The sequence below is a fragment of the Paenibacillus sp. FSL P2-0173 genome (assembly GCF_038008045.1).
GTDB lineage: Bacteria > Bacillota > Bacilli > Paenibacillales > Paenibacillaceae > Paenibacillus > Paenibacillus polymyxa_B.
Map to the genome: position 1 here is coordinate 403,701 of NZ_JBBOYK010000002.1, position 115,343 is coordinate 519,043.

Consider the following 115,343-nt stretch of genomic DNA (forward strand, 5'->3'; position numbering starts at 1 on the left):
CGACAGCAGCCGTAATTGTTGTGATATTCCCGCTGGCTTACTGGCTGATTCGTACACTACCCAAAGGGCACATCGAACCACCTATGGTTCCTTTGGAAGAAGGGCGAAAACCGGCATTTAACCGTAAATTGTGGGTTCCCGCCTTGTTGAACATGCTGATGTCTATCACATATGGTGGGCTACTCGGCTTTATGGCGCTTTACGGGGATGAAGCAAATCTGGCGCACCCGGCCTACTTTTTCCTGTTTAATGCGGTATCCGTGCTAATCGTGCGTCCCTTCTCAGGCCGTATTTATGACAAAAAAGGAGCAAAAGCACTGCTCATCCCCGGCTCCCTCTTTTTAATTGGCGGTCTGCTCCTGCTTTCCTACGCGCACAGTGATGATTTCATGTATGTGTCGGCTCTTTGCTACGGTATCGGATTTGGTGTGATGCAGCCAACCCTGCAGACCTGGATGATTCAGATTGTATCTCCTAAACAAAGAGGCATGGCAAATGGTATGTTTCTCAATTCCCTCGATTTCGGGGTTGCAGCCGGTGCGCTTATACTTGGCATTATTGCCAAAGCAAGTGATTATGCGTGGATGTACCGCCTTTCCTCGCTGTTTATTGTACTGTTTTTGCTGATCTATGTTATACAAATCATCGCAAGCCGTAAGCCTAAATCGCATGTTTCTCTCAATGGGTAAAGCTATTGTTTTCAAATACATTTAGTTTATAACTGCTTATAATCAAAAGCACCCGTTGCCATAGTTTCATGGACAACGGGTGCCTTTTCATTTATTTCGCAGGAGTTTTGCGTTTTAGCTTGGAAGAAAGAGGCTTTTCTCGGGCCACCCCTGTTAGCTCCTCATTTACACTCATACGGTCACTGGATTTGTCATCTGTTGGTTCATCCTGCTTGGGTTTGACCGCAAATAGCATCAGCAGAGCTGCAATGCCTCCCACTGCGGCCATCACGCCAAAGAGCAGACCATGTCCACTGCGACCCAGCAGCAAGGAAACAACCGGAGGGCCTAGCGATACCCCGACAAAGCGCATGCTGCTGTACAACGAAGTAATGGTTCCGCGCTCCTCTTTTTCAATTCCCTTCGTAATCAGGGCATCCAAACAAGGCAATGCGAGCCCAATTCCGCCTCCCCCTAACGTAAACAACCCAATCACCGCATAAATATGTTGAAAAAATCCGAGAATGGCAAAGCTGATCGTCAATATGGCCAAACCGCTGAAACCGATCCATTTCATGCGCTTTTTGTGCTTGCCGATAATCTTGCCTCCTACATAAGAGCACAGACAGAGGGAAATAAGCGGAATGGCCAGCACAAAACCTTTCCAGACTCCACGGAGGTTGTAACGACTTTCTAGTATGTCGGATAAATAGAACAAGACGCCAAAAATGACAAACATACAAATACCGCCCATAGCGAAAATAGCATAGAGCCAGCGTCCTTTTTCAGCAAGCACCCGCTTCACATTTCCCACAAACTCTCGAAACATAATCGGTTGGTTCTTACGTTTGGGCACATGGATCAGCCAAAGCACCAAAATGAGCGAAATCAGACAGAGTCCTGGAATTACTGCCAATGGCAAAAACCATAGAACTGCTCCCAACGCGGCACCGAGGATCGGACTTAACACTTTACCGAATGTGTTGTAGGTCTCGACGACGCCCAGGTTCTTGCTGGCCTCATCCTCGTTTTCGTACAAATCACCTACAAGCGGAATGACTATAGGAAAAGCCCCTGCCGCTCCCGCACCCTGAAGTAGACGGCCTCCAATAATGGTCCAGTATGCTGCCGAATCGTGAAGCAGCCATGCTCCCGCCGCAGAAATCCCCCCTCCAATCACAGTCAGAATCAGACAGGGAACAATCACCGCCTTACGGCCAAATCGGTCGGAGAGATAGCCCGCAATCGGTATCAGTAAAATGGCCACTACCGCATATACTGTAATCAACATGCTAATCCGAAAAGAGCTTACATGTAGCTTACGTCCGATTTCCGGTAAAACAGGAATCAGCATGGAATTACCCAGCGTCATCATCAGCGGGATGGAACCTAACGCAAGCAGATTCCCTTTATTTTGTTGCATCCCGTTACCACCTTTGCAAAAGTAATAACACAGCTGTTCTGATTCGTTCAACAGATGTTATTGTGTTTACATTGGTGGGGATTTATGCGGTTACACTTTAAATCCACCGACCCTTGCATTCAGCAGTTGCGACATATCCGCCAGTGTATGAATAGATGATGCAATTTCCTCCATGGAAGCCAGCTGCTCTTCAGCTGCCGCACTGACGCTCTGGGTTCCCCCTGCCGACTGCTCTGCTACTTCACGTATGCGTTCCACCGCTTCCACCATTCGCTCGGAACCGCCGGACATCTGTTCTACAGACCGATTTACACTGTGAATCTGTTCGCTGACCAGTTGAATGGAACTTCCAATCTGACGAAATGCGGTTTCTGCGGATTGCATAACCTTTACGCCAGACTGCACTTCAACCGTCCCTGTCTGCATACTGGAAGCCACATTTTCAACATGCTCCTGAATATTTTGCACAAATTGTGTGATTTCTGCTGCTGAAACCGATACCTGCTCGGCCAATCTTCTTACCTCAGAGGCTACAACTGCAAATCCTTTACCCTGCTCTCCGGCTCTTGCCGCTTCAATCGACGCGTTGAGCGCCAGCATTCCTGTCTGTTTGGCTATCCCAGTAATAACAGCTCCGATCATGCCAATCTGTTCGGCCTGTTCACTAAGTGAACGTACAGCACGTGCAGAGCTGTCTACACTTTCGCTTACCTTCTCCATCTGAAGCATAGCCTGACCTATAGATTGTTCTCCTGCTTCTGCATCTTTAGCGGCTGTATCAGACAACTCATACACCTGCTGGCTCGTAGCTGCAATATGCTCCAGTTCGTGGGCTAGCTCTTTTACGGTATCTGTAGTTTGTGTAATATCATCGACCTGATGCTCCATACCAGCCGCTAGCTCTTCCATTACACCGGAAGTATGACGATTGGCCTGATTCATTTCCTCTGTACTTACGCTAACCCGCTCTGCGGTTACGGTTAATGTACGCGCCGTATCCTGAGCATCCACTATAATACTGCGGAACCCCTCAATAAGCTTGTTGTAGGAGCTTGCAATCATACCGATTTCGTCTTTGGACGTAATATCCAGTCGGCTACGCAAATCTCCCCCACCTTCAGACATTTCCAACAGCTGCTCATTCATATGGTGTAATGGACGAATTGAACGAATCAAAACGATGGATTGAACAATACTGTAAATGATAACTAGAAGTCCTACAATACTCGTAATCAAGGATGTATTCGTCATCGTTTGGTGCGCTTGCTGTACTTTCACCGTTACCATATCTTCTTGAGCTTTGACAAAGGCTACTACCTTGGTATCAAGTTGCTTACGCAACACCCGTTCGTTTTCAAAATCATCGAGCAAATCAGAAAATGGCGGGAAAGCATCGTCTCTTGTACTCTGATACCCCGCTGTAGTCAGTAAACGATGAACTTGATTCATGTAAGTATTAATCCCCGTCTTGAGATCAGTCATTTTTTTCTTAGAATCCTCATTACCTGTATTAAGCAGAGCTTCTGTCTCCTGTAGCAACTTTGCAACTTCACTTTGCTTGTTTCCGATCTCTCGCCCGTACTGTTCATCACGAGTTAGCAAATATGCCCGCTCATCATTAGATATGCCGTTTAACAAAAATTGAAGAGACTTCGAGTTATACGCAATAGCCTCTTCACGATTCATAATATCCTTGTACTCATTCTCACTATGTACGCTTAAAATGTAATTGGTCAGCAGCATAGCTGCAATCACACTCGGAATCAGTATCGCGCTAAGAATCATTTTGGCCTTAATTGTTAAATTCATGAATCGGTCCCCCAGTTATTTCTGAATAAAATGTCCAACTTACTATATATCGTTTTATTCGATTGTTTTTTTGAATGAAACAGAAAAAGTGTATAGATTTTTAAATATACTTGTGTCTATTCAGTGAACATATATATCTTTTTTAATATCAAAGAACAAAAAAATTCAAAATTAGTAAATGAACTGTTTTCAGTTTGTACTCTTCGAATTTCGGACTATTAAAATGATATACTATGTATTGCTATGCCATAAGCCTCAAGGAGGATCTGCATGAAAAGTCTGGAACTTAAACCGCTTATTCACGTGCTTAACGAATTGGAAACCCGCAGCTGCCTTATTGAGCAGCAGGGTAACATGATCATGAATTACTATCGTGAACCTCAAATTGCTAATGAACTCTATAAAATAAATTCCTGTACCAAAAGCGTGATTTCCGCATTAGTTAGTATCGCTATGGACCAGCAACGGGGACCGAAACCGGAGACGCCGATCCTCGAATTCTTTCCCCAGTTGGCCACAGATAGTGATTCTCGTAAGCGTGATATTACGATTGAACATCTGCTGACGATGTCCGCAGGCTTTAACTGGACGGAATTTGGCGGACAAAATTCTTTTCCTACCATGAGCAAAACGTCAGACTGGGTGCAATTTGTGCTTTCACAGCCATTATCGGATGTGCCAGGTACGCGAATGGAATACAGTTCTGGCTGTTCTCAACTTTTGGCCACCATACTACGTAATGTTTCTGGACAAACAGTTGCTGAATTTGCCGAGCAGCAATTATTCCAACCGCTCAGTATCGAAAGCTATCATTGGGAAACCGATCCTCAGGGTACTCATACGGGTGGATTCGGACTGCATCTCAGGCCGATGGACATGCTCAAATTCGGGCGGCTTTATCTGAACCAAGGAGGCTGGGAAGGACGGCACATCATCCAAACAGAGACAGTCCGATATTCAACCCGTCCGTTTCTTCCTGCTGCCAAACCACAAAAGGCATTTTACGGCTGGCACTGGTGGACTTCTTCCTTTTCAGATGAAACAGAGATAGGAACTGAAACAGACTATTTTTACGCTCTCGGCTTTGGTGGGCAATATATTGTTGTCGTCCCGTCGTATGACATGGTTGTTGTCGTTACCGCTGATAGATTTAAAAAGAAAAGGACTCCTGTAGATATTTTCCGGCAGTATATTGTACCGCTGCTACTCCAGCAGAATAAATAGAAATAAATACCAAAGCTAAAAGTTGCAACTGGTCTCTATCAAAAATCTGCATCAAAAAAGGCTTGCCTATTGGATCAGGCAAGCCTTTTTTTGCATATAATCGCTACATTATGACATACTTCATCCACTTTCTAGCGCCTTACCTAGCCCAAGTGAATCGTAAGCTCTTGCTGTCCGCTGGAAGCTGGTGTAATGATTACACCCTGTTCTCCCGACTGGCTGCTGCCTTCCTCCACTTGAACAGCCTCGTGGATACCGCGCAGGACTATCGACCATGGTTTAACAGCACCTTCTGCCTTCACCGTAATGACAGAATTCTTGCGGCTAGCAGTAACCGTTAGCTCTTCTTCACCTGACGTATTCACGATAATCGTTCGAGCCTGTTGCCCCTCACCAAGTTCAAACAAATGAAGCGCCACTTGATCAGCATAATCATAATCCGGACGACTGTTCTCATGACCGATTGCCAAAAGTGTGTTCGGCTTCACGAGCACAGGCAAAGTTGTAAAATCATGATGCTCGTTAACCCAACGACCACCTAACACGCTCTCATTCGTAAGTAAATTTGTCCACTTACCCTCTGGTACATAATACTGCACATTGCCTTCTTTATTAAAGATCGGGGCTACCAAAATGGAATCCCCCAGCATGTATTGCAGATCCAGCGTTGCACAGGTTGGGTCCTGCGGGAATTCCAATACCATAGCCCGCATCATCGGCAGTCCCTTTACTGAGGATTCCACAGCAGAAGGATACAGGTATGGCATTAGCGAGCATTTGAGTTTTGTAAAGCTGCGCACCACGTCGACTGATTCTTCATCAAACAGCCAAGGCACGCGATAGGATTCGTTTCCGTGCAGACGGCTATGAGAGGACAGAAGCCCGAATTGTACCCACCGTTTGTACACGTCCGGCGCAGCCGTTAACTCAAAGCCGCTAATATCATGGCTCCAGAAGCCGAAGCCGCTCAAACCAAGCGACAAACCGCCTCGCAAGGATTCCGCCATCGACTCATACGTCGACGAGCAGTCTCCGCCCCAGTGAACCGGGAACTGTTGCCCCCCGGCTGTAGCGGAACGCGCAAATAACGCGGCTTCATTTTTACCCAGCTTTTCCTCCAGCACATCAAATACAGCCTTGTTGTACAAATGCGTATAATAATTATGCATCTTCATTGGATCAGAGCCGTCATGATATACCACATGGGTAGGGATGCGCTCGCCAAAATCAGTTTTAAAGCAATCCACCCCCTGATCTACCAACACCTTGAGCTTATCCTGGTACCATGCGACTGCAGCTGGATTCGTGAAGTCAACCAGCCCCATCCCCGCCTGCCACATATCCCATTGCCACACGCTGCCATCGGCGGTTTTGACCAGATAACCATTCTCCATACCTTCATCGAACAAAATGGATTTTTCCGCAATATACGGATTGATCCATGCACAAATTTTGAGACCCTTTGCCTTCAATCTCTGCAGCATGCCTTCCGGGTCCGGGAACATGTCTTGATCCCACTGGAAATCGCACCATTGGTATTCCTTCATCCAGAAGCAGTCAAAATGGAATACCGAGAGTGGCAGATCCCGCTCAGCCATCCCGTCGACAAAATGGTTCACTGTCGCTTCATCATAATCTGTTGTGAACGAAGTGGTCAGCCACAAACCAAAGGTCCAGGCTGGTGGTAATGCAGGCTTACCCGTCAGCTTGGTGTAATTGTCCAGTACCTCTTTAGGGTTAGCTCCACCAATAATAAAATACTCTAACGATTCGCCGGAGACGCTAAACTGAACCTTTGATACATTTTCCGATGCAATCTCATAGGATACCTTTTCTGGATGGTTGACGAACACACCATACCCTTTATTAGATAGATAAAATGGAATGTTTTTATATGCCTGCTCACTGCTAGTCCCGCCATCTTCATTCCAGATATCAACCACCTGGCCATTTTTTACGAACGGAGTGAAACGCTCTCCAAGTCCGTATACGTACTCACCGATGCCCAACTCCAGCTGTTCCCGGAAAAAAGGCTGATCCTGCGGGTCTGTAATATAGCCTGGTCCCCGATGTCCGCTGCCTGTGACTTTGCGATCCTCGACATAAAAGCCTACATCCCAGCTCTTCCCACGGCCGACTCGCACACTCAGATCGCCGCTTTTCAGTACCGCTACGTCCTCATCCACCGTAATGTCTACCTCTGTTGGCAAGGTGTGAATTTCAAAATTCGGTCCCTGATGCACCCGTCCCTTATGGTGGTTCAGACGCACCTGAATGACATTCGGCATAGGCGAGCTGTAGGTCGCTTTCAGCAACGCTCCGTTCAGCGTATCTCCTTTATGCTCGATCCGGTGGGTGGCTGCATATACCGTCATGGAAGCATCGTCCGTCACAATATCACGGATTTCAGCAGGATTTTGTATTTCATAGCCCTTGCGAACCATCCAATAGCCATCAGTAAATTTCATCTGTTTCTTCCTCCGCTTCAATCTTTATTTTCTTAATCCCAAATCGCTTGTTGGATTTTTTCGAAATCCTTACTATAATAATATTGATTTATGTAAGGGTTTACTTCTTTTATTTTGACGTATTGTATCAATATTTTGATGTTTTATATATAAATCAGTTTGCGGAAAAGGAGTCATAGAAATGCAAAGAGAAATGTTGCGGGAAAATCGCATTCACGGCAATCCCATGTATCCGGTTAGCGTATATCCGAGCGTAGAGCAGCTAAATGGAAATAGTGTACTGGAGTCCCATTGGCATGAGGAGATGGAGTTTATCGTAGTGGAACAGGGGAGCGCCATATTTCAGACGGATATGGTCTATACGGAGGTGAACGAAGGTGAAGCTCTTTTTGTCAACAGCGGCGAGCTTCATGCAGGTTATTTACAAAAAAGCGCTCGTTGCGTATTTTCTGCGGTGGTGTTTCACCCCGACATGCTGCACAGCCGCACGCAGGATACGGTGCAAACGCAGTTTATTGACCCATTTATCAGTAAAAAGCTTGTCCCTCCCCCTCACATTCGCGGCGTGCAGCCCTGGGAGCAAGAGGTGCTGGCTGCATTGCGACACATTATCACCAGCCATGAGCAGAATGCGCCTGCCCGTGAACTGGCGACCAAGGCGCAGCTCTATAGCATGATCGCCTGTCTGTACCCACACATGACCCCCGCTAACGGAGAGGATGTGATTATGGCAGGGCAACGCAATAAAGTTGAACGGATCAAAAAAGCGCTGGTGTATATTAACAGTCATGCTCATGAGCCTATACGTTTACGGGAGATCGCAGATGAGATTGGAATGAGTGAGGGGCATTTTTGCCGTTTTTTTAAGCAGATGGTTCAGAAAAGCCCGGTAGAATATATTAACTATCATCGGATTCAAAAGGCTTGCAGGTTGCTGGAGCAAAGTGATCGCAAAGTGGTTGATATTGCGCTGGATGTTGGTTTTGACAATCTAAGCTATTTTATTGCGACCTTTAAAAAATGGAACGGCCTGACCCCTTCGCAGTACCGTAAGCAGCACGAAGCAGATCAGGCGCTTGCTGTCCCTTATATAACAGACTAATATGCATAGGATAAATCATTTATTTTTTTTGGGCTTCATAAGTACTAAAATTATTTTTCTTCCTCTTAACTTAGTAAATATGTAGCCAGCTACGCCTCCTAAAACAGAGGGAATTAACCACCCTAACCCTACATTATATAATGGAAGAAGATGAGTGAAAAAATCATTAATTACATTAATTTTTATTCCAGCAGCATTCAAGCCATCAAATAAACTAATGATAAAGGTTAATATCAAACTGCCTTGATATACTTCTGACCTTCCTTTAAATACGGGATGTAAAAAAGTTAAAAATATTAGAGAAATAGCAATAGGATATATTGCCATTAATACTGGCGTTGAAACCTTAATGAGCTGTGTTAAACCTATGTTGGCTACAAGGGTACTAAATATAGATAACATGAGAGCAACTCTTTTATAAGAGACTTTTGGAAATAATCCATGAAAAAAGGAAGAGCAGGAAGTGATAAGCCCCACACTTGTCGTTAAACACGCTACTGTAATCATTAAGCCTAATAGAATAGAACCATAAGATCCAAAATAATAGGAGGAAACCTTAGCTAACACCTCAGCTCCATTTCCTAAAACACCCAATTTTTCAACGCTAGAAGCTCCCATGTATGAAAGAGACGTATAGATAAAAGCTAAGAGTATAACCGCAATTGCTATCGCTTTGGCACAAATGATCATCAACTCTTTTTTGGAAGTAACTCCTCTATCCTTAATTGCATTCACAATGATAATTCCAAAAATAAAGGCTACAAGAGCGTCCAATGTTAAATAACCCTCTTGAAAGCCTTTGAAAAAGACATTCGATGTATAACCCTCCGCAGGTTCTTGGAACTTTCCTATTGGGTGAATAATAGCTACAATCACAAGTAATCCAATGAATGTCAATTTAATGGGTGTTAAAAACTTTCCGATTACATCAATAATTTTTGTAGGATTAAGTGATAACAAACATGCAACTGCAAAAAAAAGGATAGTAAATACAAAAAGTGCGACAGGATGATCTGCATTGTTTGAAAAAAAAGGTTTTACTCCAATTTCAAATGACACACTACCGGTTCTAGGAATTGCATATAAAGGCCCGATGGCTAGATAAAGAATGGTTGTAAAGACAATGCCGAATACAGGATGTACACGACTCGCTAAAGTTTGCAAATTGCTTTTGCCCGAAAAAACAAAGGCTGTGACGGCTAGTAATGGTAAGCCAACTCCAGTAACCAAGAAACCTGCATTGGCTATCCATACATTCTTTCCAGCCATTTGCCCAAGCATAGGTGGAAAGATTAGATTCCCTGCACCAAAAAATAAGGCAAATAGCATTGATCCTATAATGATAATAAAGGACGAAGAAACACTTTTCGACATAATAAATCCTCCAACTACGAATTCACAACATTTTGTTTTTATTCGTTTTCTCTTTAATTTGTATAATATATGTTAATAGGGACGTAGCCCATGTTGCATCCAAAGAACGGTATCTGATTGCCTAGAGTATGTAATCTGGTGCTTTTCACAAATAATGCTCAGTTCGATCTAAATGCCATCACCAATCAGGGACAGCCATCCGCTCCCCCCTTCTGACTAGTGTAGGGTGATAACCTGTGCCTTTAGGGTGAGTGGGTTTCGTCTTAACTCGTCGTTACACAATACTCTATATACGATCACTGTTTCAAGTAACTTTGTACTTGCAAAATGAATCACTTCATCCCCTTGCTTTTACAATTATGATGCTACCCTATGTTTCTCCTCCTACTTAGTGAGCTTAATGAACTATAAGGGAATTTTACACTTAGGACTTATTTCTTACAAGACGTAGATGTAGTTACACACACCTGGTAGGTCTCGTAAAAGTTTTTAATTAGTTCAAACACCCATGTAACAGCATATTCTCATGTTACCGTCATATCGCTTACATCAAGAGCTGCCTGGTTGCTTTTGGATAAAGAAAGTGAGTTAACTCTCAAGCGTTCGCTATGTTAGATTTCTTTAAAATCATACGCATTCTTCATCTCTGTTCGAAAGAGTAATACATAATCTGTTTTGTATATTTTACCATATTTAATCCATATCAGGATCGGCTGTTTTATTCGAATTATCAACTGATTGTAATAAGCACAGGAAATCTTGGGAAAATGCCCTATGGAAGCATCTGAATAATCCTTACAATTAATAGTACAGACAATGCATACTGACGTTGTATACAATTTGATCCGCTACAATTTAAAGGGGTGCTTAAACATGATGAATTTGGCAAAACGCAACTATTGGTCTTTGAGTATTTTTAACTTCGCTTATCTGTTTACATGGTCTGCCGCCATGTCTTTTTTTGTCATTTGGCTGGGACAAAGCCTGGGAATTTCACAAACCTACACGGGATTTCTATACGCGGCTAATTCAATCGTCGCCTTGATCATGCAGCCCCTGTTCGGTTACTTATCTGACAAGCTGGGCTTGAGAAAACATCTGCTGTACATACTCTTTACAATCCTTTTGCTCGTCGGACCCTTTTTTATCTATGTGTACGGTCCATTGCTTCAAACGCAGTTCGTCATTGGTGCCATTGTTGGTGCGCTATTTATCGGCCTGGTGTTTAATGCAGGTAACGGTGTCGTCGATTCGTATATGGACAAAGTTTCGCGTAAATATGGCTTTGAATACGGACGGGTTCGTATGTGGGGTTCGCTCGGATGGGCGGCGGCTACTTTTGTTGCTGGACGGGTCATCAATATCAATGTAAATCTGACCTTCTGGATCGCCTCGGTATCTGCCATTGTTGCCATGATCTGCATCTTCCTGACCAAAGTCGAAATTTCCGGACAGGAGCAGCAGAAAACAGAATCGTTGAAGCTAATTGATGTACTGCATCTCGTACGTACCAAAAAGTTCTGGTTTCTTATGCTATTCATGGTTGGCGTGACCCAAATTTATGAGGTATATGACCAACAGTTTGCCACATACTTCGTATCGCAGTTCAGTTCCAAAGCGGAAGGAAATCAATTCCTTGGCGATTTGAGCGCTGTGCAAGTTTTCCTGGAATTTGTGTTCCTTTTCGTTACCCCTTGGTTTGTAAACAAAACGACCGCCAAATGGGCATTAATTATTGCCGGGTCGATTATGTCTTTGCGTATTATCGGCTCTTCGTTGCCATTCGGTTCCATATGGGTCGCTGCAATGAAGATGATTCACTCCCTGGAGAAACCGCTTATTCTGGTAGCCATCTTCAAATATATTACCGTTAACTTTGACCAGCGCCTGTCCTCCACCATGTACCTGCTGTATTTGTTTATGGGCTCCCTGGTGGTTTCCATTTTCTCGCCCATTGTGGGGCATATGTATGAAGTATTAAATTTCCCGATTACCTATGTAATTCTGGGTTCCATTGCAGGCCTGTTCACCATCATATCCTGCTTTACACTGACAGCAGACAAGAAGAATGGGGAACGGTATCTGGAGGAACGCCGTAAACAAGATTTGAAAAGAGCAAACAAAAAAGCTGAAGCAGTTCATTCGTAATCTAATGGTTTGAGCTTAACAGAACAGCGGCAGTCTAGGACTTGTTTTTCTCGTCCAAGGCTGCCGCTCTTAACTCCAGTTAATTTGAAGCTTATTTTAAATCTTGAATACCGACACCGTTTGATTCATCTCTTCCGCCCGCTTGGCAAGCATGTTAGCACCTGCAGACACTTCCTGCATGGAAGCGGTAGTTTCCTCGACCACGCTTGCGACTGTTTGAGTAGAATCGGCTGCACGTTCGGAGATTTCAGCAATTTTTCTCATAGATTCCACCATAGAAACGGTTCCTTCATTTACAGATCTTGCTTCTACAGCCGCAGTGTCCACCTCACCGCTCACTTCTTCAACGGCACCTACAATCTCAGAAAAGACGTTACCGACACCTTCGACAAGCATCATACCTTCATTTAGAGATTGAACACCTTCGTTCATTGAAAGCACGACTTCGTTTGTTCTTAAGGTAATTTCGTTGACCAGAGAAGAGATCTTGCCTGTTGCTTCACTTGCTTGTGCCGACAAATTGCGTACTTCAAAAGCAACAACCGCAAACCCTTTTCCCTGCTCTCCCGCCCTCGCAGCTTCTATACTCGCATTTATTGAAAGCAAGTTGGTTCGGGCTGCTATTTCACGGATCATAGCTGTGATCTGTCTGATCTCCGCCGACTTTTCTCCTAGAATATTTACCACTTCAGCGGATTGAGTTACCTTGGTATGCACATCTCTTATTTGGGAGACAGTCGAAGACATTTGGGTTTTCCCGTTGTTTGCTTTTTCTTGTGCTTGGGTTGTGAGATTAGCCACATGAACAAAGCGATTCGTTATGTTGTCTACACTTTTAGAAACGTCTACCGTGTAATTCAGCGTTTCAGCTATATCTGCAAGCTGTGTCTGAGATCCCTCCGCAACTTGAGTGGCACTTATAGCTATCTGCTCGGTAGCGATGCTTGTCTGTTCCGCACTGGCCGTTAACTGTTCAGCCGTAGAGGCAACCAGTAAGGAATTATCCACAACTTCCTTTAAAAGGTTGCGCAGTGAATCGCACATTTCATTAAAATCGGATGCCAGTTCCCCGACCTCATCTTTTGATCGGATACTAAGGGGTTCCACTTGCAGGTTCCCCCTCGTTACCAGCTTTATCTGTTCCGCTATCTTTAATATGGGCTTAGTGAACGATTGAGCCAGTAAAAAAGAACCAATGATTCCAAGTATCGTACATATGATCGTCAGAGAAATCATTAAAATTCTACCTGAATGGTAAGATTGACTCGATTGATTAGCGGCATCAGTAGCGTACTGCTCATTAAGTAGCTTCAGTTTATTTACATCGTCTAATGCTGCCTTATAAATAGAAGAATTTCCATGAATGATCATGTAGGCCATCACTTTGTCGTTTTCTTCCATGGCAGCGGAAACCACTTTGAGATGGCGAAGATACATTGCCCACTGACCATAAAAGTTGGTGAACAGTTCTTTTTCCTCTGCCGTAGAGGCTAAACTTTGATATTCATTTACACTCTTATCCATTGAAGCAGTAGCTTTGGTTAGTTCTTCTTGATAAGTGCTGCGAACAGCCGCATCCTCTTCAAGTATCAATCGAACGGTGAGTCTATCGATTTCTGTAATCTGCTTATCCATACCCTGAAGAAGAATAACCGCGGGTAAAGACCTGTTATTTACCTTGTCAGAAGCCTCTCCCATTTCCGACATCTTAATGACGCCTATAACACTTGAAAGGGAAAGTACGATAACCAGTATGAGCGCTGCACTAATTATTTTTTTCTTTAACGTTAATTTAAACATCTTTATCTTCCTCCCGTGACTGGTCTCGTGTCATCACTGCTGAGCTTTCCAATATATGCGTATTTGGCGCAACAGCTCAGCCTTATCTATCTTTCCACTGATGTAGCTTTGGATAGATGCTCCTGTGATGGCCCCATGATCAGGTGGAAGGGTTGACATAAACGGCAGCGTCTTTCCGCTCGAGATATACGACTTGATTGATCTTCCCAAAGGATCGGCAGGCTCTAAATCAATATTTTTGAACGCGGGTACCGTATTAGCCTTGTTTACAAGAAAATCTTGTCCGGACTTGTCGTATACCAGCCAGTTCAGAAACTTCTTTGCTTCCTCTTGCTCCTGAGGTGTGGTAGCTGTGGAGTCAATGAAAATATACTTTGTTACACCGACTGTAATCTTAGCATTGTTAGGGTCATCCGTATTATCGCTTAACGGAAGGGGCAAAAAACCGTATTCCTCATTTGCTGTATCATTGCTCTTAATCCCCGCCCAAGCCCAGTTGCCCATAAACCAAAGCCCCACTTTTCCCTCTCCTAATGCTTTAGCTCCATCGTCATACGTGCTGTCCAAAGGCGAATGCTTATTGATGCTGTTATCCTTGAGTAGGTCTAAAGTTTGTACCCATCCAGACATCACACTGTTTTGGGACATGTCTATGGAGTTATCCTGCATACCTTTAACAAACTCCGGAAAACCCCCAGGCTGAACAGAATAAGATAAAGCTAAAAGATGAGAGCCGAGAGACCAGTCCATTGGTGAAAGCATGACCGGTGCTACTCCCGTCTTCTGAATCTTAGCCATTAATGAGTTCAGGTTGCTTCTACTTTTTACCGAGGAAGCATCAAAAGCCCCACCTGTTGCTTTGTCCAGCACTTTCTTATTGTAAATTAATCCGTAGCCTTCCACTGCAAATGGAAACCCCAGCACAGCATCACTTTTCTTAACGGCGTCAAGTCCATTTTCTATCGTATCAGCTACCCACTTTTCTTTGCTTAAATCAACGGCTTTATCCAGAAATTGCTGAGCATCCCCAGGATCCAGCATCGACATGGTAGCGGGACTTCCTGAGCCGTACATCGACATCAGCTTTTGATATGCAGACGTCCCCTCAGGAGCGGTAATAATCTCCAAAGATACTTCAGAGTGCTCTTGATTGTATTGTTTTGCTACTTCTTCTAACTGAGTTTTTATTTCACTTTTGGAATTCAAAAGTGTAATCTTGGTCGTCTGCTGTGATACTGGTGAGGCTGAGCAACCTATAAACATCATTAAACATGCTAGAGAAATCGCAACTTTTAGCTGTATTCTCATTAACTTTCCCCCTAAGGATTTACTTTGATAAATTTTATGAATAATATTCAATGTTATCGACATAATTCCCCAGGAAGATTAGAAGTTTAAAGTTGGTAAATGTCGGAAGTTAATTAAATAGTACAAACTGGTTGTTACGTTAAGTTAACAGACAGGACAGCGCAACGATCTTTATCCAGTTGCGTCTTAATATGGGGTAAAATTGCTCGCAACAAATTAAACCAAGAAAGGAGCAATCATTTATGAAAAAAGCTTTCTTTGGGGCTTTTCTTACAATTTTTTTATTTATTTCATCGTCCACTACTTATGCAGCAGAAAATCAAATCAAAGTTGACGGTGTGACTACTACATCCGATGTGAAGCCCGAAATGAAGAACAAACGCACAATGGTACCTCTACGTGTTATTAGTGAAAGTTTGGGGGCTAGCGTCGAGTGGTCCAATTCCGAGGTTATTCTCGCTAAAAGCGATATGAAAGTGAAATTAGCAATAAATAGAAACACCGCGAAAAAAAACGGAGAAAAGATACTGCTTGATGTAAAACCATACACGAAAAATAATCGCATATATGTTCCACTTCGTTTTATTGCAGAGACGTTTGGCTGTAATGTCAATTACAACAACTTTGCAGTGACTGTTGATACTAAACCATTGTTCATAGACGGTGTACAAGTAAAAGCATTGCAATATGAATACCATATGTTTATGGGCGGCGTAGTTCAGCAAATTAATGTAAATGCATTTAATGAAACCATTTATAATATTTTCGCAAAAAACATAGGTGAAAAGGTTGAAGCACCTGCAAACTACTCTTGGAGCTTCACTATTGACACATTTGGGTCTTATTATAAAAATGCACAATATGATTTCTTAGACCAAAAAGGGAAAAGCTTAGTTCGTTTTGATATTTATTCTTTAATTAGTCCTGTTCCATCTGAACTTTCAACAGAATATCCAGAGATTTTAGTTCATGACGTATCGAAAGATGAGTGGTATTTGTTTAACGATACCGCAAGAAAATCCATTAATCAGTTAATGTTTACCGCTGGGAAGAACGGTTTTCTGAAGATTATAAGTAACACAACTGTATAATGTGATTTTTTCTAATTACACTTTTTTCGTCTCCAAAAGATAAAAGGCGAATTCCCTGCTGAATATGCTTCACATGGGTTTGCTCTACAAACCTGTTCCAATCCTGCTCTATAATCGAGGCATGATGAGCCATCTTTTCTAATGAACGATAATAGGGATGCATCTGCTCACCTCTCCTTGACTTTTATAAAGGAATCGAAGATAACTTTTTTGGCTTCGTATATGAAAAACAGGGGTTATCCCTCAGGTCTGGTCAGACCTGCAGGACAACCCCCAGCGACGTGTTCTATCAGACTTCCGCAGCATCCTCTTCCACGAAAAGAGATACCTTGCGGATGCCATCCGCTCCGATCACGACAAGCCCCTGATCCGACAGACGGATTTCAGGGATAACGACCAGTGCGAGCAGTGACAGTGTCATCAGCGCGTTGTTCAGCATGCAGCCGGATTGCTGAAGCGCCCGGCTGATACTTTCGGACTGCGCAGCCACCTCTGCAAACGGAGCTGGGGACATCAGCCCGGCGATAGGCAGCGGGAAGCGCGTCTCACCCGAGGCGGATACGACGACCACGCCACCACGCAGGGCAACAGCCTGCTTCGCCGCCTGGGTCATGAGCCCGTCATCATTACCAATGACGAGCAAGTTGTGGCTATCATGCGCGACGGTCATGGCAATCGCAGCCGGCTCGGTGAAGCCTACACCTGTTACAAGTGCAACCGCGTGACTGCCACTGGCATGATGGCGCTCGAAAACGGCTATTTTGCACAAATCCTGTGCAGGATCTGCCGTGACTTCTCCATTACGGACCGGAACGGTCATCCGCACTTCCTTCGTGTCCACGTGATTTTCCGTAACACGAATCACTCGTACAGGTACATCCCCCTCCTGTACTGGAGCCGCAATGCGGAAATCTGCAGCACTCAGCTCTCGCCCCAGATGGACGGTGTCCATCACTTCCGCAGGATAAACGAAGCCGTCCCAATCGGCGACCATTTGACCGTGCTCGGCCACCAGCTGGCCCGCTGCGATGGTAGCCGTCACATTCACTTCGGCCAATCGGCCATCAAGCAAAATAATGTCGGCAATCGCACCCGGAATGATCGCTCCGATATCCCGTGCCACGCCGAAGCGCTCTGCCGTATTCAGCGTGGCCATCTGAAACGCGGTTACGGGCTTGACGCCCTGTGCAATGGCATGACGCACGACGAAATCCATCTGTCCTTCATGGAGCAAGGATTCTGCGCTGCGGTCATCCGTTACCAGCATCATGCGGCGCGTGTCGAGACCCATTTCCGTGCTGGCTCGGATCGTCTCGGCCACATCATGCCATGCGGAGCCTTGCCGCATCTTGGCATACATGCCGAGCCGGATACGCTCGGCTACATCCTCGGGCGTGACACACTCGTGATCGCCCGTAATTCCCGCGGCTGCATAGACCGGCAGACGCCAATCATCGGAGGCCCATGTAAAATGGCCATCCGCCACCTTGCCCGCGCGCAGCGTGGCCTGAATTTCCCCGATCATCACATCGTCTCCATAGACGACACCAGGGAAATTCATGACTTCGCCCAGCCCGATCATATCCGGGCCCCAGCTTAACGCCTCTGCGACTTCCGCCGGGCCGAAGGAGGCACCCGTCGTTTCCAGTTCCGGACCTGTGGACGGCACGCAAGAAGCCACCTGCATGTAAGCAGCCAGCGGTGTCGTACGTGCTTCGTCCAGCATCAGACGAAGCCCTTTTAGACCCAGTACATTGGAAATTTCATGCGGGTCAAAAAAACCACCCGTCACTCCCAGCGGCAGTACAGCCTTAGCGAACTCAGTTACGGTCAGCTGTGTGCTTTCGATGTGACAATGTCCGTCCAGTAACCCCGGTGCCATATAGCGGCCTTCGGCTTCAATGATTATGGTGTCTTCTCCAATCGTATGACTGACGTCCCTACCGACGTAAGCGATACGAGAACCTTGCACAGCAATAGACATGCCTGGCAGCAATTCGCCCGATACCACATTGACCAGCGTTCCTCCGCGGATCACCAGCGATGCCTTGCGCTCCCCTCTAGCTGTAGCCACCAGCTCGGGTACACAGTCCGCCAGCGGCGGGCGTTGAAATACACTCTTCATGTCCATTACGTTTGTAACCTCCGTTTATGCTTCTTACCTTTTTTTCTTATTTGCTTATGTTACTGGAATACGCTCCATAATGCCAGCCAACTCTACATCTATTCAAGCATCGCATGGGTTTCTAAGGTATTTGCCCCCAGCTGATTGCCAATGTCCTCTCTATAGAACACGATCACTTTCTTCCACTTTGCGAGTATACGTATCCGAATCCCGTAAACTCACGAATGGCGTAATCTCCCCTATGCTATAAATATGCAGCAGATGCATCGCTCGCGTACAGGCGGTGTAGAATAACTTACGCTCACTCTCACGCTGGTATTGTTTCGCTGATCCGTCATAAATCAGGACCGCATCGAATTCCACGCCTTTTGCCAGGTAGGCCGGAATGATATGAATCCCCTTTTCAAAAGCGGGAGTTGTTTTCTTAATCAATTTTGGCTTCACTGACAGCTTTCCTTCCAGCGCTTCGTAGGCTGCCGCGCTTTCGTCAGCATTTTTACAAATCACCGCAATGGATTCATACCCTTCTGCCAACAATTCTGTGACATTCCCAGCTATCTGTTGATGCAACTTTTCACGCGAATGCACCTCGGTTACAAGAGGCTTCTCACCCTTACGATTAAACGGCACAATGTGCTCTCCCCCAGCGACCATTTCCCGGGTAAATTCCACAATCTCCTGTGTTGAGCGATAGCTTCGTGTCAGGGAAATCATTTCGGTCTGATCTGCACCATACAAGTCATACAATGGCTCTGCATCCTGAAGCACCGAGGCATGGGCATAGATAGCCTGATTAAAATCACCCAGTGCCGTCATTTTAGCCTGTGGAAATAAGCGCTTGAAGAAAGCCAGTTGGAATGGGGAATAGTCCTGTGCCTCATCAATAAACACGTGACGGATGTTGCTATTAGAACGGAAACCCAGCATCAACTCACGCAAATATAAAAAGGGTGTCACATCCTCATACGCTAACTCCCCAGCCTGAATTCGTTCCAGAGTTTGTCGACTAATTTCACCCCAGCTGACGGGCAGCTCTGCATGATTCGCCAGTTGGCTCAGCAGCGTCTCGTTCATAAACAGCTCGCTGTAGAGCCGGGTCGTATCTACGAAGCGAAGCGCCTTAATCCATTTGCGCAGGGGCTTTAAGCGGTCACTGACCACCATACGCGCCAATATTTCTCTTTCACGCGTAAAATCGTCGAAGGTATCGCCCTTATTCTTGGATTTACGGCGCATGCGGTTATAGGCACGCTGATAATCCTCCGGCTCCATCAGATCCATCTGTTGATCCACCCATGGGGCGGAGCATTCTTCCTTACCAAAGCGGGCCAGCTCTTTGAGCATCCAATCCCGCAGCAGTTCCAATCGGTTCGCCAGCCGCACCGTAGAGTCGAATTCATAAAACTTGCGTGCCATTTGCTCTACTGAAACCACCTCACGTCCCTGAAAGCGGATGGGTTTAAAACGCATTCCCTCCTGTTCCAAATACGTCTTGTAGCCTGTAATCACGTGTAAGAATGTCTTGGACGACTTAAAGCGGATACCCTCCATCCTGGCTTCATACCCAGGCTGTAACGACGCTGAAAGCACATATTCCAGCTGTTCAAATGGATCTTCTAACTGAAACTCCCGGCCCAAACGCCGCTCCAAATATTCCTGAAACGTGGCCTGAAGCATATTTTCCTCACCCAATTCAGGCAATACTGTCGATACATAACTGTTGAACATCGGGTTAGGCGAAAATAACACGACCTGATCCGCTCGTAAGCGATCCCGGTACTTATACAGTAAATACGCTACTCTCTGAAGCGCAGCAGAGGTTTTGCCACTTCCTGCCGCCCCCTGAACAATGAGCATCCGACTTCGATCATCACGGATGATGCGATTCTGCTCCTTTTGGATGGTAGCGACAATACTTTTCATTTGAGCATCCGAGCTGCGGCTCAATACTGCTTGAAGAAGTTCGTCTCCAATCGTCACCCCTGTATCGAACATAAAACGGATCTGTCCATCACGGATCGAGAATTGGCGCTTAAGCGTGAGTTCCCCTTCCATCTCCCCTGCCGGGGTCTTATATGAAGCGGGCCCCGGCATGTTATCGTAATAAAGATTGGAAATAGGCGCGCGCCAGTCGTATATCAGAAACTCCTCATCTTGATTATCCAGCAGGGAGGCAATCCCCAGATAAACACGTTCCGCAGTCTGCCCTTCCTCAGCAAAATCAATGCGTGCAAAATACGGTGAATCAAGCAACTTTTTCAAACGACCTAACGCCTCTGTAGAATGCTTGTGTCTTCGTTCCCGCTCAGACAAAATCTCAGACTGCTGACGCAAACTGGTGGACGTCTCGCCCACATCATCCGCCTCACTGAAATTGATCGTTACCTCATCCCAGAAGTCTTTACGCATATCGACGACATCTCCGCGCACAGAACCAACCTCTGTCTCTAGCTTCCGAATACGCCCGCTAATCACTGCGGTCACATCTTCTACTCTTCGTTGTTCTTCATTCCATTGCTGTTCAGTAGTCACTGACATCGCTCCTGTTCCGTTTCCTCCTGCTCCACGCAGGGCTCCCTTGCGTACAAACTATGCTCTATTATGGACCCGGGCATACTCGCGGCATCCCCCTGATCCGGGAAAATTGACTAATCCTTTGAAGCATGCTATAATATAAAAAGAGGTGTGATTTACAACTTAAGCATATGGTTTTACCATAAAACAGAGCATCCTCTATTGTATCAAGTTCAGTCCCTGTTCGCAACCAGCGGGCTTTTTTTGTGCGTTCTGGCAACCTTCTATTAACCTGTTCTTACATAATTGAATTCATTACATAAAAAAGCGACCAGCCATCTGATTGATGAATGCGGTCGCTTTTCTTTTAGGAAATTCGCCTATCTGCTCTCTTCCACAGGATGAATATGATCGGCCAGTCTGCTCAGCCTCTCCAGCTGATGACCATAGTCGTACATCGCCGCAGCTACAATGGAAAGCCGCAGCATTCCCTCCTGACAATGGTCAAAACGTGTAATCGCATGCTTCATAAATTCGCCGTTGGCTTGCTGAAACAATTCACTTTCGTCCTCATTCGGTTTTAGCTTATTTTCGAATTTCAATAGAGCATGCTCGTGAAAACGAATCAGTAGCTCCAGATGACTGTCAAAAAAAGCATCCGTTCCCTTTGGCCGTAGAGACTGGAAGTAGTGCCTTTCCACTGCATCCAGTACCTCATATCCTTTGTGCAAACTTCCGAGCATTTGTTTGTATACTACCATTTGTCTCGTTTGACTAAACTTAGAGCGCTTGAGCTTCTTCTGCTCTTCCTCGAACAAATGATATTTGTCCGACAGCGATTTAATTGCTCCCTCCAGATTTCCTTTTTCCTCTTTAAAGACAGACTCCTTAATCTCATCGGAAATGGCAGTACGCAGCAACAAAGACATGCTGTTAAATACATTTTGAATCTGATTAATAAACTGCCTTTTCGGTTTCGGGGGAAAAACGCTAACATTGATGACAAAAGCAGATACAATCCCAATCAAAGTGAGTGCAAAGCGGGTCACCGCAAATTTCCAGTCCCCTGAGGCTTCCATTACAGAAACAACGGTCACAAGTGTCAATCCAACCGTATCAGCCATATTTATTTTCAGACATATCATAAGTACCAATACACATACCAGCCCGACTGCAATCGGCTCATTCGAAAATACCATTCCGCCCAGCAACGCCATGATTGCACCTAGTGTGCTTGTTTGGAGTTGATCCAGAAAATAACGCCACGACCTATATATCGACGGTTGCATGGCAAAAATAGCGGCTATCGCTGCCCCCACAGGCGAATGGGTGTTCAAAAGCGTGCTCAGAAAAAGGGCGAGCGTCACTGCGATTCCCGTTTTTAACACCCGTGCTCCAAAAGCCAAAGCCATCCCTCCTGCTTACCTTTCAAATTTATTCATACCGAATTACTATAATGAAAATTCAATGTAAAGTCCATGCTTTATTATTACCCAAAACAATCGGAGATCAGGAATATTTATGAAATGTACAGTTCCTGATAGAATACATATCAACAGAATTAACTTATTTGCAACAACGTCACAGGAGGAACTCATCGTGTCATGGATTAGCAAAATGTTAGAAGAGCCCCGAAAGTGGCCGCGTAATATCCGATTGTTTTTTATGGCCAATCTGCTGTACCAGATGGGTACGGGAATGTTTTCTGTGCTGTACAACCTGTATATCCAAAAGCTTGGCTTTGACGATGATATGAACGGCCAAGTGGTCAGCATGCAGGCGCTAGCGACGGCGTTGCTGTTCATTCCGGTCGGATTTTGGGGCGATCGGACGAGCCGCAAAAATATGCTGCTCATCGGCGCGTTATTCAGCGACCTGGCCTTTCTCGCCCGTACCTTTACAGATACCAGTGGAAGCATGTTGGTATTTGCCGTAATCTCAGGTGTATTCGCCGCCTTTATTCAGGTGCTGGCTGTGCCTTTCTTAGCGGAAAGCATAAGTAAAGCCCAACGCTTAAAAATATTCAGCTATTACTCAGCTCTTGTACTGGCAGCCCAAGTCCTAGGCAGCTTCGGGGGTGGTGTACTCGCAGATGGGCTGCAGACGTGGGGAATCACACCGCTATCCAGTCTGCGGGTTGCTCTGTTCCTTGGAGGAATGGCAACATTGACCGCTTTTATTCCTCTATTATTCATCACAAAAACTACGGCAACCTTAGAAGCACCAGCTCCTGCCGAATCTTCACCTCAAACAGAACAAGTACATACGCCGCACAGTACATCCGATATACCTGACTCGGAGACGCCTGCTGCTGCTTCTGATCGCCGGGTTATTGGACAATTTGTTCTGGCCCAGTTTTTTCTTGGGTTAGGTTCAGGTCTGGTCATCCCGTATCTTAATTTGTATTTTACGAACCGCTTCTCCGTATCACTCAGCGCAATGAGTTTACTGATTGCACTCGGCCAGCTCATGACCATCCTCTCCATGTTGATCGGACCTACCCTCGGTAGCCGAATAGGACTGGTCAGAGCTGTAGTTGGCTTCCAAATGCTTTCGCTACCGTTCCTTCTCATTACAGGCTTTACGAACGTGCTATGGATCGCTTCCATCAGCTTTCTATTCAGGCAAGCGCTAATGAATGCAGCCAATCCGCTGCAAACCGCCATTCTCGTCGAACGTGTGTCAGATAAAAATCGTGGCATTGCCAACTCCATTCTCCAGACGACCTGGATGCTAGGCACCGCAGGTATGGGACCTGTACAAGCCTATTTGGTTACAACTTATGGCAACTACTGGGGCTATGCCATCACATTTAGCATGACAGGTGTTTTCTATATTTTGTCTTCCCTCGTCTATTACAGAATGTTCCGAGAAAAGCGCCCGTCCGCGGGCCAGGTTTTACAAAACCCGGCAAGCCCGTAAACAAAATCATGACACAATAAAAGCCGGAGCCTCCAAGCGGACTCCCCTGGAACGTCATAGGATAAATGAGAATGGCGGAGGAGGAATGAAGGCATGCTTCGAGTTGCATTATTTACGGACACGTATACGCCTGACGTGAATGGCGCTGCTCTGACCCTGGAACGATGGATTGGCTATCTGGAGACACATGGAGTATCTACGCTCGTCTTCGCACCGGAGGCAGACCATCATCTGCCCTCTGGGCCGGGTGTGGAGCGATTTCGGAGTATTCCCTTTTTATTGTACCGGGAATGCAGACTTGCGATCCCCAACGCCAAACAGATCAACGAGCGTCTGTCAGCCTTTTCCCCGCATTTGATTCATGTCGCTACTCCGTTTAACCTTGGCCTGTATGGAACAAGCTACGCAGCCAAACACCATATTCCACTCGTCGCCTCATATCACACCCACTTTGATAAATACCTCGAATATTACAAGCTTCGCTGGCTTGAACCTGCGTTATGGAAATACATGCTCTGGTTTCACAGACATTGCGAAAGGGTGTATGTCCCTTCTCAATCAACCATGGAATTGTTGCGCAATAAAGGAATGGGGCAGCTCGAAATCTGGAGTAGAGGCATTGATACTGACCGATTTCAACCAAAGGTGGACCGGAATGCAGTATGGAGGAAATGGGGCGTTCATGCAGATGCATTTGTTATTTTGTATGTGGGCAGGCTTGCACCGGAAAAGGGGATAGACACGTTACTGGATTCCTATCTCCAGTTACCCGACGACGTCCGCGCAGCCTCTGTGTTGGTCATTGCAGGAGATGGTCCATTGTATAAGGTCAAAACTACAGCGGATATAGGGGTACCGGAGCATGCAGTCCACTGGCTTGGTTTTGTGAAAGGGCCGGAATTAGCTGAACTCTACGCCGCAGCCGACGTATTTCTCTTCCCTTCCACCACGGAAACCTTCGGCAACGTTGTACTGGAGGCTATGGCGAGCGGTACACCTGTGGTCGGTGCCAATGAAGGCGGGGTAAAAGATAATCTAATCCATGGAAAAACAGGACTATTGTGTCCTGCTGGGGACGCCGCTGCCTTTGCCAAAGCTGTACACCTGTTGTACGAGGATGCCTCACTTCGCGATTCTATGTCCAGATCGGGTAGAGCCTACAGCCTGGAGCAGACGTGGGACCGTATTTTTGAACGGCTACTGGACAGCTACATGGACGCAGCAACCCTACACCTCGACAGCCGTCCCATGACGCGAATGTAGCCTTCAAAAACAGCGAAATTCCAGATAGCATGATAAAAGCGAGGTAAATAAATTCTGCTAATACCTTAATTGTTTCAGCAGCTTGTTATGTACCCCACTCAACAAAATCACTGCGGTCAAGGCACCGATGAACGCAAGAAGCATATCCCATTGGGTATCCCATACATCTCCCTGTGTGCCCAAAAAGGCTTCTGCTGCCGTTCCGGTTGCCTTGGCTACAGCAAACTCAATCAGCTCGTAGACAGCGCTGATCGCAAGACACACACTAACCGTGAGGAAAGTGAGCCAGCTCCCGCTTCCCAAGGCCGTTTTACGCAACAGCACTTCCCTGACAATGAGTGCAGGTACAAAACCTTGTACAAAATGCCCAAGTCGATCATAATAATTGCGCTCCAGTCCGAACGTATCCCGGATCCAGTTGAACAGTGGCATTTCGGCATAGGTATAATGTCCACCGACAATCAAGATCAATGCGTGCAGCCAGATTAGGGTGTATACCAGATTGGTAAACCGAAATCTACGGTACAAAGCCGTCAGCAGCACAGCTCCCAAAACCGCGGGTAGAACTTCCAGTACCCATGTAAAATAATCCACCGGGCGAATCAAGGACCAAATGAGGGCAAGCGCCAGCAATACAAGTAAAACAAGCGGGTAGCGATCATTTTTAGACCATGCCGTTGCCTGGTTCATCTTCATTCCTCCTCAGCCCAAAGCTCTAGCCTTCGTTCGTTACGATATGTTTGACACGCCCAACCTGTCCGTCTGCCAAACGCACTTTGATTCCATGCGGATGACGCGGGGAATTGGTCAAAATATCTTTCACCGTTCCTCGCGTCAGCTTACCGGTAGGCTGATCCTTTTTAAGTACAATATCTACCTGAAGACCAGCGCGAATATCGGATCGATTCTGTCCGTTCATTGTAGCTACTCCTCCTTTGTTTTTACAATTTTTTGATGATATCCAGCCACTCAGCTGCAATCAAATCACCAGCGACGCCATTCGTCCTGGCGGTTGTTCCCCATCCAGACTACGCACATCGTGGATACATAGCTGACGAGCAAAATAACAAATACCATCCCACTAAACTCCACAAAATGAGTACGTTGCAAGGAGTCTGCCCATATAGAAGATACCTGTGCATACAGTTGAGAGGGCGCAGAAACAATATCCCATGTGTTCCCTCGAAAGAAACGGCCAATGTAAATACCCAGGCTGCTCAACAAGAGTACCGCCAACATAAACAGCCAACTAACAAGCCCACCACGTGCACGCTGTACCAATTGTCGTACGGATTCGAGCGATACAAAACCCATTGTCAGGCCAAGTACGGCTACCAGCAGCATTCCCAGTACATGATTCCAAAAGTACGGATTTCCCCAGAAACGTTGCTCCCCGAGAAATGGATATCTGGCGAATACATGCAGCAAATCTGTGATCAAATAGGGTGTATTGGGATAAAAGAAAAGCCATGCCGCCCCCGTAACCCAGAGTAAAAATGTCCTTGTTCCCCGCCTCCACGAGCTGTACATTACATCAAGCAGTAGCGTCAACAGCATAGGAATCCAGGCCAACATCATATTCCACCAAATAAAAAGATAAGGGCGGCCCCCTGAGGGCAGTCGCACGTTAATGATCCACAATGTACTGATTACGGAGCATAAGGCCAGTGCTAAAAAAACATAGAGTTTTAGTGGATAATTTAACGATCTTAAACGGGCATACATATGTGTCTTTCCCTCCTTGTAACCGTCTTGCCTTCCTGACGTTCCAATTTACACCTGTTCTGGATAGTGTACACCACAATGGCTTCAAGCTCAATGGAAGCGCTCTACCCTGGCATAAATGAACATAAAAAAACATCCGTTCTCCGGGAATGGACTTCATCCCCGAAAAATAGATGCTTACTGTGTTTTAGACTTCACTCACAGGTAAAGGCGACATACGAATGCGGATCGTATGATCAAACGGAGCCATCCAGTTGACCAGCAATGTATGGCAATCCATGGGGAGAGTGGCTCCCCTTACGGAATTAGCCATATGCTCTACGGTTGTTCCCATCAACTCAAACCACGCATTCCCAGATTCATAGCGCGCCATACCGCCAGTCCAACATTGAATCGTTTCGTTAACCAGCCGATATTCCCCGCAAGTGAAGCGTCCTTCGCGCCCAAAAATAAATCGAATCTGTGTCATGCAATCTACTGGACCCTCTGAGCGAAAACGAAGCGTCCACACATCACCCTGACGATCCACATCGACCCGAATTTCATGCTTTTGTTCATGGGTTAATGGCCGTTTGTGATGCGGAAGCAAGTACCACGGACTGACTTCCTCCTGCGAGGTAGGCGGCAGATCTAAGGTCGCTACAGGGCCATAATAACCTTTGACCTGTGTGCCCGACAGAGTCCAACCATGTTCGTGAGCTGTCAGCTTCTGCATGGGTACAAAACCAGGCGAGAAATACGATGCAGCCTGAACCGCCAATAATCGTGCATCTCCGTGCCGCAACGATAGGAACGATGAAGCCTCGGTCATCAGTGTGGCACTGGTATCCTCCTGCCGATATCGAACGACTGGCGCTCCAAAGTCCGTATGCAGTCGGCTATGATAAATCTGCTGGTGATGGCCTGCCTCATCCATTCGACTCAGATAGTCAGCCCTTGGGAAGTCTCCGTTCAGTAGTTGGTTATAGGTGACAGGTAATGTAGCTGGCGATACTTTACGAGTTTGCAAACGCGGATCTAGTAAAAAGCGCACAGCCGCATTGATAGGAGCACCGCCAGGATGATCCATGACTTGAATAGCGGCGACAGCCATCGCTTCAAATATAGCGTCCTCATCCTCTGTAGCCAGCATGGCATATGGTAGAAGATAAGAAGATAAGTTCATGATCACCCCAAAATCCTGTCTCCCTGAATACTCTGTGACCACTTCACCATCAGGATGGACAAGGTACACCATCATGCGTAAATTACGGCGCACCGACTCTAGTAGCTCCGGCAGTTTTAATAATCGGGCAGCATGAATCAGCATAATATCGCTAACGGCATTATAAATTCCGTTGCTGCGCTCCGTCCATTCGCCATCTGGCGTCCCGTCCAGCCCTTCGGCTAGCCAAGCCTCAGCCCGCACGAGCGCCTCGGGCAGATCAAACAGCTCATGTAGAAATCCCAGCGCAGCACACAATACCCAACGGTGATTTGGCGTATGGCAACCTCCGGTCAGCATGACCGGAATCGTCCGCTCCAGAAACAAGTAGATCGCATCAGTCACCCGACGCAGCTCCAGCCAGTCGTCACCAACCAGCAGCTGATAGACCTGGGCGTAGCCTACCACCACGAACGCTGTATCCGGTGGCGAGTGAAAATTGGTCCAGCCCGGTGAAATAGAACCGTCCTCATGCTGCACACGTAGCATGTACTGCGCAGCCAGCTCCAGTCGGATGAGTACATCCTCATTCCGATAATATGCAGAATCCGGATTGACGAGCGCTGCCGCCCAGATCGCCATTGCGGCAGGAGTACCAACCGAATGATTAGGCCAGGCGATTCCATTCTCATCATCAGTCACTCCGCCGTAATAACGGCTGTCAGCATCCAGTACCTGATGGTCCATACCTGGTTTTACCCAGGCATCGTTGATCGCTACGATTTTACTATACATTCCTCTCAACCCCTGTAATATCCATAATCGTTTATCATCCTTGCGGCTGAAGCTTCGCTATCTTACTTGTCAGCAACTCATGGCTACGTTCAATATCCTCCGGCTGACAAGCTGCTTTCAGCTCATAAACCTTAATAGGGGCCTGCCGGATAATATTCACAAAACGATCGAAGAACTCCAGATCACCACTATGAATATAAGGGCACCAGTGATCGGATAAACCAATGGTTTCATGAATATGAACACCGAGAATATAGTCGATCATTTCATTGGCTTCCTTGGCGTTGTCGTACAGTCCCATTCGGTCCATAATCATACCGTGTCCAATGTCATACCACAGATAGACAGGTGCACCCTTCAAACGATCTATAATCGTCTTTGCCTCCTGCAACGTAGGCATCTGATAGCAACGTGAACGCGTTTCAATGCCAATGGCTACATCATATCCCTTGGATGCGATGCGGTCACACACCTCTTCCAGACTATCACGGATGCGTTGTACATAGTGCCCACTCAGTGAATTCCGACGCTCCAGCATTTGGCCCCACAACGTTTGATAAGCAGCAGAATCCCTGCCCTGCTCATTGAAAATATCCTCTAGTTCCTCACTGATATCATATGGAAATGGAACCTCTCCGGGATGCACAACTACCGCTTTTGCACCATAACGATGCGCATATTCCGCAGATTGCACCAACAGCTCTATCGCACGTTGTCGCTTGCTTTCATCGTCAAACCCGAGCAGAACGGAATCCGTGCCGTAATCCGGGTCTGGTGTATGAGGAAATGTATTATGCACACTCGATATGCCGATTTCTCCCCGCTCAATCATAGGCTCAATCGTCGTCAGCATTTCCCGGGTAATGTTATAGTTCAACTCCACCCTGCTAAAGCCCAACTGACGGATTTCCTCTACAAGTTCTCGGCCGACCGTATGCTTTTTAATATTCCAACAGGTGGAAAAGGAATATTCCCCCTTCGCCTTCATTATCATCACCCTTTCACCGCTCCCACCATCACGCCGCTGACAAAATATCTTTGCAGCCACGGATACACTAGCAGAATTGGAACCGTTGCAAAAATGACACTTGCTGCCTTCAACCCTTCAGGCGTAATTCTCGCGCCACTGGCTCCTTCCAGCCTGGTTAGCTCGGATACCATATTATTTTGAATCATTTGATACAGCTTGAGCTGTAACGGGAACAAGTCGGGGTTTTGAATATACATCAGCGTATCCTGAAATCCGTTCCAACGGCCTACACCGTAAAACAGGCTTAATGTCGCCAGCACAGGCAGGGACAGCGGCAGTACAATCCGAAGCAAAGTGCCGAACTGGCTGCTGCCATCGATTTCTGCTGCTTCTCCCAAGCTTTCTGGAATCCCATTAAAAAAGGAAATCAAAATAATCAGATAAAACGGGCTGATCAGCCCTGGTAAAATAAGGGACCACATATTATTCAACAAATGTAAGTCGCGCACCAGAATGTATTCAGGAATGATGCCGCCGCTAAAAAACATCGTTACTACAATAATGAACATAATCGTTTTACGACCTCTTAGGTGTTTCTTTGTTAATGGATATGCTGCGATAATTGTCATTAACATACTCAGCACTGTCGTGATCAGCGTCAGCATAACTGTAAACCCGAGCGAACGGATCATGCTCATATCAGAAAAGACCTTTCCGTATGCCTTCAAATTGAACTCTACTGGGAACAAAGTAACTTCCCCGGATGTAATGGCCCGGTTCGAGCTAAAGGAAATAGACAAAATGTGAATAAACGGGGCCAAGCACAGTAGTACAGCCACAGCCACTAACACGGTGGTTACGATATCAAAGGTGCGATTTGCAGTACGTTCACTCATCAGATGTCAGCTCCTTTCCCCTTACATAATACTTTCATCTGTCAGTTTCTTGGAGGCATAGTTAGCTCCTAATACGAAGATGAGACCAACCACAGCTTGGAACAGGCCTACCACCGTTGCCAGCGTATATTGCCCGGATTCCATCCCGATGCGATACACGAACGTGCTAAGTACATCGGAATAATCTCGAACCGCCACATTTCCAATTACATAAGGACGATCAAAGCCAATGGTGATCATATTACCCAAATTAATGATAAGAAGCGTAGCAATAGTCGTTTTCATGCCAGGGATCGTAATGTACCAAATTCTTTTCATGCGTCCTGCACCATCTACCTCGGCAGCTTCGAACAATTCCCGGTTAATCCCGGTCAAGGCAGCGAGGTACAAAATCGTTCCCCAGCCTGCACTTTGCCACACTCCTGTCAGCAGGTAGGTGAGTACCCAGTCATTTTTATCTGTCAAAAATGGAATCGCCTGAAAGCCGAGCGAAGTAAGCACATTGTTGATCATGCCGGACTGCGTACCAAACACCTGGTACACAATCCCGCCAATAATCACCCACGAAATAAAATGGGGAACATACAAAATCGTTTGTGACAGCTTTTTAAACCAGACTACTTTCATTTCATAGAGCAAAATCGCCAAGATTAAAGGTGCTGGAAAAGATACCAGCAAATCAAGCAGGTTTAGCACGATGGTATTGCGCAGCGTTCGATAAAAATCATCCATACGAAACACTTCTCTAAACGCATCGAACCCGATCCACTCACTCCCTGTAATTCCCTGAAAGAAGTTGAAATCCTTAAACGCGATCTGTACTCCCCACATCGGACCATATTTGAACACAATGAAGTAGGCCAGGGGCAGCACAAGCAACGCGTATAATTGCCAATATCTGCGGAAGTAAACGTTCCCTTTCATGCGCTGTCTCCTCCTTTACTTTCCGCCTTCTTACTTGCCTGTCATGGCCTTATAAGCTTCGGTACGCTCATCCAATATCGCTTGACCACCGCTCACCATATAATCCTTCAACGCCGCTTCGAATGTTGCATCAAACTGCGCCGGAGGCACCATCACGGATTTAACGACCATTTCGTCAAACTTATCCAGCAATGAGTTACTGTATTTGGACTCGGCTTTAATCGGATGGTCAAATTTCACTGGTGAAATTGTGTCCGTGTTGGAAATATCCATCGCCTTGCGAACATCCTCTTGGAATTGGGACGGCATGCCCAAAACAAAGGCTTCCTTGTTTTTGTTATCGTCTCCTGCAATCTTGCCATTCGCAATAATGACCACATCACCCTGATTATAGATACGATCCTGCGCTTCTTGTGTCGGTTTCTCCTTGGCAACTGGAATTCCGTCTTTCAAGGTATAGTTCTCGCCTTCCACACCATTTTGCATATCAAGCAGCACCTTCTCGGAAGACATCCAGTCGAGATACTTGATCGCCTCAATCGCATGCTCACTGGATTTAGGTACCATAATGTAGAGTCCATTGGATGCAAATTCTGGCTTGGCGTGCTTACCCTCACTGTTGGTATAAGGGTCCATTGGAGTCAGCTTCGCTGCGGACTGGTTAGCCAACAGATTCGGATAGGCGGAGTCGTTATAATAGATGTTGTCGTAATCTTCACTGAAAAAACCGGTATTTCCGCTTTGAATATCCTGAGTCAGCTGTTTTTTGTCCTTATCCAGACCAAAGTCCTTGCTGATCAGATTCTCATTGTAAAGCTTGTTCATAAACTGAACTCCATCCTTGAATCCAGGTAGCAGGATTGGATAGTCACGGGAACCCAGCTCTTGGGTTAGCGTATATTTCTGCTCATCTGTCACTGGCTTAATAAAAGACCACAACAGCGGATCATATTGCCCCGGCTCCATCGTCATTCCCAGCGGAACGACCTTACCGCCGGTCTTGCCGGGGTCTTTTTCCTTGAACGCTTTTAGCGTGTTGTATAGTTCGTCTGTCGTTTTAGGAACAGGCATATTCAGCGTATCGAGCCAATCCTGACGAATAAAAGAGGAATATTTCCCTAAGATGGTACGTTTGCCGGGAATGGCGAACTGCTTGCCCCCCACCTGACCGTAGCTGAGCGTATCTTCACCGAGGAATTTTTTAAGATTTGGGCCGTACTCATTCAGCAGAGGGGTCAAGTCTGTCAGTCCACCCTGCTCCGCATACCGTTCAAAGGTTCCGGAATCATAAGTGAACACGATATCAGGTACATCACCACCGCTAGCCATCAGAACATTCAGCTTGGTAACTTCTTCGGAGCGCTGAACGGGCACGTACGTCAGATCAATATCGTTGGGTTTGCCAAAGTTTTCTTTTGCATATCGGGTTAAATAGCTGTCAGTAATGGTATAGCCCTGAGGTGTATTGCCTCTGTCAAAAATTTCAACCTTCAATGAACCACCCTTGTTTCCGGTAGCGGTCGAAGCCTTGTCCGCCTCACCCGACGAGCATCCGCTCAATACAACCGACAGTGCAACCGTAGCTGCAAGCAGCAGACGAAGCTTCTTCAATGTTCCTCCAGCCTTATTCCCACTCATTCCTGAACACCCCTTTGTCTGCTTTTCCCGTTCGTCGCCTCTTCTGATGAGGAGGTTATGACATTTCATGCATCTGCATGAGTCTGTCCCTTTTGGTCCGGGATGTGCCTTAGTATGACATGACCGCAGGAAAACTGACAATAAACTAGTTTCCCAATCATAAACCGGTTGATTGAAAGCGATTACTGAACATGATGAAGCGCTTACTCTTATTAAAAATCACTATTTTCCTGTGAATAAACCATTTTCTTTGTTCGTTTCGTGTGAGCTATAGTTCCATATCACGTGATTTAAAAGTTTTTCGCACGAAAAAAAGAGCATCCTCACCCTCATCAGGGATTCGATGCTCACACTACATTTTGTTAATTTCAATGAAATACTAACGTCACTACTCCTACTGTGAAGTCTCTGAAGGGAGGCTCATGGATAGCTTGCGTACCTTCCCTGTTTTCCCATCCTTACGGCTACGTGATACATAAACCATCATTAATGCCCCCAAGGTTGCGCTGATCAGACACGCCAGGTTCATTAATTGCGGCCCTCCAGCGTGAAGAAGAAAGCCATTTAACAAATTACCTACAATCCCTGCCAGCCCGGCAAATACCATATTGAACACGCTTTGTCCGGTCGCTTGCATATCCTTTTCAGTTACATGTGAAACATACTCGACCGCTGCGATGTAGAAAAAACCAAATGACAATCCGTGCAGCACCTGCACAGCAATCATAACGGTAGGGTCGGGAAAAGCTAATTGAATTCCCCATCGAATCATATAAGCGACTGCTCCTAGCAAAAGAGTTCTCTCTAACCCAATCTTTCGAATCACTCGTGAAGCGAGCAGCATGGAGGGGACATTCGTAATGGACGCAATCAGCAGAGCAACCCCGACCAAATTCGTAAGTCCTCCCGACATCTTAAAGGCCAATACGAAATAGGTGTTGAATGCGGTTAACGTCTGATTTACTAAAAAACTGCCCCCCAAAAATATTAAAAATGTCCTGTTGCGTATCAATTGACCAATGCCGTCCGAAAACGATTTGCGCAGCACGAGATCTTCCTCCGTATTTTTCGGCAACGCCAGCGCCGTCAGGGCCGCAAGACTGTTCAGCACCAAAAAAGGTACCCACATCATAGTCACAGATAACAGCGATACAAATAGCCCCCCGGCGTAACCGCCCACCGCATTGCCTATACTTGCCATAAATCGTATACTGCCATAGGTCGTTCCTGCCTTCTTGGCCGCCACAATCGCATAGGAATCCGCAATCGGCGCCTGCGTTGCCGTAAATATTGCCATAGTGGAATACACAAGCGCCATCAGAACAAAACGCTCCGACTGATAACATACAGCCATAATCCCCGGAACCGCTACACTCAAAATGAGCACCAGCCGCATTTGACGATATTGATCCACAATAATTCCCCATATCGGCTGAACCAAAATGGATACCAGCGTACCAATCGCCATCAGAACACCGACACTGCTGCTCGTCAATCCATTCTGAACCAGCAGTAGTGTCAAATATGGATTAAACATGCCCCCTGCCAAGCCAATAAACAAATAGAAGCTTCGTAGCTTCAGCATTTGTGAGCCTACCATCTGGAAACCTCCCTGTTGTTTAGCGTACCGAGCTGCCCAGAATCGTAGCCAACGCTCCGATGGCCCCGGCTTCATTCCCCAGACCAGCAGGTACAATAGTACAAGGAATATCCGTCCATAAGGCTACTCTTTGCCGAATTTCATCCAAATAATACGTGTTACCTTCTGCTACACCGCCACCTACAACGATCATTTCCGGGTTCAGCAGGCTGATCACATTCGTCAAAGCCATCGCCATATGCACTAGCGCAGGCTCCAAAATCATCTGTGCTTCTACATCCCCTTCGGACGCCGCTTGCAATACATGTCTCGCCCCTACCTCGTCCCTGTTTCCTCCTGCTAGCCGGATCATGTGTGTACCTGGTATGCCAGAGGCGAGTGCTGATTTTACACTGCGCGTTATCGCCGTCCCCGATGTTAAAGATTCGAACACACCGAACTCATCCGTCCCCTTCTGTTTTGCTGCTTGCCGTGCCTGTTCCTCGCCTGCAATCCAATAAGCCATTTCACCTGCTCCGCCTGCGGCTCCCTTATACATCTCTCCATTTAAAATAAGGCCACAACCGATACCTGTTCCCACCGTTATCATCATCACATGCCGTAATCCCCGAGCTACCCCTAACCATTGTTCTCCCAAAGCAGCCATATTCACATCATTATCCAGCACCAAGCGACCACTGTATCGGTGTGCAACGATAGATCGTATACTTTCATGCGCATTACCGCCATGCGTACTGTCGCCATGTATACGATCTTGAACACTCCATGGAATTGCCGGGGCGTGGGTAATCGTTCCGCTATCGTTATCTACCACACCGGGGAAACCGATACCTATGCCTTTTAACTGTGCCAGCGACAAGCCTTCCTGCTTTAGACAATGTTCCAGCTCCTCGAATAGACTCTCAAAGAAAAAATGGGCATCCTTCGTATGAACCGTCGGAAATTTATGCCTCACCACTACTTGCTGTTCCGCTGTGCCGATACAGATCAGCGTCTTCGTCCCGCCAACATCAATGCCTGCGGCCCAGCCGGAAGCCTTCGGCTCATCCCTGTGTTGCTTTTGTACATACATGTCCGCCATAGCCATCCTCCGTCATTCCGGTTCGCCATCATGCCTGCCAATACATCGGCTGTTGACGCCCTGTAGGTTCAAGATATGGACATAAGTATCGCATTTGAACACCTGTGCCGCAATAAACTAAATTCCGCCCCATAAACTGACGCGCTTTACTCCCCCTTTTAATGAAAAAAACAAAAAAGGCGAGCGCCTATAGCGCTCCCCCTGTTAATGAATCCTCCGGTTTTAATCTCAGCTTGCGATAATCTCCCGGCGTTACGCCGACTACCCGCTTAAATACCCGCCCAAAGGTAATCGAATTGGCATAACCAACCTGAGTCGCAATATGCTGAACCGTTTCGGTCGTATTACACAGCATTTGCTGGGCATGATTCATACGGAGTCGAGTCAAAAAATCGACGAATTTCATATCAAATTCTGTTTTAAACAGATGACTGGCATATTTAGGTGACACATCAAAACGTTCACTCAAATGATTTAACGATAAATCCGGATTCGTATAGTGCTCTTCAATATATTGCTTCATCTCGCTAACCATGGCCCGGTAGCTTTTGGTTTCACTGGCGGCAACATAAGTCCGATACACAGTGGTCATGTGCTCCAACATCAGCGTATGCATCACAGCCAATGAAGAAGCAGACTCGACCTCAGATTTCCATCGTTCTGCTTCCGGCCCGTTAAAATAACGATCCAGTGCCCCCGATACATCCTTCATCTCACGCATTTCTCGTTCCAGCAGTTCTTGCAGCCACTGCATTACCGTTAAAATATCTCCATCCTTCAGCTTGTCTGTTTCCATCGCCCCAAATAGTCCTTCCAGCTGTACACGCCAATCGTGGCTGGCTAGCCGAAAAGAACGAATTGTCTCCGAAATCAGCGGCAAATAGGAGTATAATGGAATGTCATCGGCCTGCGGAACCTGTTCACTGGTTACAATATCACGCACTCCAAGCGTTAACCGGTACCGCAGAGCAGAAATGGCGGACCGATAGGAATCCTGAACATGCGCCAACTCATGAATCTGACCGCCTATCCCAATCGTGAGCTGTACACCCAGATGCCCATGCAGCCACTCACAGCCTGTTTGTGCCATTTCTTGCAGCTTCACACCCAGTAAGCCTTCCCCATCATCTACCTCTTTCCGCAATAAAATGGAAATTCTTTTACGACTCATCCATTCTGCCCAGCCCTGCCATCCATAGGTAGCTGCTAGTTCCTGTACCACACCAAGCAACGACAGGCTTAAACGCTGATCTTCGCCCCCATGATCCTCTAAACGTCTGCTACCGTCTGCTGTCTGTGGCAGATCCAGATCGTGCAACTCTACCACCATGACAGCATAAACCAGAGTAACACCTCTCTTCCCGCCATCCGCAAAAGGAGAAAGATCATTCAGCCGAAGCTCTACCGTTTCGGTGCCTGTACCTTCCATAAGATCAAGGAACAGCTGCCGCCGCCGAATGAGTATATTCGCATGCTCCTGCTGTTCATAATCAATCGTTTGCCGAATCAGACTTTGCAACGCATGATCAATCATCCACAGCTCGTCCTTGTTGTTTTCCTCACCCGGACGGCTGGGCAGTTGTTGAATACGCTGCATCATCAGCTGAATTGGCCTGTAATTTCTGCGGGTCACATAAATAATGTAGATCACCGCTAATATAACAACAGCCAATCCAACTACAATCCAGACGTAAGAGATAACAGACACCCACTCGAACAACTGTCCGGCACGAATACCACTTTCAAAACTCCATCCCAGCCGGGGGGACATCAGATGAGTCAGTTGCTGCCCGTCCTCTGCTTTTACAGCATCTTTTGTACCGGATGCAGCTGGATAAATGGTTTGACCGCTAGCATCATTAATCACCAGATAGGAAACTGTCGGATTCGTCATTTGACCAATCATTTGCTGCAACGGATACACACCGATATTGATTACCAGCAGCCCTTGTCCTCCAAAAGGCAACGGGAGGCGCTTATGCATCGAAATTACACGTTCTGACGTATGTGTTCCCGGCTCCGTCCATTCCCGCACAGGTGACCACTGCCGATCCTCCGACCGAAGAGCCTGCTCAATATACGGATAATCACCGAATGTCGAAGCATCCTGAAGTCCACTTCTCGTTAACACCGTGTGATCCTTCGTTCGATAAATATAAACGGAATGTACCAGTTCATGATTATCCTTAAGCGCGCGTAGGCTTCCAACCAGCCCATACAGCATCGTGCTGCCACTTTGCGCCTGCCCATTCAGAAAAGAACTGTAGCTCTTGTTCGTCTCCGCCTCGCTTAATACGTCCATTTCTACCTTTGTCAGCGACTTCTCCACACTGTCCATCACAAATCCGGTTGTAATCCGATTCGCCTTTCCAGTTTCATTGCGCGATATTTCGTTTACAATCAGGAAGGATAAAAAAATGAGGATCGACACCGTTAACATAAAAATCGGGAAATAGGAAAAAAGCAATCTCCTGTACCAGCTCTTTCGCATCATGTCCTCTCCCCCTGCCGCCTAATGCTTTCATGACCCTCTCTATAGGGCTTCGCTCAACACTAAGCATACTCGCGATGTCAGTTTTAATGCGGCTTTGATTATACTTTGAACCTATTCTACCAAAATTAGATGCTAAATAGATAGATTTCTTACAAATGATCTGTTATCACTTAAGTCGAAAACCCTCTTTTGTTATGTATATTAACATTATGAAAACGCTCTACATATCATAAAATAAATTTATATTATAAAAAAAGCTTATCCATCATCTACTTAAAGACGGATAAGCTTTTACTTCTGTCTAACCTTGTATCCAATTGACCAATGAATGTACTGTCAATGTACCCGGCGCAGCTGCCTCAAATACTGAGGCACCGTTGCGCAAAGCCAAAAATTCCACTGTTTTTGGAATACCAGGAGCCAGATCCAGATGGTTGTCGCTGAAAATACCTTCCTGCTCTGCCGATAGCCACACGTGTCTAGCAAGTATATCCGAACACAGCATGAATCTGCTGCCCCCGCTTCCCTGAATCTCTGTCACTTCAATTTTCGCCTGCGGTAAATCCATCTCTTTTGTGTCTGCAAAATAAATTTCACCAGAGGCCACCTGTTCACCATTCTGCGTCAGACGCGCGACCAGCATATGCTCCGCCCGCTTCAGGCCACTCAGCCATTTGTCGATAGGCAGTATATGTACAATTCCTGCACCGCCTGCTGGTTGATTTACCTTAACGTTTTCTTCACGAATAGCCTGGCTGCTACGGATATGCAAAAGCGTCAGCCGCAGCGTTCCTGATATCGGCTCTAGTGTATCGTTGACCAGATGCAGGGCCTTATTCCCCTGTCCTGTATCTGTTGCACTCAACAGCACATCGGCAAAGCTGCGCTTAGCCGTATATTGGAGCGCTTTCCAACGACCAAAATAGTCCATACTCGACCAGGAGGCAACGGGCCAGCAGTCATTCATTTGCCAGTATAATGTTCCCATGCAATAAGGCTTGTGACGACGATGCGCCTCTATAGCTACTTTCATTGCTTCTGCCTGTAAAATTTGGCTCATGGGAAGAAAACTTGTAAAATCCTTTGGCTCTCGCATGTACCGCTCCATATATTCTTTAATCAGACGATTGCCTGCGCTGTTCTTCTGATGTGCCAGCATCACCGCAGATTCCAGCTCCAAATCCTTTTCTTCCGCATAAGTACGAACGGACTTGTATTCTGGAAAGGACTGAAAACCATATTCACTCATAAAACGACCCACATGGACATGGTAATTCTCAAACGGCTCAGACGCGTGCCATACACCCCAATAATGAATATCACCTGCAGCTGAAGACCGATGGGCATGCTGGTTCCGATCTCTCGTCAGGTCAATCAGTGGGGAGGAGGGCCAATATGCTGTCTGCGCAGACCAAGTGTGTACCGCCTCCGGTAGAATCCGATGAAAGAGCGTTTCATAATCATCCCACAGGCGCTCCCGTTGCTCAGGTGTGTAGTCCTTTTTCCACCCCCAGCCTCCGTTCTCTTCATAATGCGCCCATGCAGAATCGATCTCATTGTTGCCGCACCATAAGGCAATGCAGGGATGATGACGCAGCCGCTTGATATTGTCCTCGGCTTCCTGTGCCACATTGTCCATAAAATCCTCATCCCCTGGGTACATGCTGCAGGCGAACATAAAATCTTGCCACACGAGCAAACCGTATTCATCACAAAGCTCATAAAATACGTCTTGTTCATAAATACCGCCACCCCACACCCGCAACATATTCATATTCGAGGCTGCTGCACTGGCAATTTCATACCGATATCGTTCCATCGTAACTTCAGTGACAAAGCTGTCATTCGGAATATGGTTAGCCCCTTTTGCAAACACTGGAATTCCGTTCAGCTCAAAATAAAAGCTCTCTCCTGCTGCATCCCGTTCACGTACAAGACGGATGGAACGCAGCCCCGTTTTTACTGATTTTTCCGCGATTACAGCTCCTTGTTCTTGTTCCACCAATTCGGCCACAAACGTATATAGATGCGGCTCCCCCAGCCCACGGCACCACCACAGCTTCGGCTTCTTCATCTCCAGCTCCAGCTCCACCGTCTGCTTCCCCTTCAGCAGCCGAACTGGCTTGGACCACACCTTCCCGTCAGCGGAAATACGCAACTCGGCATCTCTAATCTCATCTGCATTTTCGATCTCTACCACTGCCATGAGTTTAGCCCCTACCGAGTTCACCTCGTCCTGTCGAATAAACAAGTCTCTCACGATCAGACCAGACCACGCTTCGATCCGGACCTCTCTCCAGATACCGCTCGTCACCAGCCTCGGTCCCCAATCCCAACCATAGTGGTAGGGAGCCTTACGTGCGAAAACGCTTACCTTTTTGTCGGACAAACCACCTATCTCGGACTGATCATTGGGTGCAGGGAGTCCATAACCTAAGCTTTCCAGCTTGGGTACATCTTCAGCAATCGGAGAACGAAAACTGATTTCCAGCCGATTTCCCCCTTGCTGAACAAATGCCTTCACATCTTGTCTCCATACCTGAAACATATTATTGGCTGACAAGACAGATTGACCATTCACTTTTACATCCGCGTATGTGTCCAGACCTTCCAACACCAACTCTACACATTGACATTGAAGCTGATCTGCATTTATCTCAAAATGGGCTTCATATACCCAATCCTGCTTATCAATCCACTGTACCTCCATCTCGTTCATACCGATAAACGGATCAGGAATTTTGCCATGTCGTAAAAGATCGGTATGCACACAACCCGGCACTTTCGCGCTGAGCCACTCATCACTTTGTGCTTCCCTAAACCTCCAGCCATCCAACCCTATCACATTAACCATCGTCACAAGCCTCCCTATAAGCATGATTGGGAACATCTGGATTCATCAGTAACATAACAAAAATAACATTAAGCTAACAAAGTAGTCAATTGTTTTTTGGAACAAATGACAAAATACAAAATAAAAGTCGCCCTCTGCCCCTAAACAGGCTAAAAGCGACCTCCTTCGTCTCCACGGTGTATGGTGTCATAACACGTACCTGGACATTAACTATATGTGATTGTGCTGATGGAACGCTCACGGTCATCATTTTCCCGACTGATCCGGGGTGCATGAACTTCCCGTACGAATAGCTCAGCATGTAGCAATTTTTTCTCGACAGGCGAGTCCGGGTTCGTTATGCGCCACAACAACTGGTCCACTGCACGCATTCCCAGCAATTCCTTATCCACTCTCACCGTGGCATAAATCGGCATTTGTTCATTCGTATCGTCAAACCCGGTCACTCCGCAACGCCTCGGAACGTCAATCCCCTTTTCTTTCAGCACATCCACGACTTGCGCAGCAGTCACATCATTAGCACATACAAAAACCTCAGGCAGTTCGTCCTCAGACAACTTGTCCATTTCCTCAGCAAGCGCCTGCGCTCCTCCGTGAAGAAGGGCTTTATTCTGCCGCAATTCTACTCCGCTCATTTCCAGTGTGGAACGACAAGCTTCCCAGCGTTCGTAGAAACTGTGAGCGTCATCAATATGACCCACAAACTGAAAGCGGGTATAGCCCCTGCACAGCAAGTCCTTCATTAATTCACTCATGCATGTGCGATTATCTGTAAACACCGTATCACTTAAAAATGCAGAATCCCAATGATCTACCATAACGACCGGAATACCCATCCGATAAATGTTCAGCAACAACGAAGTTGAAATCGTTCCTACTGTGATAATCCCTTTAATCGCCTCCGGGTTCAGTAGAGAAAACGTATCTTCAGTCGAGGGCTCCGTTAACGTGATCATATCCATACCCTTACGGTTCAGACGCTCGGAAATCCCTTCAAATACAGGCCCCCAGTACCTGGATTCCCTGTTCTGGTACCTAATATTCGGAAATAACACTAGCACGGTACCCGACCATTCTCTGGGATCTGTGTCCCGAGGCTCTACCCCTGTCATTTTGGGATGACTGCGAAAATAGCCCATCTGGGCAGCAAGCTTGACCAGAACCGCCCTTGTCTCTTCACTTACACCGGGTTTGCCTGACAGTGCACGCGAAACAGCGAACTTTGAAACGCCCGCCGCATCCGCAATTTCTTGCAACGTTACTTTTCCACGCATCTTCTCACCCAACCCTATTCGGAATCTTTTTCTACCTTAGCCTTTCTAATACACGGGTGTACCTATAAACTGGTACCATCGTAGCATACTTTGTTTTAGATCATCAAATGATAGATTTGTACAATTCCACACCCTCCACCAAAATATGTTTGCTTAATAAAAAAACAAACCGCATAACAAATAATCATAAATAACTTGACGTGAGGTTTTTTATTTCCTACAATTTACTATTGAAAGCACTTACATTGTGTAAATCATACTTATTAAGGGGGATTTGCAAATGTTCATGAACAGGTCGGTACGTCAGAGCTCCATCCTGCTCCTGTCTTTGCTGCTGCTCGTTACAACGGGCTGTGCGAACGGAACAAGCAGTAAGGCAGAAAAGGAAGATCCTAATGACACCAGCCCTATTACATTTACTTTCTTTGGCGGTGATTCCAGCTCTAACTGGAACAACATGAAGGATGCTGTCGGGCAGGAAATTATCAAGAAAACGGGCGTTACGCTAAATGCTGAACATGCTGTCAATGGCCGAGGCGAGGAAAAGTTTGCTTTAATGGCAGCGAGCGGAGAGTATCCAGATCTCGTGTACCCCAAATCAGACATTGGCAAGCTGGTCGATGCCGGAGCACTCATTGACCTAACCGACCTCATTGACAAATACGGCCCTAACATTAAGAAAGTGTATGGAGACTATTTTAATCGTATTAAATATAGTAGTGAAGATCCAGCCATCTACACGATCCCGACTAATTTGGGTGTGGATCACATCGCGTTTGATGCACAAGCCGGCTTCGAAATCCAGCATCAGGCACTTAAGAAGCTTGGATATCCTAAAATCCGCACCGTTCAAGATTTTGAAAAAGCACTTAAAGATTATGTCGCCAAATACCCTACTACCAATGGCCAGCGAACCATCCCCCTATCACTTGATGCCGAAGACTGGAAAATTCAAATTACAGTGACTAACCCGGCTGTTACTGCTACAGGTGGACCCGACGATGGCGAATATTATATTGATCCTAAAACACACAAAGCCATTCTTCACTACAAGCGCCCAGAAGAACGTGAATATTTCCGTTGGTTGAACCATATGTACAATGAAGGACTGTTGGATAAGGATACTTTTGTGCAAAAAAGTGATCAGTATAAGTCCAAAATCGCCGCAGGCCGTGTCATCGGACTCATTGATCAGGAATGGAACTATCAAGATGCCGAAAATGCGCTCAAGGCAGCAGGTAAGGATGAATTCACTTACGCCCATTTTCCAGTCACTTTAAATGAGAAATACGAGGATCATTCCCTCCAGCCCATTGGCTTCGATACCGCATCCGGGATCGGAATTACAACCTCATGTGAAAATCCAGTGCGAGCTATCAAGTTTCTGGATTTTCTGGCCTCCGACGAAGGACAAATTTTACGCAATTGGGGAATTGAAGGCCAGCATTACAACGTAGAGAACGGCAAACGAGTCATTCCGGCGGATGTGCAACAACGTAAAAACACCGATAATGCTTCTTTTAGCAGAGAGTCAGGTATCGGTTTGTACTGGATATGGGGGCCACATTACGGCGATAGCGTAAAGGACCCTTCTGGCAACTATTACACAACCAATTATCCGGAGATGATTACCGAAAATTATAGTCAAGCCGAAAAAGAGTCCCTTCAGGCATACAAAGCCCAGACGTGGAAAGACCTGTTCCCGAACGAAAAGGATTTTCCGGTAAAAGAGTGGGGGGCTGCCTACAACATGCCTGTTCCGACCAATACAAATTACAATGTTATTTATCAGAAGTCGCAGGACATTGTACGCAAACGGATTCCTGAGGCCGTACTCGCCAAGCCAGATCAGTTCGACGCTGTGTATGACCGCATGCTCCAAGAGCTGGATCAGGCGGGTGTGCCAAAAGCTGAAGAAATCTACACTGGCCTAATCCAAAATCGCCTGAAACTGTGGTACGGCGAAAAATAGGGTTTGTCTTTTAATGAAATATTATAGGGCTGACAGACAATACTGTTCAGCCCTTCTACATACTTATCTGCAATAGCCCCTGTGGGTACCTCAAACAAAAAAATACTTACAAAGAATACAACTAGTAAGAAGTTTGCACTCTGCAAAGAAAGTCCTTTAGCTAATAGAAAAAGGATGAGCGTAGTCCCCGTGATTTCACTCATAAAAAATTGAAGAAAGCTGACGGAGTAAAATAGCTTATGTGGTTGCACTCTTAGGATTCCGTCGATTGCTCTGCAGCCTCATATTCACTTCGCAAAATCCCCATCTGAATAATGTCATAGTGTTGCCCTTCCCTGAATAGCTTTTCCCGTAGCCGCCCTTCCTCCTTGAAGCCGCATGCCAAATAGCAACGGTGTGCACGTTCATTGAACGCATAGACCTCCAACTCCAGCCGATGCAGGTTCAGCGTATGAAATGCAAATTTTTGTAACAGCCGGATCGCTTCCCGTCCGTAGCCTTTGCCCAGGTCACCGTCACGCCCGATCACAACACCAAGGGTGGCGTGCCGATTTACCCAGTTGATTTTGAATAAATCCAGTTGTCCGATATAGTCCAGTGTGTCTTTATGCGCAATGACAAAACCTTTGATCTCGGGGTTGCCGTCAATCATCATCTGCACAAAGGATTCGCTATTCACCTGTGAATGCGGGTAGATAAACACGTCGCTTAAACCACGTGTGATTTCCGGGTCATTGACCCATTTTCGGATAGCTGGTACATCTTCTTGACGGTATTCTCTCAATACAATTCGTTTTCCAATGATATGCGGCATCGTAATCTTCCCTCCAATTATGTATTTGTTTTGGCAATACTAACTCCCCGCCAACACCTTTATGCTTCCATTACTCTTACAAACTCCAGAAAACGTGTACCTTTATAATGAAGCTTCCCACGATCCCCGATCACAATCATACCAAAGTCCGTATCCTTCACCTCCAGCTCCATACGCTCACCCCCGTCAAACTCAAAGGTGATATAATAATATGTCGAAGCTGAAAAATCGCCTGATCCCCCACGCACTCTCGTCCGTTTATCCACAACCTTACATGAACGTTGTATCCGTTCGGCTGCTTGATTGGACAGGCCCGCTCCTATCGTTTTGACAATTCCCATAATCATTACAATAGCAATGAGTCCAAATACGATAAAAAAGATCATATTAAACGATTGAAATTCCATAAAATCATTTCCCATCTGCTTCATCCTTTCTACAGTAAAATGTAAATTTTCCATTCTATTGCCCATTGACAAATCGTACATCTTCACCCTCAAAAACTCCAATACTTTTTTAACATACTTACGAAAAAAAAGTTCTTTCGCTCTTTTCCGTACCCCGCTTGGACTTATACCCGATCTGGGTCCGCTGATCCCCTCTAGACCGATTGACAAAACTATATATAGATATAAAATAGAGAATGTACTCTAAATATAGTGTAAAAAACGTATTTATGCCCGATATCTTGAAGATACAGGTATGAAAATACATGTAAATATAGAGTCAAAAATTTTAAATGGCACAGCCAGCAAGGGTTTCCAGCTATGATGGATCTCGGGCAATGCCGTTTTCTTTTTTCGTTAATTGTTTAAGGAGGTTGCATACCATGCTGATTGCATATGATTCCAAGACCGGCAATGTAAAAAGATTTATAAACAAGCTCAAGCTTCCAGCGGTTCAGATTGAGGAGCAAATGACTATAGAAGAACCTTACGTACTTATTACATATACAACCGGGTTTGGGCAGATACCTGAGAGGGTATCTTCCTTTTTGAAAAAAAATGCACAAAACCTTGTTGGTGTAGCTGCAAGCGGCAACCGTAACTGGGGTGAGAAATTTGCCAAAAGTGCGGATTTGATTTCCGACCACTATAATGTCCCCGTAATTAGTAAATTTGAATTATCTGGAACGTTCGGAGATGTAGAACGTTTTAAACAGGAGGTGAGCCGAGTTGCGGCATATTGAATTGAACAACATGTTGATGAAACGCGATACAGACGGCTTTTTCCAATTGGAAAAGGACCAAGAGGCTGTAGCGGAATTTATGAAGGAAGTTCAGGAACGGAGTTTGAAGTTTGCTGACACAGCCGCTCAAGTGCTGTATATGATTGAGAATGATTATTACGAAAATTTCTATAACAGCTACACGGCTGACGAAATTAATGATATTTTCCATATCACTCATAGCTATAATTTTAAATTTCCTTCCTATATGGCAGCATCCAAGTTTTATACCGACTATGCAATGAAGAGTAACGACCGTAAAGTCTATCTGGAACATTACCCTGACCGGGTTGCTGCTGTCGCGCTGCATTTAGGACGCGGTAACGCCGATACGGCACGCCTGTTGTCCCGCTCGATGATGGAGCAACGTCTCCAGCCAGCGACACCAACCTTCCTAAATGCAGGCAAAAGTCGTCGTGGGGAATTGGTATCCTGCTTCCTGCTCGAAATGGACGACTCCCTGAACTCAATCAACTATGTGCTGAACACTTGCATGCAGTTGTCCAAAATTGGCGGCGGTGTTGCCGTTAACCTGTCGAAGCTGCGGGCACGCGGTGAAGCGATTAAGGGTGTAGAAGGCGCAGCAAAAGGCATTATGCCTGTGCTGAAGCTGATGGAAGACGGCTTCTCCTACGCAGATCAAATGGGACAACGTAAAGGTTCTGGCGCAGCCTATTACAACATTTTCGGATGGGACGTGCTTGAGTTCCTGGATAGCAAAAAAATCAATGCTGACGAAAGAGTACGTCTCAAGACACTTTCTATTGGATTGCTGGTGCCAAACCGCTTTTACAAGCTGGCTCAAGATAATGAACCGCTGCATGTATTTGCTCCTTACAGTGTGTTCAAAGCCTATGGAACGCATCTGGACGACATGGATTTGGATGAAATGTACGACACGCTGCTTGCTGACGATCGGGTGAAGAAAAAAATAGCGATGAGCGCACGTGACATGCTGACGAAAATTGCCATGATTCAGTTGGAGTCTGGTTATCCATATATCATGAACAAAAGTAACGCGAACCAGGCACATGCTCTTAAAAACGTGGGTCAAGTCAAGATGTCGAACCTATGCACGGAAATCTTCCAGTTGCAGGAAACTTCCGAAATTACAGATTACGGACAACAGGATACTATCCGCCGGGACGTGAGCTGTAATCTGGCTTCTCTGAACATTGTAAATGTGATGGAACATGGTAAAATTCGCGAATCTGTTCATGAGGGTATGATCGCGCTCACTTCAGTCAGCGATATGACCCAAGTAGCTAATGCACCAGGTGTTGCGAAAGCGAACCGTGAAATGCACTCCGTCGGTCTGGGTGTTATGAATCTGCACGGCTACTTTGCCAAAAACAAAATTGCGTATGAAAGCAATGAAGCAAAAGACTTTGTCCGTACCTTCTTCATGACGATGAACTATCATTCCATCGAAAAGAGTATGGAAATCGCGAAAGTAGCTGGACAAAGCTTTTATGGATTTGAGGAATCGGATTATGCGACAGGCGTATATTTTGACCGATACCTGAACACAGATTATCGTCCGACAACTGCACGTGTGCAAGAACTGTTCAAAGGCATCTATGTTCCGACTTCAGCGGACTGGGACAAATTAAAAGCAGATGTGATGAAAAATGGCCTGTACCACGCCTATCGTATGGCAATTGCGCCGACTGCTAGCATTTCGTACATTCAAAATGCAACATCCAGCGTCATGCCGATTGTTGAGCAGATTGAAACCCGTACCTATGCCAATTCGACGACCTACTATCCAATGCCTTATTTGCAAAAGGATAACGTGTTCTTCTATAAATCCGCTTATCAAATGGATCAGTTCAAAGTGCTTGATCTGATTGCAGAAATCCAGCCGCACGTGGACCAAGGAATTTCGACCGTGCTTCATGTGAACAGTGACGTGACTACGCGTCAGTTAGCACGTTGTTATCTGTACGCCGCACACAAAGGACTTAAATCGTTATACTACACACGCACCAAAAAGCTGTCTGTGGAAGAGTGCCTCACCTGCTCCATCTAAAGCATAAATGGTAACAAGCTGTAGTATAAAAATTAGATTTTGAATAGATATGGATGCTTTGCATTAGAAGCTGTATCCAGCGTGTGGTTCAGACCTTTACGGGACTGGACAAGACCCTCGCGGATACAGCTTCCGTATGTCAAGCATACGATGATTCGCCTGCACTATTTCAATATGTGTTTCCAGGGAATCTCGCAAGCTGAAGGGAGAATGCTAACAATGACAGGTATACAAGCTGTAAACTGGAATCGCTCGGACGATGATTTCACACTGATGTTCTGGAACCAGAACATTATGCAATTTTGGACGGATGATGAAATCCCGTTGTCTGACGATAAAATGTCCTGGGTAACCCTCAGTGATATCGAAAAAGAAGCCTACATGAAGGTGCTGGGCGGATTGACGCTACTGGATACCATTCAAGGCGGCGTGGGTATGCCGCAAATTATGGAGCATGTGGACGGACTGCAACGCAAAGCCGTACTAAGCTTTATGGCGATGATGGAACAAATTCATGCCAAGTCGTACAGTAGCATCTTTACAACGCTAGCTTCCACGGAAGAAATTGACGGTGTGTTCCGCTGGGTGGAAGAAAATCCACATCTCCAAACCAAGGCAGAAACCATTCGTCAGTATTATATGAATATCCACACACCCAAAGACCTGTATCTCGCTATGGCAGCGTCGGTGCTGTTAGAAAGCTATTTATTTTATAGCGGCTTCTTCTACCCTCTTTATTTGGCGGGCCAGGGCAAGCTGACATGCAGTGGAGAAATTATCGATTTGATCCTGCGGGATGAAAGTATTCACGGTGTGTACGTAGGTGTACTGGCACAGGAGATTTATGCAGAATTGGCCGAGGAAGAACAACGTGATCTTTACCAGACGCTGGTAGGCTTGCTCCGCTACTTGCACAATAACGAGGAACAATACACCGAGCAAATTTACACTCCTATTGGACTCGTAGACGATGTGAAAGTCTTTTTGCGCTACAACGCCAACAAGGCCATGATGAACTTGGGCTTTGATCCACTGTTTGAAGAAGAAGAAGTTAATCCCATTGTATTCAACGGTATCAGCACCCACACTAAGCAGCATGATTTCTTTTCTAAAAAAGGAAACGGCTATGTGCGGGCGATGAATGTAGAGCCGCTGACAGATGATGATTTTAATTTTGGCGTATAAGTACAAATACGTGAAATTAATTTAGCAAGGTGATACTATGAAGAGCCATCCGCATGCGGATGGCTCAGACTGTAAACAAAGTAGATAGTTTACATATTTCAGGATTTTGCAAAATTCGATTCCAGTCGCTCCGAAGTGCAAGATATAGACGAACTAAACCATTTCGATCTATATCTTGTTCATTGGAAGTCGCTTATGGGATTTTTGCAAAATCCTCATTTACTTGCGTTCGCTTATATAAAACTGGTATTGCCGCTGCTATAAGGATCATACCCATAAAAGCGGGTGCGGCATTACCAAGTGACACATAGATTTGACCTCCAATGATAGGCCCAATCATTCTTGCTAAAGCCTGAATAGATTGACTACCTCCTTGAATCCTTCCTTGTTCACTAGAATCGACAGACTTGGAGAGCATCCCATTGAATGAAGGCCCAAAGATCGAATCACCAAAACCAAATATAAACATTCCAGCGATAAAAAGAGGATAGAATGAGAACAAAGTAGATAGCGCAATAAGACTGTAGCCTATAATCTCCGAAACCATTCCAAGAATTGCTATCTGTTTATCACTAAGTTTTATCAAAAGCTTTGGCATGATGAAACCTTGTGAAATGATGTCTTGGAAGCCCATAATTGAAAACATAAGTCCGATTAGTGCAGGCTTCCAACCGAAGGTATCCATTGTAAATTGTGAAAAAACGGCCTGTAAAGATCCGTTGGGTATCCAAAGTAAGAACGCCGAGACAAGTAGCCTTTTTAAGTTTTTCATGGAAAGTATGTTTGCAAGCTGTGTAAATGGATTCAGTCTTACAAAGGTAATCTCTTTCAGTCTATTATTCTTGGCAAGGCTCTCTGGCATAAAAAAGAATCCATAAACAACATTCAATAAAGTTATGATTGCTCCAAAATACATAGGTACAGAATAACCAAACTTGGCAAGTAATCCGCCTACAGTTGGGCCAATGACAGTGCCTACACCTACAACCGCACTCACCCATCCAAAGTATTTGGTTCTCTGTTCTGGAGGAATGATGTCTGCAAAATATGCGAAGATCGTGCTTATGCTCCCACCTGTTATCCCCTCTATTATGCGTCCCGCAAATAGTACCCATAGAGCTCCTCCTATGCCAAAAACCAAGTACCCGATTGCGGAACCCAAAAGGCATACTAAGAGCAATGGACGACGGCCATATTTGTCACTCAGAGCTCCAAGTACGGGGGCCGCAAAAAACACGCAGAAGGCATAAACAGAGGTCAGCAGCGTGACAACGATAGCTTGTTGTCCCGGATTGCTTATATAAGGCTGTACTAAGAATGGAACGACAGGTGCTATGATACTGAAGCCTATTCCGCAAAGAAATACAGAGATAAGGCCGAATATTAAAGCGTGTTTATCTACAATTTGTTCTGTGTTCTGTTCATGGTGTGATCTAAATTTGAACACTTAAATTCTCCCCTTAAAAATTGTTATTTTGCTTCCTCGGAAGCAAAAATATCGTATCACAGTTTTGCTTCCTCGGCAACAAAACAGTAGCAAAAAAAATGCAGCCCGTTCTCAATAGAACCCAGCTGCCTGTGGTTTAATTTTCATTATTCAAATTTATTCCGACTTAATATCTACACCCTGTTTCTTTATTTCTGCATCCAAATGCCTACTATACTTTTCCAGGAAGCTAATCATACTGTCAAATTGCTCCTCAGTTACCTGCTCAAATACAGCTTTATCCCGCTCTTGAAACTCTTTGTGCAGTTCCTCATGGATTTTATAGATTACTTTCCCTTGCTCCGTAAGCCTAAAATAGATTTCTTTCTTGTTATCCGGCTTCTGGTAGCTTTCGATAATGCCTCTTTTTATGAGCTTCTTAGTTATTTTACTTATGGCACCGCTAGTCATATAAAGGGACTCCGCAAGTTTTGTCACGTTGGAATCTACATTTCTTTCAATGTATTCGATGCAATGTACTTCAGAAGACTTATAACCCTTAAGACTGTCTTCCATCTTATCCTTATTAAGCCAAACCATCTTGTTATATAAGTCCCTGAAGCCCATTATGACCTGTTCTTCTTTGTTCATGGCCTGTCCTCCCACCCGTTGGTGCATTAACAACATAATATAATATATTTTTGTTTCTATTTCAACAATATTAAAATCATTATTTATTCTAGGAATTGAACTATACGTAAAAAAAACGGCCAGATCGCTAAAGTAGCGGAATCGAGCCGTTTTCCATTTCTTAAGACCGAGCCTCTGTGAACATTTGAAAGGTGACACCAAACTTGTCTGTTACATTCCCATAAGCGGGACTAAAATGGGTTTCCTGCAAAGGCATTCCCACCTGTCCTCCTTGCTGTAGAGCATCAAACATTTTTTGAGCTTGCTCCACACTATCGGTTGTAATACAGATACTCACCTGATTCCCGCTGCTAAACGGTGATCCGGGAAAGGTATCAGAAAACATGAGCTCTGTCTCACCCACTTTAAGGGTAGCATGTCCCACACGTTCCTTGACCTCTGCGGGAATGGGAAAATCGGGGTTTTCCGGCATTTCCCCAAAGGTTTGAATAAAAAGCAGTTGAGCATCCAATGCCTCTTCATAAAATTCGATTGCTTCTTTTGCATTTCCATCCATCGTGATGTAAGGAATCAAACGTTTGGACATCTTCAACACAGCTCCTTTAACTCGAGGTGATTACCCAGCCATTTCTCCTGTATTATATACAAAACTTGTCAAGAAAAACAAATCTGTATTCTTAGCTTTCATGCACTTGAACGCCAAGCTGCTTTAGCTCCTTTATCGCTTCCGTAACGTTACGCTGTGGATGAAGCGCAGAGATCATCTGTGCAGTGATCGAAACGCCGTTGAAAATCTGGCTTACCACTCCTAGAGAAATCGGCAACTCATAGTAACTTTCAGCCCAATCCTGATATTCCTCCGGTGTAACTATAATTTTCCCCAGCAAAAAGGATGAGCCATCGTCATACGCCTCGGGAATGTTCGCATTGCCCATACGCCACTCCTTATCTTCCGCTTCCCTCCACATACAAAAGGTAACGTCCTCCTTCTTCAGGGCTTCGTCTTCCAAAAGCTCCATCATATCATCAGGCACACCGTCGTACATGCCCGGCCAGACCTCATATTCGTCTCTCGCATGAGGACTTACAGGAGATTCGTGGTCAAAACCCTTCAACAGCACACCTCCACGCGTCCATAGCATATGAATCGTATCTCCAGCGCCGTTGTTCACCTCACCCAGGCATACATCACCAGACCATTCAGATTGCATACGATACGTGCGTAACCAATCTTCTGGGGACAATATAATGTCCAGCGCTGACAGCAGCATCATTCTGTCTTTTAAACCATTCGGCGTTACCTGTGCATCAAGCATCATATTCTTCATCATTCCTCCACCTTGTCCATGCGTACTAAGAATTCATCTGTCCCTGCCTATATCTTTCAAGCTTCGCCCGCTCAATCACCTTCCGAATGAATGGTCCTTTGGCTTCGGTATACGCTGCACGGTCATATTTGAATTGGTACGCCAAATCTTTTTTTAAAGTATCATACGCTCGCAGGCTATCAGGATGCGCTTTTAAGTAATCTCTGAACAATAGATGGTTTTCCCAATGCTCACCTTTATACTTGTAAATATGCAAGTGATGAGTCCCAGCTCCCCATTCTCCACGGCGAAAGAAAGCTCTCTCTGGAAAATCAGGCTTATGTACATATTCATATTGAAACCCTTGTAGACGCTCTCGATGTTCGGATTGAAGACTTGCCAACTCTTCTACTCCAACCATAATATCAATAATAGGCTTGGCTCCCAGATTAGGAACGGACGTACTACCGATATGCTCTATGCCGACACATACATCTTTGAGAGCCTCTACAATTTTCCTTTGCTCTCGCATATACTCTTCAGCCCACTGCGGGTCATACCCGGATATTTCCACCTGCGAGGACATACATGAACACACCTCCACTAGCTTTCTAAAAAATGCCTTCCAATCGTGCTTGGCACAAATCAGAAGGCATTCTCTTGTTCAAATTAAAAATCATTCAGCAATTCCAGCCCTATTATTCGGCTTCTCAATCACGATCAGACAGGTACTGTCTGGCAAAGGAACCCGCTGGCCCTGCTCATCCATGAACTCAACACGGCTGGACAGCGCCTCGGCATAGCCCTCCTGTAAATAGTGGCGGCTCACCCGGATAATCGCTTGTGATCCAAGTGTGTTACGGATACACTCTTCATACTGTGACGGGGTAAAATAACCAAACTGCTCCTGCACTTCATGTACATAGGCTTCCGCCCCCCATGTATAGGTATATAGAAATTCCATCGCATCGTTCACTGGCAAAACAGCCTCATGCTCACCCACACGCTCTATTTCAATGTGGCGGCCTGCAAAATCTTGCGCATACCGCATCAGCCATTCCATTCCGTCCGGCTCCAAGAATCGAATTCGTCTGCGCTGCTCTACTGGTTCGGTCATAATACCGTCACGAATGATGATACGCCCGCCGGGTGCAAGCACACGATAGGCACTCTGCAAAGCAGCCTCCACCGTTTGTGGATTGAACCGAATTCCATCTCGTTCGATGTAGGAATAGAGCTCGTGAAGAATCGAAGAGAAGATGACCGTGTCCATGCTCCCCGTTTCCACATATTCCTCCAACCGAAGCGCATCTCCTTTGATGACATCCCAACGATGGCGCTCCAATTGCTTTTTACGTTTAAGTGCCTCAATGACATTCACAGAAATATCAAGACCTAATGGCTTCGCATCTGGTCTTTCCTGTTCGATCAGATCCAGCAGCACGCCCCCGCCGGGTCCAATATCCAGTATGCGGGTTCCCGTCACGTAATCCAAAATGACCCTTTTGTAATCTACGGTCTGGTTCATATCTGTAAGATACGTTTCCTCATTGTGAAAGCGATCATAAGCATCACGCCGTAATCCGAACAGATCGAACAGCAGCAGTACTGCTTTGTCATACAGAGGCGTTTTTTCTGCTTCAATACAAAAATCGATTAGTTTCTCAGCCGCAGATGAAAATACAAAATTAAAAAATACAGTACTCGGCAGCTCCTCTTTATGCTCCACGATCACACTCAAATGAGGATTATGCTTCCGTTTCCCTTTTGAGATGTCCTGCCAGGACAGTGCACTTAAATATTTTTCTATCATTCGTTTTTTATATACGTTAATTTTCTTGACACCACGATAGTCATAATACATCGTATTCATAAGCGATTCGAAACTGATATGGCGAACGGTCGCAGGCTGTTCCTGCCCCGTCCCATCCCTTAATGTGAGTAAGAATACCTTTACCAGTTCTTGAAGTGAAAAATCCTGCAAAGCTGATTCTACATACCAAAGTGTCCGATTCTCCAACGGAGCCAGCGCCTTCTCTACATTCAACTCCTGCTCTAGTTCTGTGTAAGCCTGCTCGAACGGCTCTCCTTCATGAATCGAAACCGACCGTAATCTCTCCAGTCGCTCCTTTACACTCCAGACTACAGGAGCGTTATCCCATGCAATCCAGCCGATCAGCTGCTCTACTTCACTGCGTACTTGGTCCCATAATGCAGGTTCTACCCCGGCGATAATACACTCGTTCAGGGCCCGTAAAACAAGCTCCAGTTCCTCAGAGCTCAGCCAGCCCTTACGAGTAATTTCAAGCAGCAGTCGATTTTCCGCAAAAGGAATTTCTCCCCGTATATATTGCCCGATCAATCCATGCGTCTCAATCAGAATTCGGGTCATGCTATTGCGTGGGTACGCAGGGGACTCCGCTTGGGCCTGTCTGACATACAGTTGGGAGGAGCCGATGTTATGTACAAATAAATTAATGCCCTCATGCTGCCAGCGTAGCCGTTCGCGGACTGTACCTCCTTTGGCTGTCTCAGACCACACCAATACATCCTCCAGCAGCTCTTTAACCCAGAATGACAATGGAAGTCCGTCCAAAATAAGCAACGTACGCTCCACGTAATCCAGTACAGGATTGGCATCCTTTAACTCACCTATAGATCGAATGCGTTCCAAATTTACAATACGCTCCTCAGCCGAAACAAGCAGCTTTAACCAAGTCGGTGTATCCCAGGCCAGATCATTTTCTTTCCTGTAATTAGCAATGGCTTTTAACGATTGCAGCATTTTTCTCACCTCGTGTGATTCGGATTCGGTATGCACAGGAGACTTTGGATAGGACATTTGGATAAAACCTTGTATATATTACACTTTACCATACATTTGTAGCTTCCATCTCGTGGAAAATATTAAACATTTGTATCAATCAACCGCTTGACATACTTGCCAAACGCATACATAACCCCCAAATGTACTTTGGCCTGTGTATATTTATAAATAAACCAAGGCAGCGATGGCACATAATCATGAATGGCTACGACACAAATATTTGTACCGGGAATTTGCAGGAACTCAAGCCTGCCGCGATGGTCTTCCTTTACAGTGGCAAAAGTACCTCCTGTGATTCGATAGAGTGCAAACTCAGAGGTGCTCTGCGCACGGTCATAAATCATTTCTAACAACGGCTTTCGACTACCCAAGAGATACAACTGATAGGTATCCGGGCCTCCTGTCTCGACACGCACCCAAGGTTTTGCAAAGACCGGAAGCCAGGCCAAATAGCGTTCCCCGGCCCATGTTGCATCCTTACCAGGCGGGAGTTTGATCCGTTGCACCGAGCGTACATCAGATTTTAATGATCGAATTGCTGACTTTAACGGCTTTTTGGACTTGCTATGGGAATTCTTCTTATGCCGATATTCTTCTTCCTGCTCGAGTGAGGTTCGAGCTGCTTTGTCAAAGGAAATCTTCCCATCGCTGATGCCTTGAACCTTATGTTTCCGTTGCGCCACCATCGGATGAGCCAAGCTTTCAATCAGCGGATAAGCCATCTCTTTGGGGGCTCCAGTCACTAGGGTAACCCAAAGGCGGGACAGTTTGATCGTCAGCAACGGCACATTAAAAAAGCGACGCTTTTTATCCATTATTTCCGCTGTTCTTTGCATCATTTCTCTATATGTCATAACCTCCGGCCCGCCTACGTCTATAATTTGTTCATCAAGAGTACGGTTGCCGATGCTCCGATCCAGCGCATTCAAAATATCCTCCAATGCAATCGGGTGGGTCTTGGTTCGGGTCCAACGAGGTAGAATCATGACTGGTAATCTGCGAACGAGCTTGACCAAAATTGGAAACGATGAACCCTGTGGGCCGACGATCAAGCCTGCACGAATTGTGGTTACAGGTACTCCAAAAGACTTCAATACACGCTCAACCTCCAGACGGCTGCGTAAATGTCGGGATAGTTCATCCTCACTTGTATGCTCGGGAAGGATACCGCTCAAGTATACAATCTGCTTCACCCCGTTATTACGCGCTGCCCGGGCAAAATGCTCTGCCAAAATCACATCCATATCCTCAAATGTTCCTTGTGTCAGCTTCGCTGAGGGCAACATGGAATGAATGAGATATACGGCATAATCCGCTCCATGTAATCCTTGATTTGCATCCTCCATGGAAAAAAAATCACACGAGCGCCATTCCACGTGCTCTGTATTTTTACGCTGATCTCCACTGCGGGATAAGGCAATGACATCTGCATGCTCAGTCAGCCTCTGCAGCAGATTATGCCCGATATAACCACTGGCGCCTGTCAGTGCAATTCGGGATCTGCCTTTTGGATACAATGCTTCACACTCCCGCTCTACTTGTCTTATCTCAGGTTCCGGTCGATACTGCTCATCTATACGCCTTTGTCTGTCATTACGTTGCTGCTCATTCACTACACACCGCTCCCCACTCGTTATCACGCTCTGTGTTTCACATACCCTGATTTACAGTACCCGTAACAAGCCCCATGACAAGACATGGAAACGTAAACTAGACAGTGCCACCCCAGACAAAACAAATGACCGTAACTTCCATATAAGGAGTTACGGTCAGCCTGTTTACTTCCATATATAGTTTAACGGGACGACTCCCACTACCTCCATCTTCCGAACTTATCATTCTGCACTTCGTTAACCTGTCCAAAAAATACCTGCTGGATCTATTTCTACCTGTTCGAGCTGTTCTTCAAAGCACGGATTAGGTGCAATCTCTTTTACGCGCTGCCAGCTTTCAGCCTCTTGCCGGGCATATACATGCCAATGATTTTCCTCCCAGCGAAATTGGACAATGTCCGTGCGATCCCACGACTCAGTTTCATTAGAAGGCCTTTCCTCCGTCAAGATCAAACAGTTATCCTCTATTTGATAAATGAGCCGCACGTCAGAACGCACGTAGCCTGGCACCTTTAGCGCAATATAGCCATTCAGCAGGTATTCAACCTTTTTAACGGTAAACGGATCAATCCGCTCGTTCACGAGATTTCCACCCCTTGATCAATTCGTAAATATTACGATTTAAATATAGCAGAAATCGAAGTTTTTGAAAAGAGTCCTCCTTGCCGTCCCAAAAGCAAAAAGATATCCTCCAGCCTGAAGGCTCAGAAGATATCTTATTACTCTTGTTATACGCAGTCGAATCATAATTCCCTATGATTTCTAGAAAGTTACAGTACCGCTGTGCAACACGTCAACCATCTATAATAGATTTCGCTTATTTATCAACAGAAACGCCATCTGGTGCTGGAATACCAAAATCAGGTGTTCCATCTTCCTTCCAGTTGAACGGCTGAACACGTGTATGACGATTCGGATCATACAGCGGATCACCTGTAATTTCCTTGTAGTTCCGGGCGTGATATACGATTACATCGCTACCGTCAGCAGCAACCGTAAAACTGTTATGACCTGGCCCGAATTGTCCTGTTTCCTCATTGGTGCAGAATACCGGCTCAGGTGATTTCGTCCATGATTTCGGATCAAGTAAATCCGCATTCTCATCTGCTGTCAACAGGCCCATGCAATAATTGTGGTCTGTGGCGCTAGCTGAATAACTGATAAAGATCCGCCCGTTCCGTTTCAGAACCGCTGCTCCTTCATTCACCTTAAAACCGATGATTTCCCAATCATATTCAGGAGTGGAGATCATGACCTGCTCACCGCGCAGCGTCCACGGATTGCTCATTTCAGAAATATACAGATTGGAATTACCGACGATGTCCGGGTCCTTCTGAGCCCACACATAATACAGAACTCCATTATGCTGGAAGGTTGTCGCATCAAGGGCGAACGTCTCCCAACGGGTTTTGATCTGTCCTTTTTCCACCCATTCCCCTTCCTGAGGATTAGCTGAATCATTTTCCAGCACGAACATCCGGTGGTCGAACAGGCCTTCCTTCGTCTCCGTTGTACGAGCTGCTGCAAAATAAATGTACCATTTGTCGTTAATATAATGAATTTCTGGTGCCCAAATGTTCGCACTTAACGGGCCCGTTTCATATTTGTGCCACACTGCGACAGGCTCTGCTGTACTCAAGCCTTGAATAGTACTTGCTCGTCGAACCTCAATGCGGTCATACTCTGGCACAGATCCGGTGAAATAATAGTATCCGTCACTATGCTTGTAAATCCAAGGGTCTGCCCGTTGCTCAATGACCGGATTATTAAAGGGTACAGATTGATTCATGGTTTTTCTCTCCTCTATGTGTAGTATGTAGTTCATACAATTAATCGCTGATACGTTTTCCCCAGATGGAAATTCCCTTTTCATTCATACCTGTGAAAATTAGAGTATGGCGACCGAGCTCCCAGTCCCATGAAGGAAGCAATAACAGTTCTTCCTTTGTTCCTTCGGATGTATTGCTCCAATCCATTGTTAGAGTACGCTTACCATCAAAGCTCCAGTGACCTTCAAGAGAACCACTGGTTGCCCGCCCTCCATCTTCAAGACGGAGCGGTTCAGCTTCCACCTGACCATCTACTTCCTGCCTTATCACGATGCGCTCCCAGTTGCCGGATAATAGCCTTTTGGGTATATCCTGCTCCTTTTCCCCCGCATAGCGCTCCGGAGAGACGACCGGCCAGCCCTCTGCCGTCCATAATATTTTGCGTACATGCAGGTACGGCCAGCTCTTGTCCGTTTCTCCCCGCGCATGATGTACAATATAATAATCCGCACCGTCCTTCAGGACAGAATTGTGACCTGGCGCAACCCAGCCTTCTCCTTCGCTGAACCGATAACCGCCCAATACCTTGTTTCCAATCTCGTATTGAGGCAAATAGCTGGTATCTGCCATGTCATGTCCATTCATGTCCACATAAGGCCCTGTGATAGAATCTGAGCGAGCAACGCGAACATTGTAGTCCTCGAACAAAGAATCATACGAGACGAACAAGTAGTATTTACGGAACATTGGATTGTACACAATGTAAGGCCCTTCTACAGCACCGTCCTCAGTTGCCCGATCTCTGGCAGCGATATTTTTGCCATAGCCGGACTCTTTAAGCTTTCCAGTCAGGGGATCAAGCGGCGTAATGTAAATACCGCCGAAAAAAGAGCCGTATACCATCCATGGATTTCCCTCTGCATCCAGCACCGGATTGGCATCAATCGCATTCAGCTTGTCATGCTCTCCCGTTTTAACGACCAGCCCCTCATCCTTCCAAGGGCCTTCCGGGGAGCTAGATGTCTGCAATCCGATCGCAGACCGTGTGCTGCCAAAGGTAGAAGCGGAGTAATACATCCGATAGGTATCACCCATCTTGATGATGTCCGGTGCCCACAGATTGGTTGCTGATGACCACGCCTCCGCTTCCTTTGGAATGCCGGGGAGTGCATACTGAACCCAGTTCCAGTGAATCAGATCAGTCGATTTGCGTACCATAACACCAGGTCTCAATTCTCCACCTGTCTTTACATCCGTTGAGTAGACATAATAGCCTTGATCTGTTTTGATAATCGCCGGGTCATGTGCATTGTTAATGGTCCAGCGCTGTTCATCGTTAATCGTACTTTGATCATACAAGTGATCGGGAGGCGGAGCCTGCGGATACACAGGGTCCGGAGTGTTATCCCCACAGCCGGATAGACCCAGCATGAACAGCATAACCATAACTGTTATTCTCCTCCTTCCTTTACCCATTACATATTGTGACTGCCTTACATCATTCATCCATACCCTCCAAGTGTCAATTAGCCTTTGACACCCGAAATGGCAACCGATTCAATAATTTGTTTCTGGAAGATCAAGAATATAATCAGTACAGGTAACAAGGCTATAATTGATGCTGCCATGATAAGCGGATAGTCCGTCTGAATGGCGTAAGTCGCATTAAAATTCGCGATAACCAGCTGCAGTGTCTGCGTTTCTGGTGAGTTCAAGTAAATAATCGGTGCCAAATAATCGTTCCAAATCCCCATGAACCATAAAATAAGCTGTGCTGCAACTGCTGGCTTAATGAGCGGGAACGTAATCGACGAATAGAGTCGGAAATAAGAACTTCCGTCAATTTTAGCAGCTTCGATAATGGCATCTGGTACACTAAGCAAGTACTGCCGCAGGAAAAAGATCATAACTACATTTCCGAACAAACCTGGAACAATCAGAGGCAAAAGTGTATCGACCCAGCCAAGTTTGGAAAACATCATAAACTGTGGAATCATAACCGTTGGGTATGGAATCATCATAGATGCGATGAGTGCCAGAAACAGTTTATTTTTATGAGGGAATCTCAGCTTTGCAAATGCAAAAGCGGCTACACTGGATGTAAAGGTACCTATAACGGTAACACTTACAGCCACAATCACACTGTTCTTGATCCCGCTTAACAAAGGTCCTGCTTCCCAAATTTCCTTATACTTACCAAACTGGAATACCTCTGGTATCCATACTGGTGGAAGAGCAAAGACATCCTGCTTTTCTTTCACCGAAGTGGACAGCATCCAAAGCAGCGGCGCGATCATCACAATCGCTCCAATCGCTAGTACAATAAAGATAATGGTATTGGTAACTTTCGTTTTTTGACTATGGGACATAATCAGACTCACTCCTTTCCGCGAAAATCAATCCCCATCAAAGGACGATTTTTCATTCATTTTGAATTGAATCAAAGTTACGATAAAAATGAAGATGCCGAGAATCATAGCCATCGCGGAGGCATATCCCATTTGCAGGTTTTTAAATGCCTTATCCCAAATATAAAAGACGATTGAGGCGGACGAGTATTCCGGACCCCCTGTAGGTGTCATAATGTTCATTTCAGTAAAGATTTGCGAACCACCAATGATATTAGTTACGACCAGGAAGAAGGTTACTGGTTTCACCATTGGCCATGTAATATTGCGGAACATCTGGAATCCGCTCGCTCCATCTAGCTCTGCTGCTTCATAATAAGAGCGAGACACGCTTTGCAGGGCTGCCAAATATAGCAGCATCGTATATCCGAGACCCTTCCAGACGGTCATGAGAATCAAGGCCGGTTTGACCGTATCCTTATCCATCAGCCAGTTAGGACCCTTAATACCGAATATTTCGAGGAATTGGTTCACCAAACCATAGTCTCCGTTGTATGCCCAGTTCCACATAATAGAAACGGCAGCCAACGAAGAAATAACCGGGATATAGTAAATCACACGAAATGTTGTCGTACCTGGAATCTTGCGATTCAAACCTAGTGCCAGCAGTAAAGCTAGTACAAGACCGATTGGAATACCCAGCATTAAGAAAAGAGTATTGTACATCGATTTATAAAAGAGCTCATCGCTAAATAAATCTTTAAAATTGTCGAAACCAATAAAATTCATTTGTCCCAATCCGTCCCAGTCTGTAAAAGAGCCGTATAACGAATAGACAAACGGGAATAACGTAAAGATTAGCAGACCGAGAATAGGTGGAAGAATAAATAAGTATCCATATATCTTCTCTTTGCGGTAGAGATTAGATTTGGTTATCACAGGGCTCACCTCTGTTTCTAATTTGGAATGAAGATGATGTTAGCAGCATGATATTTAGCCACTAACATCATCCTTTTTTCCTCTATTTACGCATTATTTCTGTGATTTTTTCTCTTGCTCCACCGCTTTATCCAGCAGTTTCTGCATTTTCGGTTGTTCTTGCTTCAGATAATCTGCCGCCGTAATTTTGCCGTCCAGTACAGGCTGAATATCTGTGAAGAAAATATCATACCATTCTGCATTATACGTATAGTTGCCTGGTAATGAGCGTCCATAGTCATTTACGATATCAATAAATTCCTGTTTATTGTTAGGCTTGGTTTTCGTATCTTTGGACCATTCATCAGCCATGTCCAGCAGATTCGGAATTTGTACCTTGGCATCTACCAGCTGCTTCATTCCTTCTTTGGAAGTGGTCAGGTAATTAACCAGTTCTACAGCTTCATCTGGATATTTTGTTTTAGAGGAAACACCGATACCCAGGGAACCAATCCATGTTGCCGATTTTCCAGTCGATCCGGCTGGGAACGGCAGCAAATCATATTCGAATGGCAGTTTTTCAAATGTACTCATATCCCAAGGACCTACCGGGAAGAATGCCATTTCGCCCTTCATCCAACGTTGGTATGTGTCCAATGTTTGCGATTGTTCAATACCAGGTGTGATTTTATATTTGTTTTGCATGTCAGCAAAGTACTGAAGCGCTTCCGCAAATTTCGGATCATCAACCGTTACTTTGGTTTTGCTCTCATCCAGCCAATCCGCCCCATTGCTCCATACAAAGGCTTGTAATGCCCACTGAACGTTAAAGCCTGTACCGTACTGATCTGGCTTGCCGTCACCATTCGTATCTTTGGTTAACTCTTGGTTGACCTTGATGAACTCATCCCATGTATACGGTTTGTCTTTATCAGGCAAAGGCACGCCCGCTTTTTCGAACATCGTTTTGTTGTAGCCAAGTGCGAATGGACCCAAGTCCTTCGGCATACCGTAAATATCTCCTTGACCGGCCATTTTACCGTCATAGCGATATAAATCCACACCGTATTTCCAAATGTTATCTAGGTTTATATCCTTATTCTTCTCAATGTAAGGGGTGAGGTTCTTCAGTACACCACTGTTTACATAAGCTTTCACATCTCCAGGGTTAAAATAAAAAACATCTGGAAGATTATTTCCTGTGATCGCAGCTCTAAGCTTTGTAGCATATTGGTCCGCTGCTGTCACGACCATTTTAACCTTTACGCCAGGATGTTCCGCTTCAAATTTCTTAATTACTTCCTTATAAGCCTTTTGCTCATCTGTTCCACCACGGAACATGAATGTCAGTTCCTTGCTTCCATCACTACTGGAACTTCCCCCGCCACAACCAGTCAATGCAGCCATCATTAACAACAGAACAACCATTGCTATTGCAAAACCTTTTTTCTTTATCAACGCGACCCCTCCTAAATTTAAATGAAACCGCATACATTTGGTGTTAAAATAACTTCATACCACTCGGCCTAATCTTTAACTGTGCGGTACACAACCCGTTGTTGATTGACGCTGTGATTATCATCCCTCTCATGTACCATATAATTAACATTTTACTTTATCAATAATGAATTCGTTTACAAACAAAATATAGCATGCCCTTCCTCAGTTCGTCAATGTATTTTTCAATCTTTTTAAATAATTATAAAACATAGATTAGAGTAATATGAAAAGCAAAATTAAATCGTATTTAAGTTAATTTTTGTCTAAAAAACTAGAAATAAAACTTAAATACGATTCATTTATGAAATAATCTCTAATTTGGAGTCTAATTCACTCCCCTCTTTATTTAGTAAAAAAAATTTACAAAAAAGCAGTTTACTTCTTTTTGATTTTATTTTAACATAAATCAAAGTAAAAAATATAAGCGCTTACATCACAATTTTTATAGATAAGGATGGTCTATAGATATGATTTATATTAAGGACTTAATGTCAGGGTTAGATATTTTTAAAGCACTGGGGTCAGAAATCCGCATTCAAATTCTCGAGCTACTTGCTTATCAGGGCCAAAGTATGAATGACATTGCCAACAAACTTAATTTGAGCAACGGTACCATTACAATGCATATTCGAAAGTTGGAAGAATGCGGCCTTGTGGAGATCAATACCGTGAGCGGCAAGCACGGTACCCGAAAAATGTGTTATTTGAACAAGGATAAGCTGATGGTAGATTTGCGCAGCAGAGAACAAAAAAATGTGTATGAGGTTGAGATTCGCGTAGGTCATTATAGTAACTACCAAGCGTCCCCCACTTGTGGATTGGTGACCCGAGACAGCATAATCGGCGATTTTGATGATCCACGCTATTTTGCAGATCCCGGGCGGCTGGAGTCGGAAATGATCTGGATGGCCGAAGGTTTTTTGGAATACCGCATCCCCAACTATCTGAAAGCGAATCAATCCTTTAAGGAAATTCAATTCTCCGCAGAACTGGGCTCAGAAGCACCCTGCTATTGTGAGGAATATCCCTCTGACATTTGTTTTCATATTAACGGTATCCCTATTGGGCACTGGACCAGCGCCGGAGATTTTGGAGAAGTGCCGGGGGTTCTGAATCCAGATTGGTGGCCACCGCATTTGAATCAATATGGTATGCTCAAATTAATTCGCATCAATCAGCATGGCAGCTTCATTGACGGGTGCCGCATATCCGAAGTCACAATAGACGATATTAACCTTAACTATAAAAGCGACATTACACTCCGTTTATCCGTAACCGATCAATCGGAAAACAAAGGTGGGCTCACTATTTTTGGCAAAAGATTCGGGAATTTCAGTCAGGATCTGCTTGTACGCGTGCTTTACGATGTGCACGGGGAGGACAGCACCAACTCCTGACACTCTACATGTAAAAAAATAGGCCGAAGCCTGTATTCATTGAATACATGTCCTCGGCCTAAACATCCTGATTCTCACTTAAAGAGATATAGATCAATAAATAAAAAATGACTGCTATCCCAAACACCAGCCAGCAAAAGGACAGCAAATGAAGCCTTGGTCCTGCATGTACTCCCCATCTCCAAATATCCGCAAGGAGCACCAGTGGCTGCAATAATACATCCCAGCTATTCCAGCGAGCAAATCTGCCAATATATACGCCTATGCTGGCCAGCCACAACAACACAAAAACTACAGCCCATGCGAGTCCACCTGAACAAATCCTCCTCAGCATATGGTGGATCACCAATACACAAAGGGATGTAAGAAAAAGGCCCAGCCCTGCTGCTGAAAAAGACGTAAATAAGATAAACCAAAATTGTGTGTTCAACCAAAAACGTGTATCAGGATTCACATCGTAAAAACGAAACGCATGAAGTAACTCAGTCACCAAATAAAGAGCATTCGGCAGAAAAAACAACCATACAATTGAAGAGAAAAATAAAAGAATACTTCTCACTTTTGTACTTTGCAGTCTGAATAAAGCCATCATTCCCAGAGTGATAAAGACCGGAACCCAGGCCAGGAATATATCCCAGTACAGAAATTGATACATCCTTGTTCCGCTTGTGGACTCTAAATACATAATGAGTCCGAAACAGCCCAACGTAGCTACAAGCAGCACTCCCAACAAACTGAGCAGCTTGTAGCCCTTCCTTCTTAACAGCAAGTTTCCATCTACCTCCTGCCTGAGTATGCGTATATACGTCTTTTCAAGCCCTATTTTATAGCGCTTTCATACTTAGAGAGAAAGCCTTTGTCTATTTACTCCACGTTTCGTATGTCCTCGGATACATGGTTTGTTATCGTCAAGGCATCAAAGGTAACAGCACAGCCCTCCCCCACCGGGGATTGAGCAACAACTCCAACTTTTAGCTGGTTAGGAACATTCATACCAAAATATCTCGCCAGCTTCCAATGCTGACCGTCTGATGAATAATGGAATGCAAAGCAATTTCCAGCTCGTGCCACTCGTAAATACGGATTGGACACGTCCATCACCCCAGAGATACAATCATCGGATGTATCCCGAGTGACCACACTAAGAATAGATGGAGTGCTTTCAAAATATTCAAAACACAGCTTAGCCCAGTGGGTATCATCCGCCATCATCATCAAGCATCCTGAATCATAAGGCTGCTTCATATCAACACGGACCCTCGTCCATATTGTAAAATCACCTTGAAGCGTTGTATGCAAAAAGGGTGCGGACGATTTAGTCGCTGCGCCAGACGGATCCCTAAAGAAATCTGCCTGTGAAGGTGCAGAAATTTGCAAAGACTTGGAATCATCGAATCTCCACTCAGCCGGCTCATTGATCCAGCTCCAATCCGCCGGCAAAACTTCACTGCTAAAGCGTTCAAATACGTTCATATGGATACCATTCCTCTCTGGCAATATAGTCATATAACACATTGAAATCTGGGGCACAATCCCCTTGATACCACTATATACGTTATTTTCCAGTCGTCAATGATGATGATGTGTCTTTAAAGTTTATAAAAAAAAGACTTGCCATCCTGAAATGTTGTGCTTATAATTACACCTAACTTGATACGGTAACAAATTTCAATGACGAGAACGAGTAAGCTATACAGCGGATTTGCAGAGAGTTGGGGCAGGTGAAAGCCAACATTCCGAGGGTAGCCGAACGCCATCTCTGAGAAGCGGGCTGAACCTGAAGTAAGCTCTGCCGCCTTTCCAGCGTTAACCGGAACACGTATTGATGGATACGTGAACAGAGTGTCATTTCCTATGGAATGAAACTAGGGTGGTAACACGGGTATAAACTCGTCCCTTTTACAGGGGCGGGTTTTTTTGTTTTTTAAAAAGGAGGAAATCATCATGACAAATGTATCGACAGCAGTATCAATAACCGATTTTTTGACTCCAGCTGTACGGGAAATGCCACCTTCAGGCATCCGTAAGTTTTTCGAATATAGTACAGGCAGAAAAGATATTGTATCGCTTGGTGTCGGTGAACCTGACTTTGTAACCCCTCAACATGTCAGAAAGGCCTGTATCACAGCACTGGAAAATGGTAAAACATCATACACACCGAATGCTGGTCTTCCCGAGCTTCGTGAGGAGATTGCCGGATATCTGGAGAGCAGCTTCAGCACATCCTACAACCCGACAGATGAAATCATGGTTACCATTGGCAGCAGTGAAGCACTGGATTTGGCACTACGCGCCCTGATCACCGCACACGATGAAATACTCATTCCGGCTCCATGTTATATTTCGTATTCACCCATCACGTTTCTGAACGGAGGACATACCGTAACGGTTGAAACCTCTGCGGATCAGCAGTTCAAGCTGACAGCTGAGGCACTCCAAGCCAAGCTGACTCCACGATCCAAAGTGCTTATTCTCTGTTATCCGAATAATCCGACGGGTGGGGTGATGACCTATGAGGATTGGCTACCGATTGCCCGCCTGGTTGAGGAGCATAATCTTGTCGTCATATCAGACGAAATTTATGCTGAACTGACCTATGGACAGAAGCATGTAAGCTTCGCTGCTCTGCCGGGAATGAAAGAGCGCACCCTGCTCATCAGCGGCTTTTCCAAAGCATTTGCGATGACAGGCTGGAGGGTCGGCTACGTGTGCGGCCCAAGAGAGTTGATTTCAGCTATGCTGAAGATTCATCAATATACCGCCATGTGCGCTCCTATTATCGGGCAAATTGCCGCAATTGAATCCCTGCGTAACGGGCTGGAGGAAAAAGATCGTATGATGGAATCCTACAATCTGCGTAGAAAATGGTTCGTTGAAGGCCTATGTCAGACAGGACTGCCATGTCACGAACCAAACGGTGCCTTCTATGCTTTTCCCTCCATTATGCACACAGGGTTAAGCTCAGAGCAGTTTGCCAAGCGGTTGCTGGAAGAAGAAGGAGTCATTACTGTACCCGGTTCCGCATTTGGCCCAGGCGGCGAGGGCTTTATCCGCTGCTCGTATGCATCATCACGAGAACAGTTGGAAATGGCTTTGGAACGCATCAGCGTATTCTTGAAACGTCTATAAATACGATTTTTCCTATCATGAAATGAACATGAGTACTGGATGAAAGTTACTTTAGCAGCTTCTGAATAAGCTTTTTCTGGTGTGCTGGCAAGCCTTCCGGCCATTCCCCTACACGGCAATAACAAATGTCGGAGATTTCGGCGCTTGGTCGGAAAGTATCCAGGAGTCCGGTCGTCCTAATCTTTAGGATGTCCGGTATTCAGAACGTTTTGCACAAAATCAGTCTTGGCCTCCGTGTATGCTTCACGATCATGCTGATTTTCCATCGCCAGCCGTCTTTTTAATACATCATATTGCTGAATCAGCTCAGGCTGTTCACGAAGTCGATTCCGAAACAATAGCTGCTGATCCCAATGCTCACCAGATTTCAGCATGAGATGCAGATGTCCCTTTCTTTGATCCTGTTCCACTTTAACCAAAAATCTTCTCCATTCCCGACCGTCCAATTCAGGTGGAACATAGTTCCAGCCTGCTGGTTGTAAAGCAGATACGACCTGTTCCAGTTGATCCCAAGATTCTAATTTTGCCATAATATCAATAATGGGCTTAGCGGAAAGATTGGGAATTGCCGTGCTTCCTATATGTTCGATTTCCGTCACCTTAAACGGCAGTAATAACTCCCGCAACTGGTGAATGACCTTTAAGCCCTGCTCTGACCAGGCAGGATCAGCATTCACTATTTTTACAGGCTCCGTAGCCCACACCGGCCAATGTTCCTGGTTTTGCTCCTCATGCATTCATGATCCCCCCCTAATTTCCACGCATGTATTCTCTCATTCAGCTGATATTCGGAAAGGCAATGCTTCGTGCATTCAGTTCTAAAGCTAATTGGAGTGCATTATGGTAGCATTTCGCCAATAGCTCCTCTTCCCGATGGTCGCCACCATTCCACACAGGACCGACAGTATGAATAACATATTCAGCATACAGTCACGTTTAATAGTTCAATTTGGGTATCCATTGATCCTGCTCCTCTTCTAAAAATCAACCGTTTATATAGTCATCTTATAGTCTCCACAGGCAATTTCTACTATATCGTCATAGGTTTTCAGCATAAGGTGCTTTAGATTTTTCCCCCGTGCACTTGCTATTGTAGCCAATAACGGCGTATCTGTAAGCTCATCAAAGCTGCTGCCCTGCGTATATTCCCGATCAGACAGGTGCAAAGCAACGTCCAGTTCAATCATGTTGAAGTAGTAGACTTCTGTGAATATCAGTTCGTAGGGCACAAAACCATCTGTTGCTTCCGCTGCCAGCCCCCCATTAATCTCTCCCTTCAAAACTAGCTCCTTCTTCGAATAATTCATATGCACATGGTCCAAATAGATCGCATCTCGTCCATACAATGCTCCAATCGGGGTTTGAACAGCCTTTATCTGTGGCATCCCTGCTTCTTCCCTTCATCTCTATTTCCCATCCAGTAATATAAGTAAAGTCGCAACCGCCTGATCTACAAAAGAGCGCGCTGGACGTGATTTCATCATCACGGTAATCCCGATTAACAAAGAGACCATCGTATGGGCCAGAGCTCGTGCGTCCATGCTAGCCTCCAGCTCTCCTGATCGTATACCGCGCTCAAGGGTTTCCTGAAAGACGGCAGAAAGATACATCTGATGTTCTCTGGTTAAAATTTCAAATCTTTCATCATGAGGGGCTAATTCTACCATCGTATTGATACAAAAGCATCCCCTATTAGGCCCATCCTCGTACTCTTCTGCCACGATTCCTCCAAAAAAATTGTAAAACGCTTCTTTTACAGAAGAATTGCTTTGTAGTCTAGAGCGTACATAAGCAGCGTGGGATTGCGTATATTTGCGCAGCGCGGCTTCGAATAATTGCTTCTTGTCTCCAAAAGCAGCGTAAATGCTAGGGCGCTGAATTCCCATTTTGGAGGTTAAATCGCTTAAAGATGTAGCCTCGAATCCTTTTTCCCAAAAAATTTGCATCGCTGCATTCAACGCTTGATCTTCATCAAATTCCCGTGGTCGAACCATAAGCAGCTCCTTCTTTTCATATCGTTCAGTATATTAAGATTGTATGATCAGGAAAAGAAACTGTCAAATATGTACATGATAAACTCTTGACATTTTATATTTGCACGAGTTATATTGACCTAAATTCATTACATACCAATCGGTATATTATACTCAACGGTATGTAAATTACAGAAAGCGACGTGGTATGTGAAAATGAAGACGTCAGAAGAAAAAGCGGTACTCCTCCCTCATCAAAAGGTAGCAAATGCTGCCGAAACAGCCCCCATTCCCTCCTTGTCCCGATCTGTGGCACTCTTGTTTGCCATAGCCTGCGGGCTGGCTGTCGCTAACATTTACTATGCACAGCCATTGCTGGATGCGCTGGCAAACGAATTTGGCATTACGCACTCATCGGTAGGCATGGTCATTACCATCACGCAAATTTGTTATGCGTTGGGATTATTGCTGCTCGTCCCGCTTGGCGATCTTTTGAATCGACGACGACTGATTACAGGGCAAATGCTGCTATCCGTGCTGGCACTAATCGTGGTTAGCTTTGCTCCTACCCGTACAATACTGCTTATGGGAATGGCAATGATTGGACTGCTGGCTGTAGTCACTCAAACACTCGTGGCTTTCGCCTCTACCTTGGCTAATCCGACTGAACGTGGGCGTATCGTAGGTCTGGTGACCAGTGGAGTCGTTATCGGCATTCTGCTGGCACGAACCGTGGCCGGTGTATTAACTGATCTGGCAGGCTGGCGTTCAGTTTACCTTGTTTCTGCTATACTTACGCTGTTTATGGCTGTAGCTCTGTTGCGGGTGTTGCCAAAGAACGAACCCACAAGTGTGACACTTTCCTATCCGCAACTGCTCCGCTCGGTTATCGTACTGTTCGTGCAAGAACGAATTCTGCGTATTCGTGCTGTCCTTGCGCTGCTCATTTTTACGGCGTTCAGCATATTGTGGACTTCGCTTGTGTTACCTCTCAGTGCCCCGCCTCTATCTCTTTCACATACAGCCATCGGAGCCTTTGGCCTGGCTGGAGTCGCCGGGGCATTAGCAGCAGCACGAGCAGGGCGTCTTGCCGATCAGGGCTTGGGACAACGGACGACGGGTATCGCACTAGTTGTATTGCTGCTATCCTGGTTACCTATCCGCTACACCGAGCATTCTCTGTTCGCTTTAGTTCTTGGCGTAATACTTTTGGATTTGGCCGTACAGGCTGTACATGTCACCAACCAAAGCCTGATTTTCAATGTTCGCCCTGAGGCACGGAGCCGACTTACTGCAGGCTACATGATATTTTATTCCATCGGTAGCGCCACCGGGGCCATTGCTTCCACTCATATGTACATCTATGCCGGATGGAACGGGGTGTGTCTATTAGGAGCTGGTGTCAGTGCTCTGGCTCTCATCTTTTGGGCTGTAACTCGACGTTCAACTTGATGGGGAGACTGCTATTGATTGAATCAGAAAAAACCGCTTGGTCCACAATAATGGCCAGGCGGTTCTCTTCTGTCACGACAAAATCATCACTTGATTGCAATATAAATCAAAACAGGTTCATCTGGACTGCCATACACTTCAAAATCACCTGTGTATGTCCGCTCCCCTTGTCCCATGGCAGCCCACTCCCAAATCGTCTGCCATACACGGAAGACAGAAGAAGGTTCCTGAGTTGCCTGAAAAATAGCATAGCGTGCAGCCGGAATGACAAGTTCTTCAAGATCGTCAGGAGTCTGGAAATCAACAGCCACTTCCTTCCCGATAAAAAATGTATACTCGCCCAAAGCTCCATTTTCATAGTCAGTATAGCAACCATAGACAGAAGCATGTCCTGCTTTTTCCTTTATCCGACCAGGCACGTCCTCACTCCAAAAATGTTCCCACATGTTTGGAATGATCCCGTGAGATGTTTGTTCATTCTGATTACTTGTACGTGCTTTCAACCCAATCAAACGGATCTCACCTCGATATTCTTCCCGAATGGGTCCATCCAGTGTAAGCCCCGTATCCTCTGAGGACCGCCATCGTTTCAAAAACGGCAGGTAATTACGCAGCATCGAAGTCGCTTCTTCTTCCTGCATCCCCTTCTCTACCAGGAAAGGCACAGACTGCTGAATCATCCCCTCCATAGTCAATTCAGGCTGTACAAATTCGCCTTCCTTGTAACAATACTTGCAATACTCATCCGTTTTATGATGTTGTGCATCCGTTCCATATTGGTCCTCATGCTCCAACGGCATCCCGCAACTTTGACAAGCTTTATCCATCCTCGTAAATCCCCTTTCGCTAACTGATATCAGGTATGCCACCAGTATAACGAAACAAACCTGACAACTATGGGTCAGGTTTGTTTTACTTAATCTAAGATGATTCCCGAACTTCTTCATAATTAGACGCAATACTCAGCGCCATCTTATGAATCTTGTCTCGCAAATGGGCTGGTTCCTTGACAACCACATCCGGTCCCAGGCTTAAAATAAATCCGTACGCCCATGCATCCTCGGGAAACGGGACCGAAACCGTATAGATCCCTTCCTCCTGCTCGGTCAATGCTTCTACACCAAACCAGTCCTCCGCCAAATGCCTTGAATTACGGTTAAATTGTAGCGTAAATGGTTGTATGGCTCTGGATGCCTCCATCCGTCCCTCATTCCACGGCAGCACTTCATAAGAAAGGTCCCTGCGAGCAAAAACTGTCTCTGTAACCACAGGGTCACTCATGCGGGAGAGTTTGAATAGACGAAACTGCTCCCTATCGGGACAATACGCATATACAAACCATTGTTGTCCTTTCAGAACGAGCGTATGCGGTTCAACATTCCGTTCCGTTATGGCTCCTTCCGCATTTCGATAGGTAAAAGCGACAGTACGCGCTTGGCTCATTGCTTCTTTCACCTTTTTCAATTTGCCTTCCTGTGCAGCTTGATTTCCCCATCCCGAATGATCGACGATAAACTGTGTGGTACGGACACTAAATCGCTCTTTCCCGGACTCCGGCATAATACTTTCAAATTTATGAAGTAACCGCGACACATTTGGGCTGCCCAACGTCGAGGACAAACTCTGCAGCCCCATCACAATGTCCTTGACATCGTTATCCGTCAGCATACTGCGATCCAAACGGTATCCTTCCATCAGACCGATTCCCCCATTGGCTCCCTGATAAGTCACCACCGGAATACCTGCCATACTAATCGCTTCAATATCTCTATAGATCGTCCGGATCGAAACCTCATATAAATCAGCCAGTTCCTTCGCTTGTACTCTATTTTTCTTTAGCAGCAAAATGACGATAGAAAGCAATCGGTCAATTTTCATTTTTTCAAAACCTTTCACCCTTAGTAAAAATAAGCCATGAGTTCCTCATTATATTCCTGTCCGTGATATTCTAAAGCATTCTTTTCTATACCATAGGTTTCAAATCCCAACTTCCTATACAGCTTAGCAGCAGCTTGATTGGTAGTTACCACACTCAGGTTAATTTGCTTCAAACCTTCCAATTTTCTACCTTGGCTGATGACTTCCAATAAAAGTTTTTTAGCGATCCCCTGACCTCGGTAGGTCGATGGTACATAAACTCCCCAAATCGTTCCTTTATGCTGCGTTTTTATTTTTTGTTCTCTTCTAAACCCAGTCATACCAGCCAGCTGATGATCCTTTGTAAATGCACCAAGTATGTAATGATCTCGTTTATTTTGTATCTGCTTCACCACATCAGATAATGGAACTCGTGCAGCTTCCTCATAGGAGGTTCCAAAAGCTTCAGGGTTCATTTGCAGGGCTTCCAGTCTCAAATTCCAATACGTTTCAGCGTCTGCTGGTTGTATGTTCCTGATTAAAATCATGGTTTCCCGTCCCTCCAAATGTTTTCCTTCATCTTACTCTATCTCTTCTCTAAAATGAATCTGTTATTCTTCGATTAAAATAACCTCAGGTGCTCTATCCAGCCGGATAGAATGCCTGAGGTTTCAATAACTCCTTACAAATTATGACTCGTAGCGCTTCAGCACAATAACCGCATTATGACCACCGAAGCCGAAAGAATTAGATAGCCCAATATTTAGTGGAACCTTGCGCGCTTCGTGAGGCACATAATCCAGATCGCAAGCAGGGTCTGGATTATCCAGATGCATGGTTGGAGGAATGATACCTTCTCGCAGGCTTTGCACAAGTGCAATCGCTTCAACACCGCCCGCAGCCCCCAGCATATGACCCAGCATGGACTTATTCGCAGTAACCGGAATCTGATAGGCATAATCACCAAAAAGCTTGTGGATTGCAAGGGTCTCAGCGACATCCCCGACAGACGTACTCGTCGCGTGGGCGCTAATCACGTCCACTTCTTCAGGGGAGATGTGAGCCGAACGAAGGGCCGCTTTCATCGCCAAGTAAGCTCCGGTTCCTTCGGGATGCGGTGCAACCATGTGATAAGCATCCGAACTGGCTCCATAACCGATGACCTCACCATAGATTTCCGCACCACGTCGGATAGCGTGTTCCAGTGACTCCAGTACCAGAATACCTGCACCTTCGCTCATGACAAAGCCGTCCCGATTCTGATCAAAAGGTCGACTTGCTATAGAAGGCTCCTCGTTACGTGTGGATAAGGCAGTCGCATTAGCGAAACTCGCCAAGGCCAATCTAGTTACCGCCGCTTCAGCCCCACCGGCAAAAATGACATCCGCATCTCCTGTACGAATCGTCCGAAACGCCTCTCCAATTGCTGTATTCCCAATAGAGCAAGCCGTCACGGGTGAAAGCGTAGGTCCCATCGCTCCAAACGCGATACTAATTTGAGCAGCAGCCATATTCGAGATCATCATAGGTACCAGCGTTGGGCTAACTCTACCCGGTCCACGATGTAGCAGCACATCTACATTGTCCACCAACGTATCCAAACCGCCGACTCCCGATCCCACATAAACACCGACACGCTCCAAATCGGTGTGATCCAGTTCCAGACCGGAATCCTTGAGCGCTTGCTCTGCCGCATATAATGCAAACTGAGTAAACCGATCCATTCGTCTAGCATCTTTACGTCCCCATTGCTTTTCTGCATCAAAATCCTGTACCAGTCCAGCAATTTGTGCTTTCAAATCGGACACATCGAATGTATCAATTTTACGTATACCTGAATTGCCTTCCAGCAAATTCTTCCACAACGTGTCCACTTCATTACCCAGTGGGGAAACGACACCCATACCTGTTATCACTACTCTTTGCATAAGCTATTCATTCCTCCTGCTCGGTGACTTACTTATAATCCTCATTTTAACCTCGTCTTATCCTATTACAAGTGTTTGTTTATCCTGGTATAATGAACACTACTATAGTAAATGCCTTATTTGCTCACTTCGGATATACCCATTGAATGGAGAGAAAATACCTATGAAAACGGAAGCACGTCTGGAAGCACTATCTGTTTTTCTAAAAACGAAAAGAGCCCGCCTACACCCACATATGGTCGGTCTCCCCCAAGGATCACGTCGCAGAACACCAGGCTTGCGCAGAGAAGAAGTCGCTCAGCTGGCAGGTGTCAGTACGACCTGGTATACCTGGCTGGAACAAGGACGAGATATTAAGGTGTCCGCCTCTGTGTTGGATGCTATTGCTGCCGCATTGCAGTTGAACACAGACGAGCGCAAATATTTGTATGATTTGGCGATTGAGGCCGGGTCTCACAGCCTTCCTGCTCCTGCAGAGCAAGCCGTCATTTCCCCCTCTCTGCAAAAGATCGTACAAGAGCTGCACTACTGCCCTGCTATTATTTCAGATCGGCGCTGTCATATTGTCGGCTGGAACGCCGCTGCTGCTCATGTTTTTATGGATTTTGCCGAGCTACCCCATGAGCAACGCAATATGATTGAACTGCTATTCACCAAAAAGGAGTTTAAAAGTCTAGCCGTGAATTGGGAACACTTTGTAAAGGGATTCCTTGCTATTTTCCGTGCTTATTACGGGCAATACGTGACAGACCCCTGGTATGCACAATTTATACAAAATATGAGCCAGGCCTACCCAGAGTTTAACGAGCTTTGGAATCAGAGTGAAGTAAGCTCCGCACCGGAGGTGCTCATTGAATTTCGTCATGCCAAGGCTGGCAAAATGCTATTTGACCTGACTTCTCTTCAGGTACAAGGCAGTGTTGATCTCCGTTGTAGCATTTACACCCCCAATGCGCAAACCTCTACGGAAAGTAAACTCCAAAAGTTAATGGAAGGCAGCTAAAGGATTTCATCCCTCCTGTTATGAAGATATCTTTTTCCGTCCATACTACATCTACGATCTGTGCTAAATAGATGCCACATATGTGACAGAACCAAGAGCTTCAACTGTGCTACTACCAGGAGGGAGGGAATCATCATGAAAGCCAAATCGACAAGTTCCCCGCATATACACAATCAAGCGCCACTGCCTGTTCCGGTGCAATTTGATCGAAGCTGGCAGGATGAGCTGGACCAACGCCTACGCAAAGGTGGCCCTTGGGGAGATTGGAATCTGTATCAGCTGGCCATTGAGGCTGAAAAAGCCAAGCTGGTGCCGAGCTTCGATGAGCTTCAATGTCTACAGCATTTGCAAGACCTCACTCCACTACCCCATCAGCTGGATACCGCTCGGAAGGTACTGTTTCAAATGTCCGGACGTGCCATTCTTGCCGATGAAGTCGGCCTAGGCAAAACGATCGAAGCTGGAATGATCCTAAAAGAATATCTGGTTCGCGGGCTGGCTTCCAAAGTGCTTATTCTTGTACCCGCATCCCTGGTCCTACAATGGGTGCGTGAGCTGAACAGCAAATTCGGTATTCCCGCTGTCGCCCAGAAGAAAGCGTATTCTTGGTCTTCCGAGGTCGTCGTGGCCTCTATGGATACCGCCAAGCGGGAGCCCCATAGTAACATCCTGCTAGATACCGATTATGACCTGCTCATTATAGACGAGGCTCATAAGCTGAAAAATAAAAAGACATCCAACTACCAGTTCATTATGAAGCTGCGTAAAAAATATTGTTTGCTCCTGACAGCAACACCTGTACAAAACGATCTGTCTGAGCTGTTTAACCTGATTACACTGCTCAAGCCCGGTCAATTGGGAAGACATGGCGATTTTTCAGCCAACTTTGTTGTAGATAAACGTCTGCCTAAAAATGAAGATCAGCTCAAGGATGAGCTGTCTAAAGTCATGATCCGCAATCGTCGCGGAGAAGGCCCGGTTCAATTCACCAAACGAAATGTTTCCAACATTCACTTGGAACTTTCGCTGGAAGAGCAAGCGCTGTACGATGGGGTGACCTCTTTTGTCAAAGAGCAATACCAGGCGAATGGCGGAAATTTAAGTAGCATGCTGTCTCTCGTCACCCTTCAACGGGAAGTGTGCAGCAGCCGGGACGCTGTGTTCGTGACTCTGGTCAATTTGTCTAAAAAGATGGCTCCAGACTCTCCTCTACGCGATCGTGTCTGGGATTTGGTTGCACACATTAAAGCGATCAAGGCCAATTCCAAAGCAGAAAAAGCGCTTGAGCTTATCCGTCAGATGAACGAAAAAGTGATCATTTTTACAGAATACCGAGCCACACAGGAGTATTTGCTGAACTATTTCCGTGACCGTGGCCTATCTGCTGTTCCTTACCGAGGCGGCATGAACCGTGGACGCAAGGATTGGATGATGGATCTGTTCCGTGGGCGCATTCAGGTCATGATTGCCACCGAAGCGGGTGGTGAAGGCATTAACCTGCAATTTTGTCACCATATGATTAACTTCGATTTACCGTGGAATCCCATGCGTGTGGAGCAGCGGATCGGACGGGTACATCGACTTGGACAGACGCATGATGTTAATATTTTTAACTTGTCCACAACTGGAACGATTGAGGAGCATATCCTGCATCTGCTGCATGAAAAGATAAATATGTTTGAGATGGTCATTGGCGGATTGGACGTTATTCTGGAGAAGTTTGAGAAGAAAGAATCCATTGAAAAAAGTTTGTATAAAATTATGCTTGAATCCAGTAGCGATGATGAAATTCGCAAAAAAATGCAAAATCTGGGTCACTCGCTGGATTCCATCAAACAGGAAATGGAACAACTGCGTACAGACCAGCCAAACACCGAGGATTTATTAGGCTTAGCAGGCAATACGGTTCCTCCGGGCAAAGCTCGACGCAGTGTGAAAGGAGGTCGCTAGTTTGACCATGAATGCACAGCAAGTCCAGCGCTTTGTCCACACCTATCTGGAAGCTACCGGATGTAGTGTCATCGAGAGGTCGCCCCACCATGTAACCGTCAAGCTTTCTCCAGAAGCGGATAAAGCCCTAACAAACCGCCCCTACTATTGGGGATACGTAGAGCGTACTGGCGTTCCAGCGCAGACGATGTCCTTCACTTTTATCTTTGATGGGGAAGCCTATCGCACAGAACAGGAACGTTTAGCCGATCATACGCCACCAACTCCAGCATCAGGCAACGCAGCACAGGATCAGGTCATGGGGCGTTACTTCGGTCATGTACCGACGTTACCACAATTAGGACCTGGACGTATTTTGCAGGAGGAGCTTCGATATGGAAGCCGTCGGCTGCATCAAATTTTTGAAGCCGCACGGGATGGAGGGAAATATGTTTATTTGTTTGAGCAGCCTGATGCCCGTCAGCTGTCTGCCCGCTCTCCCGTAGTCTATGAAGCTTGGCTCAGCATTTGCTATAAGATTGAATTCGCCTGCGATTTGAAGCGTGAGGAACTTCAGTGGCTAGGTATTTCGCTCAAAAGCGGCACCATTGTAACCGATTTTGGCGCCATGCTCGAAACCCGACAGCTCAGCCCGCTGCTGGCGGGCAATATGCATGTACAGCCTGCCAAGCTATCTGTCCCTGAAGCTTCCACCTCGCTTGAAAGCTACATCACTGAACAACTCCGTCAGCAAGATTATGGTTGGGCTGAGCAGGCGAAGGAACGATTGCGCGAGGAATTGGAGGTTATTGACCACTACTACGATGATCTAATCAAAGAGCAGAAAGAGGAAGAGGATAAAAAAGAAGCCATTTCAGAGCAGCATCAAGCCCGCCGTAAAGAAATGGTATGGCAATATGAGCCAAAGGTACTCGTATCCGCCATTAACTGCGGGATATTTCATCTGCGGTAACCGATATCTCTCGCTCCTTCGCAGGAAAGTTGCAGAGGTATCGTCAGCTTGTAACATCTTGCTTCAGCCTGCATCAGTTTCCGCTGCTGTAACCACAAGTTTGGTTAAACATGTCTCCTATGTATCGACAGCAAAAAACGAACCTGGATACGACATTTATGCCGACAAGGTGCAGCAGTCTTTTTATCGGACAGGCTGTATGCTGGATAAAATAGAATGCCTCCGTCGGGCAATCAAGCCGACAGAAAGGTGGATTACATTGAATAAGAGTCATTCCGGGCACTATAGCATAGGTATGATCGCAGCTGTTCTGATCGGCCTGTCCGCAGTCTGTCCGTTCACTTCCATTCATGCGGCTCCCTCAGCCGCACAAGGCAACAATTTAAACTCGGTGTCTCTCTACAACGAAAGCTCGTGGGTTCCTCCATTGAATTCCACGAGTCCTATTCCCCCTTCCCCAGGTGACGTTTCAGCAAGTTTTCCTACTGAGGAGCAAGGCGTGCCCGCAGACGTAAAACAGACTGCGGACAACACGGTACAATCCCTATCATCGCAGCCCCCTTTTGCCTCGTGGAAAGATGCTGAGCTTAGCTATCATCCGCTCGGACCTGGAACCCATAGTTGGCTTGTTCAAGTAAACCGTGCGGGAGAATACATCGGCTACCTGATTATCGGCTCAGACTCCAATGGAGCATATCAACTCAACGAATACGGGAATGGTCCGGGCGGGCCTTATAGTATGGCTGTACTTCGTCAATCCCTGGTGTCGCTCACAGATACTGATCTTTCCTCTATCGACAAGCTGCAAATCACACCTATGTATGAGGAACCGCTACTAGCCTACTGGCTGGTGCGTTCCTCTACAGGCAGCGAAATATGTATTGATGCTGTGACTGGCGATCCGTTACCTGTAGAAGTGGCAGATGGGAGTTGGAAACATAAGCTCCAGAACAACGCATTCTCTTTATCTGTACCCTTTTTGAAAACAAAGGCGCAAGCGGTTACGGTCTCGTCTGCTCCTTTTGATCCCTATGACGATCTGGGTTGGCTTCAACCCAAGCAAAAACTTTCTGTCCGTAACACAGCCCAATTTATGGATACACTGAGTATTTCACCGCGTATTATATTTTCTGCCACAGGTATCAATTTTGCCTTTGGAGGTCCCTTATCCATTAGTGGGTATCAGTCCTGGATATCCCCAGATCATCCGTCCCAACCCAATTTATATGCGTTAACCTACCATCATGGACTGTCCCGATTTGTACCATTAAAACAGTTATTGTCAGCTGGTGAATTTTTTCGTTTGGACTCTTAGTTATTAAGAAACACGCAAAATGATTCGGAATGATCCCTACAACACAAAAAGAGACCTCAAATGGCATCCCCTATGCCTCTTGTGGTCTCTTTGGCGAGTTTAATGTCGCTCTCTTCGTTCTCTGCGTGTGGATTTCATCCACATTTTCAGAGCCAGAGGCAACATGCCAAACCATTTGCTCACCCACGGCTCTCTGGCTTGTTTTTGACTGCGTCGAACATCACGCGGCGTTTCCATATAGCGAACAATTCGCTGCGTAATATACGTCACCAGTTCGTCACTCTTCGCCATCCTCCATGACCTCCTCTATTCTGCCCCTATCATGTCCATTCACATTGCTTGGAAATATCGGATTTACACGTTAGGTGCAGATACAACTAGCTTGCTCATTTTCCAAAAGGTCTAACCCCTGTGGGAATAACTATGCATGGTTTCCCTTAAATGGAACATACTATCTTCAACATAACAGTTACCTCAAGGCTAATTGTTATGTTTGAAGGCAGCTACGTTGCTTTAGGTTTGATGTCTGTTATGCATGGTTTTTCAGTAAACAATCAATTCGTCCACTGGAGGAATAGAACGTGCGAAAAAAAAAGTTAAACAAGATATGGCTGAAAGGGCTGGGGTTGAGTCTATGCATCCTTTGCAGTGCTGTATTTGCCCCATTTACCTATCTAGCTGCTCAGCCCAACGAGAAAAGTAGCGAACCGAACAAGTATACAGAGGGTCCATCCAACGTACATTCGTCCTATCACGCTTTTGCCAAGCCCGTTGTCCTGATTGATGTAGGCCATGGCGGTGTGGATGGTGGAACAAGTCACAAAGGGCTTTTGGAAAAAGATATCAATCTCGCCATTGCTCAAAAGCTGTACTTGATCTTACGCTCCCAGGGTTACCCTGCTGTCCTGAATCGGGACAAGGACTACGCACTGAGTGACGATAACCGTTGGTTGCAGTCCAAATCCCGGCACCTTAAAGACCTGGCTCAACGTAAAAGTCTAACAGAACAACTGCCCACCGCTTTGGTTGTAAGCCTGCATGTCAATTGGACCAAACGTACCGAAAAACGTGGACCCATTGTGCTGTATCAGGATGAAGGCAGCAGCTATCTGTTGGCTGAACGGATTCAGCATTCATTAAACCGCTTATTTTGCATGAATAGAGAAACAGTGTACGGAAAACCCTTTTATCTTCTGAATAAAATCCAGCATCCCGCTGTAATTGTGGAAACCGGATTTATCAGTAACGAACAGGACAGAGCCATGCTTTCCGGGGATCGCGGTCAAAAAAGCATTGCTGAAGCTGTTGCCGAAGGCATTATTGCGCATCTGACGGCATGGTAGTGTTGGTGGCTGGGTCTCCAGTCCATCCCCATACAGCACGCACCAAATCGCTAATACCCACAAATTTGGCGTGCTCCTTTAGCTTGGGAACCGATGAATGAAGAGCCGAGGATGTATACATGCCAGACACGCCAACGTGCCCAATCGTTACGCATGTATCGTGCTCGTCCAGCCACTCAACCACTTTTGTAAGTTGCCGATTCACATGAGCGAGTGTATGGACATCATCCAGGAAAACATCATTGCGTACCGGTGGCATTCCCTTTTTAGCGGCAAGTTCAGGTACCACTGACCAATAATTAGTACGGCTGTCGACAAAAAATAGTCCATGCTCCTTACAAACATCAAGAACAATAGACATAATGCGTTTATCCGAAGTGACCTTCGAACCCATGTGGTTGTTCATTCCTATCGCATAAGGAACATCCTTTATGGCTGCTGTCACCTTAGCACGTACTTCTTCATCCGTCATATTTGCCTTAATTGCTCCGGGTCCAAGCCATTCGGGCTTTCCCTGCTTTGGTTCCATTGGAAGATGGACGATGACATCATGACCACGCTTATGCGCTTCCATAGCGTCCTGCTTGGTTGTAGGCAGGAAAGGCATCACAGCAACGGTAATCTTAACGGGTAAATTTAAAATTTGCTCAGTCCCTTTCATATTATTTCCCAGATCGTCGATAATGACGGCAACCATCTTTTGCGGCACGTCCTGTTTGTCTAATGCTTTTGCAACACCAGTACTACAGACCATGAATAACATGCATACCGAAATACAGAGTACTACGGTTCTCCGTATTTTAGAGCTTGAATGGAATACAGGTACATAAGCTGGCTCTTTCCGGCCGCGAGATGCCTTTAAAGCCTTTTTTATTATGTTTCTCATGTGTAGCTTCCGTCGTGTACTCATTGCGGGTCAGCCTCCTTCTCTGTCCCTTCATTGTGTGAGTAACCTCGTCTAAATATGTATAAGGCAGATCCATGGAATACTCCCTGATCTGCCTTATCGTGCGTAGAAACGTATATTAAAGCCGCTTACCAGTTCTTATCAATAAATTCATCACGGCCTGATTGGGCCCGATCTTCCTTATAGTGCTTCACGTTTTTCTTGTGGTAATCCTGATGATAATCCTCTGCCGGATAAAAAATAGAAGCAGGAAGAATCTCCGTTACAATTGGCTTATCAAAACGTCCACTTTGTGCCAACTGCTCCTTGGACTGTTGCGCAAGCTCACGTTGCTGCTCTGTATGATAAAAAATTGCGGGTTTATACTGTGTACCCCGGTCCTGGAATTGACCTTCCCCGTCGGTAGGATCTGTTTGCGGCCAATATAATTCGAGCAGCTTTTCATAAGGAAACAGCTCAGGCTCAAAAGTAATCTGCACCACCTCGTAGTGACCTGTAGTTCCTGTTTTAACCTGCTCGTAGGTCGGATCGGGAATCGTTCCTCCAGTGTATCCTGACACAATGCCATGAATGCCCGGCTGCTCCTCAAACGGAGTCACCATACACCAGAAGCATCCACCTGCAAAAGTTGCTTTCTCCATATTTCATCCAACCTTTCAATAGCTTCAATCATAAAGTGCGTTATTTTTTATCATATCTTAAAAGATAACCTTATAAAAGAAATTTTCTCCCTTTACAAACCTCAACCGATATCCGTATTACATAGTCGTCTGGATTTTTTTCTGCGAAATAGTTGAGCAAATCCACTGCGTACGCACTCCCGCACACAGTCATCCCTTTACTCGCTATATACTCTTTTATAACGGAGTACGCTTCAGACATTGTTTCATATGATCCTCTGTGATTTAAGACAGCATAGAGGCCTTTGGGTTTGGTAACTATTCTCTCTCCCACAGTCGGAACCTTTAGCTTATTGGCAATATAGTCCGAATAATAATCCCCTGACACTACCCGATCCTTGCATAAAATAGTCCAGATCGGAAACTCATAATCAGTAAAGTGATTTTCGCAATAATCTCGATGTTCACTTAATTTGTGAGCAAATTCCTTATCACCATCACCCTGTTCCAGTTGAGTGGCAATGAAATATTCCTCTTCACATTCTTCTATCGACGGTCCATCGTGTAACTCTCCCTTGGCTTGCTCCGTCATTTCAATGGCACCTTTCAATAGGCTTTGCATCCGTTTTATTCTAATCCGTTCCACTTCAAGGTCATGCAGTTTCTGTTTGAATAGCTCTATGAGCAGAGGCGTATTCTGATTCTCAATAAATTCCTTGATTTCCTGTAGTGAGCTACCCGCCTTCTTTAGCACATTAATAATATCAAGCGCGTAGCATTGCTGAATGGAGTAAAAACGATAGCCTTTTGAGTTTGTGAATTCTGGTTTCAAGAGCCCGATCTCATCATAATGGAACAGGGTATGTTTGGTGACTCCGCAAGTCTTGGCCAGCTCACTGGTAGTAAAGTATAGGCTGTGACTTTTTGACATAACTCATTCCTCCGTTATGTTTTAGAAGTTTTGTATGTCTATTTTATCCCGAGAATCAACACTTGACTATAGGGTAACCCTATAGATTAAGGTTTTAAATTGTAATAACTTAAATTTGTATTCACGGAGGAACAACATGTCTAAATTCAAACGCTGGTTGGTTCTAGCTATCGTATCAAGCGCTCTTTTGCTTATTGTGATGGATATGACCATCCTGTATACCGCATTGCCGAGCTTAACCCATGACCTCGGTGCATCAGCGTCAGAAAAATTATGGATTCTCAATGGCTACTCGCTCGTTATGGCCGGTCTGCTGCCAGCAATGGGAACGCTTGGGGACCGCTTGGGTTATAAAAAAATCTTTACCCTCGGGTTGCTTGTATTTGCTGCTGCTTCGCTTACTGCCGCCTTTTCCCCCGTGCCCTTTGTATTGGTGGCGTCTCGAGTTCTTCTTGCAGTCGGAGCGTCTATGATGATGCCCGCTACCTTGTCAATCATTAGGGTTACATTTACAGATGAACGCGAGCGTGGATTCGCGATCGGTATTTGGGGCTCCGTTTCTGCAGGAGGAGCAGGACTAGGTCCTATCGTCGGCGGGCTTCTTTTAGAGCATTTTTGGTGGGGTTCTGTATTTTTGATTAATTTGCCGATTGCGATCATTGCTTTTGCATTAACTCTGATTTATGTTCCAAAACATGCGGGCAATACAGAGAAAAAATGGGATCTTACCGGCTCCATCCAAATCATGATCGCCATGGTGGGACTCATCTATTCCATCAAAGAGTTTACCCGTCGTGACGGGTCTCCAATATTAGCCGTAATAGGTGCGGTTATCGGCGTCTTGGCACTTATCATCTTTATCCGTCGTCAAAATAAAAGCGCTAGCCCTCTTATTGATCTTACTTTATTTAAAATTACAAGGTTCAGCACCGGATTTATAACAGCCTTGGTGGGTGCATTTACACAGATGGGGATTCAATATATTGTAACCCAGCGTCTTCAACTGGTGGAAGGTCTGTCGCCTCTCCAAGCAGGACTGTACACGATTAGCATACCAATTGCATCTCTCATTGCCGGCCCCTTAACCGGGTCCATATTGCATCGCTATGACGTTATCCATATTAAAAGCTTCTCTCTTCTGATTGCCGGTCTGGGAATGGGCATCTATCTCACGCAATTTAATTCAGGCATGGCCGGGCAGATTCTTGGATTGGCTTTACTTGGTGTGGGTTTGGGAGCAGGTATGACAGCAGCATCTCACTCCATTATGAACTATGCCCCGGCACACAAAGCAGGCATGGCTGCATCGATTGAAGAAGTTGCCTATGAAATGGGGGGAGCATCAGGGATTGCTATCATCGGAAGCATGTCAACTCTTGCGTATTCCCTAGCTATGAAAGTCCCTACGGGACTCCACGTTCCAGCGAATGTGAAAGACAGCCTGGATGAAGCGCTCATAGCTGCAGAGGGTTTGCCTGCCCAGGCTGCAGAAGCACTGAAAGATGCGGGCCGTTCTGCTTTTGATCAATCCTTTTTTGTTATCCTTGTGGGAGTAACTGCAATTTTGGTGGTAGCTTCGCTAGTTGTCCGTTTGGCAGGGGCGCGCTCCAAGAAAAAAAGAGATGTTGAGTTTTGATACAGTTAATTCCATGTAGTTAATTCTAAACAACTGCCGCTACATCTTACGAGCGGCAGCTGTTTTATTTGTTATTTTTGAGTGCCTCCAAAAGTCTCGTATTTAGTAAATTCAATTAGGAAAATTTCGACAGCCATTGGTAAGCATATTGAGTAGATTGAACTGAAATAAGATCAAGCATGGCAAGGCTGGAAAGAAAGAGATAGAAGAGGTGAAAATATCGACTTCATAATAGAAATGGGAAAAAATCCACCGGAATGCGCTTATAAGGTCATTCCAACAGTAGACTTATTATCCTGTTCTCATAGCTTCGGAGAGATTTCTTCGACACAGGTCTTGGGTAACAACTTAAATTTTTTAAGCATACAAAAAGGTCCGCAAACTGCTATAAAAGCAATTCACAAACCTGTATATTATAAGATGATGCGGTCGAGAGGACTCGAACCTCCACGGGGGTTAGCCCACACGGACCTGAACCGTGCGCGTCTGCCAATTCCGCCACGACCGCATATATGTTGTCATATACCTCGAAAGATCTATCTTTCTTAGCGACAAGATAGATCATACCATGCTCATATCAAGATGTCAAACCTTTTATGTTTGTTAATTTCCCCTTGATAAAAAAGGAATAATAAGCTAAAATAAGAACATAAGTTCTCAGGAACGAAGGTTCTTTTTTTCAATCGGTTATGAATTATCATCACATTTTCCTAAGGCGGTGAATGGTAATGACTTCTTTAGATACTACTCAGCATGAATGGTCTCTTGTGAAAAGTTATCTGCTCCTTACCTTTATTCAAAAAGTATTTGAGCGGGACAGCCTAATTCTTGAAGAAAGCGGTATGCTGAAAACCCCTGATCTTTATGTCGAAATGGTTAACGCAGGTGTAGATCGTACCGGAATCCTGCTATCTGAAATAAAACATGAATTTAATAAATATCACATTCATGTTCTAGACATACAACAAAACCACTCCGGCGTTCACGCCACCTATATAAGTAAAGGAAATAAAGAGCAGTTCAATATGGCTATGCCAGCATTCCGTAAAGAAATGTATGAGCGGATGCGAGCATATCTGGGGCTCTCGACCTCCATGCCTCATACAGCCGCCCTTCCTTTACTAGAGAAACATCGCCCCGAATTACCAAACAATTCAACTTCCAAACCCCTACGCATCGTTGAACGAAGTTTGGTTACATCCTCTTTGGCCTATAAGCGTAAAACGTCTCGCCCTGCTGCTTTTGCCGCAAGCAGAAGAGCATAATCCCCGCACAACAAACACGCAAAAGAAAGAAGCTTCCGCAGACACCAACTGTGCTCGGAAGCTCCTTTCCATAACCATCATATATCAAAATCGATCTATATTCGCTATCACGAAGTATAAGCATATCTATTAATGATTTGCTTTATTGCAACGCCTTCTGTACACGCGTAACCCCTTGACTTAGAGCATGTCCTCCACCTACTGCTGCGGCCACAGCAATGGTCTCCATAATTTCCTGATCACTGGCTCCTTTGGACCGCGCCTCGTCCACGTGATAAAACGTGCATACTTCATTGTTGGCAAATAAGCCAATGCCTAGCGCAATCAGTTGCTTGGTTTTCTCATCTAAGCTGCCGGCTTGAAAGCACTCTCCGGTAAAGCGATGATATGCATGAACTACCTCGGGCAACTGATCTTCCAAATGGCTGATTTGATCCTTGTATGCATGTACTTTTTCGTCCATAACCGTCATTGACACAGCACGTCCTCTCTGTTGGATTTCCCTTCATTACTGTGTCCGATTTAGAGTTTCTGTATGCCTAATGAATCGCTCAGTTATTTTTATCCAACACCCATTTGGAACCCCTTCCTAACCCAGATCTATCGGATTGTGACGCGGCTCGCCGAACGGCTGGTATGTATAACTGCGATCCAACTTGACCACACGTCGATTCTGGCGGCGAATAAGCACCTGTTCATCATCCCATGCCAGTACAATGCCAACAACATCGTTGGACTCCAATCCATCGCGTACGACACGCACCTTTTCACCGGAGAGTCGATAAGCATCCAATTCTTCGTCCATAATCATCCTTGTCCCCTCCTTATTCACTTTTTTAACACAGCAACCATGATTCTATATACATGAAAAAAGTTTAAAAAGAGACCTAAACAATCATTTAGGTCTCTTCTCTCTTACTACTTATATGGATTGCCAACAGAGCGACAAATTATCCCGACTGGTTTACACTGTGATCATGTTCTTTTGTATCGTTCTTCTCGTACCAGAAGTCCAGCACTTGTGCAGACAACACTCGCTGATCTACATACTCCACTTGGTGAGCAGTAAATTCTTCTTTCCAAGAGAAGGACAATTCTTCGCATAGGTTAACCAACGTCAACAACTCAGACCAGGCCACATAGCGTTTATACCAAAAAAACTGAGGATGTTCAATCATATAGGGATACAAATCGTCGAATTCCGTATGCTTACAATCCAAGGCACGCTCAAAGTGTACTTTAGCCGCTGCCAGTTTTTCCAGAAAAAACTGTTCGGTCAATTGTTCTTTCCCCATGTTGCTGCCTCCTCTCCAAAACCTTATCTATATTATAAGCGAAATTGAAGCTCATGCAAAGGTTATTATTAGAAATAAGGATCAGGAGTTTTGAATTGTTACTATTCAGCAAACTCAATCTTGCCGTCAGCTAACGACGAAATTTTGACCAATGACTCTACACGAATACCCTGCTCACGGATGGTTCTCGCTCCGGCCTGAAAGCTTTTTTCCACCGCGACACCGAATCCAATCAACTCCGCTCCGGAGCGTTGAATGATTTTAACCATGCCTCGTGCCGCATCACCATTAGCAATAATATCATCAATGAACAGAACACGATCATCTTCGTGAATAAATTGACGAGACAGCATAATATCCGTCACAATACCTTTAGTAAACGAAGGTACGCGTTCACATAGCGCGTCTGGATCAGCTAATAGGGTCTTTTTACGACGAGCGAATACCAACGGTACACCCAATTCCAATGCTGTCGCAAACCCGATGGCAATGCCTGAGGACTCCACGGTCACTACTCTGGTGATCTTCTCTTCCCGGAAACGTGCTGCGAACTCTCTTCCCATTGCCATTGTCAGCTCTGGATCAACCTGGTGATTAAGCAAACCATCCAGCTTCAGCACCTGATCTGATGCAATCACGCCTTCATCTAAAATTCGTTTCTTTAATACTTCCATTACATGACCTCCCACGGCATTCCTATGCGGTAAAAGTACCATACTTCACCCGCCGCTTTCAAGCTATAGCTGCTTTCCATGCGGTCATGTGACATTTTTTTTACGCTTGTTCCAGAACCATGCGGTGATTCCTCCCACAACGATTAAAAGAATAACGACCAGCCCTATCCGATGCGTCACCTTCTCCATTAGCTTCGCCACCTGCTCCCAATGCATACCCACCGCATGTCCAATCCCCAAAAATGTACCGCACCACAGCAAAGCTCCTGCTGATGCATAACTGATATAGCGAAAAACGCCTAGACGGGTTGTACCTGCCAGATATGAGGATACATGTCTCAAGCCGGGGACAAAATATCCGAACAGGATTCCCCAGGTACCATAGCGCCCAAACCAATTTTCAGAAGAGGCAATTCTAGAAGGCGTAAGCCTCACCCATTTTCCGTATCGATGCAAAAGTGGTTTGCCCAGCAGACGCCCCAGGGTGTAGCTAAGCATCATACCCGTCATACTACCGAAAAATGTGACTGCCAGTGCAGCAATGAAGTTGTAGTGCCCTTGAGACACGAGCCCGCCGAAGGCGATCATTAGCACTTCGTCGGGTATCGGCATACCCGCTACTCCAAGTGCAAGCAAACCGAACATTGCCAAATATCCGTATTCCAGTATCCATGCAAGGATTTGACCCATAAATTACGCTCCCGTCAAGCTATTCATTAAATTCACTTTAATTATTTTCAGTCTCATCCAGTCATGTCCTATTTCAGTTGAACATAGTTTGTATTATATGCTCGCTGCAGCGTTATTCAAGCAGGCAAGGAGGGACTGGGGATGAAACGTAATATTCATGTTTTCCAGATTGCTTTTACATACATCGGTACAATCGTCGGTGCCGGATTTGCTACCGGACAAGAAATTCTGCAATTTTTTACGCAGTACGGTCGTTGGGCTACACTCACTATTATGCTATCCACAATCATATTTGTATGGTTGGGTACGAAAATGATGCTGATCGCTCATGATATTTCAGCCAAATCCTACGAGGACCTGAACAAACATCTTTTTGGCGCCAATGCCGGGAAATGGATTAGCTGGTTCACACTCATCGTGCTGATTGGCGTAAACAGCGTCATGCTGGCAGGAGCTGGCTCTGTTTTTGTAGAGCACCTTCACCTGCATTACCAAACCGGACTGCTTATTACACTGATTGGAACTTATTTGCTGCTAAGTAAAGGCATTAAAGCCATCTTGCACATGAACACCGTGGTTGTCCCTTTGATGATCATCATGTCTCTTCTGCTCGTTCACAGCACGCTCTCCATGCCTAATCCTCAGAGTTTTATTACGAATACGACAGATCACAGTACATTTCGAACCTTGCTCTCTCCACTGCTGTACACGTCCTTCAACCTGACTATGGCCCAAGCCGTGCTTGTACCACTTGGCAGCCAAACCTTTTCCCGAAGAACCATCCGCTGGGGCGGAGTTTTGGGAGGAATTGGTGTCGGATTTATGCTGATGGCTGCGCACTTTGCCATGTCAGCACATATGCCGGGTATTCAGCAATTTGAAATCCCTATGGGAAGCATTGCTTACCGTCTGGGTGCCTTTGTCGAAATCATATACATTCTACTCATTTTCATGGAAATCTTCAGTACCTTTGTAGCCGACATTTATGGAGTCAGTCTGCAAATTCGTCAGCATGTCCAAATTTCGCCCAAGCTCATCACACTATTCATTATGCTCACCTGTTTTTTAATCAGTCAGTTCGGCTTCAGTTCACTGTTATCTGTCCTTTATCCTATTTTCGGAATGCTCAGTCTGATGTGGGTTAGTAAACTGATCATAGCAGGACGCGGGAGACCTTTCCGTTCCTCACGTCCTCGCTCCAGCTTTCGGCATTCCGATTCCAAACCAGGTGATACTCGTCATGGTTAATGTGGAAATTTCAAATACATTTTCTTCAACTCGTTAACCGCTCGACTTAAAGAATAGCTTGATTTAGCCTTATCACAGGCAGATCTAGCCAGCTCATAACGATAGGCAGGGTCAGCAATGACCTTCTCTAAAGCGTCTGCCAGTGCCCTCGGATTGTCGGGTGGCACGAGCAGGCCATTTACCCCATCCTCAATCTGCTCCGGTATTCCTCCCACTTCTGTACCTACCAATGCCAGACAACTCAACGCTGCTTCCGCAAATACCGAACCAAAGGCCTCCGCCCGAGAAGGCAAAACAAATACATCAAAGAAAGGCATAAACTCTTCTGGATGAAGGGTATATCCATAAAAAATCGTCTCATGGTATATATCGAGCTGTCGTGCCATCTCTTCCAGCTCAGGGCGAACCGGACCGTCTCCAATAATATGAAGCACAAATTCCAGATTTCTTTTTTTAAGTTCAGCACAGGCCCGCAATAAAATATCCAGTCCTTTCGCCGGAACAAGGCGGCAAACGGTTATGAGCTGTGTCACTTCATTTTCGTGTGGAATGGGCTTGAAGCGCTTCTCATCATATCCGTTCGGAATGACTGCAATGTCTTGCGGATTCTGAACGTAAGGAGTTAAGTAATGCTGAAAAGAATGAGATACCGCTATCAAGCGATCCGCCTTCTGCTCCATTTCCCCATACAGTGACACCAAGAATTGGTGTTCAGGCCCGTTCTCCTCTATTTTCCCGTTTAGAATTAACTCCTTCTCATAGGAAGAGTGAATCGTCTGTACGAGCGGAATGTCAGGAAAAACAGTTTTCATGGCGATTCCGGCAATAGGATGATGGGCATGAATGAGGTCATAGGGCTTCTGAATACGAAGCCGTGTCCACCACAAATAGTCACGGTACGTCTGAATATATTTTTGGACGATTGGATATTGTTCATATCTCGTCCAGTCAAAGGTATCAAAAGTTACTTCGTCCCTACCCTTGTTGCGAATCCGTTTAGGGATTGAAAATAGCTCCATTTCCCAACGGGGGGATGTAAATCGCTCTTGCAGATATGGAATCATGGATGAAACGCCTCCCGGTTGCTCGGGTGGGAAAAAGAGAGCCTGTAGCAATTTCATGACGTGCTTCCCCTTTCAAGCATTAAACTGCCCGGATCACAGATTGTATGTATAGGTTTCCGGATTTTCTGAAAGATGATATATTGAGAATAAATGTTAGTCACAAAAGAAAATTATAACATTTTAAATGGGATAAATCCTGTCTATTGTATCGGAACGGTATCATCCGTTCAATAGATTGACTACTTTTGCAAATGGAGTCGGTGATGTTGACGTTGTTGTCCTTATCGGGAACCTTGGGTTTCCCATCTCTGGCCGGGGCCGTAAGTGCAGCCTGCGGTTTGTATATTATACTCATGATGGCACTGATGTGCGTGATCATATATAGCAGACAACGAAAAAGAGCCTATATCCTTTTTTCGGTTGCCGCTATTATTATTATGACATATGAAGCCATGAATCTCTATTCAGCAGGCGGAGGCAAGATGCAACTTCAAGGAATCGTGTGGAAAAATGCGCTGGAGGCGTCTGCCTTCGTGCTCATCAATGCCGCCGTATTTCAACTCTACCGGAAGCTGAAACGTGTGCAGACATGGACCTTGATGCTGCTGGGTGCGTTATTGATTTTGCCGGTTATTGCCTGGACTGCAGGTTTGTTACCCGCTTGGATCAGCACAGCGAAACTAGTTGGATTCACTCTGTTTTATCGAGTACTGGTACTTATACTGAGCCTTGTGTTCATAACCCCACGAATCGGACAGCCAAAGAAGTATGTAGCGGGCTTATTCATGTATTTGCTCTGGCTCGGCTATTTGTGGCTGCGAAATGACATCCCTGAAGAAGCAGGCAGGTCAAACGCAGTCCTATATATGTCATTTTTACCATTGCTGTACTATACTACGTTGTTCATCATCCTGTTTGAACGGATTGTGGAGCTGCTCCAAAGGATTTACCGTTCTTCCATCACCGATGGTCTGACAGGGCTGTATAACCGCAAATATTTTTCGGGACGACTACGGCGATATATGGATCAAGGAATCCGCGTGTCGGTCATTTTTTGCGATATTGACAATTTCAAAAAGCTGAATGATACGCAGGGCCATGCTCGTGCGGATGAAGTACTCAAACAGGTCGCACAGATTATGGAGGATGAACTGGATGAAATCGGACTGACCGGACGATACGGTGGCGAGGAACTGGTCGCAATGGTTGTGGATCGACGTGCCAAGGTTGGACATGTCGCAGAACGTATCCGCGAGCGGGTCGCGGAAGAAAGCATTGTCACGATCAGTGTCGGATACAGTACAGTGAAGAAAGAAATGAACCCGGATGAACTGGTCAAGCAGGCCGATCAAGCAATGTACATATCCAAAACGACAGGTAAAAACAAGGTTACAGCTTATAAAGCAGCCGAAGTGAAAAAGAGTCGGGCAGCACGCGCACAATAATTCGTAACCTGCAATTCAGTGTTGAACGTTGAGTTTGAATAATTCTCTGTCTGGTTGCCTATATCATAAAATGACGCACAGGAATCTCATAAGAACCTGTGCGTCATTTATATTTAATCTGCCTATCATACTTCTGACGTCGCAGATGCTATATCCCGGCCGATCCATGCCAGTTCTTCACTAGTCAGCTCTCGATAGCTGCCCAGTGGAAGCTGTTCATCCAGCTTCAATGGCCCCATGGCCGTTCTTTTCAAATAGGTCACCTTTTTACCAACCGCCTCGAACATACGCTTCACTTGATGAAACTTACCCTCATGGATTACAAGCGAAATATAGGAAATGACTTCTCCATCTGCCTGGTACGGATGTTCGTGACGAAGAATGGTCAACTGCGCGGGAAGGGTAACATACCCATCATCCAGTTCCACTCCTGCTGTAAATTGATGAATATCCTCCTCCGTGACATGACCCGACACGGTAGCCTCATACGTTTTAGGGACATGCCGCCGTGGAGAAAGTAGTTCGTGCGCTAGCTTACCGTCGTTGGTCAACAACAATAGTCCTTCTGTATCTTTATCTAAGCGTCCTACTGGAAAGGGCTCAAAATGTCGTTCTTCCGCACTCAGCAAATCCAACACCGTCCGCTCCCTCGTATCTTCAGTTGCAGATATGACGCCCGGTGGCTTGTGCAGCATGATGTAAATATACTCCCGAAAAACAACAAGTTCCCCGTTCACTTCAATCTGATCCTGGTAGGGATGAACCTGTAAGCCGCTATCCTTGGTGGTTCTCCCGTTTACCGTGATCATCCCTTGCTTCACCTGTCTCTTGATATCACTACGGGAGCCATATCCCATATGGGTTAAAACTTTGTCCAAACGTTGCGTTTGTCTTCCTTTTCCACTCATACCGATGTCCACCTCCAGCCTGTAGGGTATTCATTTTTGAGCATGCCGTCCTGCCATTTGCCCCACCCAGCCGAATAACCATCAATGCACACGAGAGTATAGCCTTTGGGCTGGACTTCGTTCCGCAGTGCCATTCTCTCAACGGGGATGGACAAGGTCTCACCTTTTAAATACCGGATGGCCTCAGCATCTGAACTGGAGAGATTGATGCTTCTAACCGCCTCTGAAGGGCGTAATGCCACCGCCAGCGGATGTGAAGGCACAAAGCGACCATTCTTGTCGGTACCCATAAACCAGCCTGGTCGCACCACCTTCAGGCCGTCCAAACGATGTGATGCCAGTGGCGACTGATAAATGCGATCTCCGTAAACCACCGTATAGCCTGTTAAGCACACCTCCAGCTGCTCCTTCACAAATTGGTGATAGGACTCCAGCACATCCTGTGGGGAGCGTGCAGCGGATTTTACATTTTCTTTGCCAGAACGGGACTTATTGCCACCCAAGCCGCGCGCGGACTTTCCTTTACCGGACTTCCCATCCATTCCTTTACCACTTCGTTTAGGCTCACCAGTCGCATGTCTTCCTTGACCGCTTGGCGTCAACGCTTCCTTGACGGACAAAAACTGCTTCTTCCGTGGATACACTGCATCTATGTTCAATGCCCTGTCATTCTTGTCCTCACGTTGAGTCAAATCCCCGGATTCAGTGTGATCTTCCATCGCAGCAGCATTGCCACCCTGATGTTGCAACACAGCGATAAAATGGCCTTCTCCCTCTACGAGATGCGGCCAAAGGCGTGCTGTTCCCCGCAGTTCGGGGTGTGCTGCCGCGACCTCTTCACTCATCCATTCCGGATGACCTGGTGCAAAGCCTGCTTCCGATGGAACAGGGACTACGTCAAAATCGGGATGAGCTCCCAGAAATTCTGCGATCATTCCTTCGTTTTCTTCTGGCGCAAAGGTGCAGGTCGAATAGACAATTCTCCCTCCTGCGCTCAGCATTGAGGCCGCTACACGCAAAATGTCCCGTTGCATGACTACACATTTATCCACCGAATGCGTCTCCCATTGTTTTGCCATATCCTCATCCTTGCGGAACATACCTTCTCCCGAGCAAGGTGCGTCAATTAGTATCTTGTCAAAAAAATGTGGAAAGGCAGCGGCGATTCGATCCGGGCTTTCATTCAGTACCACGGCATTACGCACACCGTACAATTCCACATTTTTAGCCAACGCTTTGGTTCGGTCCGCGCTAATATCATTTGTCACCAATACGCCGCTTCCTTGTAGTTTGGCAGCTATTTGGGTCGATTTCCCGCCCGGTGCAGCGCACAAGTCCAATACAGCTTCGTCCTGAGCTACATTGAGTAGCTCAACTGGAGACATTGCACTCGGTTCCTGTACATAGTACAGCCCCGCATGGTAGTAAGGATGTAACCCCGGCTTTGTACCGTGCGGAATGTAGAAACCCGTGGCACACCACGGAATCGGCCGCAGTTCGAACGGAGAACGTTCCTTAAAGTCCTCCATCGGAATTTTTAACGTATTGACGCGAATCCCGGCATGGGGCGTGTGGTCATAGGCGGTCATAAATGCTTCAAATTCGTCGCCGAGCAATTGCTCCATGCGCTTTACAAATGCTGTGGGGAGCTGTACACCCATAATCGTAATCATCCTGTCCTTTTAAAATAAATTTTATTGTACCATATTCAACCTGTTATCCTGCAATATCGGTGTGATTTACAAACTTTCACTACAAGCTGTAATGTTGTATAATAATGAGATTCATAGCTACATATTTTGAATTTTGATAGGAGAGATTGCATTGAACGCACAAAAATCCAACAAAAAAAAGCTTATACCTGTCATCGGCTTTTTTGTTGTGCTGGTCATTTTGCTTGGAGTGCTACTCGCTTTAAATTCAGGCACTAAGAACAAGCTGTATGGCGTTTCCACAGCCTCGTTAAATCCTGCTACTCAAGAGTTGCTGAATGACCCGAACTATCAGCAAATTATTAAGCCGGAAGATCTACAGAGCAAAATTGATAAAAAGGAAAACTTTTTCGTCTATCATTTCGCGTCCGACTGTGTGCATTGCCGCGCCACTACTCCCAAGCTCTTGCCTTTGAGCAAGCAGGAGAACATCACGATGCACGAATTTAACCTGCGTGAGTATGAGGATGGCTGGGACAAGTATAAGATTGAGTATACCCCTACGCTCATTTATTACGAAAAAGGCGTGGAAAAGGAACGTATGGTAGGCGGGTTGAAGGAAAGTCCTTCGGACAATGGGTACACACTCGACGATTTCAAAGCCTTCTTTGAGAAATATAAAAAGAACGTAACCTCCTAGTCAAACGTTCACACACCTGAAACGATAAAGCAGCCCGATCCCCATGAAACGGATCGGGCTGCTTGCTTACCATGTGCATGTGCTTCAAACTCAAGGCGCATCCTTCGTTTCCACCGAGACAAAGCCCGATCCGCCAGCGGCCTGTCTTCGCCTAATTGAAGCTTCCAGCGCCTGCTGACGCTGCTCATGCTTTTCCCCACGCCGAGGACCTCTCTGCTGCGGGATGTTGACTGGAATGGACGACGATGCCTTCTCCACGGCACGGCGCAACCCGGGCTCGACGATTTCAATCGTCAAATCCCGATAAACCGGCGGTTGGTGCTGAAGCTCTTCCGTGCAGGTCATAACAGCTTCAGCAAGCTGACGGGCGCAAACGCGCGCCTCGTCCACCAGTTTCGCCATATTAATGCCCAGCGCCTGCGAAGGAGCATATTCCAGCCGGTGGACCGCACTATCCAGCATCATATGTCCACCACGATAGTTACCATTCCGAAAATGATACAGTCCTACAGCAACTTGCAGCAAACCTTTATATACAGGGTCACGGTCCAGCTTAAGCCACAGCTCTTCCAGTACCTCATGACATTCAAAGTAATCCCGATCCCGATTGAAGTATACCAAATAAGTCACGTACAGCGGTTCGTAGGAAAGGTTTGCCATTTAATATTCATCCCTGTCTTCTTCCTTGGTAGAGGCTTCTAGCATCTCTTTAACCTCATCGTGAAGCAGCTTGATTCCTTCCATGTCGTGCCGTTCCCACAGTTCATTAAATCTGCGCTGCGCATCAATCGTTTCACTGATCTTATGGTAGAAATACAGCCGATGCATACCTGTTAGCACTTTGGATACGATATTGGCTTCATCCTCGAACTTTTTCTGCGCTTCCAATATTTCAAGACGCATGGAAGACATCTCATTATCCAATACAAAGGCTGCCTCAGCTGCCTTTTTCAACCGTGTGCGCATATTATCAGGCAAGCTTTCACGATACTTATAGCTAAGAGAATGCTCAATAGTTGCCCAAAAATTCATAGCCAACGTACGGATTTGAATCTCTGCCAGCACGATTTTCAACCCCACTGCTGTCTGAACCGGATACTCCACAATCATATGAAAGCTGCGATAGCCGCTGTCTTTATAATTGGTGATATAGTCCTTTTCATACAGTACGGTCAAATCCTTACGTCTTCTGATGTATTCGGCCACCCGCCGAATATCCTCTACAAATTGACACATAATGCGAATGCCTGCAATATCCTCGATTCCCGTCTCCAGCTGATCAGAAGGAACTTGTAATCTCTTCGCCTTATCGAGGATGCTTGATATTTTTTTAACCCGTCCGGTTACGAATTCGATAGGAGCGTATTCCTCGCGCTTTTTCAGCTCCGCACGCATTGTTTTGAACTTGACCTTAAGCTCTTCCACCGCCTGATCGTATGGCAGTAAAAATGTTCCCCAGTCTCTTCCGTCCATCCCCGTACCTCCTGTCTCTTCCGACAACACTTTTTTATCTGTGATCTGCACCAACAGCCTCGTTAATGTGTCTAAAGCCGTCCTTTCGAAGCAGCTCACGCAGGCCAGCATGTATAGCCCTATTTACTTCCGGCCCTTCGTAGATCAATGCTGTATAAATTTCAATCAGGCTTGCGCCTGCTTTAATTTTGTCATAGGCATCACGACTCGTGAAGATGCCGCCTGATCCGATAATAGGCAGCTTACCTTCCGTCTGGCGGTACACCCGTCCGATGACCTCTGTGGAACGGTCACGCAGCGGCTTACCACTCAGCCCTCCTGTTTCACTCGCATTTCGGTGCGTCAGACCAGCTCTGGATATCGTTGTATTGGTCGCAATAATGCCGTCTACTCCACTGGCAGCAATCGCATCTGTCATATATTCCAATTCCTCATCCGATACATCCGGCGCAATTTTAACTAGTACAGACTTGGCATTGCCGTACTTTTTCGCCTGGACTCCCATCTCTGCCCGAACCGCTTCCAATAGCGACTTCAGTTCATGACCATGCTGGAGCTTTCGTAAATCCGGCGTATTCGGCGAGCTAATATTCACTACAAAGAAGTCCGCATACGGATACAGTGCGGAAATACACTTTTCATAGTCCTTATGAGCATCCTCATTGGGCGTGATTTTATTTTTACCGATATTAACTGCGACCGGAACAGGTCGATGTTTGAGTGCAGCCAGACGTTTGGCCATGCTCTCAGCACCCAGATTGTTAAAGCCCATCCGATTGACTAACGCCTCATCGGGAGGCAGTCGGAACAAACGAGGTCGATCATTGCCGGGCTGTCCCACAGGTGTCACCGTTCCCACTTCCATAAATCCAAACCCGATAGAAGAAAAACCAGTAACCGCTTCTGCATTTTTATCCAGTCCTGCAGCCAGTCCAATCGGGTTGGGAAAATGAATGCCAAACAGATCAACGGCAAGATCCTCCGTTTCCTTGACTCCGTACATCCCTCGCAGTGTCGCTGCTCCACCAGGGAGTGAACCCGCATGTTTTAAGCCGTCAATGACTACATGATGGGCCGTCTCTGGACTCATTTTAAAAAAAACAGGTTTCGCAATCCTTCGATACAACACGATTCATCCACTCCGTTCTATGCCCTTGCACAATCCTAAAAAAACATCTCTACAAAATAGTTTAGCTTTTTCCATACCAAAAAGAAAGTAATTTGCGAGGTGTAGTATCAGAACAATTCAGTTGTCATGGAGATGTCATTGAAAATGTATAATCAAACCATTTACAATGGACATAGTAAGACAAGACCTTAGCCCGTTAGAAAAGAGGGATTGCTGATATGAAGACCAAGCGCAAGCCGCCCAGTCTGCAAAAGAAAAAGGATGAGGTGAACAAGAAAGCGATTGTATGGACCGCCGTCAGCTTTGTTCTCCTCATCATTGTGATTATTCTGGTCATTGTTTTAGCACAAGCAGGAAATCGTTAAACACCAAGTAGCAATAGCATCAAAACGTTAATTTAGCCAGTGATAGGTTTTGCGGGGATTTGTCTGGTCATGCTGCGGCTCACTTGTAAATCGAGAACCAGGCACCAGCACTTGATCAGGCAATCCCCCGTTACCAATGACCACCTCCGTACCCGAAGGTACAAGTGCAAACAATTCCTCCACATCCTCTTTACCCATTCGGACGCAACCCAACGACTCATTTTTGCCAATGCTGTCCGGCTCGTTCGTGCCATGAATGGCATAATTCGTTGCAGACAGTTGCATCCCACGACTACCAAACTCACCGTTGGATTTTCCGTTCGGATTTACTACTTTATCGGTAATCACAAATTTCCCTTCTGGTGTTCTTTCTCCACCCAAACCGATAGGATAATTTCGAATAAGTACATTGCCACTTACCAGGGCGAGCCTGTGCTTAGATTTGTCCACCACAATTCGCAGCGGTTGCCCTAGAAAAGGTCGTCCGTGCAATGACGATGCCAGTAATGGACTGCTTTCGGCCGACGAGTCAGCGTCTAAATCTACTGCCTTCCCTGTTCCCTGTCCAGGTGAAGCAAGTAAATTACGCATAGGTGTAAAAGCCTTCTTCATCCCGTCTGTCGTACCGTACATCGTGTTAGCGGGAAAGTCTCGAGTCAGTTCATCAAGACTCTGGGGAAGACGTTGATGCTGTGAGCGAAAAGCACGCATGGAGCTATTCAACACAGCTAATTCCTCCTGTCCAGCAGCCCATTTCAGACCTGCTTTGCGAAGATTTTCACTGTCTGACGGCTTGCAAGCACACGCAGCGGCGTCGTAAGACTGAACAGCTAATCCGCCGTTTCCTTTGTTCTGTACACTAAGTAATGGCTTCATGCCCTCTCTCCAGAGCAGCCACGAGCCCCCTTGCTCCATGCCCAACATCGTAGTCTTGGACGGCAATCGGCTAGTCTTAGCCAACATATCAGTAAGCCCCGTTCCAGCTCCACTCCCTTTTCGAGCTTGAGCCGTAAACACACCACCAACCACACCGATCTGGGCCATCTCCTTCGGATCAGCAGTGGCCACTTTCGTAACTTCAATATTATCAATTGCTGCCTGCTCAGTTCCGGATGGAACAGATGTATTTTCATTTGAGGGTCTCGGTGAATTGGCTGAAGGAACCCATATGAGCAGTAGTACCATTAACGCAGTTAACAGGTGGCGTGTTCGAGCCGTCCTTCGCTCCTTCTCCTTGGACATCTGAACCAGTTTATACTGATATTCCATCCATACGTCTGCCGGAATCTGTTTATGCTCGAAGGCTTCGAACACTTCTCCTGCGCGATTGAAGCAATAATTTGCTTTGCCCTCCTGACCGCTGCTCTCATACTCTTTGCCGAGTAAATACCAGGCCATTTTATTATCAGGGTGTTTTTTTACATACGATTTAAGATGAGGCGAATGGTTCATCGGATCCTCCTGATCGTGTAATCTTGCATACTTCCTATTATGTATATCGGTAAAAATAGACTCGATGGACAGCACATAAAAAAAACGTCTATCGATGGACTTTCACGGAAGCCAGACCGCGTTTGGCAGAAGTTTTTTTTAGATTATAGAATGGCTCAGCTCCGCTGAACCATTCTATAATCTAAAAAAACAGCACCGACAGCTTACTTTCACCGTTATACGGCGAAGGGAGCTGTCGGTGCTGTGCCTATCAAAGAAGCCTACGCTTAACCTTCTTTATTGAACGGCTCGTCTGCTACTTTAATGGAATCTGTAGGGCAACCGTCACAAGCATCCTGCATATCATCAAACAAATCATCCGAGATTGCCTTGATGCCTTGGTTTGCATCCCCTTCAAAGATCACTTCAGCCAAACCTTCATCATCATAATCATAAATGTCAGGTGCTGTAGCGCCACAGGCTCCGCAAGCAATGCATGTATCTTTTTCTACCCAAGTGTATTTAGCCATAACTTTTCTCTTCCTCCTATACAATCAAACAAACCAGCTTTTACATTCTATTCACATATTAATACAAACCCAATATTATTACAAATTATTTTCCTTTATCCTTCGTGTAAAAAATGCTTATAACGTAAGCTTCTGATGCTTGCAATAATCTATCCAAAAGCTCACTCCGGAGTTGGTAGATTGTCTTTTTGCAGCGAAGTTCCGCGCAGCTTGGAGTTGCGCAGAAGTACCGAAGGATCATCTCCCAGCATCCCAGCGGTCAAAATTGCATTTTCACCAAACTTATCGCGCAGTGCATCCATCGTCTTCAATAAGCTTTCTTTCTTAGGCTGATCCTGGTATTCAAATAGATCCATTTGAACGGCCGCTTCCTCCTTTGGAATGAGCTGCTGTAACGTAATCCCCAGTAAGCGTACAGGCTTATCTTCTCCCCAATGGCGACGATACAACGCACAAGCTTCCTTATATATGTCCTCTGCACTTTCCGTAGGAGTGCTCCTGACTTGAGAACGCGTAAAGGTCTTCATATCCGGCGTCCGAATCGTCAATTGTATACCTCCTGCCAGCATACCGTGTCGTCGAAGCCGCCGGGCTACCTGATCACTAATGTTAAGAAGTACCCGTTGGGCTTCTTCCAGCTTTACCACATCCATAGGCAGGGTAGTCGTGTGACCAATGGACTTGTTTGGCTCCCGCTCAGTGCTGACAGGTGAATGGTTAATTCCGTTAGCGGCCAATTTTAACCACGAACCCGTCACACCAAATACGCCAACCAGCATATGCTCATCGGCCTTAGCCAGCTGCCCAATGGTACGAATATTCATTTGTAGAAGCTTATCTGCCGTTTTGCGGCCCACACCAAACAATTGACCACAAGGAAGGTTCCACAAAATATTGGGTACATCACGCAAACGTAGAATAGATATCCCGCGTGGTTTTTTCAGATCAGAAGCCATTTTGGCCAGCAACTTGTTAGGAGCAACTCCAATTGAACAGGGCAGGCCCAGCTCGTCTTCTACTCTGCGCTGGATTTCCTCAGCAATTTCCATAGGTGTTCCAAACTGTTTGGATCCAGAAATATCCAGATAGCACTCATCAATTGAAGTCGCTTCCAGCATAGGCGTATACGAATATGCAATGCTCATAAATGCTTTGGAATAACGACGATACAAGTGAAAATCAGGCTGTATTACAATGAGCTGTGGACAGATCCGGCGAGCCTGCTGAACGACCATCCCTGTTGAAATACCCAATCGTCGGGCTTCATAAGAGCAGGTTACAATTACACCTTTGCGCAGCTCACTACTGCCTGCCACCGCGGTAGGCAGTCCCTTATATTTCTCCGGCTCCTCCGCTGCATGAACGGAACAATAAAATGCATTCATATCCACATGCAGAATAACTCGCCCACCAGCCGGATAATAAGCACTGACATCTTTCATGCTCAACCCTTCTTTTAACTGTAAATTCACCCATCATCGCGGGAATATGTGTTTTGATTTTATACTTGAGACACTTTTAAATGCTATTTCTATTTTACATAAAAATAATGGTTTTGCGGCTAAAAATGATAATTATATATTACAATTGAAGTCATAAGTTGATATAATCGACTAACATACGAACACGATAAACTAACGCTTTCCTGTTTTTAAGCGTTAAACAACTAAATTAATATGCTTAAAAAAGCAGAGCATCACCAATCTGAGCAATCTGCAAAGGAGGAGTCCCTCATGTCCACCGCTATTTCTATCTTTGACACAACGCTGCGAGACGGCACTCAAGGAGAAGGAATTAGCTTGTCTGCTGATGACAAATTGAAAATCGCCAAAAAACTCGATGATCTCGGTGTTCATTATATTGAAGGCGGGATTCCCGGAAGCAACAGCAAGGATATCGAATTTTTCAAACGGGTACAAGAGCTGGGCCTTCAGGCAAAGATTGTCGCCTTCGGCAGCACGCGCCGCAAAGATAGCATCGCAGCACAGGATGTCAATCTGCAACGAATTCTGGAATCCGGCGCTCAGGCTGCTACACTTGTGGGTAAATCATGGGATTTTCATGTACACACCGCCTTACAGACGACACTAGAGGAAAATCTGTCTATGATTTACGACTCCATCGCCTTTTTAAAGCAAGGGGGCATGGAGGTTATTTTTGATGCCGAACATTTTTTCGACGGATATAAAAACAATCCCGAGTATGCAATGGCCGTTATGAAAAAAGCTGAGGAAGCAGGCGCGGATTGGCTCGTGATGTGCGATACAAACGGCGGTACCCTACCACATGAGATTCAGGAAATTGTCACTATGCTGCAAAGCCAGATAACGAGGTCACAGTTGGGTATTCATACACACAATGACTGCGAATTGGCAGTAGCGAACTCTCTAAGTGCTGTACAAGCAGGCGCAAGGCAGGTTCAGGGTACCATCAACGGCTACGGTGAACGGTGTGGTAACGCTAACCTGTGCTCCGTCATTCCTAATTTGCAGCTCAAGCTGGGCTACGACTGTCTAGATATTGAAAAGTTAAATCAACTCCACAATACAGCCCGCTTTGTGAGCGAAGTCGCCAACGTCAATATGCCTGTGAACCAGCCTTATGTTGGCAATGCAGCTTTTGCCCATAAGGGGGGCATCCACGTGTCAGCCATTCTACGCGACTCGCGAACTTATGAGCACATCGCTCCTGAACTCGTGGGGAACAAGCAGCGGGTTTTGGTCTCCGAACTGGCCGGGCAAAGCAACGTGGTATCCAAAGCGCAAGAGCTGGGCATCACCCTTGACCCATCCAGTGATGAGGCACGTGGCGTAATTAGCCGCATCAAGGAACTGGAGCATCAGGGATACCAGTTTGAAGGCGCGGATGCTTCGCTGGAACTGCTCATTCGTGAAGCAGGCGGTGAAGTGAAGGAAATGTTCTCTTTTGAGTCCTTTAAAGTGCTGGTAGAGAAAACAGCCGGCCGCCCGGTCGTATCCGAGGCATTCTTGAAACTGAATGTCGCAGGGACGAGTGTCTATACCGCAGCTGAAGGCAACGGTCCTGTCAACGCGCTCGATAACGCACTCCGCAAGGCTCTTTCTCAGTATTTCCCTGCCTTGCGGGACATGCATTTGGCTGACTACAAGGTACGTGTGCTTGACGAAAAGGATGCCACCGCCGCCAAGGTACGTGTGCTCATTGAGTCTAAAAATTACGAGGACGTCTGGAGTAACGTAGGTGTATCTGAAAATGTAATTGAAGCCAGCTGGGAAGCTCTCTTGGACAGTTTCCGTTACGCATTGTTGGAAGCACCAACTCCAAAAAACGATCAGGCAGAGCTTACTCATCATGGATTAGTTAATCACTAATCAGGTGCTCGCATGAGCTATAAGGTGCCTTTGGCGGTCTACTCGGCTCCCAAAGACACCTTCTTTTTTTGAAGAGTTTTTATTTTGCGTTCCAACTCCTGCTCACTGAGCATGCCGATTATGATTTCGCGGACCTGTCCATGATGATCAACCATTACATGAGTTGGAAAAGCCACTCCTCCAAATCGTTCAAACAATGCTCCTTGCTCATCAAGTAAAATGGGAAATTTGAGATCCAAAGAGCGGGAAAACTTCTGTACATCCTCCAATCGATCATAGCGAGTTACATTGATACCATACACATCCACATCATCTTTGTACTTACTATACAACTCATTCAGCATAGGCGCTTCTAATCGGCACGGATCGCACCACGAAGCCCAAAAGCTAATAACCAAAGCTTTATTGCGCGTGACCCCTACATCGTAGGTCTTGCCGTTTAACCCCTTTAAAATCATAGAAGGAAGCCGTTGACCAGGCTTTATCTTTTTCATTACCTCTACCGCATCTGTTTCATCCTCTACCTCTTTCTCAGCTTTAAGTCTTTCTCTACCGTATTCCTCTTTTAATGGTGCATTTTCCATGGACAGGTTTGCTGCATAAGTTGTGTTTTCAATAACTCCCCACGAAGCCCCAACCACAACCAGCATAACCATCGCTCTGATGAAAAGAAATCTTTTCACAGTCTTATCACCTGTCTTTCGTCTAAATAACCCTTACCTTCTCCATAGGATGCCCATACTGTTCCCACCTCTAACCTTCTAAATCTGAACAGGACGCAAAAAAAAACAGCAAACCCACGAAATCGCGAACTTGCTGTTTTATGCTATGCCTTGTACTGAATCAGGCATGACTTAAATGCGCGTAGACATCTGCCAAATTGGTCACATTACGCTTCAACATTTCCTGAACATAAGCAACCCACAGCTTAGCCGTCATTTTCGCATCCTCTAACGCATGGTGCCGCCCTTCAATCGGAATGGATTGGTAGGCCAACAATTCATCCAAACTGTAGGTTTGATGTTGCTGTGGCTCGAGCCATTTGGCAAGCATCATCGTATCCAGAACACGATGAGTCAATTGGACTTTAGATGTTTTCCATAATGCAGCATTCAAAAAGGCCTTATCATGAGCGCTAGCATGTGCTACAAGTACTCGCCCACCTACAAAGGACATAAAGTCGTGCAGTCCATTCATAAGTGGTGGAGCTTGATCCGTCATTTCCCGGGTAATCCCAGTTAGCTCGGTAATGTGCTCAGGAATCACAGTCCGTGGATTAACAAGCGTATAAAACTGCTCTTTTTCCATAATCATGTCCCCGACAACCCGAATCGCCCCGAACGATAAAATCTCATCACCATGCTGTGCTGAAAATCCCGTTGTCTCCAGATCAAAAACTACCGTCTCCAAACGATCCAGCGGGGTCCGCAATACTTCAGAGCGCCGTTGCTCCCGGGTTAAGGAGCGAATAAACGCCATCTGCTGAGCCGTAGGAGCCCCCATTACAGACGCGATCGCAGACGGCACTCCTCCTCTGCGGAGAGCGCTCCAGAAGCCACTTCCCTGCACTGGTTCCTTCATGACCTTCTCCCTTCCATAAATCGCAACTGCCTTTGCAACGCACGATGCAGCCGTCGTACCGTGGAAAGCGCCTCGCGCAACTCATGCCAGCCTTTACCTTGTTTCAGCGGCTTTACAGCCAGGTAGCCATTGCTGACCAGCAATCCATCATTCTCCTTCACTGGCGTAGCCATTCGTAGCTGAAGCGCAATCCGAAAGGCTCGCTCGCAAGCATCGAGTAAAGGCAACGGTGCCGCTTCCAGTGATGCGAGACGACTGAGCCTTTTGAAGGTGGAGGTTTCCTCTACACCATGTTGCAACGCCAAAAAACGGACTGCGTTCACCAGTGGAATGTACAATCCGTATTTCACATCAAAATCGCCCGCATGCTCACCGAAGCGCTCGGTAACGATCTGACCTAAAATATTAAGTGTCGCTTTATGCCTCACTGTGTTCCTAAGTACCGCCGAGGGTAAATCAGGATGTTTTCGGAACAACTCATAAAAACTTCGTTTCCAGTTTGCAGATAGTCGCTCATCTCCAGCGATATGCCTCATATCAGACGAGATAATCAGATAACGGATCGGCTCCCAAGCAAAATCATCCGACCATTTCGTTAGCTGTTTTTGCCATCCAGACAATGTTTGACGCCACAACGGCTCCGAGCACATTACTTTCCCTTCACATTTGGGATATCCCAAATACTCTAACATCGCAGACACTCTGCGACCAAACTCTCTAAAATACAATTCTTTGTCAGCAGATATTGTGTCACTGATAATCATACCGTTATCCTGGTCACTCCACAGCGTCGATTCCGAGCGCCCCATGCTTCCGAAGGCTATAAATGCGTAAGGGACGGGAGGAGGGCCGAAGCCATCCTCAACCATCCCTTTTTCGCACATTTGTACAGCTCTGGCCGCGATGCGGTCATGCATTTCATTCGCCGTTCGTAACCAGTCTGATAACGGAGCGGAGGCTTGGGAAGCCAGCAGCCATTTTTGAGAGTCGACCCTGGCCTGCCTTAGCGATTCAGGTGTATCTGCATGATCTATCGCTTCGGCGGAACTCACCCAAGGGGCCATATTTTGCAGTTCCATACTTCCATCTCCTCCGCTCATCCATACTGGTTCTTTATATTTTACATATTAGTTCACAATTCCAGAACGCTTTTCAGCCTCAGCAACCAACTTCATTTGCTCAGGATAGCCGTACGTACCGTGTTCACTGATATCCAGTCCCATCGTTTCTTCCTCTTCCGTAACGCGAATACCCATAATTGCTTTCATCGCACCCAGAATAATGAAGGAAATGACGAACACGAAAGCCAAGGTGCCAATCAGTCCAAGCAGCTGTACTCCTAATTGGGTAAATCCACCACCATAGAACAGACCCGCTTGACCTACACCTGTTATTTTTACAAGCTCAGGAGTAGCGAAGAACCCTGTGGACACTGCGCCCCACATCCCTGCAACACCATGCACGGAGAAAGCATATACCGGGTCATCTACTCTTGCACGCTCAAACCATTGCGCTGTGAAGAAAGTGACGATCCCTGCAACCGCACCAATGACCAGTGCCGCCCAAGGTGCTACAAAGGCACAAGAACCAGTAATGGCAACCAAAGCCGCCAGCACACCGTTTAGCATAGCAGGAATATCTGCTTTTCCGTATACCATCCAGGATACGAGCAAAGCGAAAACTCCACCTGCCGCAGCAGCAATATTGGTAGTCAAGGCCACATATCCAAAGAATCCGTCGTTCATAGCCGATACAGCACTACCTGGGTTAAATCCAAACCAACCAAACCAGAGAATAATAACACCCAAGATAGAGTACACCTGATTATGACCAGGGATAATGTTCGGCTTGCCATCTTTATTGAACTTGCCCAGACGCGGTTTGAGCAGCAGTGTAGCGACGAGTGCCGCCGTAGCGCCTGTCAAATGGACTACCGTCGAACCGGCATAATCCTGCATTCCCAACTTACCAAGCCATCCGCCGCCCCACACCCAGTGAGCTACAACCGGATAGATTACGATGGAGAATAAAATACCGAAGATAATGTATACACTTAATTTTGCACGCTCTGCCATCCCCCCGCATGCGATAGAAAGTGATACCGCAGCGAAAGCAAAGTGGAACAAAAACATAATTGTAATCGGAACATCCAGACCTGAAAGAGCATCAAACGATACTGCAGCATCCGTACCACTCATGAAGAAACCCGTCAGTCCCATAAATCCGTTGCCGCCATCATTACCAAAGCCGAATCCAAATCCAAGTGCCCAGAAGGACAAAGCCGCAACACCCGTGGTGAGAATCGTTTTACCAGCGACATGGCCCGCATTCTTCATTCGTGTCGAGCCTGCCTCCAGCAATGCAAATCCCGCTTGCATAAAAAATACAAGTATAAATGCCAAGAACGTAAAGGCCGTGTTTAGCCCAGCTTGAAGTTGAATATTTGTCGGACCGTCAGCAGCAAACGCACCTACCGGAAAAGCTAATACTGTCAGCATGGCCAATAATACAACTAACCACTTTTTTCTCATGAAGACCACTCCCTCGAATGTTAAGTTTCTTTACATTTCGTGAAATTCTTATTGTCATTATAATCAGAATACATGAAAGTTGACAAGATTTTTTTTATTATGTTAAAAAAAGATGGTCCCAAACAATCCATGTCACATTTACTAACTATAAAAGTAGCTTGTTTCTGTCCGGAAAAAAGCATGACGTTTGACTGTATGGTTGGGAATCATGTAAAATATTCTTTATAAACACTCCGTTTGCAAATGCTAATATTGAAGGTTGAACGAAGAGCGCGAGGTGAAGACAGATGGGGATATGAAGCTGTATCGAATTGGTGAGCTAGCCAAGGCGGCTGGTGTCAGCGAACGAACTATTGATTATTACACAAAGCTTGGTTTGATCACACCTGAAGAACGATCATTGAAAAATTATCGGCTTTATAATGATGAAACCTTAAACAGGCTTGAACGTATTAACCAAATGAAACAAGAGAAATATAGCCTCGAGGAAATCAGACAGACACTGATTAAATGGAACTCGGTCGCGGGGGAAGAGCACGTCACGGACAAATTAACGAGTCTAGAAATGCACATGCAGCGTCTGGAACGTGAAGTCAATGAACTACAGCCTCTTCTGGGGCAGCTCAAGCCCGTTCAAGCGCGCAAGTTGCTTACTGGTCTACTACCACAAAGCGCCGCTTGTATCGAAGCTCTGAAGTATCTGCTGGAGCATAGTTCTATGATGTAGATGCCCGGGCTAGTGATGAACAATAATGGAGGGTTGCTTTATGATGGGTATGTATATATTGATTATTCTTGCGTTCGGATTATCCTTATGGGCGCAATTCCGTGTAAAAGGTACTTTTAATAAATGGTCTGATGTCCCAAATGAAAATGGGTTGACCGGTTATGATGCTGCTCGGCATATGCTGGATCGCAATGGTTTGCATGATGTGCCTATTGAACCAGTACCTGGTGCGTTGTCTGACCATTATGATCCAATGCAAAGAGTCGTACGGCTGTCTGAGCCCGTTTATTATGAAAAATCCATTTCTGCAGTTGCCGTAGCTTGTCACGAGGTCGGTCATGCCATTCAGCATAAAGAGCATTATCCCATGCTGGCACTCCGTCACCGGATCTTTCCGATCGTAAACTTCGCTTCCGGGATTGCACCGTTTCTGCTGATTGCCGGTTTCTTATTCAGCTACACGAACCTGATTGGCTTGGGTATCATCTTTTTCTCGGCTACTGTCGCTTTTCAATTAATTACATTACCGGTTGAATTTAATGCTTCCAACCGCGCCCGAGAAATTATGGTTTCCGAAGGGTTTATCCGTAGTGATGAAGAACGGGGTATAGCCAAAGTATTAAATGCTGCTGCATTAACTTATGTGGCTGCAGCTCTCGTTTCCTTGCTGGAACTAATCCGCTTAATCGGTATCTTTAACAGCCGGGATTAATTGCTTGTATTACAAAAAAGGTTGTTCCTCCACCAAGAGGAACAACCTTTTTCCTTTATCTAAAACCAATCAGCTATACTCACTGCCCTAAATCCGCTTTAGCACTTCCATTCGGAGTAGCAGCACTACCTTTAAGGCCAAAATATTGCAACAAAAAAGTTCGGAATGACTTTGCAACTAAGGGTAGTTTGTCATCTCTGCGATGAATCAAGCCAATAGTTCGCGTGACCTCTGGATCAACAATCGACACTCTTGCAGGTTGAAGCGGGTTGGTCTGAAACAACGCCATTTCAGGCAAAAGACTGACTCCCATACCAGCCGCAACTAATCCGCGAATCGTATCTGTCTCTTCACCTTCAAAAGCGATATCTGGCGTAAACCCCGCCTCCAGACAAGCCTGCCAGACAATCGGACGTAACGAATATCCATCTCTGAACAGGATGAATTTTTCTCCTTTAAGCTGACTCAGCGTAATGTGTTTGGCCGTAGCTAAAGGATGATTGGGCGGGAGAACAGCAAACAACTCCTCGGTTAGTACCACGTCCCCCTCTACATGATCATGACGATCCGGAAAAGGAGATACAAAAGCCAAATCCACCTCACCCGCTAACACATCACGAATTAAACTCGGGTACATCCCCTGTTTAAATCTGAATTTAACATTGGGATACCGCTTTCGGAATTCAGCCACCACTGTAGGAATAAGATGAATCCCCAAACTGTGCGGAAAACCGATGCGGATTTCGCCCCCCTCAGGATCCAAAAACTCATGTACTTCCAAAACAGCTCGCTCTAGATCTTTTATAATCGTCTCAACCCGTTTGCAAAATAGTTGTCCCACTGGCGTAAGCTGCAAATTGCGACCCTTTTGCATAAAAAGATTGACTCCCAGCTCCTCTTCAAGCTGATGAATTTGCCGACTTACCGCAGATTGCGCCACATGTAGCTCCTCGGCTGCCTGAGTGACATGTTCTTTTTGCGCTACCTTCATGAAGTATTGCAACTGTCGTAATTCCACTCCGATATTCGCTCCAATCTGTTTTTCAACATCCGGAAGAAGACGTCAATCGAACATCATCCTCTTTCTTCCCCTGCTAACTTACGGTAAAACTGTCTTTAGTGACGTTTGCGTTGGCCAGTCAATCTGATCATTAATCCATAAAAGAAAAACCCACTGAGCAATCCCCCGAAGTGAGCGGTCCAGTTAATGTTCGCTACAGCGAAAGAAAACAGGATACCAAACCCAAGCAGCGTGTACAGCGTTTTACGCGAGGCGTCATCCATCAGTGACCGCTGGAACAGGGCAACGTATAGGAATGCTCCATAGATGCCATAAATCGCTCCTGAAGCTCCTACAGAGACTGTCGTTTCCGTCATCATATTGTAATGCGCGATGGACAGTATGTTCCCTACAATGCCCGTGACCAGATACAATAACACATAGCGGAAGGACCCCAGCAAACGCTCCAGCGGAGGAGCGAAGACGAGTATGGCGAAGGAATTGAACAGAAGATGATCAAACCCTGCATGTAAAAACATAGCTGATACATATCGCCACAGTTGATCAGTGAATGGCGCTTCATTAATCAAAGCTCCATATCGGATCAACGTCAAACTATTTTCCGATCCACCCTGTACGGTGAGTACAATAAACATCACAATATTAATGAGCAAAATCAGACAGGTTACTGGGTAAAACCGCAAATAACTTTTCCAGTTCTCATAACGTAAAAAAATCAAGGCAATCCTTCCTTCATGGGTGTCTCCACCTTATTCAAATTGGACAATGTCTTTTATAAAAGATTATAATAGATTTCGGCAACGATAACCAATGCTAAAAACCAAGGAGGCTATTACATATGGCACAAGAACGTACAGGAGCTGCTACTTTTAAAGGCAATCCTTTGACACTCTTAGGTCCTGAACTGAAGGTTGGAGATCAGGCACCTGATTTCAAATTACAGAAAAACCTGCTAGAAGCAGCTACGCTCCAAGACTTTGCAGGCAAAGTCAAATTGATCAGTGTTGTTCCTTCTTTGGATACAGGCGTGTGTGACGCACAGACTCGACGTTTTAACCAGGAAGCTGATTCACTTGGGGATCAAGTCGTAGTGCTGACTGTCAGCGTCGATCTGCCTTTCGCTCAAGCTCGTTGGTGCGGTGCTGCCGGTATCGACCGCGTATTGACACTGTCCGACTATAAGGATCATTCCTTCGGCGAAGCTTATGGTGTGTTCATCAAGGAATTCCATTTGGATCATAGAGCTATTTTTGTGATTGATCAAAATGATAAAATCGCTTACGTAGAATACTTGAGCGAAATGTCCGAGCACCCTGACTATGAGCAAGCGATTGCAGCAGTGAAAAAACTCGTCTAAATCAAGACTGAATATTAAAAAAGCGAGTGAAGGGTTGCCTTCCTCGCTTTTTTTGATGTTTGTCTGCCACATCACTGCTCACACATCTACAATTACTGCACGACCTTATGAGCGGACAGCTTCTTGTCAATCACAGCGAACAGTTGCAAAATGATGCGGTAATTCGCGCCCAAGTCCCCTAGCGATCCGCGCGAAGCAGAATAAATATCCACCGCACTCCGAACTGGCGAGACGGACAATATAGAAACGGTAATGTCGACAGTTCTACCGAACGCCGTTCGCTTCTCTAACGTAATCTCACCTACGGATGCTACCTCATGGAGTACCTTGTAGCCAGGAATTTTTTTCAAAATAGATGATACTTCTTCCCAAGCCTTGTCTCTCGATAAGTTATAATAGCGTGTCTTCATTTGGGGGTCCTTGACCCGGTCGCTTGTACCTTCTTGGCTGCGCACAATCCCTACCAGAGTCCTCTTCAACGACAAGACATTTCCTCCTTCACGATAATCGTTGCCATAATGCAGCACATCGGTTTTTTTGCTGCAAGCGCTTTATAAAAACGTTAAACAACAAAAACTTAACCGACCATACCTGTGGTATGCGACCTTAGTACCTCATGTCTTAGTTTAACATTGTTACATACAAAAAACACCCTGTTTCTGCACGAAGCATGAACAGAGTGTATTCATTATCTTTGGAGTACCCGCCGATGCCGTCCGACCATAGCGTCTTCTGAACCTGCTTTAGCAGGTGGGTGACCGCAGAATAAACTTTTGAAGTCCCCTTGTCAGGAATTGACAGGGCTTTTCAGCTGTTCATCCGTATAGATCTCCCTAGACATTGTCATTGGTTCAAAACAACAAATGACCGTAACGTGCATCGCAGGATGTGACCTTATTATAGCGCTTCTCACTCAGAAAGTAAATGCTAGGAGAAATATGTTTTATTTTTAGAGGTTATCACTTTTCTTGTCTTCAATGGTTGCCGTATCTTCATCTTTCTGCTTCATCTTTTCCATTTGATCTTGCATTTTGAGGAATGTTCCATAAAAATTAAAGAAAGCGAACCAGGCAACCACGCTGCCGATGAAGAATAGGAAAAGCACAGGATATTTGACTCCAATAAATATAACAACGGCGCTGCCGAGCATGGTGGAAAATACACGGAATGGTCGAATCAGCGTCAATAAAACCGCATTTTTAATAATTTGTCCGGTAGACATATGATAATGAGCCACCATCGAAAAAAAGTTAAACATAGACACAAGCAAAATAATGATAAGAATAAGCATAATTACGCCCACGATTTGCAAGTTGCTGAGTTGTGTCATATATACGGTATAATCCACATACATGATGACAAACAGCAATGTGTAAAAGATACCCCCGATCAGACTCTGCTTATAATTCTCTTTATACCCTTTAAAAAAGGTGCGAAACACGCCCGTATCGGTATCACCCATTACCCATTTGCGAACCACTGTGAACATAGCCGATGTGGCTGGAAATAAAGTAAGCGGTGCCAAAATAGCCATCGCCCAGTTCATTTGTAAAGACTCATTAGCCAAATTCTGATTCA

General features: G+C 45.8%; 101 protein-coding genes, 1 tRNA gene, 1 other RNA gene, 1 pseudogene and 1 other annotated feature (2 of these 105 cut by a window edge). Of the genes and pseudogenes, 29 read left to right on the top strand and 75 right to left on the bottom strand.

The annotated features are described in order from the left end of the window. Nucleotides 1-689: the 3' portion of an MFS transporter gene (locus tag MKX30_RS12095; protein ID WP_279831061.1), read on the top strand. Its footprint begins 511 nt before the window's first position; the window shows 689 of its 1,200 coding nt (coding positions 512-1,200); its start codon lies beyond the left edge, outside the window; its stop codon occupies nt 687-689. A gap of 91 nt (nt 690-780) precedes the next feature. Here the strand turns inward: MKX30_RS12095 and MKX30_RS12100 are convergent, their stop codons facing one another. Both MKX30_RS12100 and MKX30_RS12105 read right to left on the bottom strand, forming a co-directional pair. Next, nucleotides 781-2,091, bottom strand: coding sequence for an MFS transporter (locus MKX30_RS12100; RefSeq protein ID WP_023988115.1), 1,311 nt, complete (start codon nt 2,089-2,091; stop codon nt 781-783). A gap of 90 nt (nt 2,092-2,181) precedes the next feature. Beyond that, complete coding sequence (locus MKX30_RS12105) at nt 2,182-3,900, bottom strand: methyl-accepting chemotaxis protein (protein WP_341062848.1); 1,719 nt, start codon at nt 3,898-3,900, stop codon at nt 2,182-2,184. A 270-nt stretch (nt 3,901-4,170) separates the two neighbouring features. Between MKX30_RS12105 and MKX30_RS12110 the strand changes: the two genes are divergently transcribed. Next, entirely contained in the window at nt 4,171-5,124 is a 954-nt protein-coding gene (locus tag MKX30_RS12110) for a serine hydrolase domain-containing protein (RefSeq protein WP_341062849.1), read from the top strand. A 143-nt stretch (nt 5,125-5,267) separates the two neighbouring features. Here the strand turns inward: MKX30_RS12110 and yicI are convergent, their stop codons facing one another. Continuing rightward, nucleotides 5,268-7,592, bottom strand: a complete 2,325-nt coding sequence (gene yicI / locus MKX30_RS12115) for an alpha-xylosidase (RefSeq protein ID WP_023988112.1) — start codon at nt 7,590-7,592, stop codon at nt 5,268-5,270. 181 nt (nt 7,593-7,773) lie between these two features. On the opposite strand from yicI, the gene MKX30_RS12120 reads away from it, so the two are divergent. Further along, nucleotides 7,774-8,694: an AraC family transcriptional regulator gene (locus tag MKX30_RS12120; protein WP_028542770.1), complete on the top strand. Its 921-nt coding sequence runs from the start codon at nt 7,774-7,776 to the stop codon at nt 8,692-8,694. A gap of 15 nt (nt 8,695-8,709) precedes the next feature. Here the strand turns inward: MKX30_RS12120 and brnQ are convergent, their stop codons facing one another. Continuing rightward, nucleotides 8,710-10,068, bottom strand: a complete 1,359-nt coding sequence (brnQ, locus tag MKX30_RS12125; RefSeq protein ID WP_023988110.1) for a branched-chain amino acid transport system II carrier protein — start codon at nt 10,066-10,068, stop codon at nt 8,710-8,712. Nucleotides 10,069-10,941: 873 nt separating this feature from the next. Between brnQ and MKX30_RS12130 the strand changes: the two genes are divergently transcribed. Next, nucleotides 10,942-12,216 carry an oligosaccharide MFS transporter gene (locus MKX30_RS12130; RefSeq protein WP_034095014.1) on the top strand — a complete coding sequence of 425 codons (1,275 nt, stop codon included), beginning with the start codon at nt 10,942-10,944 and terminating at the stop codon, nt 12,214-12,216. A gap of 96 nt (nt 12,217-12,312) precedes the next feature. On the opposite strand, the gene MKX30_RS12135 is transcribed toward MKX30_RS12130, so the two are convergent. Further along, nucleotides 12,313-14,016 carry a methyl-accepting chemotaxis protein gene (locus MKX30_RS12135; protein WP_341062850.1) on the bottom strand — a complete coding sequence of 568 codons (1,704 nt, stop codon included), beginning with the start codon at nt 14,014-14,016 and terminating at the stop codon, nt 12,313-12,315. Between the two features lie 33 nt (nt 14,017-14,049). Further along, a complete protein-coding gene (locus MKX30_RS12140; RefSeq protein ID WP_023988107.1) occupies nt 14,050-15,324 on the bottom strand; it encodes an ABC transporter substrate-binding protein in 1,275 nt (424 codons plus the stop codon). A gap of 242 nt (nt 15,325-15,566) precedes the next feature. Between MKX30_RS12140 and MKX30_RS12145 the strand changes: the two genes are divergently transcribed. Further along, complete coding sequence (locus tag MKX30_RS12145; protein ID WP_023988106.1) at nt 15,567-16,415, top strand: copper amine oxidase N-terminal domain-containing protein; 849 nt, start codon at nt 15,567-15,569, stop codon at nt 16,413-16,415. A 289-nt stretch (nt 16,416-16,704) separates the two neighbouring features. Here MKX30_RS12145 and MKX30_RS12150 read toward each other — a convergent pair whose 3' ends face one another. From MKX30_RS12150 to MKX30_RS12160, 3 genes are all read right to left on the bottom strand, one after another. Beyond that, nucleotides 16,705-18,546, bottom strand: coding sequence for an adenine deaminase (locus MKX30_RS12150; protein ID WP_068940600.1), 1,842 nt, complete (start codon nt 18,544-18,546; stop codon nt 16,705-16,707). Nucleotides 18,547-18,699: 153 nt separating this feature from the next. Then, nucleotides 18,700-21,078 (bottom strand): RNA polymerase recycling motor HelD, encoded by a 2,379-nt coding sequence (gene helD, locus MKX30_RS12155; RefSeq protein ID WP_256715588.1) that lies wholly within the window; start codon nt 21,076-21,078, stop codon nt 18,700-18,702. Nucleotides 21,079-21,434: 356 nt separating this feature from the next. Continuing rightward, nucleotides 21,435-22,466 (bottom strand): FUSC family protein, encoded by a 1,032-nt coding sequence (locus tag MKX30_RS12160; protein ID WP_175405266.1) that lies wholly within the window; start codon nt 22,464-22,466, stop codon nt 21,435-21,437. A 187-nt stretch (nt 22,467-22,653) separates the two neighbouring features. On the opposite strand from MKX30_RS12160, the gene MKX30_RS12165 reads away from it, so the two are divergent. Both MKX30_RS12165 and MKX30_RS12170 read left to right on the top strand, forming a co-directional pair. Then, complete coding sequence (locus tag MKX30_RS12165; RefSeq protein WP_341062851.1) at nt 22,654-23,976, top strand: MFS transporter; 1,323 nt, start codon at nt 22,654-22,656, stop codon at nt 23,974-23,976. Between the two features lie 93 nt (nt 23,977-24,069). After that, nucleotides 24,070-25,239 carry a glycosyltransferase family 4 protein gene (locus MKX30_RS12170; protein WP_053325197.1) on the top strand — a complete coding sequence of 390 codons (1,170 nt, stop codon included), beginning with the start codon at nt 24,070-24,072 and terminating at the stop codon, nt 25,237-25,239. 57 nt (nt 25,240-25,296) lie between these two features. On the opposite strand, the gene MKX30_RS12175 is transcribed toward MKX30_RS12170, so the two are convergent. The 13 genes from MKX30_RS12175 to MKX30_RS12235 form a co-directional block, all read right to left on the bottom strand. Then, a complete protein-coding gene (locus MKX30_RS12175; RefSeq protein ID WP_023988099.1) occupies nt 25,297-25,929 on the bottom strand; it encodes a DUF2238 domain-containing protein in 633 nt (210 codons plus the stop codon). A gap of 25 nt (nt 25,930-25,954) precedes the next feature. Further along, nucleotides 25,955-26,158, bottom strand: a complete 204-nt coding sequence (locus MKX30_RS12180) for a YwbE family protein (protein WP_013309792.1) — start codon at nt 26,156-26,158, stop codon at nt 25,955-25,957. A 65-nt stretch (nt 26,159-26,223) separates the two neighbouring features. Then, nucleotides 26,224-26,964, bottom strand: a complete 741-nt coding sequence (locus MKX30_RS12185; RefSeq protein WP_069080066.1) for a DUF1361 domain-containing protein — start codon at nt 26,962-26,964, stop codon at nt 26,224-26,226. A gap of 187 nt (nt 26,965-27,151) precedes the next feature. After that, nucleotides 27,152-28,903 (bottom strand): hypothetical protein, encoded by a 1,752-nt coding sequence (locus MKX30_RS12190; protein ID WP_341062852.1) that lies wholly within the window; start codon nt 28,901-28,903, stop codon nt 27,152-27,154. 34 nt (nt 28,904-28,937) lie between these two features. After that, nucleotides 28,938-29,897: a sugar phosphate isomerase/epimerase family protein gene (locus tag MKX30_RS12195; RefSeq protein WP_034095012.1), complete on the bottom strand. Its 960-nt coding sequence runs from the start codon at nt 29,895-29,897 to the stop codon at nt 28,938-28,940. Beyond that, complete coding sequence (locus MKX30_RS12200; RefSeq protein ID WP_028542780.1) at nt 29,897-30,769, bottom strand: carbohydrate ABC transporter permease; 873 nt, start codon at nt 30,767-30,769, stop codon at nt 29,897-29,899. Before MKX30_RS12200 ends, MKX30_RS12195 begins: the two co-directional genes overlap by 1 nt. Before the next feature lie 21 nt (nt 30,770-30,790). Then, complete coding sequence (locus tag MKX30_RS12205) at nt 30,791-31,693, bottom strand: ABC transporter permease (protein WP_025721738.1); 903 nt, start codon at nt 31,691-31,693, stop codon at nt 30,791-30,793. 30 nt (nt 31,694-31,723) lie between these two features. Continuing rightward, the gene (locus MKX30_RS12210; protein ID WP_028542781.1) at nt 31,724-33,331 is read right to left on the bottom strand and encodes an extracellular solute-binding protein; all 1,608 of its coding nucleotides are present in this window, start codon (nt 33,329-33,331) and stop codon (nt 31,724-31,726) included. Nucleotides 33,332-33,725: 394 nt separating this feature from the next. After that, nucleotides 33,726-34,931, bottom strand: a complete 1,206-nt coding sequence (locus MKX30_RS12215) for an MFS transporter (protein ID WP_075154049.1) — start codon at nt 34,929-34,931, stop codon at nt 33,726-33,728. Between the two features lie 19 nt (nt 34,932-34,950). After that, a complete protein-coding gene (locus MKX30_RS12220) occupies nt 34,951-36,012 on the bottom strand; it encodes an ROK family protein (RefSeq protein ID WP_341062853.1) in 1,062 nt (353 codons plus the stop codon). Nucleotides 36,013-36,199: 187 nt separating this feature from the next. After that, nucleotides 36,200-38,506, bottom strand: coding sequence for a helix-turn-helix domain-containing protein (locus MKX30_RS12225; RefSeq protein WP_341062854.1), 2,307 nt, complete (start codon nt 38,504-38,506; stop codon nt 36,200-36,202). Between the two features lie 301 nt (nt 38,507-38,807). Next, complete coding sequence (locus MKX30_RS12230) at nt 38,808-41,360, bottom strand: beta-mannosidase (RefSeq protein ID WP_341062855.1); 2,553 nt, start codon at nt 41,358-41,360, stop codon at nt 38,808-38,810. A gap of 206 nt (nt 41,361-41,566) precedes the next feature. Next, on the bottom strand, nt 41,567-42,634 hold the full coding sequence (locus tag MKX30_RS12235) for a LacI family DNA-binding transcriptional regulator (RefSeq protein ID WP_025723495.1): 1,068 nt from the start codon (nt 42,632-42,634) through the stop codon (nt 41,567-41,569). 280 nt (nt 42,635-42,914) lie between these two features. Between MKX30_RS12235 and MKX30_RS12240 the strand changes: the two genes are divergently transcribed. Then, nucleotides 42,915-44,606 (top strand): ABC transporter substrate-binding protein, encoded by a 1,692-nt coding sequence (locus tag MKX30_RS12240; RefSeq protein WP_069080071.1) that lies wholly within the window; start codon nt 42,915-42,917, stop codon nt 44,604-44,606. A gap of 253 nt (nt 44,607-44,859) precedes the next feature. Here MKX30_RS12240 and MKX30_RS12245 read toward each other — a convergent pair whose 3' ends face one another. Both MKX30_RS12245 and MKX30_RS12250 read right to left on the bottom strand, forming a co-directional pair. Further along, nucleotides 44,860-45,420, bottom strand: coding sequence for a GNAT family N-acetyltransferase (locus tag MKX30_RS12245; RefSeq protein WP_069080072.1), 561 nt, complete (start codon nt 45,418-45,420; stop codon nt 44,860-44,862). A gap of 59 nt (nt 45,421-45,479) precedes the next feature. Then, a complete protein-coding gene (locus MKX30_RS12250) occupies nt 45,480-45,842 on the bottom strand; it encodes a DUF2500 domain-containing protein (RefSeq protein ID WP_081326397.1) in 363 nt (120 codons plus the stop codon). Nucleotides 45,843-46,249: 407 nt separating this feature from the next. Between MKX30_RS12250 and nrdI the strand changes: the two genes are divergently transcribed. From nrdI to nrdF, 3 genes are all read left to right on the top strand, one after another. Further along, nucleotides 46,250-46,609: a class Ib ribonucleoside-diphosphate reductase assembly flavoprotein NrdI gene (gene nrdI / locus MKX30_RS12255; protein WP_053325185.1), complete on the top strand. Its 360-nt coding sequence runs from the start codon at nt 46,250-46,252 to the stop codon at nt 46,607-46,609. After that, the gene (nrdE, locus tag MKX30_RS12260) at nt 46,596-48,680 is read left to right on the top strand and encodes a class 1b ribonucleoside-diphosphate reductase subunit alpha (protein ID WP_023988084.1); all 2,085 of its coding nucleotides are present in this window, start codon (nt 46,596-46,598) and stop codon (nt 48,678-48,680) included. The genes nrdI and nrdE overlap by 14 nt, the downstream gene beginning before the upstream one ends. Nucleotides 48,681-48,899: 219 nt before the next feature. Then, nucleotides 48,900-49,865, top strand: coding sequence for a class 1b ribonucleoside-diphosphate reductase subunit beta (gene nrdF, locus MKX30_RS12265; RefSeq protein ID WP_025723500.1), 966 nt, complete (start codon nt 48,900-48,902; stop codon nt 49,863-49,865). Between the two features lie 193 nt (nt 49,866-50,058). Here the strand turns inward: nrdF and MKX30_RS12270 are convergent, their stop codons facing one another. From MKX30_RS12270 to MKX30_RS12330, 13 genes are all read right to left on the bottom strand, one after another. Further along, nucleotides 50,059-51,312, bottom strand: a complete 1,254-nt coding sequence (locus MKX30_RS12270; protein WP_341062856.1) for an MFS transporter — start codon at nt 51,310-51,312, stop codon at nt 50,059-50,061. A 156-nt stretch (nt 51,313-51,468) separates the two neighbouring features. Next, the gene (locus MKX30_RS12275; RefSeq protein WP_023988081.1) at nt 51,469-51,942 is read right to left on the bottom strand and encodes a MarR family transcriptional regulator; all 474 of its coding nucleotides are present in this window, start codon (nt 51,940-51,942) and stop codon (nt 51,469-51,471) included. A 160-nt stretch (nt 51,943-52,102) separates the two neighbouring features. Further along, nucleotides 52,103-52,528, bottom strand: a complete 426-nt coding sequence (locus tag MKX30_RS12280) for a VOC family protein (protein WP_053325184.1) — start codon at nt 52,526-52,528, stop codon at nt 52,103-52,105. A 91-nt stretch (nt 52,529-52,619) separates the two neighbouring features. Next, the gene (locus MKX30_RS12285; protein WP_341062857.1) at nt 52,620-53,273 is read right to left on the bottom strand and encodes a hypothetical protein; all 654 of its coding nucleotides are present in this window, start codon (nt 53,271-53,273) and stop codon (nt 52,620-52,622) included. Between the two features lie 22 nt (nt 53,274-53,295). Then, the gene (locus MKX30_RS12290) at nt 53,296-53,835 is read right to left on the bottom strand and encodes a GrpB family protein (RefSeq protein WP_053325183.1); all 540 of its coding nucleotides are present in this window, start codon (nt 53,833-53,835) and stop codon (nt 53,296-53,298) included. 90 nt (nt 53,836-53,925) lie between these two features. Further along, the gene (locus tag MKX30_RS12295) at nt 53,926-56,034 is read right to left on the bottom strand and encodes a class I SAM-dependent methyltransferase (protein ID WP_069080861.1); all 2,109 of its coding nucleotides are present in this window, start codon (nt 56,032-56,034) and stop codon (nt 53,926-53,928) included. A gap of 122 nt (nt 56,035-56,156) precedes the next feature. Continuing rightward, on the bottom strand, nt 56,157-57,689 hold the full coding sequence (locus MKX30_RS12300; RefSeq protein ID WP_305954065.1) for an NAD(P)H-binding protein: 1,533 nt from the start codon (nt 57,687-57,689) through the stop codon (nt 56,157-56,159). A 237-nt stretch (nt 57,690-57,926) separates the two neighbouring features. After that, nucleotides 57,927-58,271 carry a DUF3024 domain-containing protein gene (locus MKX30_RS12305; RefSeq protein WP_233903857.1) on the bottom strand — a complete coding sequence of 115 codons (345 nt, stop codon included), beginning with the start codon at nt 58,269-58,271 and terminating at the stop codon, nt 57,927-57,929. A gap of 235 nt (nt 58,272-58,506) precedes the next feature. Continuing rightward, nucleotides 58,507-59,478: a glycoside hydrolase family 43 protein gene (locus MKX30_RS12310; protein ID WP_341062858.1), complete on the bottom strand. Its 972-nt coding sequence runs from the start codon at nt 59,476-59,478 to the stop codon at nt 58,507-58,509. A 40-nt stretch (nt 59,479-59,518) separates the two neighbouring features. Then, the gene (locus tag MKX30_RS12315; protein WP_341063005.1) at nt 59,519-60,904 is read right to left on the bottom strand and encodes an arabinan endo-1,5-alpha-L-arabinosidase; all 1,386 of its coding nucleotides are present in this window, start codon (nt 60,902-60,904) and stop codon (nt 59,519-59,521) included. Between the two features lie 80 nt (nt 60,905-60,984). After that, nucleotides 60,985-61,827, bottom strand: coding sequence for a carbohydrate ABC transporter permease (locus MKX30_RS12320; protein WP_023988072.1), 843 nt, complete (start codon nt 61,825-61,827; stop codon nt 60,985-60,987). A gap of 27 nt (nt 61,828-61,854) precedes the next feature. Beyond that, nucleotides 61,855-62,745 (bottom strand): carbohydrate ABC transporter permease, encoded by an 891-nt coding sequence (locus MKX30_RS12325; RefSeq protein ID WP_023988071.1) that lies wholly within the window; start codon nt 62,743-62,745, stop codon nt 61,855-61,857. A 93-nt stretch (nt 62,746-62,838) separates the two neighbouring features. Next, nucleotides 62,839-64,182 carry an ABC transporter substrate-binding protein gene (locus MKX30_RS12330; RefSeq protein ID WP_023988070.1) on the bottom strand — a complete coding sequence of 448 codons (1,344 nt, stop codon included), beginning with the start codon at nt 64,180-64,182 and terminating at the stop codon, nt 62,839-62,841. Nucleotides 64,183-64,691: 509 nt separating this feature from the next. Between MKX30_RS12330 and MKX30_RS12335 the strand changes: the two genes are divergently transcribed. Further along, the gene (locus MKX30_RS12335) at nt 64,692-65,621 is read left to right on the top strand and encodes an ArsR/SmtB family transcription factor (RefSeq protein WP_028542797.1); all 930 of its coding nucleotides are present in this window, start codon (nt 64,692-64,694) and stop codon (nt 65,619-65,621) included. 58 nt (nt 65,622-65,679) lie between these two features. Here MKX30_RS12335 and MKX30_RS12340 read toward each other — a convergent pair whose 3' ends face one another. Beyond that, nucleotides 65,680-66,390, bottom strand: coding sequence for a DUF1361 domain-containing protein (locus tag MKX30_RS12340; RefSeq protein ID WP_341062860.1), 711 nt, complete (start codon nt 66,388-66,390; stop codon nt 65,680-65,682). A 95-nt stretch (nt 66,391-66,485) separates the two neighbouring features. Continuing rightward, nucleotides 66,486-67,094, bottom strand: a complete 609-nt coding sequence (locus tag MKX30_RS12345) for a DUF1349 domain-containing protein (RefSeq protein ID WP_341062861.1) — start codon at nt 67,092-67,094, stop codon at nt 66,486-66,488. Nucleotides 67,095-67,283: 189 nt separating this feature from the next. Then, nucleotides 67,284-67,522: a binding site (T-box leader), on the top strand. 43 nt (nt 67,523-67,565) lie between these two features. Between MKX30_RS12345 and MKX30_RS12350 the strand changes: the two genes are divergently transcribed. Next, the gene (locus tag MKX30_RS12350; protein ID WP_023988066.1) at nt 67,566-68,750 is read left to right on the top strand and encodes an aminotransferase class I/II-fold pyridoxal phosphate-dependent enzyme; all 1,185 of its coding nucleotides are present in this window, start codon (nt 67,566-67,568) and stop codon (nt 68,748-68,750) included. A gap of 176 nt (nt 68,751-68,926) precedes the next feature. Here MKX30_RS12350 and MKX30_RS12355 read toward each other — a convergent pair whose 3' ends face one another. From MKX30_RS12355 to MKX30_RS12370, 4 genes and pseudogenes are all read right to left on the bottom strand, one after another. Beyond that, the gene (locus MKX30_RS12355; protein WP_341062862.1) at nt 68,927-69,487 is read right to left on the bottom strand and encodes a GrpB family protein; all 561 of its coding nucleotides are present in this window, start codon (nt 69,485-69,487) and stop codon (nt 68,927-68,929) included. 43 nt (nt 69,488-69,530) lie between these two features. Continuing rightward, nucleotides 69,531-69,680 (bottom strand): annotated as a pseudogene (locus tag MKX30_RS12360) (macro domain-containing protein); the annotation flags it as partial. Nucleotides 69,681-69,742: 62 nt separating this feature from the next. After that, a complete protein-coding gene (locus MKX30_RS12365; protein ID WP_023988064.1) occupies nt 69,743-70,135 on the bottom strand; it encodes a hypothetical protein in 393 nt (130 codons plus the stop codon). A gap of 21 nt (nt 70,136-70,156) precedes the next feature. Further along, nucleotides 70,157-70,744 (bottom strand): TetR/AcrR family transcriptional regulator, encoded by a 588-nt coding sequence (locus tag MKX30_RS12370; protein WP_023988063.1) that lies wholly within the window; start codon nt 70,742-70,744, stop codon nt 70,157-70,159. Nucleotides 70,745-70,939: 195 nt separating this feature from the next. Here MKX30_RS12370 and MKX30_RS12375 point away from each other — a divergent pair, with 195 nt between their 5' ends. Next, nucleotides 70,940-72,175, top strand: coding sequence for an MFS transporter (locus tag MKX30_RS12375; RefSeq protein WP_023988062.1), 1,236 nt, complete (start codon nt 70,940-70,942; stop codon nt 72,173-72,175). 86 nt (nt 72,176-72,261) lie between these two features. Here the strand turns inward: MKX30_RS12375 and MKX30_RS12380 are convergent, their stop codons facing one another. The 4 genes from MKX30_RS12380 to fabF form a co-directional block, all read right to left on the bottom strand. After that, the gene (locus MKX30_RS12380; RefSeq protein WP_341062863.1) at nt 72,262-73,002 is read right to left on the bottom strand and encodes a zinc ribbon domain-containing protein; all 741 of its coding nucleotides are present in this window, start codon (nt 73,000-73,002) and stop codon (nt 72,262-72,264) included. Between the two features lie 94 nt (nt 73,003-73,096). Then, a complete protein-coding gene (locus MKX30_RS12385) occupies nt 73,097-74,053 on the bottom strand; it encodes a helix-turn-helix transcriptional regulator (RefSeq protein WP_341062864.1) in 957 nt (318 codons plus the stop codon). A 20-nt stretch (nt 74,054-74,073) separates the two neighbouring features. Then, nucleotides 74,074-74,580 (bottom strand): GNAT family N-acetyltransferase, encoded by a 507-nt coding sequence (locus tag MKX30_RS12390; RefSeq protein ID WP_053325176.1) that lies wholly within the window; start codon nt 74,578-74,580, stop codon nt 74,074-74,076. A 141-nt stretch (nt 74,581-74,721) separates the two neighbouring features. After that, entirely contained in the window at nt 74,722-75,960 is a 1,239-nt protein-coding gene (gene fabF, locus MKX30_RS12395; RefSeq protein WP_023988058.1) for a beta-ketoacyl-ACP synthase II, read from the bottom strand. A 163-nt stretch (nt 75,961-76,123) separates the two neighbouring features. Between fabF and MKX30_RS12400 the strand changes: the two genes are divergently transcribed. The 4 genes from MKX30_RS12400 to MKX30_RS12415 all read left to right on the top strand — a co-directional run bounded on the left by MKX30_RS12400 (nt 76,124) and on the right by MKX30_RS12415 (nt 81,180). Then, nucleotides 76,124-76,963 carry a helix-turn-helix transcriptional regulator gene (locus MKX30_RS12400; RefSeq protein ID WP_023988057.1) on the top strand — a complete coding sequence of 280 codons (840 nt, stop codon included), beginning with the start codon at nt 76,124-76,126 and terminating at the stop codon, nt 76,961-76,963. A gap of 135 nt (nt 76,964-77,098) precedes the next feature. After that, nucleotides 77,099-78,913, top strand: coding sequence for a DEAD/DEAH box helicase (locus MKX30_RS12405; RefSeq protein WP_341062865.1), 1,815 nt, complete (start codon nt 77,099-77,101; stop codon nt 78,911-78,913). Nucleotide 78,914: 1 nt separating this feature from the next. Further along, entirely contained in the window at nt 78,915-79,865 is a 951-nt protein-coding gene (locus MKX30_RS12410; RefSeq protein ID WP_053325174.1) for a YqhG family protein, read from the top strand. Between the two features lie 58 nt (nt 79,866-79,923). After that, nucleotides 79,924-81,180: a hypothetical protein gene (locus MKX30_RS12415; RefSeq protein ID WP_341062866.1), complete on the top strand. Its 1,257-nt coding sequence runs from the start codon at nt 79,924-79,926 to the stop codon at nt 81,178-81,180. Nucleotides 81,181-81,279: 99 nt separating this feature from the next. Here the strand turns inward: MKX30_RS12415 and MKX30_RS12420 are convergent, their stop codons facing one another. Next, entirely contained in the window at nt 81,280-81,471 is a 192-nt protein-coding gene (locus tag MKX30_RS12420) for a YqzE family protein (RefSeq protein WP_023988052.1), read from the bottom strand. Between the two features lie 290 nt (nt 81,472-81,761). On the opposite strand from MKX30_RS12420, the gene MKX30_RS12425 reads away from it, so the two are divergent. Continuing rightward, nucleotides 81,762-82,523, top strand: a complete 762-nt coding sequence (locus MKX30_RS12425; RefSeq protein WP_023988051.1) for an N-acetylmuramoyl-L-alanine amidase — start codon at nt 81,762-81,764, stop codon at nt 82,521-82,523. Here MKX30_RS12425 and MKX30_RS12430 read toward each other — a convergent pair. The 3 genes from MKX30_RS12430 to MKX30_RS12440 all read right to left on the bottom strand — a co-directional run bounded on the left by MKX30_RS12430 (nt 82,498) and on the right by MKX30_RS12440 (nt 84,981). Continuing rightward, the gene (locus tag MKX30_RS12430; protein ID WP_053325173.1) at nt 82,498-83,433 is read right to left on the bottom strand and encodes a divergent polysaccharide deacetylase family protein; all 936 of its coding nucleotides are present in this window, start codon (nt 83,431-83,433) and stop codon (nt 82,498-82,500) included. The two genes, MKX30_RS12425 and MKX30_RS12430, sit on opposite strands and share 26 nt — an antisense overlap. 125 nt (nt 83,434-83,558) lie before the next feature. After that, complete coding sequence (gene msrA, locus MKX30_RS12435; protein ID WP_013309746.1) at nt 83,559-84,071, bottom strand: peptide-methionine (S)-S-oxide reductase MsrA; 513 nt, start codon at nt 84,069-84,071, stop codon at nt 83,559-83,561. A 70-nt stretch (nt 84,072-84,141) separates the two neighbouring features. Then, nucleotides 84,142-84,981 carry a MerR family transcriptional regulator gene (locus MKX30_RS12440; protein WP_076294910.1) on the bottom strand — a complete coding sequence of 280 codons (840 nt, stop codon included), beginning with the start codon at nt 84,979-84,981 and terminating at the stop codon, nt 84,142-84,144. Between the two features lie 136 nt (nt 84,982-85,117). On the opposite strand from MKX30_RS12440, the gene MKX30_RS12445 reads away from it, so the two are divergent. Beyond that, the gene (locus MKX30_RS12445) at nt 85,118-86,617 is read left to right on the top strand and encodes an MFS transporter (RefSeq protein ID WP_028542809.1); all 1,500 of its coding nucleotides are present in this window, start codon (nt 85,118-85,120) and stop codon (nt 86,615-86,617) included. A 424-nt stretch (nt 86,618-87,041) separates the two neighbouring features. Here the strand turns inward: MKX30_RS12445 and MKX30_RS12450 are convergent. Further along, nucleotides 87,042-87,125, bottom strand: a tRNA-Leu gene (locus MKX30_RS12450). A gap of 220 nt (nt 87,126-87,345) precedes the next feature. Between MKX30_RS12450 and MKX30_RS12455 the strand changes: the two genes are divergently transcribed. Further along, nucleotides 87,346-87,882 (top strand): hypothetical protein, encoded by a 537-nt coding sequence (locus MKX30_RS12455; protein WP_023988046.1) that lies wholly within the window; start codon nt 87,346-87,348, stop codon nt 87,880-87,882. Nucleotides 87,883-88,024: 142 nt separating this feature from the next. On the opposite strand, the gene MKX30_RS12460 is transcribed toward MKX30_RS12455, so the two are convergent. The 5 genes from MKX30_RS12460 to MKX30_RS12480 form a co-directional block, all read right to left on the bottom strand. Further along, a complete protein-coding gene (locus tag MKX30_RS12460) occupies nt 88,025-88,354 on the bottom strand; it encodes a carboxymuconolactone decarboxylase family protein (RefSeq protein ID WP_013309744.1) in 330 nt (109 codons plus the stop codon). Between the two features lie 117 nt (nt 88,355-88,471). Further along, on the bottom strand, nt 88,472-88,693 hold the full coding sequence (locus MKX30_RS12465) for a hypothetical protein (RefSeq protein WP_023988044.1): 222 nt from the start codon (nt 88,691-88,693) through the stop codon (nt 88,472-88,474). A gap of 139 nt (nt 88,694-88,832) precedes the next feature. Next, the gene (locus MKX30_RS12470; protein ID WP_007429850.1) at nt 88,833-89,177 is read right to left on the bottom strand and encodes a hypothetical protein; all 345 of its coding nucleotides are present in this window, start codon (nt 89,175-89,177) and stop codon (nt 88,833-88,835) included. A 101-nt stretch (nt 89,178-89,278) separates the two neighbouring features. After that, entirely contained in the window at nt 89,279-89,851 is a 573-nt protein-coding gene (locus tag MKX30_RS12475) for a xanthine phosphoribosyltransferase (protein ID WP_339201827.1), read from the bottom strand. Nucleotides 89,852-89,935: 84 nt separating this feature from the next. Then, on the bottom strand, nt 89,936-90,541 hold the full coding sequence (locus tag MKX30_RS12480) for a DedA family protein (protein WP_023988042.1): 606 nt from the start codon (nt 90,539-90,541) through the stop codon (nt 89,936-89,938). A 141-nt stretch (nt 90,542-90,682) separates the two neighbouring features. Between MKX30_RS12480 and MKX30_RS12485 the strand changes: the two genes are divergently transcribed. Beyond that, a complete protein-coding gene (locus MKX30_RS12485; protein WP_023988041.1) occupies nt 90,683-91,789 on the top strand; it encodes a YkvI family membrane protein in 1,107 nt (368 codons plus the stop codon). On the opposite strand, the gene MKX30_RS12490 is transcribed toward MKX30_RS12485, so the two are convergent. Then, on the bottom strand, nt 91,786-92,910 hold the full coding sequence (locus tag MKX30_RS12490) for a glycosyltransferase family 4 protein (RefSeq protein ID WP_023988040.1): 1,125 nt from the start codon (nt 92,908-92,910) through the stop codon (nt 91,786-91,788). The two genes, MKX30_RS12485 and MKX30_RS12490, sit on opposite strands and share 4 nt — an antisense overlap. A 206-nt stretch (nt 92,911-93,116) precedes the next feature. On the opposite strand from MKX30_RS12490, the gene MKX30_RS12495 reads away from it, so the two are divergent. Continuing rightward, on the top strand, nt 93,117-94,298 hold the full coding sequence (locus MKX30_RS12495) for a GGDEF domain-containing protein (protein ID WP_053325169.1): 1,182 nt from the start codon (nt 93,117-93,119) through the stop codon (nt 94,296-94,298). Between the two features lie 125 nt (nt 94,299-94,423). Here the strand turns inward: MKX30_RS12495 and MKX30_RS12500 are convergent, their stop codons facing one another. Further along, nucleotides 94,424-95,206, bottom strand: a complete 783-nt coding sequence (locus MKX30_RS12500) for a pseudouridine synthase (RefSeq protein ID WP_023988038.1) — start codon at nt 95,204-95,206, stop codon at nt 94,424-94,426. Continuing rightward, a complete protein-coding gene (locus tag MKX30_RS12505) occupies nt 95,203-96,867 on the bottom strand; it encodes an RsmB/NOP family class I SAM-dependent RNA methyltransferase (RefSeq protein ID WP_254348001.1) in 1,665 nt (554 codons plus the stop codon). The genes MKX30_RS12500 and MKX30_RS12505 overlap by 4 nt, the downstream gene beginning before the upstream one ends. 163 nt (nt 96,868-97,030) lie before the next feature. Between MKX30_RS12505 and MKX30_RS12510 the strand changes: the two genes are divergently transcribed. After that, nucleotides 97,031-97,558, top strand: a complete 528-nt coding sequence (locus MKX30_RS12510; RefSeq protein WP_013309735.1) for a thioredoxin family protein — start codon at nt 97,031-97,033, stop codon at nt 97,556-97,558. A 90-nt stretch (nt 97,559-97,648) separates the two neighbouring features. Here MKX30_RS12510 and MKX30_RS12515 read toward each other — a convergent pair whose 3' ends face one another. The 3 genes from MKX30_RS12515 to MKX30_RS12525 are packed head-to-tail and all read right to left on the bottom strand — an operon-like array spanning nt 97,649 to nt 100,160. Then, nucleotides 97,649-98,218 carry a DUF309 domain-containing protein gene (locus MKX30_RS12515; protein WP_023988036.1) on the bottom strand — a complete coding sequence of 190 codons (570 nt, stop codon included), beginning with the start codon at nt 98,216-98,218 and terminating at the stop codon, nt 97,649-97,651. Beyond that, complete coding sequence (locus MKX30_RS12520; protein WP_023988035.1) at nt 98,219-99,031, bottom strand: GTP pyrophosphokinase; 813 nt, start codon at nt 99,029-99,031, stop codon at nt 98,219-98,221. It lies immediately after the preceding gene. 34 nt (nt 99,032-99,065) lie between these two features. Beyond that, the gene (locus tag MKX30_RS12525; RefSeq protein WP_025720086.1) at nt 99,066-100,160 is read right to left on the bottom strand and encodes a quinone-dependent dihydroorotate dehydrogenase; all 1,095 of its coding nucleotides are present in this window, start codon (nt 100,158-100,160) and stop codon (nt 99,066-99,068) included. A 218-nt stretch (nt 100,161-100,378) separates the two neighbouring features. Here MKX30_RS12525 and MKX30_RS12530 point away from each other — a divergent pair, with 218 nt between their 5' ends. Further along, the gene (locus MKX30_RS12530; protein WP_023988033.1) at nt 100,379-100,525 is read left to right on the top strand and encodes a hypothetical protein; all 147 of its coding nucleotides are present in this window, start codon (nt 100,379-100,381) and stop codon (nt 100,523-100,525) included. A 27-nt stretch (nt 100,526-100,552) separates the two neighbouring features. On the opposite strand, the gene MKX30_RS12535 is transcribed toward MKX30_RS12530, so the two are convergent. The 3 genes from MKX30_RS12535 to MKX30_RS12545 all read right to left on the bottom strand — a co-directional run bounded on the left by MKX30_RS12535 (nt 100,553) and on the right by MKX30_RS12545 (nt 103,928). After that, nucleotides 100,553-101,977, bottom strand: a complete 1,425-nt coding sequence (locus tag MKX30_RS12535) for a L,D-transpeptidase (RefSeq protein ID WP_341062867.1) — start codon at nt 101,975-101,977, stop codon at nt 100,553-100,555. Between the two features lie 266 nt (nt 101,978-102,243). After that, nucleotides 102,244-102,486, bottom strand: coding sequence for a ferredoxin (locus tag MKX30_RS12540; protein ID WP_023988031.1), 243 nt, complete (start codon nt 102,484-102,486; stop codon nt 102,244-102,246). Between the two features lie 161 nt (nt 102,487-102,647). Next, the gene (locus tag MKX30_RS12545; protein ID WP_023988030.1) at nt 102,648-103,928 is read right to left on the bottom strand and encodes a DNA polymerase IV; all 1,281 of its coding nucleotides are present in this window, start codon (nt 103,926-103,928) and stop codon (nt 102,648-102,650) included. A 291-nt stretch (nt 103,929-104,219) separates the two neighbouring features. Here MKX30_RS12545 and cimA point away from each other — a divergent pair, with 291 nt between their 5' ends. Further along, complete coding sequence (gene cimA / locus MKX30_RS12550; RefSeq protein ID WP_013309728.1) at nt 104,220-105,836, top strand: citramalate synthase; 1,617 nt, start codon at nt 104,220-104,222, stop codon at nt 105,834-105,836. A 38-nt stretch (nt 105,837-105,874) separates the two neighbouring features. Here cimA and MKX30_RS12555 read toward each other — a convergent pair whose 3' ends face one another. From MKX30_RS12555 to MKX30_RS12570, 4 genes are all read right to left on the bottom strand, one after another. After that, complete coding sequence (locus tag MKX30_RS12555; protein WP_341062868.1) at nt 105,875-106,519, bottom strand: TlpA family protein disulfide reductase; 645 nt, start codon at nt 106,517-106,519, stop codon at nt 105,875-105,877. A gap of 160 nt (nt 106,520-106,679) precedes the next feature. Further along, nucleotides 106,680-107,417: an exonuclease domain-containing protein gene (locus MKX30_RS12560; RefSeq protein ID WP_069079859.1), complete on the bottom strand. Its 738-nt coding sequence runs from the start codon at nt 107,415-107,417 to the stop codon at nt 106,680-106,682. Next, entirely contained in the window at nt 107,414-108,496 is a 1,083-nt protein-coding gene (locus MKX30_RS12565; protein WP_023988026.1) for a DUF294 nucleotidyltransferase-like domain-containing protein, read from the bottom strand. The genes MKX30_RS12560 and MKX30_RS12565 overlap by 4 nt, the downstream gene beginning before the upstream one ends. 48 nt (nt 108,497-108,544) lie before the next feature. Beyond that, the gene (locus MKX30_RS12570) at nt 108,545-109,948 is read right to left on the bottom strand and encodes an ammonium transporter (RefSeq protein ID WP_023988025.1); all 1,404 of its coding nucleotides are present in this window, start codon (nt 109,946-109,948) and stop codon (nt 108,545-108,547) included. A gap of 295 nt (nt 109,949-110,243) precedes the next feature. On the opposite strand from MKX30_RS12570, the gene MKX30_RS12575 reads away from it, so the two are divergent. Together MKX30_RS12575 and MKX30_RS12580 are read left to right on the top strand one after the other, a co-directional pair. Beyond that, nucleotides 110,244-110,675, top strand: coding sequence for a MerR family transcriptional regulator (locus MKX30_RS12575; protein ID WP_023988024.1), 432 nt, complete (start codon nt 110,244-110,246; stop codon nt 110,673-110,675). Between the two features lie 40 nt (nt 110,676-110,715). Then, nucleotides 110,716-111,387 carry a zinc metallopeptidase gene (locus tag MKX30_RS12580; protein WP_023988023.1) on the top strand — a complete coding sequence of 224 codons (672 nt, stop codon included), beginning with the start codon at nt 110,716-110,718 and terminating at the stop codon, nt 111,385-111,387. A gap of 79 nt (nt 111,388-111,466) precedes the next feature. On the opposite strand, the gene MKX30_RS12585 is transcribed toward MKX30_RS12580, so the two are convergent. Both MKX30_RS12585 and MKX30_RS12590 read right to left on the bottom strand, forming a co-directional pair. Beyond that, on the bottom strand, nt 111,467-112,405 hold the full coding sequence (locus MKX30_RS12585; protein WP_023988022.1) for a LysR family transcriptional regulator: 939 nt from the start codon (nt 112,403-112,405) through the stop codon (nt 111,467-111,469). Between the two features lie 98 nt (nt 112,406-112,503). After that, nucleotides 112,504-113,127: a rhomboid family intramembrane serine protease gene (locus MKX30_RS12590; RefSeq protein ID WP_053325165.1), complete on the bottom strand. Its 624-nt coding sequence runs from the start codon at nt 113,125-113,127 to the stop codon at nt 112,504-112,506. A gap of 119 nt (nt 113,128-113,246) precedes the next feature. Between MKX30_RS12590 and tpx the strand changes: the two genes are divergently transcribed. Next, nucleotides 113,247-113,765: a thiol peroxidase gene (gene tpx, locus MKX30_RS12595; protein ID WP_053325164.1), complete on the top strand. Its 519-nt coding sequence runs from the start codon at nt 113,247-113,249 to the stop codon at nt 113,763-113,765. A gap of 92 nt (nt 113,766-113,857) precedes the next feature. Here tpx and MKX30_RS12600 read toward each other — a convergent pair whose 3' ends face one another. From MKX30_RS12600 to MKX30_RS12610, 3 genes are all read right to left on the bottom strand, one after another. Then, nucleotides 113,858-114,250 carry a DUF1499 domain-containing protein gene (locus MKX30_RS12600; RefSeq protein WP_013309718.1) on the bottom strand — a complete coding sequence of 131 codons (393 nt, stop codon included), beginning with the start codon at nt 114,248-114,250 and terminating at the stop codon, nt 113,858-113,860. Nucleotides 114,251-114,461: 211 nt separating this feature from the next. Beyond that, nucleotides 114,462-114,656, bottom strand: a non-coding RNA gene (gene ssrS, locus MKX30_RS12605) — 6S RNA. A 58-nt stretch (nt 114,657-114,714) separates the two neighbouring features. Continuing rightward, nucleotides 114,715-115,343, bottom strand: the 3' portion of a protein-coding gene (locus tag MKX30_RS12610) for a YesL family protein (protein ID WP_023988019.1). Its footprint extends 133 nt past the window's final position; the window shows 629 of its 762 coding nt (coding positions 134-762); its start codon lies off the right edge, out of view; the stop codon is at nt 114,715-114,717.

Bases quoted from the DNA above. Each gene is read 5' to 3' on its own strand.
- MKX30_RS12575 (WP_023988024.1), top strand. From the start codon at position 110,244: ATGAAGCTGTATCGAATTGGTGAGCTAGCCAAGGCGGCTGGTGTCAGC.
- MKX30_RS12280 (WP_053325184.1), bottom strand. From the start codon at position 52,528: ATGTCCAAACGTTTGATTCCTTACATCACGATGGATGGAAATGCAAAA.
- nrdI (WP_053325185.1), top strand. From the start codon at position 46,250: ATGCTGATTGCATATGATTCCAAGACCGGCAATGTAAAAAGATTTATA.
- MKX30_RS12160 (WP_175405266.1), bottom strand. From the start codon at position 22,466: ATGGCTTTGGCTTTTGGAGCACGGGTGTTAAAAACGGGAATCGCAGTG.
- fabF (WP_023988058.1), bottom strand. From the start codon at position 75,960: ATGCAAAGAGTAGTGATAACAGGTATGGGTGTCGTTTCCCCACTGGGT.
- MKX30_RS12530 (WP_023988033.1), top strand. From the start codon at position 100,379: ATGAAGACCAAGCGCAAGCCGCCCAGTCTGCAAAAGAAAAAGGATGAG.
- MKX30_RS12540 (WP_023988031.1), bottom strand. From the start codon at position 102,486: ATGGCTAAATACACTTGGGTAGAAAAAGATACATGCATTGCTTGCGGA.
- MKX30_RS12355 (WP_341062862.1), bottom strand. From the start codon at position 69,487: ATGCATGAGGAGCAAAACCAGGAACATTGGCCGGTGTGGGCTACGGAG.
- MKX30_RS12310 (WP_341062858.1), bottom strand. From the start codon at position 59,478: ATGAATCAATCTGTACCCTTTAATAATCCGGTCATTGAGCAACGGGCA.
- MKX30_RS12375 (WP_023988062.1), top strand. From the start codon at position 70,940: ATGAAGACGTCAGAAGAAAAAGCGGTACTCCTCCCTCATCAAAAGGTA.
- MKX30_RS12275 (WP_023988081.1), bottom strand. From the start codon at position 51,942: ATGAACAAAGAAGAACAGGTCATAATGGGCTTCAGGGACTTATATAAC.
- MKX30_RS12240 (WP_069080071.1), top strand. From the start codon at position 42,915: ATGTTCATGAACAGGTCGGTACGTCAGAGCTCCATCCTGCTCCTGTCT.
- MKX30_RS12370 (WP_023988063.1), bottom strand. From the start codon at position 70,744: ATGGTTCGACCACGGGAATTTGATGAAGATCAAGCGTTGAATGCAGCG.
- MKX30_RS12365 (WP_023988064.1), bottom strand. From the start codon at position 70,135: ATGCCACAGATAAAGGCTGTTCAAACCCCGATTGGAGCATTGTATGGA.
- MKX30_RS12170 (WP_053325197.1), top strand. From the start codon at position 24,070: ATGCTTCGAGTTGCATTATTTACGGACACGTATACGCCTGACGTGAAT.
- tpx (WP_053325164.1), top strand. From the start codon at position 113,247: ATGGCACAAGAACGTACAGGAGCTGCTACTTTTAAAGGCAATCCTTTG.
- MKX30_RS12445 (WP_028542809.1), top strand. From the start codon at position 85,118: ATGTCTAAATTCAAACGCTGGTTGGTTCTAGCTATCGTATCAAGCGCT.
- MKX30_RS12295 (WP_069080861.1), bottom strand. From the start codon at position 56,034: ATGCTGCAATCGTTAAAAGCCATTGCTAATTACAGGAAAGAAAATGAT.
- MKX30_RS12500 (WP_023988038.1), bottom strand. From the start codon at position 95,206: ATGAGTGGAAAAGGAAGACAAACGCAACGTTTGGACAAAGTTTTAACC.
- MKX30_RS12210 (WP_028542781.1), bottom strand. From the start codon at position 33,331: ATGAGTGGGAATAAGGCTGGAGGAACATTGAAGAAGCTTCGTCTGCTG.
- MKX30_RS12140 (WP_023988107.1), bottom strand. From the start codon at position 15,324: ATGAGAATACAGCTAAAAGTTGCGATTTCTCTAGCATGTTTAATGATG.
- MKX30_RS12180 (WP_013309792.1), bottom strand. From the start codon at position 26,158: ATGAACGGACAGAATCGATCCGATATTCGCGCTGGTCTTCAGGTAGAT.
- MKX30_RS12230 (WP_341062855.1), bottom strand. From the start codon at position 41,360: ATGGTTAATGTGATAGGGTTGGATGGCTGGAGGTTTAGGGAAGCACAA.
- MKX30_RS12235 (WP_025723495.1), bottom strand. From the start codon at position 42,634: ATGCGTGGAAAAGTAACGTTGCAAGAAATTGCGGATGCGGCGGGCGTT.
- MKX30_RS12390 (WP_053325176.1), bottom strand. From the start codon at position 74,580: ATGATTTTAATCAGGAACATACAACCAGCAGACGCTGAAACGTATTGG.
- MKX30_RS12385 (WP_341062864.1), bottom strand. From the start codon at position 74,053: ATGAAAATTGACCGATTGCTTTCTATCGTCATTTTGCTGCTAAAGAAA.
- yicI (WP_023988112.1), bottom strand. From the start codon at position 7,592: ATGAAATTTACTGATGGCTATTGGATGGTTCGCAAGGGCTATGAAATA.
- MKX30_RS12175 (WP_023988099.1), bottom strand. From the start codon at position 25,929: ATGAACCAGGCAACGGCATGGTCTAAAAATGATCGCTACCCGCTTGTT.
- MKX30_RS12195 (WP_034095012.1), bottom strand. From the start codon at position 29,897: ATGATAATGAAGGCGAAGGGGGAATATTCCTTTTCCACCTGTTGGAAT.
- MKX30_RS12400 (WP_023988057.1), top strand. From the start codon at position 76,124: ATGAAAACGGAAGCACGTCTGGAAGCACTATCTGTTTTTCTAAAAACG.
- MKX30_RS12580 (WP_023988023.1), top strand. From the start codon at position 110,716: ATGATGGGTATGTATATATTGATTATTCTTGCGTTCGGATTATCCTTA.
- MKX30_RS12250 (WP_081326397.1), bottom strand. From the start codon at position 45,842: ATGGGAAATGATTTTATGGAATTTCAATCGTTTAATATGATCTTTTTT.
- MKX30_RS12290 (WP_053325183.1), bottom strand. From the start codon at position 53,835: ATGTCCTCGCAGGTGGAAATATCCGGGTATGACCCGCAGTGGGCTGAA.
- MKX30_RS12135 (WP_341062850.1), bottom strand. From the start codon at position 14,016: ATGTTTAAATTAACGTTAAAGAAAAAAATAATTAGTGCAGCGCTCATA.
- MKX30_RS12380 (WP_341062863.1), bottom strand. From the start codon at position 73,002: ATGGATAAAGCTTGTCAAAGTTGCGGGATGCCGTTGGAGCATGAGGAC.
- MKX30_RS12570 (WP_023988025.1), bottom strand. From the start codon at position 109,948: ATGAGAAAAAAGTGGTTAGTTGTATTATTGGCCATGCTGACAGTATTA.
- MKX30_RS12350 (WP_023988066.1), top strand. From the start codon at position 67,566: ATGACAAATGTATCGACAGCAGTATCAATAACCGATTTTTTGACTCCA.
- helD (WP_256715588.1), bottom strand. From the start codon at position 21,078: ATGTCAGTGACTACTGAACAGCAATGGAATGAAGAACAACGAAGAGTA.
- MKX30_RS12465 (WP_023988044.1), bottom strand. From the start codon at position 88,693: ATGATTATGGACGAAGAATTGGATGCTTATCGACTCTCCGGTGAAAAG.
- MKX30_RS12560 (WP_069079859.1), bottom strand. From the start codon at position 107,417: ATGAAGGAACCAGTGCAGGGAAGTGGCTTCTGGAGCGCTCTCCGCAGA.
- MKX30_RS12495 (WP_053325169.1), top strand. From the start codon at position 93,117: ATGTTGACGTTGTTGTCCTTATCGGGAACCTTGGGTTTCCCATCTCTG.
- MKX30_RS12565 (WP_023988026.1), bottom strand. From the start codon at position 108,496: ATGGAACTGCAAAATATGGCCCCTTGGGTGAGTTCCGCCGAAGCGATA.
- MKX30_RS12245 (WP_069080072.1), bottom strand. From the start codon at position 45,420: ATGCCGCATATCATTGGAAAACGAATTGTATTGAGAGAATACCGTCAA.
- MKX30_RS12470 (WP_007429850.1), bottom strand. From the start codon at position 89,177: ATGGGGAAAGAACAATTGACCGAACAGTTTTTTCTGGAAAAACTGGCA.
- MKX30_RS12100 (WP_023988115.1), bottom strand. From the start codon at position 2,091: ATGCAACAAAATAAAGGGAATCTGCTTGCGTTAGGTTCCATCCCGCTG.
- MKX30_RS12205 (WP_025721738.1), bottom strand. From the start codon at position 31,693: ATGAAAGGGAACGTTTACTTCCGCAGATATTGGCAATTATACGCGTTG.
- MKX30_RS12335 (WP_028542797.1), top strand. From the start codon at position 64,692: ATGATTTATATTAAGGACTTAATGTCAGGGTTAGATATTTTTAAAGCA.
- MKX30_RS12490 (WP_023988040.1), bottom strand. From the start codon at position 92,910: ATGAAATTGCTACAGGCTCTCTTTTTCCCACCCGAGCAACCGGGAGGC.
- MKX30_RS12315 (WP_341063005.1), bottom strand. From the start codon at position 60,904: ATGGTTATGCTGTTCATGCTGGGTCTATCCGGCTGTGGGGATAACACT.
- MKX30_RS12535 (WP_341062867.1), bottom strand. From the start codon at position 101,977: ATGAACCATTCGCCTCATCTTAAATCGTATGTAAAAAAACACCCTGAT.
- MKX30_RS12120 (WP_028542770.1), top strand. From the start codon at position 7,774: ATGCAAAGAGAAATGTTGCGGGAAAATCGCATTCACGGCAATCCCATG.
- cimA (WP_013309728.1), top strand. From the start codon at position 104,220: ATGTCCACCGCTATTTCTATCTTTGACACAACGCTGCGAGACGGCACT.
- MKX30_RS12145 (WP_023988106.1), top strand. From the start codon at position 15,567: ATGAAAAAAGCTTTCTTTGGGGCTTTTCTTACAATTTTTTTATTTATT.
- nrdF (WP_025723500.1), top strand. From the start codon at position 48,900: ATGACAGGTATACAAGCTGTAAACTGGAATCGCTCGGACGATGATTTC.
- MKX30_RS12105 (WP_341062848.1), bottom strand. From the start codon at position 3,900: ATGAATTTAACAATTAAGGCCAAAATGATTCTTAGCGCGATACTGATT.
- MKX30_RS12520 (WP_023988035.1), bottom strand. From the start codon at position 99,031: ATGGACGGAAGAGACTGGGGAACATTTTTACTGCCATACGATCAGGCG.
- MKX30_RS12185 (WP_069080066.1), bottom strand. From the start codon at position 26,964: ATGTATGCCCGTTTAAGATCGTTAAATTATCCACTAAAACTCTATGTT.
- MKX30_RS12440 (WP_076294910.1), bottom strand. From the start codon at position 84,981: ATGTCAAAAAGTCACAGCCTATACTTTACTACCAGTGAGCTGGCCAAG.
- MKX30_RS12480 (WP_023988042.1), bottom strand. From the start codon at position 90,541: ATGGGTCAAATCCTTGCATGGATACTGGAATACGGATATTTGGCAATG.
- MKX30_RS12505 (WP_254348001.1), bottom strand. From the start codon at position 96,867: ATGGGTGTACAGCTCCCCACAGCATTTGTAAAGCGCATGGAGCAATTG.
- MKX30_RS12190 (WP_341062852.1), bottom strand. From the start codon at position 28,903: ATGTATAGTAAAATCGTAGCGATCAACGATGCCTGGGTAAAACCAGGT.
- brnQ (WP_023988110.1), bottom strand. From the start codon at position 10,068: ATGTCGAAAAGTGTTTCTTCGTCCTTTATTATCATTATAGGATCAATG.
- MKX30_RS12285 (WP_341062857.1), bottom strand. From the start codon at position 53,273: ATGATGAAGAATATGATGCTTGATGCACAGGTAACGCCGAATGGTTTA.
- MKX30_RS12220 (WP_341062853.1), bottom strand. From the start codon at position 36,012: ATGGCGGACATGTATGTACAAAAGCAACACAGGGATGAGCCGAAGGCT.
- msrA (WP_013309746.1), bottom strand. From the start codon at position 84,071: ATGGAGAAAGCAACTTTTGCAGGTGGATGCTTCTGGTGTATGGTGACT.
- MKX30_RS12215 (WP_075154049.1), bottom strand. From the start codon at position 34,931: ATGGTAGGCTCACAAATGCTGAAGCTACGAAGCTTCTATTTGTTTATT.
- MKX30_RS12420 (WP_023988052.1), bottom strand. From the start codon at position 81,471: ATGGCGAAGAGTGACGAACTGGTGACGTATATTACGCAGCGAATTGTT.
- MKX30_RS12430 (WP_053325173.1), bottom strand. From the start codon at position 83,433: ATGAGTACACGACGGAAGCTACACATGAGAAACATAATAAAAAAGGCT.
- MKX30_RS12200 (WP_028542780.1), bottom strand. From the start codon at position 30,769: ATGAGTGAACGTACTGCAAATCGCACCTTTGATATCGTAACCACCGTG.
- MKX30_RS12485 (WP_023988041.1), top strand. From the start codon at position 90,683: ATGAAACGTAATATTCATGTTTTCCAGATTGCTTTTACATACATCGGT.
- MKX30_RS12150 (WP_068940600.1), bottom strand. From the start codon at position 18,546: ATGGACATGAAGAGTGTATTTCAACGCCCGCCGCTGGCGGACTGTGTA.
- MKX30_RS12515 (WP_023988036.1), bottom strand. From the start codon at position 98,218: ATGGCAAACCTTTCCTACGAACCGCTGTACGTGACTTATTTGGTATAC.
- MKX30_RS12460 (WP_013309744.1), bottom strand. From the start codon at position 88,354: ATGACGGTTATGGACGAAAAAGTACATGCATACAAGGATCAAATCAGC.
- MKX30_RS12320 (WP_023988072.1), bottom strand. From the start codon at position 61,827: ATGTCCCATAGTCAAAAAACGAAAGTTACCAATACCATTATCTTTATT.
- MKX30_RS12405 (WP_341062865.1), top strand. From the start codon at position 77,099: ATGAAAGCCAAATCGACAAGTTCCCCGCATATACACAATCAAGCGCCA.
- MKX30_RS12475 (WP_339201827.1), bottom strand. From the start codon at position 89,851: ATGGAAGTATTAAAGAAACGAATTTTAGATGAAGGCGTGATTGCATCA.
- MKX30_RS12345 (WP_341062861.1), bottom strand. From the start codon at position 67,094: ATGAACGTATTTGAACGCTTTAGCAGTGAAGTTTTGCCGGCGGATTGG.
- MKX30_RS12455 (WP_023988046.1), top strand. From the start codon at position 87,346: ATGACTTCTTTAGATACTACTCAGCATGAATGGTCTCTTGTGAAAAGT.
- MKX30_RS12110 (WP_341062849.1), top strand. From the start codon at position 4,171: ATGAAAAGTCTGGAACTTAAACCGCTTATTCACGTGCTTAACGAATTG.
- MKX30_RS12130 (WP_034095014.1), top strand. From the start codon at position 10,942: ATGATGAATTTGGCAAAACGCAACTATTGGTCTTTGAGTATTTTTAAC.
- MKX30_RS12225 (WP_341062854.1), bottom strand. From the start codon at position 38,506: ATGATGCGAAAGAGCTGGTACAGGAGATTGCTTTTTTCCTATTTCCCG.
- MKX30_RS12545 (WP_023988030.1), bottom strand. From the start codon at position 103,928: ATGAAAGATGTCAGTGCTTATTATCCGGCTGGTGGGCGAGTTATTCTG.